General features: G+C 50.5%; 79 protein-coding genes and 2 tRNA genes (2 of these 81 running past the window's edge). 37 read left to right on the top strand and 44 right to left on the bottom strand.

Annotation, left to right across the window (positions count from 1 at the left end):
* On the bottom strand, positions 1-1,202 hold the 5' portion of the coding sequence (locus SH451x_RS04260) for a serine/threonine-protein kinase (protein WP_479361185.1). Its footprint begins 253 nt before the window's first position; 1,202 of the gene's 1,455 nt are visible here — the first part of the coding sequence; its start codon is at positions 1,200-1,202; its stop codon lies beyond the left edge, outside the window.
* Positions 1,199-1,795: an RNA polymerase sigma factor gene (locus SH451x_RS04255; protein ID WP_479361184.1), complete on the bottom strand. Its 597-nt coding sequence runs from the start codon at positions 1,793-1,795 to the stop codon at positions 1,199-1,201. The genes SH451x_RS04260 and SH451x_RS04255 overlap by 4 nt, the downstream gene beginning before the upstream one ends.
* A gap of 231 nt (positions 1,796-2,026) precedes the next feature.
* Here SH451x_RS04255 and SH451x_RS04250 point away from each other — a divergent pair, with 231 nt between their 5' ends.
* A complete protein-coding gene (locus SH451x_RS04250; RefSeq protein ID WP_479361182.1) occupies positions 2,027-2,263 on the top strand; it encodes a hypothetical protein in 237 nt (78 codons plus the stop codon).
* A 178-nt stretch (positions 2,264-2,441) separates the two neighbouring features.
* Here SH451x_RS04250 and SH451x_RS04245 read toward each other — a convergent pair.
* Both SH451x_RS04245 and SH451x_RS04240 read right to left on the bottom strand, forming a co-directional pair.
* Positions 2,442-2,525, bottom strand: a tRNA-Leu gene (locus tag SH451x_RS04245).
* Positions 2,526-2,708: 183 nt separating this feature from the next.
* Positions 2,709-3,941 carry a Glu/Leu/Phe/Val family dehydrogenase gene (locus tag SH451x_RS04240; RefSeq protein WP_479361181.1) on the bottom strand — a complete coding sequence of 411 codons (1,233 nt, stop codon included), beginning with the start codon at positions 3,939-3,941 and terminating at the stop codon, positions 2,709-2,711.
* Between the two features lie 150 nt (positions 3,942-4,091).
* On the opposite strand from SH451x_RS04240, the gene SH451x_RS04235 reads away from it, so the two are divergent.
* Positions 4,092-7,478, top strand: a complete 3,387-nt coding sequence (locus SH451x_RS04235) for a protein kinase domain-containing protein (RefSeq protein ID WP_479361179.1) — start codon at positions 4,092-4,094, stop codon at positions 7,476-7,478.
* A 373-nt stretch (positions 7,479-7,851) separates the two neighbouring features.
* On the opposite strand, the gene SH451x_RS04230 is transcribed toward SH451x_RS04235, so the two are convergent.
* The 4 genes from SH451x_RS04230 to trpE form a co-directional block, all read right to left on the bottom strand.
* Positions 7,852-9,897 (bottom strand): hybrid sensor histidine kinase/response regulator, encoded by a 2,046-nt coding sequence (locus SH451x_RS04230; protein WP_479361178.1) that lies wholly within the window; start codon positions 9,895-9,897, stop codon positions 7,852-7,854.
* A 218-nt stretch (positions 9,898-10,115) separates the two neighbouring features.
* Complete coding sequence (locus SH451x_RS04225) at positions 10,116-11,111, bottom strand: TIGR00266 family protein (protein ID WP_479361177.1); 996 nt, start codon at positions 11,109-11,111, stop codon at positions 10,116-10,118.
* A gap of 36 nt (positions 11,112-11,147) precedes the next feature.
* Entirely contained in the window at positions 11,148-11,618 is a 471-nt protein-coding gene (locus SH451x_RS04220; protein ID WP_479361176.1) for a hypothetical protein, read from the bottom strand.
* Between the two features lie 28 nt (positions 11,619-11,646).
* The gene (gene trpE / locus SH451x_RS04215) at positions 11,647-13,146 is read right to left on the bottom strand and encodes an anthranilate synthase component I (protein ID WP_479361174.1); all 1,500 of its coding nucleotides are present in this window, start codon (positions 13,144-13,146) and stop codon (positions 11,647-11,649) included.
* A 269-nt stretch (positions 13,147-13,415) separates the two neighbouring features.
* Here trpE and SH451x_RS04210 point away from each other — a divergent pair, with 269 nt between their 5' ends.
* Both SH451x_RS04210 and SH451x_RS04205 read left to right on the top strand, forming a co-directional pair.
* A complete protein-coding gene (locus SH451x_RS04210; RefSeq protein ID WP_479361173.1) occupies positions 13,416-13,955 on the top strand; it encodes a UvrB/UvrC motif-containing protein in 540 nt (179 codons plus the stop codon).
* An 18-nt stretch (positions 13,956-13,973) separates the two neighbouring features.
* The gene (locus SH451x_RS04205; RefSeq protein ID WP_479361171.1) at positions 13,974-15,041 is read left to right on the top strand and encodes a protein arginine kinase; all 1,068 of its coding nucleotides are present in this window, start codon (positions 13,974-13,976) and stop codon (positions 15,039-15,041) included.
* A gap of 282 nt (positions 15,042-15,323) precedes the next feature.
* Here the strand turns inward: SH451x_RS04205 and SH451x_RS04200 are convergent, their stop codons facing one another.
* From SH451x_RS04200 to SH451x_RS04190, 3 genes are all read right to left on the bottom strand, one after another.
* Positions 15,324-17,093, bottom strand: coding sequence for a serine/threonine protein kinase (locus SH451x_RS04200; RefSeq protein WP_479361170.1), 1,770 nt, complete (start codon positions 17,091-17,093; stop codon positions 15,324-15,326).
* Positions 17,077-17,694 (bottom strand): sigma-70 family RNA polymerase sigma factor, encoded by a 618-nt coding sequence (locus tag SH451x_RS04195; protein ID WP_479361169.1) that lies wholly within the window; start codon positions 17,692-17,694, stop codon positions 17,077-17,079. Before SH451x_RS04195 ends, SH451x_RS04200 begins: the two co-directional genes overlap by 17 nt.
* 266 nt (positions 17,695-17,960) lie before the next feature.
* Positions 17,961-19,430, bottom strand: coding sequence for a leucine-rich repeat domain-containing protein (locus SH451x_RS04190; protein WP_479361168.1), 1,470 nt, complete (start codon positions 19,428-19,430; stop codon positions 17,961-17,963).
* Between the two features lie 576 nt (positions 19,431-20,006).
* Between SH451x_RS04190 and SH451x_RS04185 the strand changes: the two genes are divergently transcribed.
* The gene (locus SH451x_RS04185) at positions 20,007-21,269 is read left to right on the top strand and encodes a DUF2141 domain-containing protein (RefSeq protein WP_479361167.1); all 1,263 of its coding nucleotides are present in this window, start codon (positions 20,007-20,009) and stop codon (positions 21,267-21,269) included.
* 316 nt (positions 21,270-21,585) lie between these two features.
* Here the strand turns inward: SH451x_RS04185 and SH451x_RS04180 are convergent, their stop codons facing one another.
* Genes SH451x_RS04180 through SH451x_RS04165 form a run of 4 tightly spaced genes read right to left on the bottom strand, consistent with a single transcriptional unit; the run spans position 21,586 to position 25,870 of the window.
* Positions 21,586-23,076 (bottom strand): DUF1559 family PulG-like putative transporter, encoded by a 1,491-nt coding sequence (locus SH451x_RS04180; RefSeq protein ID WP_479361166.1) that lies wholly within the window; start codon positions 23,074-23,076, stop codon positions 21,586-21,588.
* Between the two features lie 25 nt (positions 23,077-23,101).
* Entirely contained in the window at positions 23,102-24,670 is a 1,569-nt protein-coding gene (locus SH451x_RS04175; RefSeq protein ID WP_479361165.1) for a hypothetical protein, read from the bottom strand.
* A gap of 39 nt (positions 24,671-24,709) precedes the next feature.
* A complete protein-coding gene (locus SH451x_RS04170; RefSeq protein WP_479361164.1) occupies positions 24,710-25,360 on the bottom strand; it encodes a hypothetical protein in 651 nt (216 codons plus the stop codon).
* 18 nt (positions 25,361-25,378) lie between these two features.
* Entirely contained in the window at positions 25,379-25,870 is a 492-nt protein-coding gene (locus SH451x_RS04165) for an RNA polymerase sigma factor (protein WP_479361163.1), read from the bottom strand.
* 711 nt (positions 25,871-26,581) lie between these two features.
* On the opposite strand from SH451x_RS04165, the gene SH451x_RS04160 reads away from it, so the two are divergent.
* A complete protein-coding gene (locus SH451x_RS04160) occupies positions 26,582-26,959 on the top strand; it encodes a hypothetical protein (RefSeq protein WP_479361162.1) in 378 nt (125 codons plus the stop codon).
* Between the two features lie 73 nt (positions 26,960-27,032).
* Positions 27,033-27,533 (top strand): hypothetical protein, encoded by a 501-nt coding sequence (locus tag SH451x_RS04155; protein WP_479361160.1) that lies wholly within the window; start codon positions 27,033-27,035, stop codon positions 27,531-27,533.
* A 614-nt stretch (positions 27,534-28,147) separates the two neighbouring features.
* Here SH451x_RS04155 and SH451x_RS04150 read toward each other — a convergent pair.
* Both SH451x_RS04150 and SH451x_RS04145 read right to left on the bottom strand, forming a co-directional pair.
* On the bottom strand, positions 28,148-29,464 hold the full coding sequence (locus SH451x_RS04150) for an ABC transporter ATP-binding protein (protein ID WP_479361159.1): 1,317 nt from the start codon (positions 29,462-29,464) through the stop codon (positions 28,148-28,150).
* A 3-nt stretch (positions 29,465-29,467) separates the two neighbouring features.
* Positions 29,468-30,388 (bottom strand): ABC transporter permease, encoded by a 921-nt coding sequence (locus tag SH451x_RS04145; protein WP_479361158.1) that lies wholly within the window; start codon positions 30,386-30,388, stop codon positions 29,468-29,470.
* 361 nt (positions 30,389-30,749) lie between these two features.
* Here SH451x_RS04145 and SH451x_RS04140 point away from each other — a divergent pair, with 361 nt between their 5' ends.
* A complete protein-coding gene (locus SH451x_RS04140) occupies positions 30,750-31,808 on the top strand; it encodes an alpha/beta hydrolase (protein WP_479361157.1) in 1,059 nt (352 codons plus the stop codon).
* 173 nt (positions 31,809-31,981) lie between these two features.
* On the opposite strand, the gene SH451x_RS04135 is transcribed toward SH451x_RS04140, so the two are convergent.
* Entirely contained in the window at positions 31,982-32,779 is a 798-nt protein-coding gene (locus SH451x_RS04135; protein WP_479361156.1) for a class I SAM-dependent methyltransferase, read from the bottom strand.
* Between the two features lie 298 nt (positions 32,780-33,077).
* Positions 33,078-35,321: a hypothetical protein gene (locus tag SH451x_RS04130; RefSeq protein WP_479361155.1), complete on the bottom strand. Its 2,244-nt coding sequence runs from the start codon at positions 35,319-35,321 to the stop codon at positions 33,078-33,080.
* A gap of 604 nt (positions 35,322-35,925) precedes the next feature.
* Between SH451x_RS04130 and SH451x_RS04125 the strand changes: the two genes are divergently transcribed.
* Together SH451x_RS04125 and SH451x_RS04120 are read left to right on the top strand one after the other, a co-directional pair.
* Positions 35,926-36,138 carry a hypothetical protein gene (locus tag SH451x_RS04125; protein ID WP_479361154.1) on the top strand — a complete coding sequence of 71 codons (213 nt, stop codon included), beginning with the start codon at positions 35,926-35,928 and terminating at the stop codon, positions 36,136-36,138.
* A 201-nt stretch (positions 36,139-36,339) separates the two neighbouring features.
* Positions 36,340-36,693 (top strand): hypothetical protein, encoded by a 354-nt coding sequence (locus SH451x_RS04120; RefSeq protein ID WP_479361152.1) that lies wholly within the window; start codon positions 36,340-36,342, stop codon positions 36,691-36,693.
* A 322-nt stretch (positions 36,694-37,015) separates the two neighbouring features.
* Here SH451x_RS04120 and SH451x_RS04115 read toward each other — a convergent pair whose 3' ends face one another.
* The gene (locus SH451x_RS04115; RefSeq protein ID WP_479361150.1) at positions 37,016-38,002 is read right to left on the bottom strand and encodes an alpha/beta hydrolase family protein; all 987 of its coding nucleotides are present in this window, start codon (positions 38,000-38,002) and stop codon (positions 37,016-37,018) included.
* 484 nt (positions 38,003-38,486) lie between these two features.
* Between SH451x_RS04115 and SH451x_RS04110 the strand changes: the two genes are divergently transcribed.
* Positions 38,487-38,559 (top strand) — tRNA-Ile (locus SH451x_RS04110).
* 234 nt (positions 38,560-38,793) lie between these two features.
* Complete coding sequence (locus SH451x_RS04105) at positions 38,794-39,027, top strand: hypothetical protein (protein ID WP_479361149.1); 234 nt, start codon at positions 38,794-38,796, stop codon at positions 39,025-39,027.
* Between the two features lie 26 nt (positions 39,028-39,053).
* Here SH451x_RS04105 and SH451x_RS04100 read toward each other — a convergent pair whose 3' ends face one another.
* From SH451x_RS04100 to SH451x_RS04075, 6 genes are all read right to left on the bottom strand, one after another.
* Positions 39,054-39,593, bottom strand: a complete 540-nt coding sequence (locus SH451x_RS04100) for an ATP-dependent zinc protease family protein (RefSeq protein ID WP_479361148.1) — start codon at positions 39,591-39,593, stop codon at positions 39,054-39,056.
* Positions 39,571-39,918 (bottom strand): DUF971 domain-containing protein, encoded by a 348-nt coding sequence (locus tag SH451x_RS04095; protein ID WP_479361146.1) that lies wholly within the window; start codon positions 39,916-39,918, stop codon positions 39,571-39,573. The genes SH451x_RS04100 and SH451x_RS04095 overlap by 23 nt, the downstream gene beginning before the upstream one ends.
* Positions 39,919-40,024: 106 nt before the next feature.
* Positions 40,025-42,571 carry an ATP-dependent Clp protease ATP-binding subunit gene (locus SH451x_RS04090; RefSeq protein ID WP_479361145.1) on the bottom strand — a complete coding sequence of 849 codons (2,547 nt, stop codon included), beginning with the start codon at positions 42,569-42,571 and terminating at the stop codon, positions 40,025-40,027.
* A gap of 270 nt (positions 42,572-42,841) precedes the next feature.
* On the bottom strand, positions 42,842-43,372 hold the full coding sequence (locus SH451x_RS04085) for a tetratricopeptide repeat protein (protein ID WP_479361144.1): 531 nt from the start codon (positions 43,370-43,372) through the stop codon (positions 42,842-42,844).
* 154 nt (positions 43,373-43,526) lie between these two features.
* Entirely contained in the window at positions 43,527-44,276 is a 750-nt protein-coding gene (locus SH451x_RS04080) for a sugar phosphate isomerase/epimerase family protein (RefSeq protein ID WP_479361143.1), read from the bottom strand.
* Between the two features lie 416 nt (positions 44,277-44,692).
* A complete protein-coding gene (locus tag SH451x_RS04075) occupies positions 44,693-45,277 on the bottom strand; it encodes an LURP-one-related family protein (RefSeq protein ID WP_479361141.1) in 585 nt (194 codons plus the stop codon).
* 202 nt (positions 45,278-45,479) lie between these two features.
* On the opposite strand from SH451x_RS04075, the gene mog reads away from it, so the two are divergent.
* Positions 45,480-45,980, top strand: a complete 501-nt coding sequence (mog, locus tag SH451x_RS04070; protein ID WP_479361140.1) for a molybdopterin adenylyltransferase — start codon at positions 45,480-45,482, stop codon at positions 45,978-45,980.
* A 137-nt stretch (positions 45,981-46,117) separates the two neighbouring features.
* On the opposite strand, the gene SH451x_RS04065 is transcribed toward mog, so the two are convergent.
* Positions 46,118-47,161: a hypothetical protein gene (locus SH451x_RS04065; RefSeq protein ID WP_479361139.1), complete on the bottom strand. Its 1,044-nt coding sequence runs from the start codon at positions 47,159-47,161 to the stop codon at positions 46,118-46,120.
* A 388-nt stretch (positions 47,162-47,549) separates the two neighbouring features.
* Here SH451x_RS04065 and SH451x_RS04060 point away from each other — a divergent pair, with 388 nt between their 5' ends.
* The 4 genes from SH451x_RS04060 (at position 47,550) to SH451x_RS04045 (ending at position 51,156) form a co-directional block, all read left to right on the top strand.
* The gene (locus SH451x_RS04060) at positions 47,550-48,053 is read left to right on the top strand and encodes a hypothetical protein (RefSeq protein ID WP_479361137.1); all 504 of its coding nucleotides are present in this window, start codon (positions 47,550-47,552) and stop codon (positions 48,051-48,053) included.
* Between the two features lie 216 nt (positions 48,054-48,269).
* The gene (gene hpt, locus SH451x_RS04055) at positions 48,270-48,797 is read left to right on the top strand and encodes a hypoxanthine phosphoribosyltransferase (RefSeq protein ID WP_479361136.1); all 528 of its coding nucleotides are present in this window, start codon (positions 48,270-48,272) and stop codon (positions 48,795-48,797) included.
* 5 nt (positions 48,798-48,802) lie between these two features.
* The gene (locus SH451x_RS04050) at positions 48,803-49,948 is read left to right on the top strand and encodes a glycosyltransferase family protein (RefSeq protein WP_479361135.1); all 1,146 of its coding nucleotides are present in this window, start codon (positions 48,803-48,805) and stop codon (positions 49,946-49,948) included.
* Positions 49,949-49,998: 50 nt separating this feature from the next.
* A complete protein-coding gene (locus tag SH451x_RS04045) occupies positions 49,999-51,156 on the top strand; it encodes a glycosyltransferase (RefSeq protein ID WP_479361134.1) in 1,158 nt (385 codons plus the stop codon).
* Positions 51,157-51,251: 95 nt separating this feature from the next.
* Here the strand turns inward: SH451x_RS04045 and infC are convergent, their stop codons facing one another.
* Positions 51,252-51,764 carry a translation initiation factor IF-3 gene (gene infC, locus SH451x_RS04040; protein WP_479361133.1) on the bottom strand — a complete coding sequence of 171 codons (513 nt, stop codon included), beginning with the start codon at positions 51,762-51,764 and terminating at the stop codon, positions 51,252-51,254.
* Between the two features lie 481 nt (positions 51,765-52,245).
* On the opposite strand from infC, the gene SH451x_RS04035 reads away from it, so the two are divergent.
* The 4 genes from SH451x_RS04035 to SH451x_RS04020 all read left to right on the top strand — a co-directional run bounded on the left by SH451x_RS04035 (position 52,246) and on the right by SH451x_RS04020 (position 60,606).
* Positions 52,246-53,058 carry a M48 family metallopeptidase gene (locus SH451x_RS04035; RefSeq protein WP_479361132.1) on the top strand — a complete coding sequence of 271 codons (813 nt, stop codon included), beginning with the start codon at positions 52,246-52,248 and terminating at the stop codon, positions 53,056-53,058.
* Between the two features lie 126 nt (positions 53,059-53,184).
* Positions 53,185-54,066 carry a bestrophin family protein gene (locus SH451x_RS04030; protein WP_479361131.1) on the top strand — a complete coding sequence of 294 codons (882 nt, stop codon included), beginning with the start codon at positions 53,185-53,187 and terminating at the stop codon, positions 54,064-54,066.
* A 271-nt stretch (positions 54,067-54,337) separates the two neighbouring features.
* Positions 54,338-57,472 (top strand): FAD-binding and (Fe-S)-binding domain-containing protein, encoded by a 3,135-nt coding sequence (locus SH451x_RS04025; RefSeq protein ID WP_479361130.1) that lies wholly within the window; start codon positions 54,338-54,340, stop codon positions 57,470-57,472.
* A gap of 23 nt (positions 57,473-57,495) precedes the next feature.
* Positions 57,496-60,606 (top strand): M28 family peptidase, encoded by a 3,111-nt coding sequence (locus SH451x_RS04020; protein ID WP_479361129.1) that lies wholly within the window; start codon positions 57,496-57,498, stop codon positions 60,604-60,606.
* 108 nt (positions 60,607-60,714) lie between these two features.
* On the opposite strand, the gene SH451x_RS04015 is transcribed toward SH451x_RS04020, so the two are convergent.
* Entirely contained in the window at positions 60,715-62,379 is a 1,665-nt protein-coding gene (locus tag SH451x_RS04015; protein ID WP_479361128.1) for a sigma-70 family RNA polymerase sigma factor, read from the bottom strand.
* Positions 62,380-63,174: 795 nt separating this feature from the next.
* Between SH451x_RS04015 and SH451x_RS04010 the strand changes: the two genes are divergently transcribed.
* A complete protein-coding gene (locus SH451x_RS04010) occupies positions 63,175-64,614 on the top strand; it encodes a hypothetical protein (RefSeq protein WP_479361127.1) in 1,440 nt (479 codons plus the stop codon).
* A 64-nt stretch (positions 64,615-64,678) separates the two neighbouring features.
* Here the strand turns inward: SH451x_RS04010 and lpdA are convergent, their stop codons facing one another.
* Entirely contained in the window at positions 64,679-66,109 is a 1,431-nt protein-coding gene (gene lpdA / locus SH451x_RS04005; protein WP_479361126.1) for a dihydrolipoyl dehydrogenase, read from the bottom strand.
* 102 nt (positions 66,110-66,211) lie between these two features.
* Positions 66,212-66,823, bottom strand: coding sequence for a 30S ribosomal protein S4 (gene rpsD / locus SH451x_RS04000; protein WP_479361125.1), 612 nt, complete (start codon positions 66,821-66,823; stop codon positions 66,212-66,214).
* A 481-nt stretch (positions 66,824-67,304) separates the two neighbouring features.
* On the opposite strand from rpsD, the gene SH451x_RS03995 reads away from it, so the two are divergent.
* The 4 genes from SH451x_RS03995 to SH451x_RS03980 all read left to right on the top strand — a co-directional run bounded on the left by SH451x_RS03995 (position 67,305) and on the right by SH451x_RS03980 (position 74,712).
* On the top strand, positions 67,305-70,025 hold the full coding sequence (locus SH451x_RS03995) for a ComEC/Rec2 family competence protein (RefSeq protein ID WP_479361124.1): 2,721 nt from the start codon (positions 67,305-67,307) through the stop codon (positions 70,023-70,025).
* Complete coding sequence (locus SH451x_RS03990; RefSeq protein WP_479361123.1) at positions 70,009-71,982, top strand: prenyltransferase/squalene oxidase repeat-containing protein; 1,974 nt, start codon at positions 70,009-70,011, stop codon at positions 71,980-71,982. Before SH451x_RS03995 ends, SH451x_RS03990 begins: the two co-directional genes overlap by 17 nt.
* Positions 71,983-72,381: 399 nt before the next feature.
* Positions 72,382-74,151: a polyprenyl synthetase family protein gene (locus SH451x_RS03985; protein WP_479362877.1), complete on the top strand. Its 1,770-nt coding sequence runs from the start codon at positions 72,382-72,384 to the stop codon at positions 74,149-74,151.
* A gap of 12 nt (positions 74,152-74,163) precedes the next feature.
* A complete protein-coding gene (locus SH451x_RS03980) occupies positions 74,164-74,712 on the top strand; it encodes a hypothetical protein (RefSeq protein WP_479361122.1) in 549 nt (182 codons plus the stop codon).
* Between the two features lie 28 nt (positions 74,713-74,740).
* On the opposite strand, the gene SH451x_RS03975 is transcribed toward SH451x_RS03980, so the two are convergent.
* The 5 genes from SH451x_RS03975 to SH451x_RS03955 form a co-directional block, all read right to left on the bottom strand.
* Positions 74,741-75,727, bottom strand: coding sequence for an NHL repeat-containing protein (locus SH451x_RS03975; protein ID WP_479361121.1), 987 nt, complete (start codon positions 75,725-75,727; stop codon positions 74,741-74,743).
* 97 nt (positions 75,728-75,824) lie between these two features.
* Complete coding sequence (locus SH451x_RS03970; protein ID WP_479361120.1) at positions 75,825-77,201, bottom strand: DUF1552 domain-containing protein; 1,377 nt, start codon at positions 77,199-77,201, stop codon at positions 75,825-75,827.
* Positions 77,198-80,344: a DUF1592 domain-containing protein gene (locus SH451x_RS03965; protein ID WP_479361119.1), complete on the bottom strand. Its 3,147-nt coding sequence runs from the start codon at positions 80,342-80,344 to the stop codon at positions 77,198-77,200. The genes SH451x_RS03970 and SH451x_RS03965 overlap by 4 nt, the downstream gene beginning before the upstream one ends.
* A gap of 423 nt (positions 80,345-80,767) precedes the next feature.
* On the bottom strand, positions 80,768-82,147 hold the full coding sequence (locus SH451x_RS03960) for a GntP family permease (RefSeq protein WP_479361118.1): 1,380 nt from the start codon (positions 82,145-82,147) through the stop codon (positions 80,768-80,770).
* Positions 82,148-82,347: 200 nt separating this feature from the next.
* Complete coding sequence (locus tag SH451x_RS03955) at positions 82,348-84,216, bottom strand: adenylate/guanylate cyclase domain-containing protein (RefSeq protein WP_479361117.1); 1,869 nt, start codon at positions 84,214-84,216, stop codon at positions 82,348-82,350.
* A gap of 202 nt (positions 84,217-84,418) precedes the next feature.
* Between SH451x_RS03955 and SH451x_RS03950 the strand changes: the two genes are divergently transcribed.
* Positions 84,419-90,544: a protein kinase domain-containing protein gene (locus tag SH451x_RS03950; protein ID WP_479361116.1), complete on the top strand. Its 6,126-nt coding sequence runs from the start codon at positions 84,419-84,421 to the stop codon at positions 90,542-90,544.
* 54 nt (positions 90,545-90,598) lie between these two features.
* Here the strand turns inward: SH451x_RS03950 and SH451x_RS03945 are convergent, their stop codons facing one another.
* Both SH451x_RS03945 and SH451x_RS03940 read right to left on the bottom strand, forming a co-directional pair.
* Entirely contained in the window at positions 90,599-92,653 is a 2,055-nt protein-coding gene (locus tag SH451x_RS03945) for an FG-GAP-like repeat-containing protein (protein ID WP_479361115.1), read from the bottom strand.
* Between the two features lie 77 nt (positions 92,654-92,730).
* Positions 92,731-94,230: a protein adenylyltransferase SelO gene (locus tag SH451x_RS03940; RefSeq protein WP_479361114.1), complete on the bottom strand. Its 1,500-nt coding sequence runs from the start codon at positions 94,228-94,230 to the stop codon at positions 92,731-92,733.
* 447 nt (positions 94,231-94,677) lie between these two features.
* On the opposite strand from SH451x_RS03940, the gene SH451x_RS03935 reads away from it, so the two are divergent.
* Genes SH451x_RS03935 through SH451x_RS03925 form a run of 3 tightly spaced genes read left to right on the top strand, consistent with a single transcriptional unit; the run spans position 94,678 to position 96,706 of the window.
* Complete coding sequence (locus SH451x_RS03935) at positions 94,678-95,733, top strand: NAD-dependent epimerase/dehydratase family protein (RefSeq protein WP_479361113.1); 1,056 nt, start codon at positions 94,678-94,680, stop codon at positions 95,731-95,733.
* The gene (locus SH451x_RS03930) at positions 95,733-96,365 is read left to right on the top strand and encodes a vitamin K epoxide reductase family protein (protein ID WP_479361111.1); all 633 of its coding nucleotides are present in this window, start codon (positions 95,733-95,735) and stop codon (positions 96,363-96,365) included. Before SH451x_RS03935 ends, SH451x_RS03930 begins: the two co-directional genes overlap by 1 nt.
* A complete protein-coding gene (locus SH451x_RS03925) occupies positions 96,365-96,706 on the top strand; it encodes an SPW repeat domain-containing protein (protein WP_479361110.1) in 342 nt (113 codons plus the stop codon). The genes SH451x_RS03930 and SH451x_RS03925 overlap by 1 nt, the downstream gene beginning before the upstream one ends.
* 44 nt (positions 96,707-96,750) lie before the next feature.
* On the opposite strand, the gene SH451x_RS03920 is transcribed toward SH451x_RS03925, so the two are convergent.
* The 3 genes from SH451x_RS03920 to SH451x_RS03910 all read right to left on the bottom strand — a co-directional run bounded on the left by SH451x_RS03920 (position 96,751) and on the right by SH451x_RS03910 (position 101,910).
* Entirely contained in the window at positions 96,751-97,539 is a 789-nt protein-coding gene (locus tag SH451x_RS03920; RefSeq protein ID WP_479361109.1) for an SDR family oxidoreductase, read from the bottom strand.
* A 75-nt stretch (positions 97,540-97,614) separates the two neighbouring features.
* The gene (gene argC / locus SH451x_RS03915) at positions 97,615-98,643 is read right to left on the bottom strand and encodes an N-acetyl-gamma-glutamyl-phosphate reductase (protein ID WP_479361108.1); all 1,029 of its coding nucleotides are present in this window, start codon (positions 98,641-98,643) and stop codon (positions 97,615-97,617) included.
* A 291-nt stretch (positions 98,644-98,934) separates the two neighbouring features.
* On the bottom strand, positions 98,935-101,910 hold the full coding sequence (locus tag SH451x_RS03910) for a vitamin B12-dependent ribonucleotide reductase (RefSeq protein ID WP_479361107.1): 2,976 nt from the start codon (positions 101,908-101,910) through the stop codon (positions 98,935-98,937).
* 651 nt (positions 101,911-102,561) lie between these two features.
* On the opposite strand from SH451x_RS03910, the gene SH451x_RS03905 reads away from it, so the two are divergent.
* Positions 102,562-104,109 (top strand): hypothetical protein, encoded by a 1,548-nt coding sequence (locus SH451x_RS03905; protein ID WP_479361105.1) that lies wholly within the window; start codon positions 102,562-102,564, stop codon positions 104,107-104,109.
* Positions 104,110-104,204: 95 nt separating this feature from the next.
* Entirely contained in the window at positions 104,205-105,707 is a 1,503-nt protein-coding gene (locus tag SH451x_RS03900; RefSeq protein WP_479361104.1) for a hypothetical protein, read from the top strand.
* A gap of 30 nt (positions 105,708-105,737) precedes the next feature.
* Here SH451x_RS03900 and SH451x_RS03895 read toward each other — a convergent pair whose 3' ends face one another.
* The 3 genes from SH451x_RS03895 to SH451x_RS03885 form a co-directional block, all read right to left on the bottom strand.
* The gene (locus SH451x_RS03895) at positions 105,738-107,714 is read right to left on the bottom strand and encodes a DUF4129 domain-containing protein (RefSeq protein ID WP_479361103.1); all 1,977 of its coding nucleotides are present in this window, start codon (positions 107,712-107,714) and stop codon (positions 105,738-105,740) included.
* A gap of 13 nt (positions 107,715-107,727) precedes the next feature.
* A complete protein-coding gene (locus tag SH451x_RS03890) occupies positions 107,728-110,688 on the bottom strand; it encodes a PQQ-dependent sugar dehydrogenase (RefSeq protein ID WP_479361101.1) in 2,961 nt (986 codons plus the stop codon).
* A 1,115-nt stretch (positions 110,689-111,803) separates the two neighbouring features.
* Positions 111,804-111,962: a hypothetical protein gene (locus tag SH451x_RS03885; RefSeq protein WP_479361100.1), complete on the bottom strand. Its 159-nt coding sequence runs from the start codon at positions 111,960-111,962 to the stop codon at positions 111,804-111,806.
* Between the two features lie 438 nt (positions 111,963-112,400).
* On the opposite strand from SH451x_RS03885, the gene SH451x_RS03880 reads away from it, so the two are divergent.
* The 5 genes from SH451x_RS03880 to SH451x_RS03860 all read left to right on the top strand — a co-directional run.
* On the top strand, positions 112,401-112,772 hold the full coding sequence (locus tag SH451x_RS03880; protein WP_479361099.1) for a hypothetical protein: 372 nt from the start codon (positions 112,401-112,403) through the stop codon (positions 112,770-112,772).
* Positions 112,747-113,112 (top strand): hypothetical protein, encoded by a 366-nt coding sequence (locus SH451x_RS03875; protein WP_479361098.1) that lies wholly within the window; start codon positions 112,747-112,749, stop codon positions 113,110-113,112. Before SH451x_RS03880 ends, SH451x_RS03875 begins: the two co-directional genes overlap by 26 nt.
* A gap of 159 nt (positions 113,113-113,271) precedes the next feature.
* A complete protein-coding gene (locus SH451x_RS03870) occupies positions 113,272-113,742 on the top strand; it encodes a hypothetical protein (protein WP_479361097.1) in 471 nt (156 codons plus the stop codon).
* A gap of 232 nt (positions 113,743-113,974) precedes the next feature.
* Positions 113,975-114,523 carry a DUF6714 family protein gene (locus SH451x_RS03865; protein WP_479361096.1) on the top strand — a complete coding sequence of 183 codons (549 nt, stop codon included), beginning with the start codon at positions 113,975-113,977 and terminating at the stop codon, positions 114,521-114,523.
* A 176-nt stretch (positions 114,524-114,699) separates the two neighbouring features.
* Positions 114,700-115,343: the 5' portion of a hypothetical protein gene (locus SH451x_RS03860; protein WP_479361095.1), read on the top strand. Its footprint extends 7 nt past the window's final position; only the first 644 of its 651 coding nucleotides appear in the window; the start codon lies at positions 114,700-114,702; the stop codon falls past the right edge of the window.

Raw genomic sequence — 115,343 nt, 5'->3', positions numbered from 1 at the left:
GAAATCATCGCAGCACTTGCAATCGCTAATACAATCCCGATTGGCCTGCGAATTCGAGATCGCTTGCTGAGCAACGCGGGCACCTCATGTTCTCCAGGATTGTCGATATGCATCAAGCAATCGTTGAGCAGTTCGACGGTTTGTTCACCGTTGGCTAGCCGCTGGTTCACGTCTTTGGCAAGCATCATCATCACCAGCTTGTCCAACCACGGCTGGACCTCGCGCCGATGTTCGCTGGGCTTGCGCGGAGATTCGTGCTGCAATCGCGACAGAATTTCATACGCATGCCTGCCTCGAAACGGGGGATGACCGACTAACATGGCGTACAAAACGCACCCCAAGCTGTACCAATCGGTACGCTGATCGACGGACGATCCAATCGATTGTTCTGGGCTCATGTAGCTGGGCGTTCCAGGCGTCATGCCGCTGTGCGTCAGGCTTGCTTCGTTCGTAACCAACGCCAAGCCGAAATCGGTCAATGATGCCTTTAAAACCGTTGGCTCAATCAGAATATTAGCCGGTTTCACATCGCGATGAATTACGCCTTGCTGATGTGCAGCAACGAGCCCAATTGCGATTTGATGAGCGATCTTCAGAGATGCACCGATGCTTAACGGGCCTGTCTGGTCGAGATACTCTTGCAAGTTTACGCCCGACTGAAAGTGCATCACGATGTAAGGCAAGCCATCGAATTCCGAAACCGCATAGATTGGAACGACGAATGGCGAATGGATTGCAGCAGCAGCTTGCGCCTCTCGTATAAAACGTTGCTTGGCGGCACCTGTTGTGGCAATCGCTGGCGAGAGCACCTTCAACGCGACATAACGATGCAAAGGCCGATCGAACGCTTTGTATACAAGCCCCATTCCGCCTGAACCAATTGGCTCCACCAGCTCAAACTGATCGATCCTGCCTAAGAGACGTTCGTCGTCTTCGGCTGGAAAAAATTTCGCCGCAAAATTGGTTAAGATTTCATCCGGAGAGGATGTTATTTCCGGTTGAAGATTTTGTTCATCGTTCGACTTGAGGTACGCCAGCGAAGGCAGGACATCAAGAGAGCTCAGCCGCTCGTTGAATTGACTTTGGCATAATTCGCAAACGCTCAAATGATCTTCTAGTTGTTGCAAGCGATTGTTATCAAGTTCCTCGGATACAAACTGATCGATCAAGGATGGATTGCATGCGGTTCGTGTATGCGTCATGATTCGACCTCCAACCGTTTCGCAGCCGCTTGCAACAGTTTCAGTATTCTGCCTTTTGCAACATACACAGCACCAACACTCATGTTGAGCTCTTTCGCAACTAGCGGCGTCGGTCGCCCTTCGATCGTCGTATTCCAGAAGGCTTGCCAGTGTCGTGGATCCGACTGCTCCTGGACAAGCTTGGCGATTGCTCGAAACGAATGCCGCTCATATTCCAGTTCGATCGAATCGTCGAGCGATTGAGTTTGTAGTGCGAGGTTTGCGCGGTGAAAAACGTGCGAATCTTGCAGAGTTTGCGGATGTGATGCCAGATGCCGCCAGTAGGAGATCGTTTCGTTCTTTGCAATACGGAAGAGCCAGCGGCGAAACGCGGCTGGTTTTCCGTCGTCGGCGAATTGACGGATGCCTTTTAATAGCTTTAGCAATATCCGCTGACAGCAGTCTTCGGCGTCAGCGTGGTGAAGTCCTTGCCTGCGCAACGCAGCAAATAATGCCGGGCGATAGATCTTCTCAAAGTCCTGCCACTGTTCGTGCCGATCCCGATCCGCGATAGCCGCAATCAATTTCGGATCGGTGACAGGCAGTTCGGTCATGAGCTCGACGAAGAGAAGCGAACTTGTTGGTTTTATTCCCAAGACAATATGATAACGCTTGGCATCAGCCCGATTTAACAAACAATCGAAAAGAATTTTGCTGAGCGAGCAAGCGGCGCCATTATTTAGTGCGCAATAAGACTGTGAAATCGACTTTTGCTGCCCCGAGCTAGGTTCGAACAGACTTGACTTGCAGCGGTACTTTCACTAAAACGCGCCCGAGGGATACCCATGAAACGAACATCAAAAATAGTGTTTCTGCTACTTGGCTGCGCGGCCATCTCAACCTCTGGTTGCAGTATTTCAAAATCGACAAGGCCCGATAAGCGATACGACGTCAACTGGCATTTCGGCGAGACGATGATCGACAGCATCTTCGGCTCGGACGACGATCTTGACGAACTGTGGGAAAAAGGTTACGGATTCAACAATCCCAACGCCGACCGTATTCGCAAAGAACTGCAGTAGCAGCCAAGACTGGCTAGCGACAAGATGTCAAACGCTGGCTCGAGAGCAACGATACGTTAGGGCCGGAGTGAAAGCGATCGATTCGTCTGGCTTCAACGGCCAGGACGTCCGTTGTACAGAAGAGATGTACGGCCCGCGGGCAGCCCTGTCCTGAATCGAAATGTCGACAAAACATGAGTGCGGATAAGAGGAGTCGAACCTCCACCCCCTTTCGGGGACTAGATCCTGAGTCTAGCGCGTCTGCCAATTCCGCCATATCCGCAAAAATTTCAGGTTTAGAGAACTTATCGGCCACACCAGTCTTGGTCAAGCCAACTACGCCTCTTTACGTTCTCCGACTGCATTTTTGCTGCTCATGCATTGTCAAAACTAACGATTGCAACTTTAAGACGGAGCCTGCGCCCCGTCCGGCTTCTTTGCCACCAAATAATTTCGTGACGGTGCCCTAGCCCAACCCAGCCAGCTCCGTGGCGCGAAGGACGCGTCGCAACGCAATCATGAAGGCCGCGGTTCGAAGCGAAACATTCGATGTGGTCGATTCGGTCCAAACCGTTTCAAACGCGTTGGAAAGAGTACGATCCAGTTCTTGGCGTACCCGGTCCAGACTCCACTTATAATGCTGTCGGTTCTGCACCCACTCGAAATAGCTAACGGTCACGCCTCCTGCATTCGCTAAAATATCCGGCAAAACAAGCACGCCTCGTTCGTTCAGCACCTCGTCGGCTTCGGGAGCGATCGGGCCGTTAGCTCCCTCGATGATCGTTTTCGCCTTCACCTCTGCCACGTTGTCGAGCGTAATGACGTCTCCTAATGCTGCGGGAATCAACAAGTCTACGTCCATTTTCAACAATTCGTCGCCCGGCAATCGTTCGGCATTTTTGTAGCCTTCCAGCGTTTTATACTTGAGAGTATGCCGGAAGACTTCGGCGATATCGAGCCCGCCCTTGCGATAGTACGTGCCGCTAATGTCGCTGACTGCGACGATTGGAAAGGCCGCTTCGTGTAGAAACTTGGCCGCGTGAGAGCCGACGTTGCCGAAACCTTGGATCGCCACCGAGCATTTTTTAGTATCAACTTGCATCCTTTTGGCGAACTTTACAGCCAAAATACCAACGCCTCGACCAGTCGCTTCTTCACGTCCGGTCGCACCATATTCTTCGACCGGTTTTCCAGTGATAACGGCCGGGTTAAAGCCATGGTACTTTTCCCACTGACTGCGAAACCAAGCCATCACTTCATGATTCGTCCCCATATCAGGGGCTGGTATATCGGTGTCAGGACCAACGATATCGTGAATATTGTCAACGAAAGCTCGCGTTATTCGTTCGATTTCCTTGTGGCTGTATTTCTTCGGATCAACCGCGACGCCCCCCTTGGCCCCGCCATACGGGAGGTCGACGACTGCGGTTTTCCAGGTCATCAGCGACGCCAAGGCGCGAACTTCATCGAGATCGACGCTGGGATGATAGCGAAGCCCGCCTTTCATTGGTCCGCGCGCATTGTCGTGCTGGACACGGTAACCCGTGAGCGTTTCAACGTCCCCATTGTCGCGAATAAACGTGATTTCCACCGACACTTCGCGGCGAGGCGTTATTAGCTTTTTCCTAGCCCATTCTGGCATGTCGAGCTGATCTGCGGCTTTATTAAAATAGTAGCTTGTCGCTTCTGAGGCTTTCATAGGGCTCTTTCGTGCGTTGCTGCGAGTTCGCGTCTTAATTCGCGAATGAAAACGAATGTTGGGAAGTCAAGTAAGTATTACGATCAAGCTAGGTCTTTGCCCGATCGGTCCTGCGCCAGATTGCTGAGCCAGTTATAATGCACGATCTACGTGTTCGAAATAGATGGTGCACTGCAACAATGGAAAGTTAACGGCATGGGCTTAAGCGCCGTTCAATTATGGCAACGGATCGAAGCAACCGGTTTGGCGACCTCACACCAGATACGGGCTTTCGCCGCAGATATGTCCGAAGAATTACCGGCCGACCAGATGCTGGACGGTGGACAAGCTGCAAACTGGCTGGTCGCGAAAAAGCATTTTACAAAGTATCAAGTCCGAGTGTTGCTGAAGGACTTGGAAGGCCCTCTGCGCTGTGGAGACTATCGAGTTCAAGCACAATTGAGCGACCCTGTTCTTAACAAGTGGTATCGCGCAAAAGTCGATGGCGATGGACAAGAATATTGGTTGCTGGCCATCCCCTGCAATTTTTTTGATTCACCCGAATTCCAAGCAAACCCACCCAGCATCTTTTGGTCTCAAGCCCAATCGCAGTTGCTAGACAGTTCGCTGTGTGCCCTTACGCCAGCGCAAATAAGCGACGGTTATCTTTGCGTTGCGTCAAGCGTGCCTAACGGACGAGCGCTCGGGAGTACCATGAGCGGCATTGCCATGCCCGCTCAAGCAGCAAAAGCGATCGTCATCCAAGTCGCGATGGCCTTGGATCGAATCCATGCTGCCAAACTTGTTCACGGTGATATTGGAATGCACTCCGTTTGGTGGGACGGCGATCAACTGGTGACCCTGCTGCGAGATCCCGTTTTTCTGCCAGTGAACCCGCTGATCGACCAACATCGGTTGTCGACCATCAATGCGTCAGCCGTCGATCGTTTGCGATACGCCGCACCCGAGTTCACCGCTCCAGGTACGCAGCCGTCGGTCGCTTCAGATCTCTATGCACTTGGTTGCCTTTGGTACGAACTGTTAACTGGAAAACCGCTGGTACAAGATGATAATCTGAGCACTTTAGTCAAAAGCATTTTGCAAGTAGAACGGCAAAAGCTTCAGGTTGCTGGCTGGGACGCGCAGCACGACAAAGTGCTCGACTATTTGTTGGCCAAAAACCCCAGCGTACGTTTTGCCTCGGTCGGCCATTTCCTGCAAGCAGTCCAAGCCGCTAGCTCAAAATCGGTAGCTCCTGCCAGTACTCCCAAGCCAAACACGCCCAAAGATCCACCTGCCAGCAAATCTATGGGGCGGGCTGATACGAAGAACCCGAATAACAACGTCACACAGAACCGCAAACAAGAGCCCACGATTGCCGAAGCTTGGAAGACAGATCCAGCAACCGCTATTCCTAACGCACCAGTAGATGCGAGCAAAAAGAAATCGACGCGAGAGAATCAACCACGGCCACAACAACCTAACACGGCGAAAACAATTCCAGCTGGTCAAGCATCGCCACAGCCGTCTCAGACTCCGAAGGTAAAACCACCTGAAACGCCTGTCGCCATGCCGCCAACGTCGCAAACATTACCGACCGAACCACGCGCCGCGGCGACACCACCGGTAAAGCCACCCGAAAGAACGCGTCCTCGACCGGCTCAACCAGAAGCCGAGCCTGAGCTGCCGATCCAACAATCTCCCGTAGTGACTCCCCAGAGTGTGCCAGTTCAAAAAACTGAGGAAGCTGTGGCAAAGCCCATGGCAAACTCGGAATCGCCAGCCATCAAGACACCTGCAGATCAGGGCCGTCCGAAACTGGATCTGGGCACCTCTGCACCGCGACCGCTTGCCGCGAGGAATGTTCGCCGCACAAAGCAACGTCCGAAATGGTTCTTGCCCGCGATGGCTGTCGGTGCAATCGTTCTGATGGGAGGCCTGGCTTTCGGTTTGATGTCGCGTAGTTCCGAAAAGACTATTACAAAACCATCGCCTCCAAAATTGGATGACCAAAATGCTGCGAATACTCCCTCGGCGCCCGAAGTCGAAACGCGACCGGACCCTCTGGCTGAACAGTTTGTTCTGGTTTCAGATGTCGCGCAAAGTACCGAACTGCTGTGGGCTCCGCCTCATGTGGCTGATCCCGTGCCATTGCAGATGTTACCGCCTGGCATGCAAGGCGTATTGCACCTGAACGTGGCTTCGATCCAGCAACAATCAGAATTCGACGCTTTGGCAGAACTGCTGGGACCAGCCTATCAACAATTGAAGGAAGCGATTCAAACACAGCTTCCAATTGGTTGGGAGCAACTGGATCAATTGACGATTGCTTTGTATCCAAGCGACACGAGCGAATGGCCCGATTTGGTAATGAAAGCGACAGCCAAGTCCAATTTTGCGATAGCAGCGTCGATGCAAAAATACAAGTTTGGCACGCCGCCCGAACCCGTTCAGATTGGGAAATCAAAGGCCATTCGAAACTCGAATTCGACTCTGTCGGTAGTAATGCTGGTCGCCGATCAAGAGTCTCAAGAAGCGACGGTCTGTGTCGTGGGAAGTCCTCAACGCATCACGGAAATGATCGAAATGGACGGTGGTATCGCGCCACTTGTTCGCCAGTTAGAACAACTCCGTCAAAGTACGTCGGTGCAAAACGATGCAACCTTTCTCTCGACCACCAGTTTGTTACTGAGCAGCGGACGCGGCATACTGGCAAATTCTCTCGCGTCACTCTTGCCCTATTTGCGTTCAACGATGCGTGAAGACATCGCCGCCGTATCACTGACAACGAATTTCGAAGAAACTTGGTATGTGGAACTGCGAATGTTGGGCAAGGACGAACAATCCTCACCCAGAATTGGGCAAGAGCTGAAAATGGTATTGGACAACCTGCCTGCAACTGTCGAAGCTACATTGGTTTCACAGCCGGCTGATCCCTACTGGGCAAAAATTGCGATCCGTTTCCCTCAACAGCTACGGGCTTTGAAAGAGCATTTGCGTTCCGGAATTGAGGATGGTCAGAACATCGTAAATTTCTACTTGCCATCGCAAGCGGCCGCCAATCTGTCTCTGGCTAGCTGGATGTCACTGCGAGCCACTCCGGGCGCGCCAGCGGTGGCAGCGACTGCTTCGTCAAGTTCCCCAGCGAATGCGAATTTGTCGATCGACGAAATTCTCATGTTGCCGATGACGATCGCCTTTGATCAAGAGTCGTTCGAAGTTTCGGCGCGTACGGTCGCCGAAGACTTTAACTCCGGTCTAAGTAACCCACTTTCAGCGGTGAATATCGTGATTGATGGCAATGCCTTGGAGAAGGACGGCATCACACGGAACTACCAAATTCGAAATTTTAAGCACAAAGATGTGCCGCTGCGAACGGTACTGATCGACTTGGTCCGAAAAGGCAATCCAATCACGACAGTTCAAAATGCGAATGAAATAGATCAGAAACTAGTCTGGGTTGTTAAAGACGAACCGAGCCACTTAATTGAGATTACAACTCGGGCTGCCGTAGAAGCTCAAGGACTGAAGCTACCGAACGAGTTTGTTGCGGATTAGAAAAGCGAGGTGCTTGGTGCTTGGTGCTTCGATATTATGACCAGTCAAAGAATTGCTCTACACTAATCAACCTAACTTGTTCCACCATTAAGCTTAACTTGGTGGATTGATGATCCCTGGTGAAGCGATGGGATCATCGTTCGACTGGGACAAGCCCAGTCGTGGCGAAAGAGCAGTGACGTGTTAGGCTGGTTACGATCCTGTTTCGACCGAGGCGAGCTCGGTCGGGTTGCTTACTGCTTACTGCTTACTGCTTACTGCTTACTGCTTACTGCTTACTGCTTACTGCTTACTGCTTACTGCCTACTGCTTACTGCTTACTGCCTACTGCTTACTGCTTACTGCTTACTGCTTACTGCTTACTGCTTACTGCCTACTGCTTATCGGCAGCTTCGGCGAGGATTTCTCGGAGGCGGACAATATCGATTGGTTTGGCCAGGAAACCGCTACAGCCAGCAGTTAAACATGCTTGGCGTTCGCTTTCCATGGCACCGGCGGTGATTGCGACGATAGGTACCTTCACACCTTGTTGCCGTAGAGCACGAGTCGCGTCAACTCCGTTGACTTCGGGCATTTGTATGTCCATCAGGACAAGCTGGTACGGAGTCCCTTCATCGATCGCTCTTTTGACTGCGTCGATCGCTTCACGGCCATTCGATACCAGATGAAATTCCGTTACCATCTTGCCAAGCAGACTTTTCAGAACAAGCTGAATCCCTCGAGTGTCTTCTGCGGCAAGCACCTTAAGCGCAAATTGAGGCGAGTCTTGATTTATAGCTAGATGCGAATTGTTGTTTGCAGCAGAGATATCGTGAATTTCGACCAGTTTCGCATCTTCTGGCACCTCGATCGGTAGCGTAAACGCAAAGACCGACCCGTTGTGCAGTTCGCTTTGAACTGTGATATCGCCGTGCATGAGGTCAATTAGCCTTTTGCAGATCGCTAGGCCAAGCCCTGTGCCAGTTGGATTCTCTCCGACTTGTTCAAATTCATTGAAGATCGTCACCAATTTCTCGTGCGCGATACCAATGCCCGTATCATGGATTTCAAAAGTGAGCTTGCCGCCGTTCGTATTGGCTTCGGGTTGAAATTGAGCAACCACTTCGACACGTCCGGTGCTTGTGAACTTGATGGCATTGCTGATCAAGTTGATCAAAATCTGGCGTAGTCGATACGCATCGCACAAGAAATGCTCTGGCAGTTGCGTCGCACCGCGCCAGTGTAACTGCAGACCTTTTTCTGTTGCCAATGGATTCATCAGAGAGAAAACGGCCCCCAGCACTTGAGGAATAGCGGTCTTCGCGTAGGCAATCTCTAAGTGACCAGCTTCGATTTTCGAAAGATCGAGCACATCATTGAGCAGTATTTTCAACATCTCGCCTTGAGAACGCACCGCTCGAGCTAATTCTCTGGTTTCGCCCTGGGAAAGATCTGGCAAAATAGCGTCGAGGCCGCCTAACATCACGGTTAGCGGTGTACGAATTTCATGACTCACTTGAGCGACGAAACGACTCTTCTGCTCGCTGGCCGTCGATGCAACTCGTGCCACTTGATCAAGTACTTCTTCACGGTCGACTTGGTTTGTGACATCCTGATTGATACCGATAAACTTGAGAGCACGACCGTCTGGTGAACGAATGACGCGGCCGCGACCTGCAAGCCAAATTTGCTGGCCGCTGTTAAGATTGAAAGGAAAGCGAAAGTCATAGTCTTCGCTACCATTCAGTACTGCTTGCACGTGTGCTTTTAATCGTTGGCGGTAATCAGGGCGTACGCGTTCGTAAAATTCATCTTGATTGACTTTACCATCAGGTGCACCCAAGCCAGTCAGTCGCATCTGAGCCGCATCGAACGTAACGACGTTGGTTTCCAAATCCCAGTTAAAAAAACCGCTACCTCCTGCCGTCAGAGCTATGTGGAGCAGTTGCCTATTTTCCTGCAGTTCTTTATTGACTGAATTGTTAATCGCAATCTCTTGTCTGAGTCGTTCATTCAACTGGCTAAGTTCAACGGTTTGTCGGGCGACTTCCCTTTCAAGCTGCCGTGGGCTCTTAAGCTGGAGGGCGCGCGGGATGATGTCGAACAAAGTAAAAACGGTCGCGACCGAAACGACCGCTGTAATCACCTTGAGAATGGCGCTAAAGCGATAAATTGGCCAGTAGAAGATAATCGCTTCCAGCAGGTGAGTTGACCCACACGCCAGGATGAATGCGGCAAAAAGATAAATGATTCGCGGAAATGGAATGTCGCGACGTTTCCTCGCAATGGTCAAGAGAATGACCGGAATGGCAAAATAAGCACCAAAAATGAATAGATCGCTTACAATGTGTAGCCAGCCCCACCAAGGTTCCTGAGCCCAGCCCGGGCCGCAAGACCATCGCGGAGGGAAGCCGATGCCACTGAAGATCGATCTAAACATGCAAGTTGCCCTGTGACGCACACGCAAACTGTTCAGATCAATTGCCCTTGATCTGTTACCTTTCAACTTTCGGAGAACTATACAGTTTCCTAGCGGTCAAGGTAACAGTATTCGAATCTAGAGTTGATTTACGTCAATTGGCATTTGATTGAAATGCCGGCTACCACACCCGAGCACGCCCATCGCATGTGGTTTCCAACACTCACACCATCTAATTTTTAGAAACCGTCACCGTCAAGCAAGTTTCCTAAGCCGCCCAAGATCGAACCTTCCTCTTTGCGGCCGCGAGAGGTGGTTGCCGCCAACATCCTTCCTGCCATTCGCGAAAATGGGAGTGATTGCAGCCAGACATGGCCAGGGCCGGTCAAGTTAGCTAAGAAAATTCCCTCCCCGCCGAACAGCATCGATTTAACGCTGCCCGATCTTTGAACGTCAAAATTCACGGTGCTGGTCAAGGCAACTAAACAGCCTGTGTCAACTTGAATCGATTCGCCAGCCTTAAGCTCTTGTTCGCGAATCGTACCGCCAGCGTGGATGAAAATAAGTCCATCGCCTTCGAGTTTCTGCATGATGAAACCTTCGCCACCAAACAGGCCGGTCAAAATCTTGCGTTGGAAATGGATGCCGATTTGTACGCCTTTCGCTGCGCACAAGAAGCTATCCTTTTGACAGATGATGCGCCCGTTGAAGTTCGATAGATGCAGCGGTATCACCGTGCCGGGATAAGGAGCAGCGAAGCCAACTTTGGCTTTGCCGGACGGTCCCGTATGAGTAAACACCGTCATGAACAAGCTTTCGCCAGTGATCAAACGCTTGCCGGCCCCAACCAATTTATCGAAGAAGCCGCCCGATTGTGCACCTTGCGATCCATCGCCAAAGATCGTCTGCATTTGCACAACCGTATCTTTGAACATCATCGCGCCAGCCTCAGCCACAGCGCTTTCACCCGGGTCGAGTTCAATCTCGACGTACTGCATGTCTTCGCCGAAAATTTGATAGTCGATCTCGTCGGCAGCTGATCGACGTGGAGGAGGCGGAACATGAGGCGACGGGCTTTCGCCAGTCAGCTCGGCGACTTGAGCAGCTGGAACCCATTCAGCATATCCTTCGCGCCAACACAACGCATGTGCTCGGTTGCGGCATTGCGCGCGTGCTGTCTCTGCATCAAGCGGACCGACTTGTTGACCATCAAAACTTAGATACCACTGGTGCATGCTCATAGCCTCTTAAAAATCTTGTACAATTGATTGTTATTTGTCATCCGACTCTTGGTTGCGACGATTGACCCAGCGAATCGCTACTACCATTGCCGCAAATGTTGCGAAAGCAAAAAAGTAGCCGCTATTGCTCCGACCGCCCGTGGACCAGTAGAGCAGGGTGCCGATCAGCCCGGCCAAGTTCGCGAGCAGCAGAAACCACGGACCTCGATTTTCGGTCTCAACATCAGCATCGATTGCGTCCTGCATATCTTCTTCATCGCCACTATCTCGATCGTTCAGTCGCTCATATTCACGCAGCAACCCCTGTGCTTCGTTAAACGAGTCTTCCATCACTAGGACATCGACTTTTCCTGGCGCACCCGTTTGGAATTGAGAAGTAAAGCCGCCGACAGATTTTGCTTGGATACCGTGGGACTGAAGAATGTTTACGATTTCGTTGGCTTCCAGCTCGCTTCGCACCGACGTGAGCGTCTTGAGTGTATCAAATTGGGCATCTGTCATGTCAGTATCCTTAATGCGACAACAACCTTCACTTTAGTCGATCGATCGTCGCTTCGATGGCGCGAACCATGGCTTTCGATTTATTAACCGTCTCTTGATATTCTGCCTGAGGATCGCTGTCGGCGACAATACCAGCGCCAGCCTGAATATAAATTTTGTTGTCGCAAAAGACCATCGTTCGCAAAGCGATACATGTGTCGGTGTTTCCGCGATAGTCAAAGTAACCGACGGCACCTGCGTAAGGTCCGCGTTTGGTCGGCTCGATTTCATCTATGATTTGCATCGCACGGATCTTCGGAGCTCCGCTGACGGTGCCGGCCGGCAAAGCCGCCTTGAAGGCGTCCATGTAAGTCTTATCGTCAGCTAACGAACCATTCACGTTCGAGGAAATGTGCATCACATGAGAGTAATGCTCGATAGACATAACATCCGTTAGCTCCACAGTTCCCAGTTTCGCAATGCGTCCGATGTCGTTACGACCAAGATCGACCAGCATCACATGTTCTGCACGTTCTTTCGGGTCCAACAACAGTTCCTCGGCCAAGCGTCGGTCGTCCGCTTCGTTCTCGCCTCGCCGTCGCGTACCAGCCAGCGGACGGACTGTGACGACTCGGTCCAAAACGCGGCACATCACTTCCGGTGAAGCTCCAACCAGCACAGTGTGTTTGGTCCTCAGAAAAAACATGAAGGGACTGGGGTTGATTACGCGCAAAGATCGATAGACTTCGAATGGATCGAGGCTGACGTTCGCTTCGAATCTTTGTGAGATTACCACCTGAAAAATATCGCCCGCGCGAATGTATTCGGTGCACTTCCCAACGGCTTGGCAGAAATCTTCTTCAGAAAAGTTTGAAGTCAGGTTCAGTTGCGTTTCTGGAGCCGAAAAGCGGATATCTTGCGGGACTAAGTTTGCAATCGGCTGACTCAAACGCTCAACAATCTGGTCAATGTTTTTTTCCGCGTCGCGATAAGCCGATTCCGCATCGCTGGACTTCTTGGCATCGACTAGCTGGATCACGAACATCGTTTTGTTGACGTTGTCGAAAACGACCAGCGTGTTGTAGAAGCCAAAATCGAGATCGGGCAAGCTGCGATCGTCGGTAGGAATATTCGGCAGTTTTTCAACGTAACGACTCACGTCATAGCCCGCGAAACCGATCGCACCGCCCAGAAATGGCGGCAACCCCGGCAGTTCCGCGACCGATGGCTCACCAATTTGACATCGCAGCAATTCCAAGGGATCGGCCGCGGTGCTTTCAGTAATCTTGCCCGAACTGTCGATTTCTTCGACCCGACTGCCCCATGCGCGAAGATTGCGCTCGGGATTTACAGCGATGAAGGAATAGCGACCCACCCGCTCTTGGCCGACGACGCTTTCGAACAAACAGCCTGGAGTTTGGCCGTCGTCGAGCAACCGGAATGCGGTAACTGGCGTAAGAGCGTCTGACAGCAGTTGTCGATAGACTGGAACCAAATCGAATTGGTCAGCTAATTCGCGAAATCGATTTAGGCTCGGGACGGTCTTCATAGAAATCAACTACTGCATATAATCGAGTGAAACTTGAATGGGAGATGTCCACCCTGACTAGACATCTTAGTAACGCGTGGAAAGTAGTGTCTGCCCCCGTTTGTCGGGAACTAGCCCTTTGGGGCATCGTACAAACGGGGGCAGTCACTTTTTCCGCGCCATTGCTCAGCAACATAGTATTCAAGTGACGTCGAAAGCGTGAAAGCCCCCTTTGGATTGTCGCCATAGGTTGCTACCGTGATGCGAGACCCTGTTAGATTGGTACGGCGATGAAATGCCAACATTGTGAAAAACCTGCAACATTCCATATCACGGAGCTAACCGAGGCGGATGGTCCGCTCGCGTTGCATCTGTGTGAGGATCATGCACGCATTTATTTGGCTCAAGGGAGCGATGCAACGCCGGCGACAGCACTGGCGAATTTGTTGGCTAAACAGCTAAAGATCGAGCAAACCTCGGCCAAAGTAGCTGAAACAGAACAAAAAACTTGTCCTGTTTGCGGTATTACATTCGCTCAGTTTCGCAATGCGGGCCGGCTCGGTTGCGCGTATGATTATGTTTGCTTTCGTGACGAGCTTGAACCGCTGTTGGTCAATATTCACGGGGCGATTTCGCATCGCGGCAAAACGCCGGTGCGGGCGGCTGGCAAGCCTGACCACCAGCACGAGTTGCTTCAACTGCGTCGTGAGATGAAGGACGCGATCGATCGTGAAGACTACGAAAAGGCTGGAAAACTGCGGGACCAAATCCGGGTACTGGAAAATGAAGACGATGAGGATGCGTCTTCCGAGAAATCGAGCGAATCATAGTGCGAGCTTTGTTGATCCGTGAATCTTAATGAATTAGCCCTGCAATGCGGCGTTTGGTTGGCTGGAAGCGGTCCGGAATCGGATATCGTGATCAGCAGTCGTATACGCTTGGCTCGAAACTTTTCAGACCATCCTTTCGTCCGAAAGTGCTCGCCCAAAGAGCTCAAGTCGATCCTGCAAGAGTTCCGTTCCAAGCAGAAAAAGATTCGGCTGCCGGGCAAGCCAGAATTCATCGACGTCGCTGCTTTGGAAGAGATCGACCGTCAATTCTTGATGGAACGGCAAATAATTAGCCGCGAACTGAGCGAAAATGAGGGAGCTCGCGGCGTTTTAGTCGACAACAAAGAACAATTTAGCGTGATGGTCAACGAAGAGGACCACTTGCGTATCCAGATTATGCAGAGCGGCTTGGATCTCAAGACGGCTTGGAAACGCATCAACGAAATCGACGATGCGATCGAATCGGAAATGAATTATGCCTTCAGCGACCAGATGGGCTACCTAACCGCTTGCCCGACCAACGTCGGCACTGGTCTTCGTGTGTCGGTCATGTTGCATTTGCCCGCCTTGGTCGTAACCAAGCAGATGGACAAAGTCTTTCGCTCTTTTCAGCGGATCAACGTCGCCGTTCGCGGCCTGTTCGGCGAAGGCTCACAGTTCATGGGAGACTTTTATCAAGTCAGCAACCAGATCACGCTTGGCCGCAGCGAAGAAGAGTTGATCCAGCAAGTGCGCGAAATCATTCCTGTCTTGATCGACTACGAGCGTAAGGCCCGCGAATTTCTGTTGAATGAAAAGAACAAGGATTTGCACGATGACGTATCTCGGGCGCTTGGGATTCTGAGCACCGCACGCAAGATCAGCAGTGAAGAGACGATGCATTATTTGTCCAAGGTGCGGATGGGTGTCAATTTGGGGCTGATTACCGATGTCGACATCGAAACGATCAACAAGCTTTTCATTCATACGCAACCCGCGCATCTTCAAAAGATCAGCGGCCGCACGTTAACCAGTTCCGACCGCAATATCGAGCGTGCGGACTATCTCCAGCAACATTTGGTCAAACGCCCGCCGTCGAGCAATTGAGATTTGTCTCAGGTACTAGGTTTAACCGCGTGCCCAACGGGCCGCGAGTACTTAGTGAGTTGCTCCTCAGCAGAGCTCACTTTCGCTTCACCCGGCACGCGAAATCGAACTAGGCCACCGAGCGCATCTGAACTGATTGCGATTCCAAACCAGCAAGTGCACACAAGCATAAGGAAACCTAGCAACTGGCTCATCGTTCGACGACCGAGGCGAGCTCGGTCGAGTTGCATGTTGCTTAGGTCGCTTCGTTCGATGAAGCATATTTCTGCTGCAACCTAGATGTTACTCAATCGAGTGCTGCTGCATTTCGTCGAGTTTAAGAAATGCATTCTTGATGCTTTCTCCTCCCATAGCCTCCTTCCATTTGTGAGCCCGTTTTGGATCACTGCTAAAGTACCCTCTCCATAACAGTAACAATGTCGCCCCAAGCCCAAGCACGCCGGTGATGATCGACGGCCAGAAAGCATTCGGCTGCAAAACGATTACCTCAAATCCTAACGCTACGCTGCACGGAATCCATAACAACCACCACGCCAAGCCAATAAACGCTCCGAAACTCAGGTAACACCAGCGAATGGTTTCAATCGCGGATCGGATCTTTGAGACTGGCTGGCTGTAGTCAATTTTTTTGATCTTTATGCTGAGGGAAGCGCCACCGATGATCGCGACTATTCCGTAGAGGTGCAACGTAATACCAGAGATCAATCGATGCGGGATGCCTGTATTGCGAGTCCAACACCAAGCCCCTAACGCAATAATTGCGATCCCGAACACAATCTGCAACAGCTCTCCTAACATCAATGGCCTTAACGCCGCAGCGACTTCGCCCATCAATTGCCGACGGTAAACCAATAGTCGCGCCGACATTTCTTGAGTGGCCAGCTTGGTATGGTTCCCAAGCGGCGTATGGACAGAAGACTGCGCCGGAGCGGCGAGAACTGCGGGAGAGTTGCTGATCAGCTCCAGATCCGTTTTAACTTGGCTTGCATGCTGGTACCTGCGTTGTGGCTCCCGTTCGAGAGTTCGCAAAACGACTTCATCCAAACGCACATCGACTTGAACTTTCTCGCTAGGTGCTGCAAATCGCCCAATCGGTAGTTCGCCTGTCAGCATTTCGTAAAAGACAACGCCCAAAGAGTAAATGTCGGCGCGGTGATCAACAGTATGCGAACTTTCCATTTGCTCGGGAGCCATATAGCGAAATGTTCCCATCACTTGATTCGTGCCAGTAAGGCCGATGTCCTGCATTTCGCCCCCAATAAGACGCGAGAGTCCGAAGTCGGCGACTTTGATCTTACCGCTCTTGTCCAACAAAATGTTCTCTGGCTTGATGTCTCGATGGACTACGCCCATGTCGTGGGCATACTGCAGGGCGTCGCAAAGATGAGGCACGATCGCGAGCGCTTGCGCTGGCGTTAGGCTGTGTGAACGAATGACTTCGCGCAAGTTCGAACCGTCTACGAATTCCATCAGAAAGAAGTACGTGCCGTTGGCGTTGCCAAACTCGAATACCGACACAATATTGGGATGATTGAGTCGAGCGAGCGCACGTGCTTCACGGGTGAAACGCAAAGCGAATTTGGTTTCGTGACTAATTTCGTCCGGCAAGATCTTGATGGCGACCAACCGATCAAGGCCACGCTGTCGGGCCTTGTACACCGCCCCCATTCCGCCAGCACCAATCAGCTCAAGTACTTCCAGCGCAGGAAAGAGCTCGCTCATTCGTTGCACAGTTGGTGGTACAAAACGATGTCTGGCGGCCTCGGTTGAATCGCCTTGGAACGCATCATGAATGAGTTCCTCGAACTGCCCAAACCGCTGCAGATACTCATCGGAAGTCGGCGATTGCCCCGATTTCTTGCGATAGTCCACTTCCAGGACTAATAACTCACGAAAAAGTGCGGACTTTTCCAACGAACTGCCGCTAAACTGATCGATGATTGATTCGATGGCTGGCGGCTGTCCACGTTGCCAAGCGGCTTCGAAGGCGGCGCATAGGTCGTCGATCTTTTCGAGTGTTGCGACGGCGAGTTTTTCATTGTTGTTGGTCATCGTTCAGCAATTCTTGTTGGCATTTTTCTCGAATCAGGCCGAGCCGACGTTCGATTGTTCGTTCTGAACAATTCAATCGTGCTGCCAATTCCGCGTTGGAGTAACCCTCCATTCTGCCTACCGCTATTTCTCGCAGTTGCCCGACACCCAAATGCTGAAGAAGTTTTTCGAAGCTTTCCGTCATCATCGCCACCATCTCTGGCGAGGGCTCGTTGCCGATGACTTCGATCATTTGTAGCTCGTCGTCGGCTTGCGGGGCATTCAAGGATAGCGGAATACGTCCATCCCCACGACGCTGACGCTGCTGGTGTCGTCGTCGGTCGATGACCTTCCTGGCCGACATTTTCAGCAACAATCGCCACAGATCGTCTCGGTCCGCTAGATCCGGAAAGCGACCATCTTGAGCGGCGCGATAGAAGCTCTCAAACACGCTAACCACCACGTCTTCCTCGTCACTCATCGCGCGACGCGAACCGAGCAGCTTTTGTCGAGCGGCGCGCACAAGTCGTTCGTAGTAGTGTTGCCAGAGCTCATAGGCGGCGCGCGAGTCGCCATCCTTCACCAGCTCAATCCAGTGACTAATTCTCTCTTTGTCCGTCATCGTGACGCCTGAAAAGCTTGCATGTGATTATCGATCTGATGAATAGCACTGTACAGTTTATCTGACTTCGGATGTTCTCTCGATCCCGCTCACCCCTCAAGCGCAGCGCATTATTCTTTGCTCCCCTCGCCCCGCTTCGGGGAGAGGGGTTCGGGGTGAGGGGGGCCTCAGGATCAGCCGGAGTGCATTAGCACCCGGTTTACGTGGCGACAACCGCACGAGAAATAGCACAGCGGACCAATAATCAATCAAACAAAACGCAAACGTCAGTCGCCGCTGACATAGCAGTCAGGTAACACTGCTCTTAGTTTCGCAAAACCGTTTGCTGTGATTTTGGTAGATTCTAGCTCCAAATATTTCAGCGATTTGAATTCTTTCAACTTCTCAATGAGCGAGTCCGTTAACCCAACATCAAAGATCTCTAGAATCCGGAGCGACGGAAGGGATGACAAATGCGCTATGCCATTTTCGGTGAAATCACCCTCGCGAAGTCGTAAACATTGCAGCTCAGACAGCGGAAGTAATTGACGTAAGCCATCGTCGGTAATCATTCTGCCAGTCAAATCTAATTCTTGCAACGATGTTAATTTTGCGAGTTGGGCAAGCCCGTCAAAATCTACATTGACATCGGTGAGATCTAGTGTTTCCAGGGACTTGATCCGCGAAATCTGCTCAAAACCATGACCTGAGATTGGCACGAATCGCAGTTCGAGTTCTTTGAGATTTTTCATCTGAGCCAAGTGAGACAATCCAATACCTGTCAATTTGCATTCACTTAAATCAAGTGTTTCCAGTCTTTCAAATGAAGGCAGATGTCGCAAACTGTCGTCGTCAATGAGTGTGTTTCCCAGATGCAGATTTTTAAGATTCTTTAAACCAATAAGTTCCCCGAGTCCTGCTCCTGTAATTGTGTTGTCACTCAACTCTAGATTCTCGAGGGAACTCTGACTTGCAATAGCGGGCATTGCTCGATCACTGATTTCAGTACTTGCAAGACATAGATACTTTAACGAAGGAAGTTCCGGGAGACTGAGCAGGCTTGTATCTGAAATTTTTTCTTTATGCCGCAGATCCAGACACTCAAGCGACGTCAGGTTTTCAAGAGCACTTAGCCCGTCACCTTGCAAATTGATGCCTAGCGATAATCCTTCAAGAGATGATAGATCTTTCAAATGAACCAATCCGGCATCGGTTACGCCAGAGCAATGAAGGGAGAGGTCTTTAAGCGATCGCAATTTCGTTAAGAATGACAGTCCTTGGTCGGTGATTTTGTCGGTTCTTATGTAGAGGAATTCGAGCGCGACGCAACCAGAAATATTTGCAAAACCGTCGTCGGTAGCTAGGTCATTATCAATCAAAAACTCCTGCAAGTATCGAAGACTTTTTAAATTGCTCAGTCCTCGATCGGTGATTGAATTGCTAGCGAGATCCAATGTCTTCAGAGCGAAAAGTTTTCGCAGATGCACTAGATCATCATCCTCAGTTGCATCGCTATACGTTTCAACGTATGTAGGTCTTAGTAAGTAGCTTTCGGGAACGAATTTACTTAGAAAGTGCCGTAGTCTGTCCTGACCGTCTTCATATTCCAAAAGAAATACAGATGCATCTTCTTGTTCGAGCGCTTCGATTGCGGATCTCTGTCGATCTACGACTACGAAATACCTTAGCAACAATGCTACAATGGCAATTGAAACAAAAAGAAACGATAACGTGAAGCGGCGTGGTATGAATTTCATTCGCTTTATGATAGCAGCCTTAACGAGTATCACATCAATCGATGCAGCCCAAACTGAGATTCTAACGCGACGGGTAACGCCTTGGGAGCATACGGCGTGCAAGCGCTGCGACCAGCCATCCTCGTCCGATCGCGTCTAACGATTAAACTCCTATCCGAACGGCGAATAAAAGGGGACGGGGATAACTTCACGTGAAAGTGGTTGCTACAAGCAGTATTATCGCGAAATGAACCTCTGTCCGAAAAGTAACTCAAAGCAGTCCGGACAAGCGTTGATCGAGGTCGACCATCTGGCGACAAAGAATGGACCGAAGAGATGGCAGAAACGAACGGAGTTTGGTTTACCCTGCGTCCTATCGGCCGTCCACGCAAGAAGAACGCGACGCCCCCTTAAAATGACCCCCGTCCCCTTTTTTGCAACGTCCCCTTTTTTGCAAGATTTTTTCGCCTAGCCTGTCCCTATTTTCTATTTTTTGGATTCAGCCTCGACCGAGATCTTTTGCCAATTGTCGTTTCCACTTTGGCATCTAGTCTAGAAACATCTTTCGATGTTTTATCCCTTAGTCAGTCTCCAAATATGAACCAGTTTGCCACACGCGCTGTGCAAGTTTTCGTGCTCAGTCTTACTTTGCTGGTGATAGGTTCGTCAACCAATGCTTGCGGACAGAGCTCCGTGCGCGTCTCGGCTCATCGTGAGTTCATTGTGCCGATCGAATACGAAGAACTTTTGACGCGCATGGAAGGCGAGTCAACATCGCGTAAAATGTTTCGATCACAACACGTTGAACTGTTGACGTACACTCCTCGAAAAGACGAATCGCGAGATGCGACACCTGTAAACTCCACCGACGACGCATCACAAAGCGACGAGCTTGAAGATCCTAGCGTCTCGCAAAACGATGGCGGTGCCGTCCATGCCATCATCGATAGCATAGGTTGCTCACAAGAATTCGGGCGAATGCTCTATAGCACTTCCATAGTAGCCAATACCCAACAGACAACGATCCACGTCGAATTGGTTCAACCCGCCGATATGCTACTGAAGGACCATTACCGCTACGTAATTGTGCCACTAGATAACTATCAATCTTCGATAGCGATTACGCATACGCTCGATGTGCGACTGATGAAGCGTCGGCTCAGGGCGATTAACGATCTGATTTTTTCCTTCACTTGCAAAGAAGCCTCTGCTCAAGTTCAACTACTAACGGCTGCCATGGAGCGTTGCATCATCGATATCGCGATGCGTCCTGAGGAATCGACCTCGCCTGCGGTTGCTCGTCCCGCGGACGAAAATAGCGGCGAACAAAGCAGCGATCCTCGATCGACTAGTGCCGACCGCTCTTTAACCAACGCGCAAGAAAACACTGTACAAGCCGATGTCAAAGAGTCAACTTCGCAAGCGACGGAGTCAGAAACTCCTGCAGACACTTCAGTTTCGGCCAAGTCTCCTGCTCTGACGGTCCGCATGAAAATTGCAACTCCCAGCCGAGGCACCGTGCGTGTAGCCGTTTTCACCTCGGAAGGCCAGTTTCGCAAGTTTGACGCTCGCAAAGAAGATTCGAAACAGGGTGAGGCCTATCGCAAGCAGGAGATCCAAGTCGGTCCGAGCGGTACGGTCGAGTATACTTTTAAGGATGTACCACAGGGGAATTACGTGATCGCCGCGTTCCACGATATCGACGGTAACAAGAAACTGACGTCTAGCTTTTTGGGCTTCCCTAGCGAACCATATGGATTCTCGCGCGACGCTCGAGGGCAGTTGGGTGCGCCGAGCTACCAAGATGCTGAATTCAAATTCGACGCCGACCACCCGATGGTCGAGTTCTCGTTGAAATAAAACTTCCAAGGTCGATGAAGCTGCAGACGCGAGCCGCTTCCACAATCAATCAAAGGGCAGGAAATTTGTGTGGTTTTTCCGCCAAGGCTCGGACTCCTTGGCGGGCTCGAGAGCGTTGATTGCAAACCAAGCGCGTTATCGTAATGAAGCTTTGCTGCATCGGTAGAAAACTTTTCTCACTGCAACACGACGCAAGCAATATATCCTCCGTCAGCATTCTGACATGAGGTGAGTCACTGCCTACCAATCATGGCGAACTTCAGTTCAATGTGCAGGATAAAGCTGGCCGAAGCCTGAGAATGAATATTTAATCGCCTTATTGCTGCACATCAAAATCCTCGAACGATATCTGCTCTCCTCCGTTCATCGAAAAAAGCGCCATGATTGTCACTGGCGAAATCTCAGAATTGAGTCGCCGTATAGATCCATCGACGAAGCCTGCGAGGAACGTATTTTCCCCATCGGCCGTTAGACCAGCGAAAGGATCCGTCTCATTCACTGTAAGATCTTCAGGTTTGGTCCACACCACTTCTTGACTCGGCGCGGACTTCACTACCCAAACGGTTATGCTCGTCCCATCAGTGACGCCGCTAAAACTGACAGGGGCGCCTGGTTGCCCCAGCGCAGAGTTCTTGGTTAGCACAGCCAAATAGCGAGTCTTCCCCTGAGCTGTATTGTCGCCGAATACCGCAGGCATCTTTTGGATCAAACTTTGGTTATGCTCACTGTCCCATGCTTCATCTAAATGGAATTGATCGTATAAGTCTTTGTGCCCAAGGTAAGGCAGAAGCAATACTCGCCAGCTTAGCAAACGCTTGCCCGTTGCGTCCGTTAAGGCTTGAGGCGGGAAAGTATTTTTGGCTGCTACGAAATTGTGAAATGCGAGACCGATCTGGCGTAGATCGTTCATCTCTTCCCGCTGCTGTGCTTCTTCTTTTGCTTTCGCTGCAAGCAACAGAATAAGTTCCGCCTGCCCTTGCTTTGAGATTGTCACTCGTGCACCCTCGGCAACAAGCAACGCCGATGCTGACTCGCTCTCGAGAGTTTCATTTACAAATTGATTGACCAGATTGGTAAACTCTAAAGCATTGTCGGGCGTTTCAAATTCGGCGGTACCAATGATTTTTTCGTCGGCATGATCTTGGGAAAGGCTGAACCAATGCAAAGTTTGAATTGCTGTCAAGAATTCACGAGCCTTTCGAGTTTGTTCTTCGTCAGGCGTCATCTTTAACAACACCTCAACATATTCCCGAGGAATCGAACATGCAAAGCCATGGTGCCCTTGGCATTCTTTGATCGCTTTGACGAGCGATTCTGTCGGTTTGGAGGCCTGAACCATCACCTGATCGAGCCTTTGAGCGGTCCCCAGCGTTGCGAATACTGCATTAGCATCTTGCCCAAACGTAATTCCTTTTGTGCCATCGATCGCGCCAAGCTTCTCGATGCATTCCGAAGGATTCTTGCAGGGCAATACAGCAACAATCTCACTCGTATTGCCCAGCACGGCTGCGACTCCTGAGAGAAAATAGAGGCGGCCAACTTCGCATTCGCGCAAAGCCTGCTGCCAAGACCGCGCAGTTTGTATCGCTTGTTCCGGGATTTTGTCCCCGGTGAGATTCTGGAAGGTCTTCGTCAGTTCATCTAGCCTGATTTGTTCAACGTCAAGCCATGCAACCATACGCACATCCGATTTAATGTAGGGGGCGATTGCTGCGTGCTCTGCTTCGAGCACGCTTTGAGCCTGCGAGAGCGATACACTGGCCGATAGGTAGATTATGCATATAAGCTGCAACAGAAATGTTTTCATAGTGATCTCCGATGACTTCCATGGGCTATTGTTTGATTTGGATACGCAACGAATTTTCGCTTGACGGGATGGCTGGAACTTGGACAGTCAAAATCGCTGCGGTATGATTGCCATCTTCCAACCGCTGATAATGGATCAGTTGTCCGGTGAAGGTATCTGGCATCGCGGGCAAGTTGTCGAGTTCATCAAGTGTCTTTGGCAGAGTATTGTTATGCTCGCTAGCATACTGCCGTAATGCTTCGATGGTCATCAATCGATTGTGCCAAGTGACAACCCTCTCTTCCGCGATGATCGCTTGTGTGACGGCAGGGTACAGGACCTTTGCGAGAATCGTAGCCAAAGGATTGTCTGTCTCGTACGTCTGCGAAATCTTATCGCTCCCCTCCCGCACAGATTCACTTAGATGGTATGGCAAATAGACCGCCCTCCCAGCTCGATCACCCAGTTCACGCAGCGTGAATGAGGCATCCAGTACCATTATTTGCTCACGAGCCATGTTTTCCGATTTATCCATTGGTATTCCAAATTCGACAAGCTTTTCGCGTATCGGAGTCATGTCTATGGGAAACTGAGAAGCCATCATCAGGGATAGACCAATATTCAAATCGCCGACTCCTGATCCAGAAAATCCTTTAACGTCGCTGAGCGTCTCCTCCCACTTCGACTTCCAAGTGGCTTGGCTCCATGGGGCACTGCTCGCTTCTTCAAAGACAGGTAGCAACCTTTCTGCCATTGAGTATTCAAGTTCGATCGATGTCCTCAACGTCTGGTTGTCATGTGGTACCGTCGCAAGAGCCCAGTAAAGATTGGGACAACCTGGAGTTTGAATCGCCTGCTCGACAGCGTCCTGCATGATGCCTTCGATTGCATATCCGACAAGCTGCTCAATTAAAGTCTCACCATTTTTAGTAAAAGCCGCCAAACGATAGCCGCATCGTATGGTGTCGATTGCCTTGTCAAACTCCGCTCGTTGCAACTGAGCCTGAGCTTGAAATCTCAGCAAACGAGCAAGTGACCGAACCTCTTGAACCTCAGGTAACAAATACGAGTAGACTTCTGGTCCCTTCATATCTCGAACGCGACGATCCCAACTTTGATCTTCGCATTCCGACATCACCAAAAGTTCGTTGATCGTGTCCTGGAAAGGCCGGAGAACTTTGTCGATCTCTTCGGAGCTTATATCTTCTTCGGCCTGTTTCATCTCGAGTTCATACCAGGCTTTTTTACTCGCTTCCGAGGTCATTAATTTGTGTGTGATGGCTCGCGCAAAATGCAAGTAAGCATTACCCGGTTTGAGTTGACCGATGTGTGGCCAGAATCGATAACGCAAAGCTGGCTTGGGTTCCCCCTGGGGCTCTACTGTTAACTGTCGCGGTTCAATCGGTTGTTTCGGGCCATCCGCTGCGAGGTATGCATCTACGGTTAGGCTTGAACCGAGCTGACCATCGGTAGGGGATTCAACAGGAACTGCTGCCACGCTTCCGTTCTCGGCCAGTGACTTTTCCAGTTGGCCAAACGCATTGTGGCTACAAACGGAGGCCTGTAGCACACAGCATATCGTGCCCATAACAACGATCTTAGAAACGAGTTTCATAAATAATCCCTTGTAAATATTGGCAAATATTGCGATGTGTTAGAAAAGTTCTGACTCTAACTGATTGTGCAGCGGTCGAAGTCGAATCACGTCGCGTGGCTCGTCAATGTCAGGCCGGGGCGGTTCGGCGGCCAGCCAAGTACGTGGCAAACTATCTAATTGTTGCAAAGACCTTGTACTGACCGTCAATTGAATGGGTCGCTCATAGACTTCTTGATCGCGTACAGTTGATTGTTCTTTCGATTTGGCACTTATCCAGTGACTGAACGATAGTAAGCGGTTACGCAGAACTTGTGAGCGGTCGATGGAAAAAGCCAGTGTGTCGCTTGAGCTGTTGGGATCAACTGGCAGTGAACCTGCGTTGCTGTCTACTTCCTTAGGAGCGACGTCGGCGGCCATGTAGTTTGGTTTAGGCTGATTCCGCTCAGGTTGATCGAAAACGCGAAAACTGAACAGAGCGAGCATACTAGCGGCTATTCCGGCAATCAGTCCGCCAGCAAATGAGAAAGTGGATCGTGTTGATTTAGTCGCAGCGTTGGATTGATCAACCAATGCGGCTTCCCAACCGGCACGATAAAAAACTTCCTCAGGCGCAACAGTCGGTCGCGGGCGAAGCGCTCGCAGCTGCGCTTCGAATTGTCGAATTTCGTTTGGCTCGGAGGCTCGTAAGCTCTCATCATCGGGCAACATGTTTGACGGTTCCGTTCTTTAAATATTATGGTCAGTTACTTCAACGCCAAGAGCCTTGCGCAATTGGTTAATCCCGTTAGCGTACAATCGATGCGCGGTGGAATTTGACAATTCAAATTCATCAGCGATTTGTCGAAATGTCATATTTGCCCAGAGATGGGCTACTACGATATCCCGAGTTAGATTATCAAGTTGTCGGAGTGCAATTTGGACTTCGCTGGACGACAGTTCCGCGACGTCCTCTTGCTCGAACCAGCCATCGCGTGAGCCCCCAACCTCTGTTTCACGTTTTCCACGTCGATTTTCTGCGCGAGTTTGATCGACTGCCAAGTTTCGTGCGACTCGAACCAACCACGCAAGCGGATCGGAAGGCGTATCCGGTTGCGCTGCTAGTTTGATAAACGCTTCTTGAACACAATCTTCTGGCGAAACGCACCGCGAGCGGCATAGCAGAGTAAGCGCTGCCGCGTGTTTGTGCCAAAGCAGGGCTATGTGTTCTGCAGAAATCACAAAATTTCAAACATCGAAAGGGGAACAGACTCATGAACATGACGTCAGGCGTTCGAGCATTGTCCCAGAAATTTAAAGTTTTGCTGTTAGGCAGCGGACTTAAGAAAAAAACTCGTTCTTCTCGCTCGCTACATTCATTTGGAAGTGATATCCGCTTAAGACACACGTCGTATGAAGCCCCCACTCGAATGCCGCCAATTTAGCCCCTCGCCCCGCTTCGGGGAAAGGGGTTGGGGGTGAGCGGAGCCTCTGGATCAGCCGGAGTGCAATAGCACCAGGTTCACACGCAAAACCGGAAGCTTACGCGTTTCGGCTGATTCTTCCTTCAAGATTCAAGGTAAGCCAAGCACAAGTTCCTTGAATAAACTTTACATCAGATTTGCCCAAGTCAAAAACCGCTTCCTGACAAGCAAGACGTTTCCCAAAGCTTTGCACTTGCGAGCACAATAGCTTGACCTTGCCTGGATGTTCGACGCGAAAAACAACCAGTTTGGGTCCGTCATCAAGTGCGAGTTCATGAACAGAGCTTATCAAGCGCATACTGTGGAAATGTTTGGTATAATTCTTTGTCGTGAATGGCTGAATTCCTCCAGCTCTGCTTCGTGCTCCCCTAAGCAACTACCGATGAGATCGGAAATCATGAAACGCTCCTCTGCTTGTTTGCTGGTGCTTTTGTTATGCTTCGCGTCCTGTCGTGATCAGAGGATCCCTATGGAGGCTTTAGTACAAGAACCGCAACAAGTGATTGGAAAGCTCGGCTACCCTCTGGGTACTCAACTGAAACTGAAGTGTAAAAACGTAAAAAAAGTGTCATCTGATGAAGGGCCGGGCTGGGCTTACAAAAGCGTCAGAATTTTGCAAGTCAATGGAAAAGTTCTAACTGGAGAACCAGTGGATTTTCGATTTGAACTTGTTAAATCGAATATACCCAAAGAAAGATGGGAAGAAAAAACCAATGAGTTTGATGCGATTGGCTACGAAGGGATAGCGACTTATGGTATGCCCGATGGTCTAGGTCCTGGTGGAGGAATAGCGGTAAAGATGCACTTTCGCAATAATCCAGTCCTTTACTTGTTTACTGTTCCATAAATCGAGAGTATTCAGTACCAAAACATTTCGTTTTTAAGCCATTACTTCAGACCTAGAATGGATGACAATTGCGATGAAAATGGTCGATCGGGCTGTAATATGTTGGTGGATCTTTCTTATTCCACTATTGTTTTCGTCATGCGCAAAGAACGAAACAACAGTCGAATCGCTGCAAGATCCAGGTCGGATTATGGGGCTTCTCGGATATCCCGTTGGTACTCCGTTGCGTTATCTCCAATGTGAAATAATCACGCCAGTCGGTCAACTCGCACCAGATGGAGACAACCGTGTCGTCCGGGTGCTCTCAGTTAACGGGAAGCCATTGAAAGAAGGTTACGTCGATTATCCTATAGACAATGTATTTCTCGTATATCTTAGAGAAAGCGAATATTTAAAAGGGAGGTTTAAAGCAAAAGGCTATGAGAGCATTACGACGATTGTGAAAAGGAATGTAGGGCCTGAAAATACAGATGTGTGGATTTATAAGGTATTGCCAATGCTCTCTCTTTTTGACCACGTCAAAAATGTTGACGGTGTATTAGAATATCTTTCCGACGATGAAATTCCGTACTAAATCAGTGCAAGGAGCGTATCGTCAACTGAAGGAGCTAAAGCGTTTGATTTTTCTCCGTCCAAATTGCGATCAATGTCTTTTTTGAATTGAAACAGTAGAGATTCTGGACGCAAATGGTTGCTGCGGCCAATTAATTAAACTTCCGCAAAAAAATCGCGGACTGTATTGGTATGAACGCAATACTGCGACAGGATCGTTTCTGAGTTATTTGATTTGAGTCCCTGTCGCCGCACGAGACGATAGCTTGACGTAAAAGGGGACCGATTAAGTGCAACTTCGAATGTTTCGACGTCACCACCAAGTTCGTCTTAGTGGATCGATGCCCCCAAACGCAACGATTGGATCATCAGTCGACTGGGACAAGCCCAGTCGTGATGCAAGTGCAGGGATGCGTTAGGCTGGTTTTGATCCCGTTTCGACCGGGGCGAGCTCGGTCGGGTAACATTCCGCGTAGGGCGATGCGAAGTTTGCTGCTATGGCTTTTCAAGCTAAACTGCTCATCTAAAATGATAGTTCCCATCCAATACGTAGGTTTCGCGCTGTCACAGTTTATTTATGAGCCGCGATGGTTCACTATAGAATGGCAATGCGCCGGAGAGCTTGCAATCGTGCAGCTATGCTTGACGGCGAGTTTGCCATGTTAATCGCGGTCGAACTGCATAGGCATCCCAGATGATGTTGGTCGCGGCGGCACCTGGCGATGCATCGTGCACTTCGAAACCTAGCAAAGAATCCAAGACGCGATCAACTCGATTCGGTTCTTCACCAATCGCCAGCCCAATCACGTACCGGCGATTGTTCAAGAGGTTTGCCGGAATCGTACAAGTACAAACATATTGTCCTGGTTCCAAAATTTGGTCATAAGCTTCATCGGCGACAGCATTGGAACCCGGAGCGTTGATCGACCGCAAGATCTGCGTTCCTGATTCATCGGTCAACACGAGTTGCAAGCACACGCGGTGCCCTGGTTGCGTCACACGGTAAGTAATCTCAATGGCAACCGGAGCATCGAGCGTCAAGGCTGTCTCACGCCCTGTGCCAACGCTTCTGCAAAGCACGTTCTCAAGTTGTAGGTACTCGGTGCCAATATTTTGTGCCTGAGAATTCCACTGCGCGATCGAGGAAGTATCGGCGGTTGCTGACAAGTGTTGCTCGATAATCGAATCAGGTGTGCCGTCCGAGATTAGTTTGCCATCGCGAATCAGGACCGCTCGGGAGCAAAAGCTTGCGATCATCGGAAGATTGTGCGAAACCATCAGCACCGTTCGCCCCTGCTCGCGAAAATCGCGGGCCTTGCCAAGACTTTTCCGCTGAAACGCGGCGTCACCAACTCCGAGAACTTCGTCGACAATTAATACATCGGGATCAAGATGCGCAGCCACTGAAAAGCCCAACCGAATGAGCATCCCATTGGAATATCGCTTGACAGGCATATCGAGAAACTTGCCGACTTCTGCAAATTCCACGATCTCGTCAAACCGTTTGCGAATCTCGCGACGCGGCATTCCAAGAATCGCGCCGTTAAGGAAAACATTTTCACGACCTGTCAGTTCAGGATGGAACCCCGTGCCGACTTCCAACAAGCAACCGACGCGTCCCCGCACACCAACACGCCCTTTGGTCGGAGTCATGATGCGCGATAGTATCTTAAGCAGCGTGCTTTTGCCAGCTCCATTACTGCCGACAATTCCCAATGTTTCACCGCACGCAACTTGAAGATTAATATCGTCCAGTGCAAGAAACCTTTGAGGGCCGACGGCAGCGCGGCTATGTGTGGTTGAAGCGGCAACTGAATGACTCGGATCGTCCTGTCCACGTAGCTTCTTGCGAACCCATGTCGCAAACGCCTCGGTCGCGCGTTGGTAGTCGCCTAGCCCATCGATGACGAACTCTTTGCTGACATGGTCGATATCAATTGCGAGGTCTGGCATGCTTTAGATCCTATCCGCCAAACGTTCGTTCTGACGCCGAAACCACCACAAGCCACTAACGAGCATCGCGAGCGCTACACACAGCGCCAAGAAAGTAGAGCTTGCTGCCGGTGATGGTCCGCCAAGCACAAAGGCTCGAGCCCAACCGATTGCACTGGAAATCGGATTGGCTTGGTACAGCATTTTGACAATCGAAGGAATACGATCACTGAGTTGAATTTTTGAGCTGTCGTAAATGACAGGAGAAAGGAACATGCCGATCTGCAGCACAAACGGTAGTGCATAACCAACATCACGATAAAACGCATTCAAGCTCGATAGCCACGCCACACACCCTACAACAAAGACGCCAAGAGAGAACACGACGATTGGCGTGAGCCATATTGTCAGCCAGTTGATCTGATCGCCACTCAAATACACCACGACCGGTAGCAATGTAGAGGCGATGACTAGATCGAAGCCGGCGCACAGGACGGACGACAATGGTAACAGTAGTCGCGGGAACGCGATCTTCGTGATTACATGGCGGTAGTTCACCAGCGAGCCTGTCGCATCGCGCAACGAGGCGGCGACAAACTGCCAAAGCAACATCCCAACATAAATTACTGACGCGGTCGATGCATAGCGATTCGTAGCATCGGTCGGCTTGCCATCGACCAACCAAAAGATTGCAAGGAAAATCGCCATTCCTAGCGTCGGTTGCAATAAAACCCACAGCAGCCCGATGAAAACTTGGCGATACCGAATTTTGATATCACGCAGAAAAAACATCCACAGCAACTCTCGATACGCGAGCAGTTCCTTCAGATCCGCCACCAACCAGTTGCTGGTTTCCGGAAAGTATCGCAATGACGGAATAGACGATGCGTTACCTGCTGCATCGAGATGGGAAGAATCTGGTGATGATTGAGATAGAGAGCTCATACTGCTCGATGTTTTAGCGGCTTTTTTGTTCCTGTGTAGCTATGAACTGGAAAAACAGCCGACAGTGCAGAGCTGAGACGAGATAAAAAAATGGCTGAAGGGAATACGATCTTTCATGGGAACTTCGCACATTTTGCCGGGATATCGAAACTCGGGTTCTATTTTATAAACCCTTGAGCGTCGTCGGGTAAGTGTGCTAACGGAACGATGCGGCTTACTTGGTGTTAAAACGTCATGCGGAATTTTGCTTAGACTTTTCTGCTATGATTTCGGCTGGTCCATGCGTTCGGGCCTCTGGGAGCAACGCATGCAGATCGCCATTTTTCCCTATCTAATTTGTCTTATCGCGGAGTTGAAACCAATGAGAATGAAGTATCTGGCTTTGATTTGCGTCGTCGCTCATCTTCACATGACGTCCATATCAACTGCGGAAGACGCAGTAGTTTCGGGACCAACGAACGAAACGATTACGCGAACCATCGAAGACGGTGGGACCGGAAGCTACAAAGCGATCGTCGTGAGCGACAGCAGCTTGGCCACCCACGCCATTTATCGCCCCGCGGACCTGAGCAGCTTTGGTGACGCTGCCAAGCTCCCCATTCTGGCTTGGGGCAACGGCGCCTGCGCAAATTCGTCTCAGGAGCATCAGAATTTTCTGTCGGAGATTGCATCACGGGGGTATCTAGTGGTTGCAATTGGACCGCTGCAAGAAGAATCTCAGGGCGGCCGTGGTGGTAGAGGCGGCGGCACAAAGTCTTCTTTGCTGACTGACGCAATCGATTGGGCCGTTGCACAAAACGCAAACGAGCAAAGCATTTACTTTGGCAAAATTGATACCTCGAAGATCGCCGTTGCCGGTATGTCGTGCGGCGGACTGCAAGCTTTAGAAGTATCACCAGATCCACGAGTGTCTACGACTATGGTTTGCAACAGCGGCGTGATTGGCGGAGGTGGACCAAGCCGCCCTCGCGGCCCAGCAACTCCGGCCGCGGATAAAGCGGAAGAACAAACCGATGCGCCAAAAACTAGTGGCGAAAACGGTGACGTTGCCGCACCGCCTGCGCCGCCCGCTCGCCGTCCCGGCGGGATGCCCGGCATGCCTGCAGTAACCAAAGAGTTGCTTACCAAGCTCCACGCGCCAATCCTTTACCTGCTAGGAGGAGAATCTGACATCGCTTACCAAAACGGGATGGACGATTATCGCCGGATTGAAAAGCTGCCCGCATTTGTAGCTAACATGGACGTCGGACACGGTGGCACTTACGTGCGACCTCATGGAGGCGAGTACGCGACGGTAGCGGCCGCGTGGCTCGACTGGCAACTGAAAGGTGATCAAGAAGCGGCCAAGATGTTTGTTGGCGAAGACTTTGCTTTGTCCAAAGCAGAGAACTGGAAAGTCGAAAAGAAGAACATTCCTTAACTCGCAACACAGCAAAGCTGCTTGCTGCTGACAGCGACGCTTGTTCTTCAATGACGAGCGTCGCGTTCAGCTACACAAATCAATCATAACGGTAGGGCGCAAGCCCTCCGGTTCCGTGACACCGGACGGCTTGCGCCGTTCCGCTAAAATCAGAAACTGTTTCGGGGCAATTCCTACGCAGCTTTCGATTGCATACCTGTTCGATCTTGGAAATCTCTACAGATCTTGGAAACAGTCCGAGCGGCAGTGTTGCGATCCGGCCACACCACCACACCGATCCCGTATCCTGATTGTGAAGGATCTTCGACGAGCCGTTCGCTTTCGAAGTTTGGCTCGATGTAATCGCGGAAAAATTCTGGGACCTCGCCGACATAAGCTTGGCAAACGCCGTTGATTTGCTTTGCCGGCACAATATCGTGAAACGCAACAATGCTGCCTTGTCGAAGAAGCGGCGCGTACATCGCGAAATCTTGGAATACTCCATGCAGCGAGTGATCGCCATCGATGAACAAGAAGTCGATTGGCTCCCCCATTACGATCTGCTGCACCTGAGCAAGGGTACGATTGTCGTATGAACTGCCGCCGATGGTGAAGACCTGCTGATGCTCGATGGCCAGAAAGTCAAAACCCTTGGAACGATCTCCTTGGTGCACGATATCCAACGATAAAATTATGGCGTCGGATGAAGCGCATTGTGCAAAGAGAGCTAATGTCCCGCCGGTGTCGCAACCTATTTCGCAAACCACACGCGGTTTTAGCTGAGCGACTTTAGTGACCAGCGGCAAGATTTCATTTCGTCGTTGGTTGGATCGAAGGATACCTTTCCCAATTGCAACATCGACTTTCTGTTCAAGCGACTTCGCGCGCGAAAGTTTTCGGGAAAGCAAACTCGCAAATGCGGCATCCCAACAACGTTCAATGTTTGGGGAGGCGTAGCGATGTATGAGTCGGTTCAGTCGACGAAATGCCATGATTTGTTCCCTTCTTAAGAGCTGATCGGCTTTTACCAACTTGTCGAAACGATCGCTATATCATTGGTAAATCGGCTAACAACTAAACAGCTGTAGTCCGATCGCACTAATGCATGCAAAACGACTAGAAAGCAGCGCTTTCGAGGAGTTGCGAGCTAAGCGAGCAAATTCGACCGACCGGTTTCATGCACAAGAGCGGGGCCGGTTCGCGATCGAATCAATTCCAAAGCTTTCCTGCTAAGCGGATTTTCCCCTGTCTCTACCTCTTTTCAGATAACGCATTCGAACCATCCGTTGACTATTTCGGAAGCCGATCAACGGTATTTAAATCTCGAGTTTTCAAACGCTTCTCCGCTGGCAGCAACTGCTGAAAAATCAGCTGATTGCGAAGTTCAAGTAAAATATGGTCACCGTTCAGCATTACAAAAGCTTCGTTCGGCGCAAACAGCTTGATGCCATATCCGATCCGCTCGAATGATCGACGTTCGTAATCTATGCCAACCGCAAAATTGCATGTACGCAGTTCCAACTGCTTTTTGATCTGATCCACGTCCAACGGTTCTCCGGTCAGAATCAATACGACGTGAAGCCCCTTCCGACCGTACAACTCGTCTGCAATCTTGAGTTTTGTTATTAGGTTGGTCATCCATAAATCATTCTTGTCGAATGTTGCCAACAAGAGCCATTCGCCTTGTGTTTTCTGGGCGGAAGTTCGCAACTCAGAAAGCCATTCATCGACAACGTAATCTCTTGAAAAGCCTTGATTCTTGCTTGGCTCAGGCACGACAAAACTCCCTAAATCGAAATCGCCATGCGTTTCAGCGCTCCAATTTCGTCTGTTAGTTCCGCCAATGGGGCCAAGCGTATATTCGACGTTCGGCGACAGGCCACCAATTAAGAAACTGCCTTGCGAGTCCGTTCGCGGACCAAGCGGCGACAAGTGCTTTCTGCTCATGTACTCTTTGTCGGAATGTACCGAAAAGTACTTATCATATTGCGGTAATCCTACCTGATCTCTGAGTTGTCCATAAATCACGACCTCTTTTGAAAGCTGGATTTCGTTGGGCTGTTCGCGTGAGATGCGTTGCCTACCACGTTCGCCATAAATCGGGCGCATCGCATCGAAATAATACTCATCAGAATACAAGCTCAGCGATGTTCTGGGCGACTTCGGCTGCTCTGGTGAATATAGCAGTGCTGTCTCACGAATGCCTTTCGAAACAATCAGATGACTAGAGCGAGCGTCATATTCACCAGTGATCGCCAATGCGTCGTAACCAGACGCTTTACCTGCCAACATGATTGCATTGGCTAGTTCAGTTACCGGGATCGTCTGTTCAATAGACGCGTCATTGTCGAGTGACTCTAGTTGAAATGTGACTGCGTCGCCCGCTACCGCAATTGGAAATTCAAAATAGCCATCATAAGAAGTAGACGTTTCAAAACTCATCACCACATCGCCGCTTACCTGGGCCGTAACACGTCGATTAACCAAAGGAGATCCCGAGTCTCGGTCTACGGCAAAGCCATAAATTGTTTGTACAGGGTAGTAGTGGAATTGAATGTTAGTATCGGTCGGTTTCAGATCGATCGATTTGGGATACGAAAGCCCATTTGTTCCATTTGGATACACGCTGTATTCGCACTGGCCTCCGCCATGGCGTGAATGATCAAAGTTCCAGTCCACATTGAACTCAGCCACGCCATTTGAATCCGCGACAACGTACCAGTGAAAGCCTGCTGTTGCGCCGGTACCAGTCGATGCCGATAGATTGAAAAGCTCTGGGGCATTCCGGATCTTCGTATGATCGACAATTTTACAAGAAACTTTTGTACCGCGACGAAGCTCAATTGTTGAGTTTTTAATTGCGTTTGCCATCGTTGTGAATGTTGTGGCATATTCTTTGTGAGTAAATGTCAACGATGCCCTGTTCAAATTGAAGGCCCGTCGTGTTAACCACGGAATGGTCAGCACACCGTTACTATCCGATCGAGGTGACTTTAGCGAAGGAACTGCTTCAAGATCGCTTTTCGAAAAAAAATCGTCTGAATTGTAGTAGTTTGCAAACTCAACTCCTTCAATTGGCCTTTCTTCTTCATCGACGAACTTTAACACTATTTCCTCTGGCTCACCTACATGCAAACTCACTTCCTGTTTATTGTTAGTTGGAAAGAAGTATGAGGAGAGCCAGAATTCGTCCAAGGCAAGACAAGTCGACTTCGTTGGTAACGCAATTGCGAGAAAACTATGATCGAATTCAAGGTCTCGATACTTACTAGAAACTTTGAATTCAAAACTTCCATTCTGGTCTGTAACGGCTTTGTCGACGACAATTACATCTCGCTTGCCCGAGTACAATTTTGGCGAAGCCAGACAAACAACTTCAATCCCTTTTTTGTATATTCTCTTTGACGAATAAACAGTGCCACGAACGACGAAGTCTGCTGCAAACACACCTTGTGTTGCGACGGCAAACAAAACGAAGTAGACGAACAAAACATGTGACAGGAAGTGCATTGAAGTGTTTAGAACTTGCTTCATCGTAAACCATTGGACTTTTAGAAGTGTGATCAAATTGCGTAGTGCCTAAAGCGAATAGCCCATTGCTGGCAACCGCGGATTTTTCTGCATTCGCTTATTTTACAACAACACGCACCCGGATGGGTTTGGCATAGGGTGGATCTGAAAACTCTGTTGAAAATCATCGTCGCGGCTCTTGCTAGAAGCAATAAGGCCAGGACCGGGAACACCAGCCATAGCCACTTGGAATCGTTTTGACGTAGCACAGGCGACATCGCCTAAAACTAGTTCGGAAGCTCTGCCACCTGCGTAATAAAGGCGTGTCATTTCCGACAACGGTTACAAGTCGCAATCAGCTCGGGCGCATTTGATTTAGCACGCCGACAGAATAACTCGCTAACGATGTCGGTCGCCGTGAATTCACAGCGTGAAGGGTTTCCTGTAGTAGAGGCCCCAAACCTGCTTCGGTCATCCGCTTCTTATGTCGGCAAAATGGCGTTGTGAACTGGCACAATTCGAATGACACAACCTTTCAACGGTTTTCTGTATACCACTATGCCACAGCTTAAGGCCGACATTGCGGAGTGGGAAGACGCGCCATTTACTGCGATTGGTATCAACGTCGATGCAGACAAAAAAACGCGGACAGGGTGTTGCCGGAAAATCCGGTCTTGATTGGTCCCAGAATTACATCGGAGAAGATGCAGCACTGGCACGCCAGTTGGCTATCAGCTCGGTGCCAGCATACTATCTTGTCGACACAGGCGGAAAGCTCGTCGCGTCTTCAAGCGAATGGAAAGAGATCCGCGAAGTGTTGCGAGAGAAGCTAGGGCGTTAGCAGTTCACCAATGGTCGTAGAGGATGTCCCGAGATTGACATGTGCATAAAACAATGGTCCATCCGGACGCAATCAACGCTATGATTGAAATCACGATGATTGCGTTGATGGTAAAAACGACTCGAAAGCGTAAAGGCCAATTTCGCGATACCCTCTAAAACATTGATGCGAGAAATCCTCACTTATTCGGCTTGATTACAAATGTCCATTCGACAAGCGACGACTGTCTGCGTACTTATTTTCTTTGTGATCTTGATCTTTTTTTACTCAGTTCGCTTGAACACGATAGTCGATGTTGAAATAGCAACATCAGATGCAAAATCCGCTGAAAAGATTTTAGACTCTCTTGGAGTGGTTTATCGCGGTATGTCTTCACTTGGTGGGGCAAGATGGACTATCACACCCGATGAGTATGCACGATCTAAAGATCTGCTCATTCAAAATGCTGTACAAAACAATCATTATTTGAAGCTTGAAATTAGACGTAAGTGTAGTTTTCTTAATAGCAATATTGTTGTACCAATGAGGAGGGATAGCCAGGGCAATCGCATTTAACCTCAGAGCGGGGGACATGTGGGAACAATACATGTCTGCATCTTCGGCAACGAACTCCTCTAGCTCGCCAGCAACGCTCGAGCGTGATTCAGTGTTCTGAAACGCTGGTGACCGTGACGGCTTATGGCCCAACGAGGCGAACTATTAGGTGATGAGTGATCGGTTAAATCAACTCCCAGCCTGCTAGAAAGGTATCCGTCGACATGGCAATGATTTTGAAAGATAGCTGGAATCAAGCGACGCCATGATCGAACTCAACCTTTGTATTCATGATGATTTGAACGCGTAAGCGTAACAACATTTTTGAAACATGCTGGTCGACTCACCACTTGGTTTCACGGCGGACCGATTCAAAGAACATCATTCCCGCCGGTGGCAGGTCTTCGTGTGTGCCTTCGAAAATGGTCAGCCGAGCGGCTCCCGCTTGTGCGCGAAAAAGCACGGCGCGTGAATAGGTTTCATCCTCCAAAATCGATACCTTAGGTTGCATGTCAGCTCCCAAATCGACCCACTTCTCAATCTCACTTTGCGGTATTTCGGGAAGGTTATTGGCAACAGCAATAGCATTGTATGCTGCAAACGACTGACTTACTGGAACCGATCCGGTATGCCCATCATGTACGCCAGTGTTAATATCAATCGGCACCTCCGTTGCATTTGCCAAATGCTGCACCGGAGACCGCGTCTTCAATTCGCTCTCGACGGTATCGCTACTACCTGGAATACCACCGATACATTTTTCAAGCTCCTGCGCATAGTGAAGGGTCGCTGGATTAGCGCTAGTCGTCGTATGCCAGGCAGCCAAGTCAGATATTCCAACCCAAGATGAAACCGCTGAAAATTTGTCGGGGTAATATCCGGCCATCAGCAACGCCATATGCCCACCACCGCTGGTTCCAGCCAAGTAAACTCTCGATCGATCGATCTCCGTTTGGCTGAACACCCATTCGATTGCATCCAGTATATCTTGCCGCGCAATCTCAGATCCGCAGGCTTCCGGATGATCATTCTTGCCACGAAAGTGTGGCTGCAGAAAAACCCATCCGCGCTTCTTCGCCAATTCCAGCCACCGTGTATTGTCTTGTTGCAGACCATGAGACCAACTGTGCAAGAAGATTAGTAGTGGCTTTGCGTCAACAGATTGCGGAAAGAAAACGCGGCTAGGTTGCTTCGTACCGTCTTTCGTACTCTCAATTTCTACTTCGATGAAGCTGGGATCTAGACTTGTCTCGCCGGGCTCTTGAGCGAACGCGTTGAAAGCAATCAAATTCAAGCCTAATGCGAACGCCACAAAACATGAAAAAGTCATTTTGCAAAGAACCTCTTTCGAATCCGTGCACTACGCCTTTCTTGGCGCAACCCAGCAAGTTATTAACCAAGGAGCAACGGTTCTCACTCAAACCGCGGTGTCTAACAATGCAACTTGATCGATTTCCGTTAGATCGAGTTGCATTGTAGTTTATTTCGCACCAGAAAACGCAGCACTTATTAACGGACATGCGTCTTCGAAGCATGACGTCGCCTCTTGATTTTCTTTGCCCAGCGTTTCGTTCTGTACGGGTACAGCGGAAACCCTGGATACGGTTTGCTAGGTTTCTCAGTCGTGGTAGAATTCGCCGAGCGTTCACCTCCTACTGAGGGTGGTGGTTGCCAGATGCCCATTTGTCGCAAGCAAGTGTGCGACATTTTTGATAGCTAAAATAGAACACCTTCTTTACCGAGCGTCGATTCGGGCGTCAGTCGTAAAATCGAAGTTCTCGGAAAGCTACAAAAACCTGCAATTTCCCGCACGTGGGACCGTAGCTCAATGGTTAGAGCAGGGGACTCATAATCCCTTGGTTATCGGTTCGAGTCCGGTCGGTCCTACTTACTCTTCCGCTCGATTCTTGAGCTGAAAAGGTCGGTCTACGGCAGAAGGCTACGAGAGTTTCTAAACAGCGATTTGCCTTCTCGAGACAATAGCACGCGGGGATGCTGCACCGCTTTGCCACTCAATATCGCCAAGCTCAAGCTCTGCCCGTGCGAATTTAGTGACATGGACGCACTCTCGAACTATGCTGAATGTCAGCATACATCTCGTCCTAATTTTGCACCGTTATCATGCACGCAACTTACATCGAACTAACCGGCAAAACACTGCTGGATCTAGTCAACGACGGGGAACTCGACTTCGGCGAACTGCATCGAGCGGGAATCGTCGGCGATTCGATTCTAAGAATCAATAAGCACGGAGAAATTGAACTGCGGACCAAGGACGAATGGAAAATGGTCGGCGGACTTCTTGGCGAATTTGAACCGCGTCTGAGATCATTGACCCACCTGAACTGGGCGTAAATCGAGACTTTCCAAAAGAACCCCTGCTAGCCGTCGAGCACAAAGCTACGATTTGAATCAACTAAAAAGTGATCCTTCAGTACGTCACGACCCAAAAGCAATGGAAATTGCATCTTGCTGCGATCGGTTAACGTCAGCCGAATCGGCAGTTTTATCCCCCCCAGTTGCAGGTTCGCTTCTACTATCGGCCTGCACTGAACCTCGCCGTTGGAGCTACGGACTCGCAAAAAACTGGTCACTCTGCAGCGACAATTAACGGCTCTACGGGTTGGCTGATTCGGGTGCTGTAGCTCGAAAGCTACATAATCAAACGGCCCAAGCGTTTCATACTGCAGATCGACGGCATGTAGGCATGAGAGGACTGCTCCCGTATCGATTTTGGCAAGGAACGGCTGCCTAGAAAAATCAGGCAGCAAAACTCGTTCTTGCCAGCCAATGATTGCTTTGGAAAGATGGTCGCGAGGTGACGAAACCGGTATCGCTTCGTCAATCCGAGTTGTTTTTCGGGGATAGATCACGTTGTAGGCGGGGATATGCGGCAGTTCAAGCGTCGGGCGTCGACGCATTTCGAACGGCACCGATTTGATGCAATAGATCTATTGTAAACAGCCCCGAGCTGTGACCATCAGAAAATTGAATGTTATACGCATAATTTCCGACCGGCCGCATGCCGCTGATTCGCAGCGGTTGCGCTTCCGCCAAACTCATCACGGGCAAGCCTTTGGGCTTGGTCGTCTGCTCTGCCTCGCCTTTCTCCCGACAAGTCGCACAAGGGCAAGCTTTCCGCATTTGGCGTGGGGAAATAGTAGTGCACGTACCATCGTCCCACTCGATGACAAGATCCGCAGTTTCGTTCATGTGCAGCGATGTTGGATTTGGAGTTACGCTCATTGGTTGGATGCAATAGATGACAGGTCGGACAAAACAAAAAGCACTCCCGATTGGAAGTGCTTTCAGAGCTTTAGTCTAGCATGATGATGCTAAGCAAGTTCAAGTATTACGCGTCGCTTTCGGACTGGCCAACCGCTACTGGCTCTTGCGCCAAGTCGCGACTTTCGCCGACGAACGACAGCCGAGTGATCTTGCCTTCATCGTCTTTAACGACATCGACCACGATCGTATTCTTGCCTTCGAACGTGCCTTGCAGCAATTCTTCCGACAGTGGATCTTCGATGCGTTGTTCGATCGATCGACGCAACGGCCGCGCACCGTAATCGAGGTTAGAACCTTTGTTGATAACGAATTCTTTAGCTTCGTCGGTCAACTCAAGTGCATACCCGCGATCTTTAAGTCGTTCGACAACTTTGCTCATTTCGAAATCGACGACCTTCTTCAAGTCTTCCTTGTTCAAGTGGCGGAAGATAATGACATCATCGAGACGATTAAGGAACTCGGGGCGGAACACGCGTTCGATTTGATCCATCACTCGTGACTTCATACCTTCGTAAGAAGCGTCGTCTTCCGGCCGTTGGAAACCGAAGGAAGCTTCGTTCTTGATAGCTTCGGCGCCAGCGTTGGTTGTCAGGATCAATATCGTGTTACGGAAGTCGACGTTGCGACCGAAGCTGTCGGTCAATCGTCCTTCTTCCATAACTTGAAGCAACATGTTGAACACATCTGGATGCGCTTTTTCGATTTCATCGAGCAGCACAACGGCATAAGGTCGTCGTCGAATCTTCTCGGTAAGCTGTCCGCCTTCTTCATAACCGACATAGCCTGGAGGCGCGCCGATCAGTCGACTGACGTTGTGCTTTTCCATGTATTCCGACATGTCGATATGGATCAACGCGTCTGCATCGCCGAACAGAGTTTCTGCTAGGGCTTTTGCAAGCAACGTTTTACCAACCCCGGTCGGGCCCGCGAACACGAAGCAACCTGTCGGACGCTTTGGATCTTTCAATCCCGAACGACTACGGCGTACAGCCTTGGCAACAGCGGTAACTGCTTGCTCTTGGCTAACCACGCGTTTATGTAGATCGCCTTCCATGTTCATCAGCCGCTTGCTGTCTTCAGTCGAAAGCCGAGTCAACGGAATGCCAGTCATCTTGGAAACGACTTCGCAAATGACTTCTTCGTCAACAAGTCCGTCCGTCTCGCGGCTCTTTTCTCGCCATTCCCGAGTCAATTGTTCCTTCTTCTTTTTCAGCTTGTCAGCCTGATCGCGAAGATTAGCCGCTTTTTCGAAGTCCTGATTGGCGACAGCGTCTTCCTTGTCCTTGTTCAGCTTTTCGACTTCTTCGTCCAAGTCCTTCAAATCAGGTGGCTTGCTCATCGAACGCAGCCGTACTCGTGCACCAGCTTCGTCGATAACATCAATCGCCTTGTCAGGCAGGCAGCGGGCGGTGATATATCGCTCGCTCATTTCAACCGCGGCCGCTACAGCATCATCGGTGTACTTAACACGGTGATGTTCTTCGTAACGTTCACGCAGGCCTTTGATAATTGCGACTGTTTCGTCGATACTCGTTGGTTCAACGGTGATCTCTTGGAAACGACGGGCAAGTGCATTGTCTTTTTCGATGTACTTACGATATTCATCCAACGTGGTCGCACCGATGCATTGGATTTCGCCGCGTGACAAAGCTGGCTTCAATACGTTCGCCGCGTCAATGGCGCCTTCTGCGCCACCGGCACCGACCAACGTATGCAGTTCGTCGATGAACAGGATCGTATTGCGAGCTCGGCGCACTTCATTCATAACCGCTTTGATACGTTCCTCGAACTGACCGCGGTATTTGGTACCGGCGACCATCATTGCCAAGTCGAGTACAACGATACGTTTGTCAGCGAGGATCTCAGGAACTTCGCCATTAACAACGCGTTGCGCGAAACCTTCAACGATAGCAGTCTTACCGACGCCGGCTTCACCCAGGAGCACTGGGTTGTTCTTCGATCGACGGCAAAGAATCTGGACCGCCCGCTCGATTTCTCGCTGACGTCCAATTACTGGGTCCAGCTTGCCTTGTCGCGCCAGTTCGGTCAAATCGCGACCAAAACTATCCAGTGCAGGTGTCTTGCTCTTGGATGACTTGGATGAGCCTGATTCGCTGCTACCACTGTTGCCTTCGCCACGTCCGCGTTCGCCGCCGACGTCAGCCGATTCCATGCCGTGTCCAAGCAAGTTCAGAACTTCTTCACGAACATCCTCCAGCTTCATGCCCAGGTTCATCAGGACCTGCGCTGCAACGCCTTCTTGTTCGCGGAGCAATCCAAGCAGGATGTGCTCAGTTCCAACATAGTTGTGATTCAGATTACGAGCTTCTTCCATCGAATACTCGATGACTTTTTTAGCTCGTGGCGTCTGTGGAAGCTTGCCGATGGTGACCATTTCTGGTCCGCTTTGCACGAGCTTTTCCACTTCAAGACGGATCTTCCGAAGGTCGACGTCGAGATTTCGCAAGACGTTCGCGGCCACGCCGCTGCCCTCTTTAACTAGGCCCAGAAGAATATGTTCTGTCCCAATATATTCGTGATTGAATCGCTGTGCCTCTTGGTTCGCTAGCTGCATGACCTTGCGGGCACGATCGGTCATTCGTTCGTACATTCGTCTACCTATTCTCTTTCACAGAAATCTTCAAACGGCCAATGCAACGTTCGCAAACCGCGTTCCGTCAACTTTGACTGCCAACTTGGCTAACCCTTTGCAAGACTCAGGTCGAACTTGAGAATCGCATCGTACTAGTTTCTAGCTGTCAATCAAACGCTGGCGAATAGATCAATCGTAACGATTCGCAGATTTTTAGGGCAGGTCAAATAGGCCCTTTGCCTAGCCTGCATCCAAGAAATCATAGTAAAAAGTTCAACACAAAATTTTTTAGGCTGCCGTTTTTCGCTGACACAATGAACGTTCCCGATGAATCTCGGTAAACCATGGACCCGCCGAATCTAGTTTCGACAGGCGGTCCAGTGTCTGCAGAGCTTGATCAGTGCGGTTCGTCCGCCGCAATATTCCGGCCAATAACAACGCCGATTCGGCATCTTCCGAACCGCTTACAAATATAGGATGGAGAGCAGCCTCGGCCTCAAAATACTCGCCACGTAAATAGGCCTGCTGGGCTGCACGGAATGCTTCGTCATTGGTCTGACGTCGAGAACTCGTAGCCGGTTCACCGAATACAAGACTCCAACCCATAATGCCCCTTACCAATGACCACACTACAGCGACCACTAAGGCCAGCCAAGCAATGCCTCGAGCTGCCCCCGCGAACCAGTCGGTCCAATGAAATGTCGCAACCCAAGTAATACTCAACGAAACGCCAAAGAGGATGGCGACCAGAGTCGAATAAACTTCGCCTCGATGCCATGCTCTGGCAAACCCTGGCCACAATAAAATACAGTATCGCAACGTCCGCGAACTCCATCCTGGCGTTCAAAACTAAGCCGTCAACCGCGTCGGCGACTGCACACTTTCGCACAACCGCCATCTGTTCAGAAATACCGTAGCAAATTCACCGACTACAAAGCAATTTGAGAACTGCGGTGGAGTGGGCTGCAAAACGTTATAGCAAGCTATCAAGCAATAGACGCAATTTTCGCAACTCTTGGCGAATGTCCATGCCTTCCATCGGTTGCATATCGACGCACAAAGCCCGATCGTAACCTTCTCGCTGAAGAAGAGTTATCAAGCGACCATACTCAATCTCGCCTTGGCCAACGCGTACTTGCAGTTGATTCTTTTTTGAATCGCGAAGATGCACGTTGTAGACATGCGGCATCAGCTTGTCATAATTTCGATTGCGGTTGTTGCTGCAATGGTATTGGCTCGGGTCAAGCGACACTCCGACGCCTGGCGCGTAGTCACAAAGATTCTTGACAGTGTCCGGATCTTCACTCATGCAGCCGATTTTACTGCGCATGGCAACGCGAACCCCGTCATTCTCGCCGATCGCTACCAGTCGCTGTAAATGTTCGATCTCCTCGTTGAAAGGAGTCCCTTGTTCGGCGCTAGGAATGTTGACCGTAACGACTTTGGTGGCCTTGGCCAACTGGCAGATTTTCTTAAATCGCGTGTAATACTCTTCGCCCGTACAATTTATTTTCAGGTCATAGGCGGAGATATCCAGCCGATGGGAATCGCGAATGACCCGCATCGCTTCTTCGAAATTCTCCATGACTTTGTCCGAAGTCATCTGGATTCCACCGTCGTGAATTGCGACTTCGATCGCTGTAAATTCCAAATCCCTTAGCAAGTCGATAACGTCCGGAAATGGTACGTCGGGAAAACAAGCAGTCGTAGCGGCAACAAACACTTTTTAAGATACTCCTGGTCCGTGGATCTCGAAGACAAGCCGCCATTATCCAGCAACTGCCAACCTAAGCAACTCGGGGTTGCAAAGACGGGGGAAAAACAGCGGATAGTTTTTGATTTCCCGACTTTTTTCAACGTTGCTAGCTGTCTACGGTCGTTTCCTCCGCCCCAAACCTCCAACTTGCCAACAAATTTTCCTTCGGAACGGCAGTGGTATTTATATGCACGTCGAGCAATTGGATCGCTAGCAAAGGCAAAACAAACGGCACCGCAGTTCAGTACTCGCCAAATTCGGTTGCGCAACATTTGGTTTAGCATCCCGACTCGCGATTGGTACCAGACGACTTGGAGACCGATTTTCTGACATGGCAACGACGTCGGAACCTGTAACAGATCTTCCCAAAAGGCCTACGCTTTTTAGCCGCGTTGTCGCTCAAGTAAGGCGAGCATGATGATCGAAAGCAAAAAGCGAAGTTCGCTGTCTTCGTCGATCTCGCTAAGTTTCTCGATGACGAATTTGCCTTCAAAAAAAGCGGCCTTCTTCGCCAGTCTCATCAGGATCTGTCCATCGGGCCTGGAAATCTTGTAGGTCGGGTTGAGCAACATTACAGCCACCATGCCGACGACCGGAATTTCTCCCAACAGCGATTCAACGATCTTTTTGACCGGGCTCTCCTCGCGAATGATGGCTTCCAACCCATTCTCGTCAGTGATCTCATACGTTGCTGCCCATAACGACTTGGCACCTTTTCGTCGAACACTTCCCCACGGTGTGCCGTCGGATTGGGTAAAGTGATAGCTGGCCGACCAATCGATCACTCGGTCAGCGTTTATCTCGAAGAGTTTTATGCTTCGCGACGAATCGGTAAAGACTTCGACCTTCTCCTTGAGGCGAAACATTTTTTGTCGGATATAGAGGATGCTCTTACCAGATGCATCCGTAACCGAAATCTGCGAAGCTAACGCCAAAAGCTTGAAGCTCATCGCAAGTGGATACTGCATTTAAACTCTACGTCCTTCAATGTTGGTAAAAAGAGTTTGTTGTCGTTCCATGGTTGTAGTCCAATGAACGGGGAGAACTCTACGGCCCGGGATGCTAAATCCTAAGCTATTGAGTCAACAATATCGCTCTGACGCGTCGGGATCAGGCGTAAGTTGGACTGCTGTTTCTATTTTTCAAACAATTTTTAGCTGAGAGTCTCGCGTGACAAGTGTGGCAAAGTTTGGCATTTTGACAATCTCCGATCGTGCCAGCGGTGGAATCTATGAGGACCTGAGCGGACCGGCGATTCGCGATTATCTGAGCCGTGCGTTCCGTGATGAACTCGAGTTCGTCTATGAGATCATTCCCGATGATCGACCGCAAATAGAAGAAACCCTGCGACAGTTATGCGACGTCGAAAGTTGTGCGTTGCTAGCAACGACGGGCGGAACTGGGCCTGCAAAACGCGACGTTACGCCTGAGGCCACCGAGGCAGTTTGCGACAAAATGATGCCAGGCTTTGGAGAAGCGATGCGTGCGAAGTCGCTGTTGACCGTTCCCACGGCAATTCTTTCAAGGCAAACGGCGGGGTTTCGTGGACAAACACTGATCGTGAACCTGCCTGGAAAACCAGTCGCGATCGCAGAATGCTTTGATGCAATCATCGGCGCCATTCCTTATTGCATCGAATTGTTAGGCGGGCCCAAATTGCGACTGAAATGATCACGTTTTGCGATCGAGTCCGTTTTGCAGCCGGCAGCAGAAGCGCTGTGAATCTTAGATTAACGACAAACGCTCGCCTGATTTAGGCGAGCGTGTCAGCGTTGCTTTTGAGTTGCGGTTTCGGGTCAACGGAGTGATTAGCGGAAGGCGCCCGATGGTGGCATGGAATAGCCTGGGTTCGATGTTCCGGTTGCTGTATTCGCTGGCAACGATGGACTTACTTGTGTGCCTGTCGTGGAGAAATCGTATCCAGTTGTGCGTTGTGTGCTGCCAGGGCGATAGGAGGCCGTCGAAGCTTGTGTACTGCCCGATGGAACTGCGTAGCCTGCCGTCGCAGCTTGTGTCGATGTTGGACCAGAGGCTAGCTGGCCAGAACCCTGTCCAATCGGTGCGTAGCTTGACATCGATGGCGTGTTGGTAGGCATGTTGGCCGGTGGCACTGGGAACGCGGACTGCGGGCCATTTTGAGCAACTGCGTTGGTTTGAGCGTTTGGCATCGAATACAGACTGTTAGCCGTTTGGCCAGAGTAAGTTTGCAACGATGGAATTTGCGGTACCGCTGGTTCACCGTAGTTCGGCGTTTGAACCGGTGTGGTTCCTGCGAGACCAGGATATGCGGCAGCGTTGTTTACTGGCGCGGTGTACGGTGCGGTTGCGTTGTTTACGGCGGTCGCGGCATTGTTAGCAACGGCTTGCCCATAAGCAGCGCCGGCTTGAGCGTACGAGCCTGCTGCATTGGCGGCTTGGCCATACGTGTTGTAAGGCCCGGTGGCGTAACCATTGGCTGCGGCAGCTGACCCCATTCCACCCATCGAAGGTTTGGTCGACGAGCCTGCTGGCTGTGAATAAGGCGTTGTTGCGGAAGCTAAGGTATTCGATGGCAAACTTGGATTCGTCGAGGAATTCGTCAGCGACGAGGTGCCATATGGATTCGACTTGATCGAAGTCTTCGGTGGGGTACTTGCGATCAAGCCAGGCGTTTGACCTTGAGCAGGCGACGTTGGTGATGTGACCGTGGGCCCCTTGCCAGCAAGTGTTTCTTGCGAAGGTTTCTTGGACCAGGCGAACATGCTCGAGCCTGGGAAGCTAAAGCCGCTCTTGCAGCCAGTATTGCTAGCTACCGAAACGAGAAGCACTCCGCAAAGAGCAAGTCGATTAGCTTTGATGTTTGAGCAACGCATTTCAGTTCTTCCTTGAATTTTTTTGCGAGCCAATTCCTAGCATCGCTTACTTTTGACGGCCGTCACTTGTTCGAATTTGTGCGAACGTCTCGAGATAACTTTTTTACCAACCCGATCCGCCATACTTTTCATCGTCGACGCATATTCGCTACTTAATGCAAATCCGGAATAATCGTTCGAATTTCGTTAAGTCGCAGCCTCTCTCGGCCGCGAATGCTAGAGAGCAACCATTTCCCGGGTCAACGCCATTTTGAAGTCCAAAGAATTAATCGAGAGCTTTTCTGAATTCACAACAACTTGTTGAGTTAAGCTGCAGAAGCTGGCGGTTCTGGGGTCGTTGATTATTGATCTCGACAGGTGGCGGTGACGTTCTGTAGAGAACAAACCCATGAAAACGTTAAACTCGCGACAGACGCTTGCTGTACTTTTATGTCCTGCACTCTCGCTGATGGGTTGCGCCGGCGGCAGCTATACTTCTCCGCCGACGAATCCTTATGCCGTTCCAGGCTCGCAGGTCCTTCCGCCAGGAGCGTACAACCCGAGCCTCCCCGGCTACAATGCAGGCGCAAACACCCCCGTCTTACCTCCGGTGCAAGCATTTCCCCCTGGTAATTATCCCCCGGCAAATCAAGCGGCGGGTGACATACCATTGGGGTACCCACTGGGAACTGCTCCGGGGGCAATGGTGCAACCTTCGTTGCAGAACTCGGGTTTTGGTACCGCAGCGGGCTCGCTGCCGACCAGCCAAGTGCTTCCGCCGTCCACCGGGGTGTATCCGCCGCAATCGCCGGCGTCCGTCGTTCCACAGCAGCCGTTACCGAATATTTATACAAGCGGAGTGCCGCTCAAGCAGCTTTATCACACCAAGCCGATCTTTAACTTCGGCAGCTAGTGCTTTGCCAGCGGTCGAACTCAATACTTAGTGGTGGGAGTGGACTTCCATCACTTTTATTCCATCAAGGACGGGCAAAGAGCCTTGGATTCGGCGAAATTGACTCGTCGGCGGGAACTTTTTGCCCTTTTTTAGATACCCTGGATGATTTCGTCAGAACGGGGCATAATGGCGAACCAAAATTTGATGTCATTTGGTAAAGCCTAGGGATTGCCTGTGAAAACGTTGCTGAGCGAACAAGAGCTAAAAATAGGGATCGCGCGACTGGCAGAACAGCTGCGGCGAGATTACGAGGGAAAACCCCTCACGATCATCGCGATCATGACTGGTTCGCTCGTTTTACTGGCGGACTTAATCCGCCTTTTGGACATGCCGATCCGCATCAGTCTCATTCAAGCTAGCTCCTATCGCGGCGGGACTCACAGCGGTGAAATGCATATTTCGCAAGCCATGATGTTGGATATTGAAGGACGCGATTGCATTTTGCTCGATGATATTTTCGACACGGGTAAGACATTAGTGGAAGTTTCTGCGTGTTTAGAGCGGCTTGGTCCCGCCTCGATCAAGTCCGCTGTGTTGCTGCTTAAAGAAGGGCAGAGTAAAGTTGATACTAGGCCCGACTATATCGCTTTCTCAATCCCCAACGAGTTTGTTGTCGGATACGGTTTGGATTACCAGGATCATTACCGAAACCTGCCCTATGTGGCGATCATGGAAGAACATGATCTTGAAGATCCCTCGTAATACTCATGACGCGCTTGCTGATTGTCTGTAGGCAGTATTGGCCGATCTGCAGTGAATCGTCATATCGCCTCACAGAGCAAGCTAATTTACTGAGTCGCGCGGGCGTACAGGTCACGATTCTGACCACCCGTTGGCATTCTCGCTGGCCCGCACATTCTACGTTCCGTGACTGGCAAGTTTTTCGTATCCTGCCCCCCGCAACTTCGCTATGGAGCGACAGTTTTTTCCTGCGCAATATCTGGCAATGGATGGAACGTTACTCTACAGAATACGATGCATTTTACTTTGATTCGCTGAGCGTACTACTCTCTGGAAAGTTGCCGCCAAAACTACGTGAGAAACAACTTCTGATCCGATTTGAAACGCGCAGTCGAAAGCTTTCCAACGACGGCCAGCTTGCAATCAGCGAATCGCTAAAACGAAACACTCGCGTGCAATTCTTGGTTTCCTCGGCGCACGAACATCGAGTAGCACTTTCGAAAGAAATCGATGAGTCGCAAATCAGTAGGTTAAGAGGAACCATGTGGCGATCCTTTCAACGCACCGAGGCGTCAATTTCCGCCGCACGTCAATCGCTCAGCCAGATTGGCACTGATTTTCTGGTCCCACAAAATCTGCCGCTAGTAATCGTCTTCTTTGAGAACCAGTCGATCGACGAAGAGCATCGTTTCGTGAAACAACTTGCTGAAGCGATGGAGTCGCTGCCCCGTTTTCGTATTTGGATTTTTGGGAGCGGAGATTCTGTGCGACGGCATCATGCGTTATTGCGAGATCGTTCCTGTCACAACGACGTCCTTCTGCACAGTTCGATGGATGATCTGGAGTTACTCTATCAAGCAGCTGATTTGCTGATTTGTCCGGCGGCAACCGTTGGCCGGCAGTTTTACCACGCCACTGCGTTTGCAAGTGCCCTGCCAACATTGCATAGTCCGGAAGAGCGAGATGAATTGAGCCAAGAAATAGAACGAAATTTTGATTTTGACAATGGCTCCATGCACGGCGAAAACTTGATCGAACGATTGCGACAATTTCTGACTGATCCGAGTAAGGCCATTCGAGAGGCCGATAGTTTCCGACTGTCAGTTGACTGGGCATTGCATGAGAAACGGCTAGCGGACGCTTGGCTGGCGTTGCTGAATGATCGCGATTGATGAACCAACGCGACAGATTGCTGACTATTCGGTAAGATAACACCATTCCTATGAGTGACAACCAAAATCAATTTAGTTCGAACAGCGATGATGGCCGCATCAAAATTAGTTGGGTTATTCCAACGTTAGATCAGGGCGGTGCTGAAAAGCAACTGGTTACGCTCGCTGCCGCAATCGATAAACAGAGGTTTGCGCCAGAGATCGTCACATTGACTCGTAGCGGTCACTATCGCCAGCGAGTCTTGGACGCGGGGATCGCGTTAGTAGAAATAAACAAGAAAGGGAAGCTAGATCCCTTTGCCTACCAGCGACTTGTGAAACACTTCAAGACCCGTCGTCCTGACATTGTTCACACTTGGATCTTTGCTGCCAACGCATATGGAAGAATGGCCGCGATTCACGCAAAGACGCCAGTGGTGTTTGGTGGGGAACGGTGTGTCGATCCATGGAAGCGAGGCTGGGAACTAGCGATCGATCGATTTCTCGCCAACCGAACGACCGGAATTCTTACAAACAGCTCTGGCATCCGCGACTTCTACGCCAGCAAAGGGATTGCGGCTGAAAAATTCACAATTATTCCGAACGGAATCGCTCCTGCGCGACCATGTGCGATAACGCGAGAACAAGCGTTGCATCGACTAGGGCTACCGCCAGACACCTTGCTGATCGGGTCCGTGGGCAGATTGTGGCCGCAAAAAGGCTATAAAGATCTGGTCTGGGCAGCAGGTATGTTAACAGTTGTTCGACCAAACATGCGTTATGTTATCCTTGGTGAAGGGCCGCAATTGCAGTTACTAGAGCAATATCGGGATTCGACAGGCGCAGGCACAGCAGTCGTTTTTGCAGGGCACCGACCCGACGCCTCCGATTTACTTCCCCACTTTGACCTACTTTGGAATGGGAGCCTCTACGAAGGGCAATCGAATTCCATCATGGAAGCGATGCAAGCAGGCTTGCCCGTCATCGCAACCGACATCGCTGGCAATCGCGACTTGATTGAACACGATGTAAGTGGCATCCTCTATAGCGTCGGGGCAGTTGACCAACTTCTACGCGCGACGACTCTAATATTGGAAGAGCCCGATCTGAAGACAAAACTAGGTGACAACGCACGGCAACGAATCGCAGAATCGTTCACCGTTGCTCAAATGGTGCAGCGACATGAGCACTACTACCGTCAAGCGCTCGAACGACGTGCTACAAAGTAAGGCCGAAGGGAACCCTAGGCCTGTAAAACAAAAGTTGAGGCAGCTTTTTGCTGCTGCCCCAACTTTACGATTGCCAGTCAGTGTCGACCGTTCAGCTAGCGTGGGGAAACAGTGGCGATCATGCGCCGTCCCTGCTGCTGCGGTGGTTGTTCGACTTTTCCAAACTCGCCCAGTTGTTCGATGGCACGCTGCATCACACGTCGGCCTTCGTCGATGTGAGCCATTTCGCGACCACGGAACAGTACAGAGACCTGTACTTTGTCCTTGTGCTTGAGAAAGCCGATCGCCTGACGAATCTTGGTGTCAATATCGTGATCGCCAGTCTTCGGACGAAGCCGGATTTCTTTTGTCTTGGTGTGGTGCGTATGACCACCCAGTTTTTTGCTTTTTTCGTATTTATACTTGCCGTAATCCATGATTCGGCAAACTGGCGGCTTCTCGTTTGGAGCCACTTCAACTAGATCCAGCCCAGCATCTCGTGCTTGTTGCATCGCTTGTTCTGTTGGGATAACACCCAACTGAGTTCCGTCCGAGCCAATTACGCGAATGGGAGTTATGCGAATTTGTTGATTGACCCGTGTCGTCGTCTGATTCCGATCGATCGTCATACCCTCTATCTATGGTTAGTAAAAAATCATCGCGTTGCAAACTGCAAGCACGTTGGAAAAGTAGCATATGGCTTGGCAATAAGCATCGGACAGCTCACGAACCCTTGGCCAAGACCAAGCTTTCTGCGTTGCATTTCCTGCCAGCTGAATCGAACTCTGTCACCAACAACCTTCGAAGCAATCAGCATTCCATCCTATGTCATGAAATGCGACGCTCCTTACGTTAAGGTTGCGAAACACTAGTAAGGAATGGCAATATAGCGACTTTGGGAGCCGCAAAGCAAGATTTCTGAAGAAATAATATCGAAATATGTCTTGACAATTCTGTACGCCGCGCAGCCCTCCGTGATCGCTCAGCCACGAGCGGCAATCGGGCTTTCCGAAAATGCCCTAAAATGCGTAAAAGAGAGAAGGTGCGGGGATGCCATGATTAATGTCAGGTCCGGACGTACCGGGTAAAATCTTTTTTCGACCTAGGACAATGTGTTTTCATCGGCGCAAATTTTTGGAAGGGACCGGCGCTGCACTGGCGATGACAATCTGCGGATGCCGGACCGCTCCCATAAGTGGTCGCAAACAGTTTGTTGTCATTCCAGAAGCTCAAGAATTGGGAATGGCTGAACAGTCCTTCGCTCAGATCCTAGCCACGGAGTCACCCAGCACGAACGCTCGATGGCAGCAGATTGTTACGCGGGTTGGAACGCGAATCTCGCAAATTGTCAATAAACCGAATTTCCAATGGGATTTTCGCCTTTTTGATTCCAGTTCGCAAAACGCCTTTGCGTTGCCTGGCGGAAAAGTCGGTGTTTATGAAGGCATTATGCCTATCTGCCAAACAGAAGCCGGCGTCGCAGTGGTCGTCAGCCACGAGATCGCCCATACGATAGCTCGCCACGGATCGGAACGAATTAGTCAACAGGCTGCCGTCCAAGGCGTTCAATCGGTTTTAGGGTACGCGATTAGCGGTTCATCCGATGCAGGACGAAACTTGGTAATGAATGCATACGGAGCTGCAGCCCAATATGGGCTCATCCTGCCATACAGCCGTAGGCACGAGCTCGAGGCAGACAGTATTGGCATCCAAATTATGGCTCAGGCGGGATACGACCCCGCCGAAGCCCCACGATTTTGGCAGCGATTTGGTGCTGCCTCAGGGCCAGCCAATCAACCAATATGGGCCTCGACGCACCCAAGTGATGCACAACGTGCGAGTGGCTTGCTGAATTTGCTCCCGCAGGCTAGCGTAGCTTATCAGTCTGCACCCGTCCGTGTCGGGCTTGGCGAGACGCTTTAGAAAGTCTCGCAAGGGAGCAGTTGGCAATGCACAGCAAGTTTGTAGCACGCGTTCGTCCAGGTCATCGCACAGCATTTACCGTAGTTTCAGAAACTTATAAAAAATCTCGTATCCGAAAATACTGGTATGAAACGGCGACCATTCTTTCGAATCAAGACTAACCGCACGTTGCTGTACGTCTTTTTCCTGGCCATGCTCGCCGGAGTGTATGCTGCAATTCCAACGGTTTTGGTTTATTCGCGACACGGCGAAAGCTTTCACACATCGTCTCAGTTTCATGCAGTGTTAACGATCGTTGTCGGTTGTCTGCTCGTTTTTCGAACGAACACAGCCTACAGTCGGTGGTGGGAGGCTCGCACTCTCTGGGGCTCTCTCGTCAATACGAGCCGCAACTTGGCGATTAAATTTACAACGATCGTACCTCAAAGTAACGCCGAACGAGCAATCACCAACCTGCTGGTAAAATCTTTCTCGGTATCCTTGCGACATCATTTGCGAGACGAAACCAAAGCGGACTGGCCAGCTACGTTCACCGAGCAGCTCGGACACCCAAATCATGTGCCGCAAGCGATTGCCAAGAGGCTTTATCAGATCGCAAAGAGTGCGAAGGACCAAGGTCGTATCGATGGAGACGAATTTCGCGTCGTAGACACAGACTTGGTAAAGCTGATGGAAATATGCGGTGCGTGCGAACGTATTCTGCGGACCCGAATTGTTAAATCGTATCGTATTTTTGCAAGGCAGTGCGCGATCATCTTCCTTGCTTCGCTACCCTGGGGGATCGCAAATGACTTTAAAGCGTACACCATCCTGCTAACGATTATCACGGCATACTTCATGTTAGGTCTCGAGATTGTTGCGGAGCATGTCGAAGAGCCGTTTGGCTATGACGATGATGATTTGGATTTAGAAGGGATGTGCAGAACAATCCAAATATCGGTCGACGAAGTCTTTTCTGGGAACTATCTGGAATGTCCCACGCCCGACGAGTCTACTGTCTCCATTTAGCAGGACAACAACGCCCGCGATAAGCGACCAAACTGGTTTCAATCTAGCTAAGCGGTAAATCCTGCAAACTTCTGTGTGCTTGCCACCGTATTCGAAGTTGGGCAGTCAAGCTAAATTATAAAGTGCAATAGTGCCGCAAGCCGCACAAGCACGTTTTCCCGCAGAACGCATGGTGCGAGCACCTTTCCGGCATGGTTTTATTGCCAATTGGGTTGTCCCAGAGCAATTCGTTCTAGACCGAAACGCAGTTCGGCGATCATGATAGAGGCCTATGGACGCCGAACAATCGAGAATACAAGCAGACTTAAAAGGACAGATCGACGGAGATGTGTTGTGCGATGATTACCATCGTCAGCTCTACTCTTCGGATGCAAGTATCTACGAAGTCAAACCATTGGGCGTCGTGCGCCCGCGACATGCCGCAGATGTGGAACGCTGCGTACGTTACGCGGCAGAGAACCAACTGGCGATCTTTCCGCGTGGGGCGGGCTCCGGACTCGCTGGACAGTCCTTAGGCCAGGGCTTGGTCCTAGATTTCTCGCGATACATGCGTCGAGTCTTGGAGGTGAACGCGGAGGCGAAGACGATTCGTGTACAGCCTGGAGTCGTGCTAGCGGAACTAAATCGTACGCTTGCCAAAAAAGGCCTGTTGTTCGGACCAGATCCAGCAGCACGCGCCGTAACAACCATGGGCAGTGTCATCGCAGTTGATGCGCAGGGGAGTCACTTTCCGCGTTACGGTTCGGCTGGCGATAGTGTTATATCATGCGAAGCAGTCCTCGCATCTGGTGAATACACAACGTTATCGCGGCGCGCGTGGCAAGGCGTCGATCGACCGATGGGGGCATTGCAAGCTATTACCGAAGAGATCGGTGCACTTCTCTACGCTAGCCGTCCAGTCCTTCAAAAGACGCCTTGGGATCCATCGCTGCGCGGTTGCGGATTTCGCCTCGCCAAGTGCATCAATGAGAACTGGGTCGACCTCGCTCGCCTGCAGAGCGGCGCAGAAGGTACGCTGTCAATTGTAACTGAAGCGACGTTGCGAGTTGAGCAGATCCCGGCGTATCGTGGTGTTGTGCTGATGTTCTTTGATCGAATGGAATCAGCCGCAAAGTGCGCCGTCGAAATCGCAGCCATGAAGACGATCGCCGCGTGCGACTTGCTAGATAGGCGTCTGATCGAACTCGCACGCGAAACCGACTCACGGTATGACCGCTATCTGCGACGTGGCAGCGAAGCGATGCTGTTGATCGAGTGTCAAGGCGACGATGCGACTGAAATGCGAAACAAGCTGAGTGCGATCGTGGCACGTATGCAGCGCAAATTTCCTGCGATGGTGGCATCACGAATCACCAGCGACCCTGTCGAGCGAGATTTTCTGTGGCGTTTATGTCGGCGTGTCATTCAACGGCTCTATCGTGTCAAAGGTGCTGACCGCCCCGTCGCGGGAATCGAGGACATCAGTGTGCCAGTCGATCGCCTCGCAGACTTTCTGCTCGCGGCGCAGAATATATTTAAAGCCCACCGAATTACGGCGACTGTTTTCTCGCATGCCGCCCAAGGGCACTTGCATATTCGACCTTTCATCGATCTGTCCGACGCGAATCAACGACAGTTATTTCAAGACGTTGCACAAGAGGTGTACGATACAGTGCTTCAGATGCGAGGCGTGGTGTCTGGCGAGACCTCGTTTGGACTCTCGCGGTCGTGGATATCTCGGCAACAACTAGGCGACCGGTATCCGATTCATCGTCGCATTAAGGAACTGTTTGATCCTGCCAATCTATTCAATCCTGGGAAACTGGTAACTGACGCCCCGCAGCGATTGACCGACAATCTCCGAAGTATGCCTCGCCTGGAATCGGAACCCACCGAAAAAGACAGCCATAAGAGACGCATAGACGCAGCGGAGGGCAGACTGAAGCGACCGCGGCGTCAGAAGGAAATCCAAGCTGACAAAAATGGTCGCCCGCTCAAAGGAGAAATGCTCGTTGCACAAAGCAATTCAGGAAGTAACGCCGCCACGCTAACCAACGACTCGAGCGATCAGATACCTTCCCCGAGGGAGAAAATCTTACCCGTTCTCGACTGGAAAGGTGTAGACGAAATTGCCCAGGTGGCAGGTGCATGTAATGGTTGTGGCCGATGCCGGACGACCGCTGACAATGAGCGAATGTGCCCTGTCTTCCGACTGCACTTGGGAGAGGAGGCGAGTCCTCGTGCCAAGGCAAACATCACCAGGGCTTGGCTTGCCAATGAACTACCCAAGCAAGCAATTGCTTCGGAGACAATGAAGGAGATCGCCGATCTATGTTTCCATTGCCATCAGTGTCGAATCGACTGCCCAGCGAGCGTTGATATCCCTAGGCTGATGACGGAAGTTAAAGCACAATACGTTGCCGCAAATGGGCTAAGTTACACGGATCAGATACTCTCGAGGCTTGATATCATAGCTGGCTGGGGGAACCGATTTCCACGACTAGCGAACTGGGCGCTTGAGAACCGCTGGTGCCGCTGGTTCTTCGAGAAATTCACCGGCATTGCAGCCAGCCGAAAGCTTCCTGCCGTCAGCAGTCAGACTTTTCAGCGCTGGGCTTCGCGACGCCGCATCACTCGCCCAACCCGCAGCAGCGGCCGTAAGGTGCTCCTCTTTGCTGACCAGTATGTAAACTTGCACAATCCAATTTTGGGCATCGCCGCAGTCGAGATTTTACAGCGCAATCGCACCGAAGTTTATGTCCCACCCACGGCTATGAATTCGTACATGGCTAAGATTGCAATGGGCGACGTCGAGCGTGCTCGAAAATTGATTGCACCGCAGATTCAACAGCTAGCGGAAGCAGTTCGCTTGGGCTACCAAATCGTCGGAATCGAACCCACCACGGTACTCTGCTTGACGCGTGAATACCCTTTCTTGTTCGATAGCGAAGAGGCTCAACTAGTTGCGAAGAACACAACCGAGATCGGTCGCTACCTGTGGGACATGCACTGCTCGAACGAACTCGACCTCGGTCTTGCTCCACTCCCAATAAGTGTTATGTATCATCTCCCCTGCCACATGCGAGCTATCGACCCAGAACAACCCGGCCTGCAGTTACTCAAACTTATACCAGCACTTCAAGTTTTTGAGGCAGCGGCGGGATGCAGCGGAATGGCCGGAACTTACGGCCTCAAACGCGAGAATTTCCGAACAAGCTTACGTATTGGTTGGCCACTGATTGGTAAAATGCAAAGCTCCCCTGTACAAATTGGCTCAACCGAATGCTCCACCTGTAAACTGCAAATGGAACAGGCCGTCGAGCAACCTACCATCCCGCCTATCGCTCTACTCGCCCACGCGTACGGACTTTTGCCACAAGTTGGCGATTGGATAAACCGTCGAAATTATGGTCTTACTGTACTCTAAGCATTTCTAAAAGGAACATAGCCGTGCTTGCTGCACTCAAGCGTTATTCGTTGATCGGCACTCATTTTTTCACCATCGTCTTTTCCATTGCGGGATTCAACTCCTGCATTTTCGCGCAAGAAAAAGCCGAACGCACCGAGGCGACATATCTCAAGAATGTCCGGCAGTTGATGTTTGACGGAAAGCGTAGTGGCGAAGGCTATTACAGTGCCGACGGAAAATTGCTCGTTTTCCAGAGCGAAAGACAAGCTGATAATCCGTTCTACCAAATCTATTTGCAAGACTTGGAGACAGGAGATATCACGCGTGTATCACCTGGTTTCGGAAAGACGACCTGCGCGTGGGTCCATCCAAATGGCACTCAAGTGCTCTATGCTTCGACCCAATTCGACGAAGAAGCCAAGGCCAAACAACAAGCAGAACTTGAATTTCGTGCAAGCGGTTTGGAACGCAGGTACTCATGGGATTATGACCCAGAGTATGAACTGGTGCTGTGGGATTCAAAAGAAAGCACCTACAAGAGATTGACGAACGTTCCAGGGTACGACGCGGAATGTGCCATTTCGCCTGATGGTAAAAAAATCGTATTTGCATCGAATCGCCGTGCTTACAACTCAGAGCTTTCCAATGAAGAAACCGAACTCTTCAAGATCGATCCGGCTTCGGCGATGGACATTTACATTATGGATATCGATGGCTCCAATGTGCAAAGGCTTACATCGGAGGTTGGTTATGATGGAGGACCATTCTTTTCACCAAACGGACAGCGAATATGCTGGCGTCAGTTCAATAAGAATGGAGCTATTGCCGAAATCTTCACAATGAAGATCGACGGTTCAGACGTGCAACGTTTAACGAGTTTGAACGCGATGAGCTGGGCTCCGTTTTACCATCCGAGTGGTGACTACCTCATATTCACAACAAATCTGAACGGCTTTGCGAATTTCGAACTTTACATGGTTGATGCCGCAGGAAAACATGAACCTGTGAGAGTGACCTATACCGACGGTTTCGATGGCTTACCCGTATTTTCGCCCAGTGGGGATAAGCTCACCTGGTCATCAACCCGCACCGTAACCGAAACCTCTCAGCTATTTACAGCAGATTGGAATGACGCCGCAGCACGAGTCGCCTTGGGGCTCGAACGCAACTCTGACTCGAGTGAAGTGCCTGAGGAAAGTGCAACTCTAAAGAGCGACGAAGGCAAACTTGCTAGCGACGCGAGTTCGTCCGCCATGTTGGCCGCCAAGGAAGCGTCGAAATCATTCTCGGCGGCTGATGTCGGCCGTCACATCGATTACTTATGTCGCCCAGAACTTGGTGGTCGTCTGACTGGGACCGCGGGTGAGCGTGCGGCGTCGGCTTACGTTGCCGCATACATGGAACAACTGGGTTTAGAACCCGCTTTCCAAAACGAAGGTGGTATCTCGACCTACACGCAGAGTTTCCCTTTTGTGGCAGGAATCGAAATTGGTAAAGACAACCGACTCGCTTGGAATCAGGACAATTACGAGGTGAACAAGGATTGGAGACCGCTGGCGCTGAGTGTCAATGGTACGGTTGAGCCAACTCCGGTAGTATTCGCTGGCTATGGAATTGTCGCACCCAAGGGCGAGGCTGTAGCTGGACAAGATCTGACTACGACCGACGAGTACGACTCTTATGTACATTTAGATGTCCAAGGGAAGTGGGTCCTGGTCTTTCGGCAAATGCCGATGGACATTACGACCGAACGTCGAGGTTACCTCGCGCGATTTTCGTCACTACGTTACAAAGCGATGGTAGCGAGAGAACGTGGCGCGAAAGGCTTGATTGTTGTAAGTGGACCGACCAGCGAAGCTCGGTCACAACTTGTACCGTTGTCCACCGACGGATCACTATCTGGCAGCCAGATTGCAGCTATCAGCATTACTGACGCGGTTGCAGAGTCATGGTTTAAGGCTGATGATAAAGATCTCAAAGAAACCCAGAAAGCGTACGACACCGGCGATATGCAAATGGGTTTCGAACTTGCAAATTGCGCTGTATCTTCGGTGATTGATGTCGAGCCGATCGAATCGAGAGGACAAAACACCGTCGGCTGGATCGCATGCGACGATCCCTCCGCTCCAACTATCATTGTGGGCGCTCATATCGACCACCTCGGGTCGCAGGCTGGTAACAATTCGTTAGCCAAGGAAGATGAGAAGGATCAGGTACACCGTGGCGCTGACGACAATGCTTCCGGTATTTCAGGCATGCTGGAGATCGCCGAATACATAACCAACGAAGTCACAAACGGCCGCTTGAAGCTTAAGTCAAACATCATGTTTGCGGCCTGGAGTGGCGAAGAGCTTGGATTGCTTGGTTCAGCGTACTTTATCGACCATTTGCCAAAAATCCTTGACGCAGGAGCATCAGGCGATCTTCCTGAGATGACAGCCGATGAGATTGCTATGGCGCACGCTCATGGCATGGCTGTCGAACTCCCACCGCGAAAGATTGCTGCCTACTTCAATTTGGATATGGTCGGGCGACTTCGCGAAAAACTAGTTCTGCAAGGTACCGGCTCGTCTCCAATTTGTCGCTCTGAAATTGAACAGCGAAATACCATCGTAGGCCTGCCGCTCGTGCTGCAGGACGACAGCTATCTTCCAACAGATGCAAGTACATTCTATATGGCTGGCGTACCGATCCTTTCCGCTTTCACTGGTCAGCACAGCGAATATCACACGCCGCGCGATGTCCCACAACTGATCAATTTTGAAGGTGCTGCCAAGACGTCTCAACTGCTCGGATTGATTGTTCGTTCTCTTGCAAGCAGCGGAGCAGTTCCCGACTATGTTCAACAGGCCAGCCCAGAGAATTCGGAGATACGAGTTTCGCTGTCCGCATACCTTGGCACAATTCCAGACTATGCCGCAGGCGATATTTCCGGAGTCAAACTGTCGGGCGTGAGCCAAGGAGCTCCCGCGGAGAAAGCGGGCCTGAAAGGAGACGACGTCATTATAGAATTGGCTGGACGGAAGATCACCAACATCTATGACTATACTTACGCGATCGAATCACTTCGGATCGGTCAAACGACAAGTGTGGTAGTCAAGCGAGGTGACGAAGAGATCCGATTAGACATCACGCCATCCTCACGCCAGTAGAGCCCAGTTAGCGAAACTCTTCCAACTGACGTTCAACCTTTGTTAGCAGCAGCCACCCGAATACAACTGTTCGAGTGGCTAATATTCCAATGAAGCCTTTCAAGGCAATCAGTCCGGTTGCTCGATATGCTCTTCGTTAGCTGCAACCCGCAGTTTGTTAAGAGCCCGGGCTTCAAGCTGACGGATTCGCTCTTTGGTGACACCAAGTTCTTCTCCGACTTCCTTGAGCGTCAGAGGTTCTTTCTGGTGGTCCAGGCCGAAGCGTCGGATAATGATCTCTTGCTCACGGTGGTCCAAGTGATGCAAAATACGGTTAATTTGCGTCTTACGAGTCTGAAATTCAATTTCAGCGGCAACGTTGTCCGCGCGGCTATCTTGATGTACCGTGAATGCTTCATCACTACTGGTTCGGAAGCGGTCGCGGTGCTTGAATTCGTCAGGAATCGAACGTGCAAAGTTCTTCATGATAGCCCAACTAGCGTACGTGCTGAACTTGTTACCTCGAGCGTAATCAAACTTCTCAACTGCGCGGATCAGGGAAATATTGCCGTCGCTGATCAAGCCGAAGAAGTCTTCGCCAGTGCCAGCGTGACGTTTCGCAATCGATACGACCAACCGAAGGTTTGACTGAACAATGAAGTTCTTTACTTCCACCGCGCGATGATAGATCGCTTCGATTTCATTCATCAAGGCAACAACGGGGCGTTTTACGTCCAGTTGGCTTCGCTTCTTAAATGCCAAGCTCTTGAGGTAGTTCATCTTGCGGAACAAGTGTTGTTCTTGCTCCTTTGTCAACAACGTGACGTCGTATAACGAAGCTAGGTAAAGGGGCAAGCCGGTCGGTGGTTTGATCTTTCGACCGCCGTCAGGGCTCTCCGGCGCATCGGCCAACATTTCCTTCGCCAATTTAGCGTTTTCAAACGCTTCGTTGGGAATGAAGTCAAGCGGCAGCTCGAGAATCTTCAACGCTCGTTGTTCGTTAATGATGCGGTTGATCGTCGATCGCGTTCGGCTGTACCGACGTGCGATTGAGATCGTGCTAACACCACGTTGGTGATGCTGGTAGATTGCCCGCACTTCGTCGTCAGTAAGTATTTCTCGTTGATCGGGGAAAATTGCCATCTCTGGATTCTTGCGATCAAAGTTTTTCAACGTATACCGCATTGCTTCCGTGCTACGATTCATTTCTTGACCGAGTCGGCGGGAGACTTCCGATAGCGAGCATCCCTCGGCTGCGATGCAGCGAGCTCGTTCGACAATCTCCGCCTTTTCGTCCTCAGTCATCTGCGAAAAGCGTTCGCCACGGTCGACTCGAGAGCGATTCTTGCTCACAAATCGTTCAACGCTACTATGGAGGAAACCGACTCGCTTACGTCCTTCGCAGACGAAGCGACGGGAGACAAGTCCTTGGTCGCGCCATCGAGCGATCGTCTTCGTAGAAACTTTGAAGAGCTTGCTCAGATCTTCCACGGTGTGAACGGGTTCTTTTACTTCCTCGATTCTGATGTTCATCGAATCGGTTATGTCTTCAACAAACATCCGCAAGTCGTGCGCAGCATCTTCACCACGAATGACCATACGGCTCGACTGGTCGGGGCGTACCTCCGTGATACGGTAAAACAGAAAGTCGAATGGATACTCGCGTTTGCGGTCCAATTCTGCCATCAGCTTCTCAGCTCGATCCGCTTGTTCTAGGCGTTTTTCCCGCGGGGCGAAACGAACCTGCTGATCACGTAATTCACGAAGCGCAACAATTCGGTATTCTTGATTCATCACAAACACTCCCTATGGCGAGCAGTACCGTTTAAATCCATGCGGCTCCCGACCGCTACGGCCAACCTCGCTGATGGGGGCAAAGCTATCTCATCTTGCGATAGCTTGTCACCACGGTTGATGTCTTAAATCAACTGCGGCTAGTAAACTTCATCACAGGCGACGATTAGCTTGTCTCCACCAAACTAACCGCAACAAAACTGAAGCGGGGTCATCGGGCTGGTGAGAAGTTATTCGTCGAGCAATGTGACACGTTTGGTCATCCGAGCCAAACGAATCTGTACTTTCCCAAAAAACCTTTCTGCTGATGTCTTTCTATATAGACGACGAATCGAATAAAAAAGTTCGCTGGGGATATTGACCAACCTAATGCAAAACGTACGCCAAAACGAGACGGCACGACCTGCCGCGAGAATCGCATTTCGCTGACAAAAAGCATCAAATCCAAGCCTTGTATCCCTTTTTCCTCCATTAGCTGCTGTTTAAGCAATCCGGCTGTTCTTACCAAGTTACCATCCCGGACAATAAATGTGTGGAACTTTTTCCGTTTCGTCGTGCGACCGACGCGAGCGGTTGAAAAATTTGCAATGAAAATTGTCAAAATGTCTAAAGTCCAGGCACATGAGTGAAACAATCGACTCAAGTCGAGACAATTGCCGCTGGGAAAGTAGGAAAGATGCGGGGCTTTTTTCGTGCTTAAGGATCAATCTGCCAATTACGCCTGTATCAAGCCGATGAAGACGATGCGGACACGAAACCGCTTTCGACCTCATGCTCGTACTCCCAATTGGCTCTATGCAAAATCAATTCAACTCAGCTAGCCAAGCTGGATCACGTCGCCGCTTCCTTCGCAATCAACTCGCTCTGTGGAGCGTCTCGGCGATTGCCGGAAATGCCCTGTTACCGACAGTCCTGTGCGCCGCACCGCAAGATATTAACGGCGCGGATGAAGTGCTGGTAAGATTGAAATCGGTACTTGAGCTTCGCGGCGAAGTTCGTTTGAAAAGCAATTCGACTGCCAGCGATAAATTACGGCGGGCAGAGCTGGAATCAAAAGCAACTCTCCAGTACGAAGAGCGTTTTCAGAAGTTGACTGCGGCTAGTGAGCCGCGCGTTAGCGTGATCAGTTGCCAGGTTGCGACCGGACAGAACACCGTCGAAAAGCATGCAACCGACTTGACGCTTCGCGAGCAATCGAAAGTCATCCTCCGATGGACAGATCCAGGGCAATCCGCCACGAGTACCGCTGGTATTGACCAACCATTGACTGAAACGGAGCGTCAGCTCTCGGAAAGTCCAATCGTTTCGATGTACCTTGATAACATCGTGCCTCCAAAGAAAGTAGCCATCGGCGAAAAACACCCCCTCTCTAAAATCCAGTCAGCACAGTTGCTGAATTTGGATGCGGTTAACGGTGGCGAATTGACGGTTGTCGTTATCGATCAAGACGACAAGGAGCAACAACTGGAAATTAGTGGGAAGATTTCCGCCGCCGTTCAGTCGGTGCCCACCACCATTGAATTGACTGGCAAAGCACGCGTCAATCGCGCGTCAGGCTTGGTCAGCTATCTAGCGGTTAGTATCCAAGAAGAACGCGAAGTTGGATACGCTGAGCCTGGCTTCAACGTGACAGCTCGACTCCGGCTTATCCGCGAGCAAATCGACAAATCCGAACAGCTAAAGCCGCTCGCCGCGTACACTGCAGTGCTCGACAAGAACCGACGCAATCTGCTACAAGCCTTTGAGTCGACCGATGGCGGATATAGCTTCCTGGCGAATCAAAACTGGGTGCTCTATAAAGACAACGGTATTGATTCGATCATGCGGCTAGTGAAGACAAATCGATCGCTTGCACAATGCAACATCGTAAATTTGGCCGACATGGAACCAGGACGCCAGCTTACCATCGATGGCTTTAAGTCGGAAATCAAGCGAACCTTGGGCAGCTCCTTCGGCAGCTATCTGGAAGAGAGCGAACGTCTGACCGATACCAAACTGCGAATGATGCGTGTCATCGTCGGTGGCAAAATCGAAGGCGTCGATGTCCAATGGATCAACCTGTTGATCAGCAACGATGAAGGTCGGCACGTGTCGGTGGTGTACACATTGAACGCAGCCAATGTCGAAGCTTTTGACGCGGCTGATATCCAACTCGCCGATTCGTTTAACTTTACACGGCGTTTGAAATCGGCAGAAGAAATAGCCGAACTCGAATCAGCCACCGAGTCTAGGTAACCTTCCGAAAGATCACCTGAGAACCGTTGCCAGCTTGCATAGCGTAACCTTCAACAGTGAACGGTTACTTTGGCGACTTCTTCGGTTTGTAAATTTCGGTCGCCGTTCCGAAGAAGACTTCGCCGGCATTCATCAGTGTTTCACTGAGCGTTGGGTGAGGATGCACCGACTCGGTGATATCCCGCACGTTGCAGCCCATCTCGATCGCGAGAACTGCTTCGGAGATGAGTTCGCCTGCGCCGGAGCCAACGATTCCGCAGCCGACAACGCGTTCCGTTTCCGGATCGATCAGCCATTTCGTGAAGCCTTCGGTGCGATTAATTGCTTGCGCCCGACCGCTCGCTGCCCAAGGATAGGTTTCGACGTTAACCTTGCGACCTTCACGCGTCGCCTGTTCTTCCGTCAATCCGGCCCACGCAATTTCAGGGTCGGTGAAGACAACCGCGGGGATGGCAATCTTGTCAAATTCGACGTTATGGCCCAGCAGTGCTTCAATCGCAATGCGGCCTTCGTGCGTTGCCTTATGAGCCAACATGGGATCGCCCGCTACATCGCCTATGGCAAGGATGTTTGGATCGGTCGTTTGCTGCTGCTTATTACAAACAATAAACCCGCGCTGGTCGACTTGGACGCTCGTGTTTTCAAGACCTATATCGAACGTTCTTGGCCGACGCCCAACACTGACTAGCACTCGATCAAAGCGTTCATGCCCATATTTCCCAGGGCCTTCGAATGTAACTTCGACTTGGTTGTCGACTTCGGCGACCGACCCGACTTTTGTGTTGGTATAGATTCGCTTGTCGAACAGCTTTTCAAGTCGTTTCTGCAGCGGCTTAACCAAATCACGGTCAGCTCCAGGCAACAAACCAGCGGTCCACTCGACGACTGTTACTTCAGAGCCGAGCGATGCGTAGACGCTGCCCATCTCCAAGCCGATATAGCCGCCACCAATGACAAGCAATCGCTTTGGAATATCTCGCAACAGCAATGCGCCGGTGGAATCCATCACTCGATCAGAATTAATTTGGAACGACGGCGGCATCGCGGGGATGCTTCCGGTTGCGATCACGCATTTATCAAAAGTCAGTCGCTTATCTTGAGGGACAGACTCGTCATCCCCTTCGAGAATCAACGATGTGCTTGATTCGAATCGAGCTTTCGCCTTAATGACGGTTACATTGCGACGCTTGGCCAGTTGAGCCAGTCCGCCGCTGAGCGTGCTGATAACTTTGTCTTTTCGTTCTCGAACCGCGTCGACGCTGATTCTCGGTTTGTCGAAAGCGACTCCCCAGTCTTCTGTCAGTTCCTGAGCTTCATGAATAACTTTGGCAACATGTAGCAAAGCCTTGGAAGGGATACAACCGCGCAGCAAACAGGTGCCACCGAGCCGCCCCTCGGCTTCAATAAGAGTGACTTGCATTCCCTCGTCAGCTGCGAGGAATGCTGCGGCATATCCACCTGGGCCACCGCCCAAGACCACTAGCGGAGCGTGCATGTTCTTATCCCATCGAGTTGACCGCGAGCTAAACGAAACGCTTGGCGTCTCTGCTCGCGACCAACGGTGAACAAATCAGAAGAAAAATGGAGTGACCGAATCTTATCGAGACAAGAATTCGACGACGATGTTAACGTTCACTGGCAACGAAATATCGGTCGGACCAGGTGCGCCTTGAACCGTTACCTTCAATCCTTCGCTGTCAAATGCTAACCAGTCAATTGGAACTGGGGAGTTGTTTGCGATGATTCCGCGATAAAGGTTGCGAACAGATTCCTTGCCGCGAAGCTCGATTACATCGCCCGGTCGAACCAGATAGCTTGGGGAAGAAACTTTGATTCCGTTGACTGTGACGTGGCCGTGGGTGATCCCTTGACGCGCTTGTGGACGAGTCTTGGTCAAGCCAGCGCGGCGCATAATATTGTCGAGTCGGCGTTCGCAGATCAACAGCATCAATTCACCGGTGTTGCCCGGACGTCGAACCGCTTCAGCGTAATAGCGTCGCAATTGGCGTTCGCCGAGGCCGTAGTAGTACTTGATTTTTTGCTTTTCAGCCAACGCAGTACCATAGTTGCTGGTACGACGGGGCTTAGGATGCATACCAGGCGTGCTGTCTTTTCGACGTTCGTAAGCACGAACAACACCGCCATTTTCGAACAATAGACTTCCAAATCGACGGTTGATACGCGTCTTCGGACCAGTATATCGAGCCATTTCTTACTAAGACCTTCCTGCCACGCGTCCTCGCAGCCGACTAAGTTTGCGGTGAACACGGAGACAGATAAACTGCGTCGTGAACAACCAGGCCAGCGGTGGACGATGTACTGCTGGCCGCTCCAATCCGATCGTTAAAAGCCGAATGGCGCCTGTTGGGCTGCTATACATTCCGGCAATTACTGAAATTCCGAGACTACATGTCAGGGACGGTTGGGACAGATTTTGTTCCCGGCAAAGCAAAAACACAGTGTTTTTCACCGTTTTTGCCCGAAGGGGGGCTCAGTATCCAACAAATTGCCCCTTTTCGCAAGGGGAAACTGTGAGCTTGGCGGGGCCGAATGTTGCAAAATACCGCTCGGAATCGGCAAAACAAGCAGTTGATTCGAGCAATCGGAAAGCAAACGTTACCCAACATCATACTACGCCCAGGCGTTTTTACAGTATACAATCGACCACTGCCTTGGCAGGGTGACGCTCGGTGCCGCGTTCCAAGGCAGGTCTGTTTTCCGAATCCGCATTGGTCGAACGCATGGAACTGGCGCAAGGGAAGTTGAGGTTTGGAACCAAATCGGTCTCGAATCGATTGCTCTTCGCCTTTGCCAACAATCCCTTGACTGTCGGGCTGGTTTTTTTAGCCATCGGCATCTTGATTGGCGAGCATTTTGCCAAAAAACTACCGTACTTCGCACTCATTATTCTGGCAATCTCGATCTACGTTGCCAATCATTTTCGACGCGGCAAGCATTACGTTTTAATCAACACATGGTCGCTTACGGCCCTAATCGTGCTTGCAGGCGGTTGGATGCACGTCAAGAAAATGGAACGCGTCGACCGCGAACTCGCGTTGTCTCCTGCTCCGGAGAACTGGCAACCGATCCATCTGCGCGGAGTTGTCGATAGTATTCCTCGCTTCCGCCCCGACGCATCTTCTTTCGCGACTCAAGACAAGAAAGCTGCTGAAGACGAAATCAGTTGGATCACTTCGATCGACATCTATTACAATGCGATGGTCGAGAGTACTGAGCTAGGGCAGAAAGAAATCAAATCTCAGGGAAGGATTCGAGTGAGCGTTCCCGGCCGACATCGCGACATGGCTCCGGGAGACGTTGTCGATTGTTATCTCAGCTGGCGAAAAATCCCGCCGCCATCAAATCCTGGTGCGTTGAATATTGCCAAACGTCTGCGGCAACAGGAGATCTTTGCACAAGGAGCCGTCAAAAGCGTCACTCAACTGCAACGGCGAGAGATGCCGCACTGGTGGCGCATTGATCGCATGATTAGCCGATTGGCAATGGCAGGCGACAAGGCACTGGAGCGATACGTTTGGTTTGGTCAAGCGCCGCTCGCGTCAGCTCTCGTGTTGGGGCAGCGAGATCAGATCGAATGGGAACTGCAGGAGTCCCTTTTGGAAACAGGTACCGTTCACATGCTCGCTATCTCAGGGCTTCACGTCGAAATGGTGGCGGTCAGTATTGCGGCTTTGTGCCTGGCTATGCGGCTAGGCCTGAGAACAACTCTGATTATCGTCGCTTCCACCGTAGTTGTATATGCCATGATCTGCGGAGCAAAACCCCCAGTGTTGCGTGCTACCTTCTTAGTCGTCGCGATCGCGATTGCAAGATACTTGGGAGTCGTAATCGCATCCATGAATTTACTTTCATTTGCAGCACTGATCCTTCTGATGTACCGAACCGATCATCTGTGGGACACCGGAACGCAACTTTCTTTTCTAGCAGTCGCGATGTTAATCTGTGTGGCGACAACCACGGCGGCAACGCTCAGTCCGCTGGATCAGATGCTTCAATCCAACGATTCGCTGTTCGATCGATTCTCGCGAACGCTTCGATTCAAAGCCTATAACATCGTCGCCGTAAGCAGCTGGGTTTGGTTGGTGACAACTCCGATTGTTGTATTCATGTTTCACATCGTTGCGCCAGCCGCCATCATAATGAACCTCGTTTTGCTGATACCGCTGTGGATAGGCCTAATTAGCGGGCTTGCCATTGTAGTGATCGGTTCGTGGGTACCGTATGTCGGATACTTCCTGGGTGTCGTTTGCGGATTTGCACTAGGATTCACTCGACTAGCTGTCGGCGTTGCGCGAGAGATTCCCGGAAGTCACTGGTGGACTGTATCACCGCCTTTTTGGTGGGTTGTCGGGTTCTATGTCCTATTGATTCTCTCGCTATTGATCTTCGGGTTCAGTCATCTTGTGCGGCGCAGAATATTCGGAGTGTTGTTGTTGTGGATCGTAGTGGGTCTGGTTCCGTGGGCTCAGATTTTTCCAAACAATAAAGTGGTACTGAGGGTTTTTTCGCCCGAGCTGGTAAAAAACGATTTTGCGTTCGCGGTAACTTTTATAGACGTCGGGCACGGTACGAGCATTGTCATTCAGACACCCGATCACAAATGCTGGTTGTATGATGCGGGACAATTGGGAGATCCGCACCGAGCGTTCTATCCGATCGCGAATTCGCTTTGGTATCTGCAGATACCAAAGATCGACAAATTAATACTGTCTCATGCCGATGCAGACCACTTCAACGCGGTGCCGGCGCTGGCAAGGCGATTCGCAATAGGGGAAGTTGTCACAACCCAGCAGATGCTCGATTCTACCGATCAAGCCCTACTGCCAATTTTCGACTCGCTTCGTCGCCGAGAAATTCCGATTCATACGGTTGGCGTGGGGCAAACGCTGCAAAGTGGCGATTTGATCGGAACAATTTTGCATCCCGATCCCACGCACTCCGGCAGTGACAACGCTGACTCCTTAAGCTTGCTGATCGAGTTTAGAGGAATGAAATTTCTTCTCCCTGGCGATCTGGAAGGCCAAGGTATCCAGAAATTGCTACGACTACCCCCTACCAAAGTTGATGTTCTCATGGCTCCGCATCACGGATCGCTGACAGATGATCCCAGCCAGTTGCTTGGTTGGGCAAAACCAGACCATGTTGTCATTAGCGGCGGCGCAAGGTCCGCGCGAACTAAAGTGCTCAAAGCGTTTTCCGGCAGTGCAGGGCGTGATGTTTGGGTTACTGCGCGTGATCATGCGATTCGTTTTGAGTATGCGATCAACGCCGACAACGTTATAACGGAGCGGATCTTACATTGGTCCGGCGAGTCTTGGGCTCCCCTCGCACAGCGGCCACCAGAGGGCAGCGAAGCGACTGACGAAGAAAACTATGACGTCTCATTCTAACTCCAGCCAAAACATCTTTCTCAACGAACGAGAATCTGCGCAGGAGCAGATAGCGCGGTCAACAGCGATTGTGCAAGGTCGACTCGCTGAGCTCAAAGCCGGGAAGTCGCATTGGCGCGGTGAGCTCGCAAGTTCTGCGTTGTCCACTGCGACGGCCGTAAGTGCACTAGCGATTGTGCGCGACGGGCCATTGACGTTTCGGGCTCCAGCATCTGAATTACCAACGCTGCAACAACATTCGCAATCGTCACATGACAATCTAATCAATCGTGGGATCAGGTACCTGATTGACACCCAGAACGCCGACGGCGGTTGGGGCGACACAGATCGTTCGCTATCCAATGTGGCAACTTCACTGCTTGCGATTTCCGCAATTCATTTGGCTCGACGTGATAAAGATTTCGTAGAAGTGCTTCAAAAAGCATGGGCATACGTTGATTCGCTAGGTCGATGGGAGGCTCTTACCAAACGCTATGGCAAAGACAAAACTTTTGCTGTACCAATATTAACGAACTGCGCTTTAGCGGGCTTGGTCGAGTGGAGAGACGTTCCGGCTTTACCATTTGAAGCCGCTGCGCTGCCACAAGCCTGGTATCGTTTTATCCAGTTGCCAGTTGTAAGCTACGCCATCCCAGCTCTCGTGGCGATTGGCCAAGTCCGCGAGCATTTTGCGCCGCTGCGTAATCCGCTTCGTTGGCCGTTACGCAAATTGGCAGTAAAACCTTCGCTTAACGTGTTGCGCCGCATGCAACCAGCCAGCGGTGGATATCTTGAAGCGATCCCCCTTACAAGTTTTGTGCTGATGAGCTTGGCTGCAAAAGGCCTGCGTGATTCAGCCATTGCGGCAGATGCGATTAAGTTTCTTGAATCGACAGTTCGCAACGATGGAAGCTGGCCAATCGATAGCGATTTGTCAACATGGGTTACTTCGCTCGCGGCAACCGCAATTCTGCGAAGTGACGATAGCTCAGTTGTTGATCTCGACACCATTCGTTGGTTGTGCTCATGCCAGCACCAGAAACGTCATCCTTTCACCGGCGCATCACCTGGCGGTTGGGGATGGACTGATCTGAGTGGAGCGGTTCCAGATGCTGATGATACCCCCGCAGCTTTGATCACACTTTATTACTGGATCAAATCGAATCCACCCTATGATACAGTTGGAGAGGAGATAGCACAAGTAGTTGGCCGTGCTATCCCTTGGTTGCTGGGGCTGCAGAATCGCGACGGAGGGTGGCCCACATTCTGCCGTGGTTGGGGCACGTTACCTTTTGATCGCAGCGGCAGTGACTTAACCGCTCATGCAATACGAGCGCTGCACTTATGGTCGGACGATCTGGCGATTGCGGCAGTTGACTGGCCTGGCACCTCAGAGCTAGCTGCAAAATCGCTAACCAAAATAAAAAAAGCGATCGAACGAGGCCGCAGTTATTTGCGCCAGCGGCAGGCAAAAAATGGAAGTTGGCTTCCACTGTGGTTTGGCAATCAGGACGATCCGAACGAAGAGAATCCGATTTACGGCACGGCGAGAGTACTGGTCGCGATGGCTGATTGCGGTTGGAAAGGCGACGAAGAGGCGATTCGAGGCCTCGAGTTTCTTAAAAAGTCGCAGAATCCCGACGGGGGCTGGGGGGGAGGGGCATCAATCTCCTATTCACCGAAAATGGAAGTCGATCGAAATAAGACAAACAGCCCGGCCGCAATCACTTCGACAGTTGAAGAAACAAGCCAAGCACTCGAAGCAATAGCTCGATTGTCGAATGCGAGCGACGAAAGCTTTCTGAGGGGAATTGCTTGGTTGAACGACGCCGTGGTGAATAGCTGGCACGAATATCCACAGCCGATCGGGTTTTACTTTGCAAAATTGTGGTATTTCGAACAAATGTATCCTTTGGTGTATGCCCTTTCGGCCTTGAATGCCGTCGGTGAGGTTCTGAGAAGTGCGGAAATTCGCTGAACTTGGGCTCTCCAGTGGCGTATTTAAGCGGAAATGTAACGTCGAGGATTGACTGCTTGGTCAACTTGGCGGATTCGCTTGGTGGCTATTAATCCCCAAAAATTCGTTAAATTGGCGAATCGCCGCCAGAAGCTGGGGTTCATTCAAAAGCAGGGTGATGGATTCTCGCATTCCGTTTATACTGTTCTGGTCGATTGATCTTTCGGTCAGCAAGTCGACTACTACGAACAACGCTGTTAAGGAGTTGCCCACTTGGATTTCGATCTACAAAACGAGCAGACCAATCATTCAAGCGCAGCGGTTACCGAAGTAACGCGGTCGGCACCTCCAACAAAATCACTTTCGGAGACTATTGATAAGGGTAAACGCTCCAAGCGACGCAAAACGTCGCATCTGAAAATGGTTCCAGAGACGTTGGAAGCCAGAGAAGCGTTGCGTGAACGCTGCGAAGCAGTCGCAGCAAAGCTTGATAAATCATCGCCGATGAACAAAGACGCGATGGAAAAAGTCTCGCGTGAAATTCTTGATCAGGCCGGGCTGTCTGAGGGCTATCTGGGCTGGACAATGGTGATGCTCAGCAGCGCCTTCTTCCGTGACTCCGTCGCCGCAGTTCCACCTTCGCGGCGATTGTTTCTATTGCCTCACTGCCTAAAACATGCGGAAGGCTGTCCCGCAGACTACGACGAATTCGGGATGGATTGCAAACGCTGCGGCGCGTGCAGTATCGCCGATTTTCGTACCCAAGCTGAAGATATGGGCTACCGAGTGTTAGTCGCCGAAGGCTCACCCGTAGTCCTTAAGATTATTGTCAGCGGTTACGTCGACGCAATCGTCGGAGTCGCTTGCCTGAATGTGCTTGAGAAAGCGATCGATAAGATTTTGCTGGCCGGCATTCCTTGCATGGCTGTACCGCTTCTGTCGAGTGACTGTCGTAACACAAAAGTAGATGAAAAATGGGTCAGCGATATGATAAATATCGCTCACGACGACGCTGCCAAACAAAAGACACGATCGTATGTTCATCTTATGCGGGCATCTTCGGACATGTTCGCCCAGCCTCGGTTAAATCACTTGTTGCAACGTCAGCGCGGCGAAACGATCCTCCCGAGCGATGTTGGTGTAGATCAAGTCGATCCAATTGAAAGCTGCGAAGCGATAACGGCGGAATTCCTGTCACGCGGCGGAAAATACTCTCGCCCTTTCATGACCCTTGCCACCTACGATGCGATGGGCCAGGGTACAGCCACGTTGCATGATGGGAATAAGTCAATCGAAAACTATCCCGATTGGGTTTTCCGCTCTGCGATGGCCATCGAAATGTTCCATAAGGCTAGCCTTATCCATGACGACATTGAAGATGATGACCAGTTCCGCTACGGTACCAAATCACTGCACTCACGTTTTGGAATTCCAATCGCAATCAACTTGGGCGATTACATGATCGGCCAAGGCTATCGCATGGTGGCACGGCATTCACGCGATATGGGACCTGATGTTGCCAGCGATATTCTCGATTATTTGTCGAATGCCCACATGCGATTAGCGGAAGGCCAAGGGGCCGAACTGATGTGGCGTGAGCGAGCTGACAAGCATTTATCACCATTGGATGCGCTCAAGATCTATGCGCTTAAGACAGCGCCTGCCTTCGAAGTTGCACTCTATGCCGGCATTCGTATGGCGGTCGATGCGCAGCCTTATACTGAACAAGTAAAAACATTCAGCAGGAACATTGGTGTCGCGTTTCAAATCCTCAATGACTTGAAGGACTGGCAAAGCGACCATGATAACAAGCTTAATTCAGGCTCGGATGTTCTAAACGGTCGCCCGACGATCCTGCTAGCTCTCGCGTTGCAAGGATTAGATGCGGATGACCGCGAAGAGTTGCTTACTCTGATCAATAGCTCGACTGAACGAAGCATGAGCCATTCGCAACGCATCGCGCGTGTCCGATCGCTTTACGAGAAAGCGGGCGTCTTTGATCAAGCATTGCGACTGGTAGATAAACATCAAGAACGAGCAGAAATGGTCGTCGATCAGTTTGAGAATGAAGCGATGCGACGACTGCTGTTCTATCTAGTCGATACAGTCTTGGAACGTCCTTCAGAAAAAATGCTCGAGATCACTCATATCGGCGGGCTCGGAGCTAAGTCTGTATCCTCAGCTGGTTAATTGCCAATCGCCATGACGAAGACACAAAAGGATATTGTTCATCTCGATTGGCTGCTTCACATGTTCTATCAAGACCATGTGCAGTTAGGCAGTTTCGACGCGCAGGAGATTGAAGACCTTCCGCCGGTCTATCGCAAACTACTCGCTCATCGCGAACATATGACGGTAACGGTCGAGCAGCATCATGGCTGTTTAGTCGATGTTGAAGTGCTGCAACAGCGGCTTGAAGTACCATTTTACACCCGAGAGATTTTGCTCCGACGCCAATCGGACAACAAAGTCGTTCAGTACGGTATCGTCCGCCTTTTTCTTCCTTCACTGGCTGAAGAGGTAAGCAACGAAATTTTGTCAGGGCAGATTCCACTTGGTCGCGTACTAATAAAGCACGACGTCATGCGCGCCGTTCGTTTGGGTGAGCTATGGCGAGTTGAGTGCGCCGCCAAGCTCGCCGAGCTGTTCGAGTGCGAGCTGCCTGTGACCACGTACGGCAGAACTGCGCTGATCTATTTTGATGATCGCCCGGCGCTTGAGTTGCTTGAGATCGTGGCGCCCGAAAACTAATACGTAAGCGAAAAACACTCCGGCGCAACTAGACTTTAAAGCACTGAATGCGATTGTTGCCGCTTTCTACGACGTACAGCAAACCTTGCGAATCTTGAACGACTGACCACGGAGCGTTCATCTCCCCCACTTCACGTCCAGGCATTCCCCAACTCTGAATGAATTTACCGTCGCGGCCAAGCTTTTGTACGCGGTGTCCTCCGTACTCGGCAATATAGACGGAATTATCTTCACCTAGCAGCAAACCGTACGGATATCGAAATTGCCCCGGCCGCGTACCGTTTGAGCCAAAGCCAAATAGAAACTTGGGCTCATCCGATCGCCAGTCGTAGACTTGCACTCGATGATTGCAAGAGTCCGCAATCCACAGCATTCCTTCTTCGTCGAGCGCAATCGCTTGCGGCCTCGCAAACTGGTAAGCGTCGGGGCCATGCTCACCAAACCACGCTATAAAATCTCCCTCAGGCGAATACTTCTGTACTCGATCATATTGGCCATATTCGGAAACGATGTACGTGCCGTCGGTTGCCTGAACGCAATCCGTGACGAAAGCCATTTGCCCCTTTTCTGGCCCAAAGGAACCGCCTAACGTACGGTCGTCAAGGAGTTTTCCGTCGGGCGTGTAAAACAGTATTCGGAAATAGTGCGTATCAGCGACCATGACGTTCCCGTCATTGGCAATGCTAATTCCAGTCGGTTTTCCATTGGCAATCTCGGGAGTCTTCCAGCCTCGTAAGAATTCGCCCTGTGTGTTGAAGACTTGAATCCGCCCAGTCTTATCCACCACGTACAATTCATTGTTGCTGTCGATCGCAATAGCGCGAGGTCGCTGAAAACGTCCATCGGCCAATCCCAACCGCCCCCAAACACGAACGGAGTCGCGGCTTGATGCATTGCCGTTATTTCGGTTGGTGCAGCCGCTCAAGCCAGCACACGAGGCCGCCGACACAAAGCCGCATGCGGTTAGCAGTTGATGCGAAGAATGCTTCAAAAATTGACGGCGTGGCAAAGTCATGTTTTCGACTCGAACTTGAGAGCAGGTGTTTCTCTGCTGGATTGTACTCTTTCGTCCGAGTTCTCACAGTTAGAATTGATACTGCTGTCGCAATTGGCTAAAGGGCAAACCTTGTCCGCGAGTCGCCGAAACTCGGCAGATCAACCCCCATCCGGTCCATGATCGACAGGTACAAATTACAAGCTCGACGCTCTTCAACCGACTGGTCACTTACGTCGATGATGCGACCGTTCTTAATGGAACCTCCGCCACCTCCAGAGATCAGCAGAGGCATCTCAGTCGCTTGATGTTTGTCGCCATCAAACAGATTCGAACAAAACATGAGGATCGAATTATCAAACAGCGTCGAATTGCCTTCTTCAATCCCTTTCATCCGTTTGATCAAGTAGCTCAATTGTTGGAAGTGAAACTGGTTAGTACGAAGGTACATCGCTTCCAACTCGGGTTTGCGTCCATTGTGCGTTAGGTCAAGATGCAGGCTGCCTTCAACGCCTTCCAGGAAACTAAAATTCATTTGTGACAAATCGTTATTCAACATACAAGTTGCAATTCGCGTCTTGTTCATTTGGAAAGCAAGCACGATCAAGTCCAGCATCAGCCGCATATGTTCCGCAACATTTTGCGGCAAGTTGTCTTTGGGACGACTAAAGGATGGCACAAGACCGCTTGGTTGCCAACCTTCTAACGTTTCATTCTTTTTGGCACGATCAATTCGCGTTTCGATATCGCGAATCGAATCAAAATACTCCTCTAGTTTTACGCGGTCACTTGACGACACTTGATTCCGAACGCGTGTCGCGTCTTGTATCACTGCATCCAGAACGCTTCGGTCTAACTTACGATCAACGCCGTTTCCTAAGATTAAATCGTAGACGCGAGACGGATAGATCTCCTTCGTCGCAGGCTTCGAGTCGGTAGCCCATGATATGCATGACCCGTAGATCATCGACAAACCATCTTCCAGCCGAAGTTCTGTCGGCTCTACGCCCAACACGAGGCTGGGCAAGACCGTTTGGCCGCCAATCGCTTGCGCCATCACTTGGTCCATGGATTTGCCGACACGGATCTCCGACTGGTCGTTACTGACCCAAGCACCCGAGAGCAAGTTTGCCATGCGTCCCATGTGGGGACTGGGATGCAAGGCTGCCTGTTCGTTAAACAATCCTTTGATAAAAGTAAAATCGGATGAATGCTCTTTGAGTGGTTCCAAGCAAGCCCCGTATTCAAGAGAGCCTGCGTCATTCTTTGCCCACCAGTGCTCCGGCTCAACTCCGTTAGAGAAGAAAACGCAGCCAAATCTTACGGGAGGTCGGTCTTTTTCTGTCTCCAGTGTTGTCAGCTTGCCCGTCTCTTCAGCCCTTACTTTCATCGAGCTTAACCAAGGTAGTGCCAGACTAACTCCCGCCCCGTGCAAGCAGCGACTTAGAAATCTTCGGCGCTGAAGCGAATTTGCTAAGTTCACACTCTCGATCATGGCAGTTTTCCTAACACAGGGTTGGTTATCGAAGAACTATCTGTGCCGCTCCGCATCTGACGGAATTGTGGGCTATTTACAACAGTGATAATCGCAGTGGAAATTCGTGGATCGGATTGCAAGTTGGCGGCCACACTTTCAATGAGTGCAGCGTCATAGATCGTCTCTGCTCGTCCTAACATATAACCGACCAGTTTAGTTGCTAACGTTCTTCGGAAGTCATCATCTTGCGTTTGCAGAAATGCCTTCAGTCCATCGACACCTGACAAAGTTTGTCCGTTCGCCAGTTCGCTCGCCGAAATAATCGCTCGACCATCCGCATACGCGTCACGCCAACGCCCGACCGAATCAAAGTTCTCCAAAGCAAAGCCAAGCGGATCGATCCGCGCATGGCAACTATTGCACTCTACTTTAGTTCTGTGTTGTGCTAGCCTCTCTGGAACTGTCAGGCCATCAGCAAGCACATCATCCGCAGGAATCGACCCCGCATCAGCCGGTGGCGGAGGAACTGGTGTGCCCAAGATCCGTCGCAATATCCAGTCGCCACGCTTTACCGGACTGGTGCGGAGCGGGGCCGATGTTGATGTGAGAATCGCAGCCATACCCAACAATCCGCCACGCTGTGAACCAGCTTCGTAGTCCCTCCGGTGCATTACTTTCGGTTCCGATTCAGACAATTCGATTCCGTAGTGAACTGCGGACCGTTGGTCTATAAACGAGTAGTCAGCATGAACAATTTCGGTATAGGGTCGGTCTTCGCGAACTAAATGCTCGAAAAAGGCGATCGCTTCCTCATACAGAGAACGTCGAAGCGGGTCGTCGAACTCAGGAAACTTCTGCGCATCGACTCCGCGATATGTATCGAACTGGTAGAAGCCGAACCACTGGCCAAAGAACTCCGTCGCAAATCGCCTTGCCTTTGGCGAACTTAACATCCGCCGCACTTCGGATTCAATTTTCGTGGCGTCGAGCAATCGATCTTCACTTGCAAGTTGTCGCAGTCGCTCGTCAGGAACCGACCCCCAGATCGAGAACGAAAGCCGGCTTGCCAAATCAGAAGAAGTGAGAGCGGCGATCGAATTCTCCTCGGTGGAATTGTCCTCGGCAGACTGTTCAACACGATATAGAAACTCGGGACTAACCAGAATTCGTACCAGAGTCGCTCGAATTGCGTCAGCGTGCTGGAGACCTTGCTGTTCGCGAGACATGCGGTAGAACGCATCGATTCGCAACACGTCATCAGCAGTCAGGTTTCGTCGCCAAGCCTGACTTGCGAATTGTTGTAAATTGGCAACATGCAGTGGCTCGGCGCCCTTCAACGCTGCTTGGATGGCCTCGTACTGCCGCTGGTGCTTTATAAGTACCAATTGTGCTGTTTCGGGAAGCTCTCGCAGCCACGCATCGCTCAAAGAATCGATGGATTGCTCACTTGCATCGAGTCCGAATTTAGTCGCTAAAAAGTTGAGGTTGATATCGAAGTAATCGAAGGAAGCGAGCAGATCGTTCCACGCTTGTTCAAGTTCACGCTGTTCCGATTCCGCTATGATTTCATCTACGAAGAAGTCGTCTTGGCGATAGTATTTGATTGCGGTGTGGAAAAAATTTCGTTCCGTCGAGTTGTAAGTCTTGTCAAAGATTTCAGGGATAGGGTCACGATCACTTGGCGTTGGCTCTCGATGCGAAATCTGTGGTAATGTTTTTCCGAATTCGACGACGCCTGCTATCCATTGATCAACGACACTGCTTTGAGGGTCACGCAGCAGCGACGAATACTGCCGTTTCCGCTGTCCCCCGACGTCAGTAATTATGCAGCGAACAACACCATCTTTACCAAGCTTGCGGTCGAGTCGGGCTGCGACTATAAGCTCGCCCACTCGACTTTCCCCTTGCAGTTCTACCGAGAACTCTTTGGTTTCTCCTGCACGCACCACGAAATCATTTCCATCAATTGCGTCCCCGGCAGGATTTCGTCCGAAAGCTAGTTCAGTTCTATCAGCATCCGATAGGACGGATGAAAGAGGTACTGGATCGGGCTGAATTGCATTAACGTTACCCGTGACTCGCGATCGAAAATGGGGCGCATGGAATACCACTACCGCCGAACTGCCGATCGACTCGCTGCCGGCTTCAACCGATATGGAAAACTTTAATCGGCGATCTTCGCTCTCGAAGATTTCCGGGTTGTTGAGGTCTGGCGTGAAGTCAGGTTTTTCCTGCTTCTTTAGCCGAAGCGATGCTCTGGCGATAAACTCGGCACTTTCTGGTACCACGACGTTTTCGCCCGTTAACAGCGCCGCTTCTTCTTCCGCCGACGCTGAAGCCGCAAATCGGTTCTGTAAGCTCTGCATCACTGTAAATAGATCTCGCGATTCTTGCGCGATGTGTTCTTCAATGCTGCCCTCTATCGCAGACGGAGCCGGGAAATTCGTCCAACCATCGACGATACTTTTTAGGGGAAAGCTTGCGTTATGCGTATTGAGCACTTTCCAGATGTGCGCCGCGAATTTTGCTTCTATCTTTGCTTGTCCAGCCAGCTCCTCGAGCGTAGTATGTGCTAACCCAAGTTCCTTTCGGAAGCGATACTTCCAAGCGGCTTGAAATGCACGTTCAAATTTTTCCATGCCGTAGGGCGCTGCGCCTTCGCCGGCAGCCGCACGAAATCCATGCTGGCGGTAAATCGCTTGGATTCGGTTTACGGCCGAGAGTTCCAGCCCCGTTTGGCCCGGCGAAGAGGAAAAATAAAGCGGGCCAGTCCCGATCATTGCATGTTCAGCTACATACTTCGCAACCTCAAGGTATCTCTCGAGAGTAGTCTCTTGTATGTACTGCGAGGTCGCGGCGTTGGTAAAACCGGAGCCCCCCACTCCATCGCTGACAAGTCTATGTTGAAAATCGAATTGGACTCCAGTCAAATCCTCGATGCAGTACTCGAGCTCTGCATTGGTAAGGCGTCGTATGAGAGATGGACCTGGATCGCCCGCCGCATTTTGAATCGTTGACTGATACGCTGCCTGAAGATCGCGAACAGCAAGACTCCGTTGTTCCGATGAAGGTTGTTCGGAGCCTTCGGGAGGCATCGTACCGTCGGAAACCAGCCGACTAATTTGACGCCAATCCGCAAGATTGTCCTTGATCGGTGCCACCAAAAGCTGTTCCAGGTCCAACCTAGCCTCTGCGCTTGGACCGCTATGACAATCTAGACAAAATCGGTTCGCTACGTCAGCAAACGATACTGGCGGAGCAGCGGGGTCGGCTGATTGCGCGGAGCAGTTCACGGATGACAAGCATAACATGCCGATGGAAGACGACAGAACGAGCCATTTGGTTGAAAAGGCCATCATGGTTTCCGAAGTTCTTGGGGAGGGAAGTCGCTCTGGGGAAACAACTTATTGGGAACTATACGCTTGCCATCAAAAGCAATCGAGGCTGGGATCCGAACAATTCTAGCAGCTTTTTAGGGCTGGTTCACGCGCCTAGACGAATTCCTGGGCGGGAAATCGGGAAATAACACACCCCGAGAGCACGCTTGCAAGCCAACTCGCCAATAGAACTTGCGACTGAATTCGTCAGCCGCTGAAGGGCAGCATGACGGCCCCCAGCAGCGTCACTAACAGGCCTGTTAACCCCAGCACCGCCGTTAGTAAACTCCACGTCTTTAACGTCTCTTCGGTAGTGAAGACGCTCATTTTCGCAAAAACCCAAAAGCCGCTGTTGTTCATCCAATCTCCAACCAGTGATCCGCTGCCGATGGCTGTCGCCAAGTACACAATATTAAACCCGAGTTGGTCTGGGGTAAAGTTCATGGCTCCAAACATGGCTGATGTCGTAAGCATCGAGACCGTTCCCGAGCCCTGAGCGAACTTCAGCAGCATTGCCACTACAAATGCGACCAGCAGTATCGTGATACCCGATGTTGCGCCTGGCTCTCCCAGCATTGAACGGATTGTTCGATCGATTCCAGCCGCTGCCAACATTTTTCCGAAAGCTCCACCGGCCGCAGTTATCAAGATCACCATCCCGCCACTCATCAACGCTTGCTCAATCGAATCCGACATGGCAGTCAGAGACCGGCCTCGGTAACGCACCACCAGAAAAATCGCAATCGCGGAAGACAATAGAAGCGCAAGATTAGCATTGCCCAAGACACCGGTTACGGCCAAGACATTATCCCAGTTTGCGTCGCTTGATTTGGATAGGGCCACGGCCGCAGTGTTCGCAGCAATCAACACAACAGGAAGCACTACTGGCAGCAACGATGCAAACAGCGGCGGTAGTTCGTCATCACGAAACTCTTGAATAGCAATTTCGCCGGAATAGGGACGCATATCAATATCAAGCCAGCGATTCAGTACCCAACAAAACGCAAGTCCGACCAAGGACATACACAGACCAATAATACACCCCACAACAATCATCAGGCCTAGATCGATGTTAAGGTTGTCTGCGATAGCCAGCGGCCCTGGCGTCGGAGGGACCATAGTATGAGTTACAGCTCCCCCCGCAACGATCGCAGTTGTGTACAACACATAATTCTTTCGTTTCTGCTGCCACAGCGAACGTGCAAGTGGAACCAGCAAGTAAAAAACTGTGTCGAAAAAAACTGGTACAGACAGAACAAAACCGCTGCCCATGAGAGCAATCGGCGTCTTGTCTTCACCCAGCAAGCGGGTAAAGGCCCGTACGATTCGGTCAGCTGCTCCGCTGTCCATCATGCACTTGCCGATAACAGCAGCCAGCGCGATCACGATTCCGATCCCAGCCGCAGAATCGCCGAACGCACGCGCTACGCGTGAAATCTTGTCCGCCGATGCACCTTCGGCCAGCAAGCTTACGAGTATCGCTCCGGTTATCAACGCAAAGAACGCGTTGATGCGGAGAAAAAGTATCATACAGACAACAACCGCAATGCCGATCGATAGAACTAAAACCGGATACCAATCGCCCATCGGTGGTGCTGCCTCTCAAACCAAGTTCCCAACTACTGAAAGTAGCATCGTAACGGATTTGAAAACTACCGTGGGGCTCCACCCTAATTTGTCCTTCGCCGACTCGCCGGAATTCCCATCTGCGGAATAAATCGGTCAGTCGAAGTATTAGTCTCTTACTGCCATTTCTCAAGTGGTGCCACTGTACCAAACACCACTTGCTATTTATTAGGCAGTTGAACTACGCCATCCCAGTTATCGGGAGCAACTCTTCGGTGTTGAAGAATTAGAGAAATCAGCAAGTCTTTGACTCGGTCGGCCGGCGACACTTCATGCAAAATTCGCAGCGATTCTTCCCAGCTGCCTTCTTGGAACAATTGTAGTGCTTTTTCATAGTTTTCAATTTCTTCGTCGCCCAAGGCCGAATGAATCTGTCGTGAAGGAAGAAGTTCACTGACTTCTAGAGTTGTTGTCATACCAAACGGTCGGACTTGAGCTACTCGCCGAAGACGCACTTCTCGATTGTCGGTGTGGGTTCGAAGCCATTGTGCTGTCGAATCATCGATTAAAATACTTGCCTGCAATTGTTTTGTCATGCTTTCTAAACGTGAAGCGATGTTTACTACAGGGCCAAATACTGAGACTTTAGACTGATCGCTAGTTCCAAGTCGACCAGCAACAGCTCTTCCACTTGCTAGTCCTATTCCGACACGAAAACCTGCAAGTGGATGATCGGATTTATTCGCATACCCGTCGAATTCGGATTTGATGGCAAGTGCTGCTTCGCAAGCGGCAAGCACTTGGTCTTCGCGATGGAATGGCCATCCCCAAAACCCCATGGCAGCATCGCCTTGAAAATCACCAATAACACCTTCGTGGTCTAGGATGTTTTTGGTCATTACGCCTAGTGCATCACTGACTCGCCTCATTACAGCCAATAGATCTTCAGAACCTTGCTCAACGTACAGCGAGAATCCGCGAAGATCGCAAAACAGAACTGTAATCTCCGTCTCTTTCGGCACGAGTACTTCATCAGGATTACGTCCCGCAAGCGCTTTGAGCACAACTGGTGCAAAGAAGTGACGCATCGCCTCCTGTTGTCGTTGCAGTGCACGAAGGTTCTTCAGTTGGCTTAGAGTCGACGCGACAAGTTCCGTAAACTTGAGGCTGTCTGCAAGATCTTCTTTCGCTTCTTTAGAAATAAATGAACCAGAAATATAAATTGCCCATGATGTGACTTGATCCAGTTTAACAGGGACACAGAAAGCCCACTGCAATTGATTGTGCTGATCGAAGGCGGAATGCTCCTTCGTGTCTTTGTCTACGGTATGCAGAACGCTTAGCCCCGTTTCGAAGGCGTTCCCCAGCATTCTTGAGCTAGGTCGCGTTGATGCTCCGATTGTGTCATGGCTCAATTGGTGGATGACTGGATAAACAGTTTGAAGGTGCGTGGCTTCCGTTCCTATCTCACTTTCTTGCACGGCATTCATGTTTTGAATGATGGCAACAAATCGCGAATCCTGAACAGCATTCAGCAAAACTTTACAAACGGCTGCGCAAAGATCTTTATCATCTGCGGCAGTCGCAATTAACTCAGGAAGTTGCGTTAACGCAGTAATAAAGTGGGAGCTTGTCCGGAACTCGCGTCGACGCAAGTCATCAACAGAAAATGTAAGTTCCGTAAAATGCCCTCCCACTTGTTCATCTGCATGGTTGCAATCGGCTAAAGTAAAAACGGTTCGACCGATAACAAAGCTTTCACCTGAGGTTAATCGAAAGTTGATTTCTTCCTGCCCCTTATAAAAAATAGGATTATGAGCCTTCGGCAGGGAACGAACTTCAAGAAATTCTCCGTCCCACTTGAGCATTGCATGGGAACGCGATACGCAGTCATCCCACGGCACGCTCCAAGGTTTAGCAGTTCTGCCAAGCAGCTGCGATGATGCGGATGCATCCAATTCTTTACGCCAATACTGATTCGGGGCAGGCCCCTGGGCGATCAATTCTGCCATTTGTTCGTTCAGTTTATTGAAATCACAAGTCAAATGCGGCGGAGCAGTTTTAACCGGCCAAGCAATCAGGCCGCTCATCGATCTTCTCAGTCTATTCCAAGTCTCGCCCTAAGCCAATCTGCCTAAGAGTCGCAACCATTTATGCGTTTCCCCTGCTATAATTAACAACGATAGATGCCTCATGCACAAAGGTCGAATTTCGTTTCGTTTTAGCTGATCACCCCGGTTAAGCCTGGCCTTTTTTAACAACTCTTGAATCGCTCAAAGCCCACCAGTATCCATGAAAGAGTCGCAAGATAAAGACAGAGAAACGAACGATGGATTTGGTCCCGCGAGAAAATCAGAGTATCGCTTCGAAGAACCAGAAGCCGGCCTTGAGACGAAAAGCCTGCTCCCCGGTTCGCTGAATCCTGACGACGGATCTACTTTAGACTTAGGTGTGCAAACTCGACATTTTGCTGAGTCGCAGTTTCTCGGCGCTGCCAATATCGGTCGTAAAATCGGACCCTATGCAATCTTGAAGAAGATTGGCGAAGGTGGAATGGGATCTGTTTTTCTTGCAGAGCAGACGGCGCCAATTCGACGTCAAGTAGCAATAAAAATCATCAGAGGGCAGTTGGATTCGAAACAAATCATTGCAAGGTTCGAGGCAGAACGGCAAGCGGTCGCAATGATGGACCATGTGAATATTGCGAAAGTGCTGGATGCCGGCACTGATGAGGATGGCTCTCCTTACTTTGCAATGGAACTGGTCGAAGGCTTGCCATTCACGCGCTACTGTGACGAAAACAAATTGAGCATTCGACAACGTCTCGAACTATTTATACCTGTTTGCAGAGCATTGCAGCACGCTCATCAAAAAGGGATCATTCACAGGGACTTGAAGCCCTCAAATGTTCTCGTTGCTGTGTACGATGGCAAGTCGGTGCCAAAAGTAATCGACTTTGGATTGGCAAAAGCTATGGATGAACAATCCAAGCTAACAGACAAATCAATGCATACAGCTCTTGGCGCAGTCGTTGGAACATTACACTACATGTCGCCTGAGCAGGCTGGACTTGACGGAGATCCAATCGACATTCGCACTGATATTTACTCGCTGGGTGTGATGCTATATGAACTGCTCACAGGCTCGACACCGCTTGAAGGCTCGGCCGCTCAGGAGCAATCGCTTATCAAAGTCCTTGAGTTTATACGTCATTGTGATCCACCGCGACCAAGTGTCAGAGTAAAAGAGACTTTTGCAAGAAGTTCACTCTCCTACAAGAGCCGAAGTCTCGATGCCTCCAGGTTGAAGTCAATCTTAACCGGTGATCTTGATTGGATCACCATGAAGGCGATTGAAAAAGATCGTAGTCGGCGTTATGCGACTGCCAAAGATTTCGCCGATGATATACAGCGATTCCTAGACCACGAAACCGTTGTTGCACGTCCACAATCGCTAACCTACAAAGTTACAAAATTTGTGAGGCGCAATCGAACGCCGGTCGTCGCAACCACTTCGATCTGTCTAGTACTTTTGATCTCTGCTATTCTGGGTTTTGCCCTCTTACGTTCAAAAAATGACGCAGCAGTCGCACGATTTGAAAAAGAATTCGACGCGAAGTTAAACGAACTTACGTTATCTGAAGAGTCGTGGGACGCTGCGAATGAAAAGATAAGATTGTTACAATCGTATGCGCCGGAAAAGGCAACGTCGCTCGCCGATCGTTTTCTCTCACAGGCCATCGAGCGAATTGAAGGAGCTTTAAGGCAACCGCGCCTAGATGCGTCCATGCGTGATGAAATTGGGGGAGCATTGGAAAGACTTGCGGCCTATCCGAAAGAAGCAAGTACCGATGACCGAATCGCCTTGATGGCTGAGCGACTTTCTGCGCTAGATGGCGGCTGGAAGCTGGCGGTGGATGCGGATGGGAAGAGAGTCGATTCCTTCGCAAAATTGCTTCCCTCTAACGCTTATCGCACCGATGAATCGAATGTCATCTTCCTTGCGAAAGAGATGCCTTACTTGGACGTTTTGAATCATCCCACAGTTTCTGAGACTCTTGCGCCACTGACTTTGACTAGCTACCGATGCGCCGGCAGTATGAAGTTCAAAGCAACTTTTGTCGATTGGGAACAGTCGCACGAAGTGGGATTAACTCTCAACGCGATCGACAGCAATCGTTATGATTTTGTCCTGCGTTCCACGAGCGATCAGATCGATGCTGCAACCTACAATTTTACCAAGATGGACGCTAATGGTGTTCAGCTTTCGCTTCCGTCGTTCGCCGACGCGAGAGCTCAAGGCCTAGAATTTATACTTGAGATTCGGCGAGATGACTTACCATTGCTTCGACGGTCAATTTCAAGCGACATTGTATCCACAAGCGAACTTCAAATTTCGGCCGCACGAATCGGAAACGTCCTTTCCCTTGCTATCAACAACGAGACTCCTTCTCAAGTTCTTGATCCGTTCCCGTTCTGCTCACAAGATTCTGGAAATTTGGGTATCCGAGCGACAAACTCGACCGGGCTGGTTGCATTGCAAGGCGAAGATAAGAAAAACGAACAACAGTCGTCTCTTTTGTTGGGTGATGATCTCTACACTGCATCGGAATATGAGAAAGCACTTACATACTACCAGACACAATTCGCTGATACAGAATCGGCGGCTTCAATTCGTGCCGAAGCACAATTCAAGATGGGCAATTGCTTGTTACAGCTTGGGAAGGACGACGAAGCGCAGAATATTCTTCGCCCGCTGCTGCTCTCTGATGCAACACCTTGGTCTGGATTAGCAGGAATCAGTCTGTTAGATCGAGCAATTGCCGACTCTGACGATGCTGCGGCAGACGAAATTTTATCGTTCCTGCAGAATTCAAACAAATTGCAGGAGGCTGCCGCATTGATCACTGCTCAAACGCGACAGAGACTGTCTAGCAGCGTTCAGATTACTTTTGCAAAATCCATGTTAGAGCAACTGAGTGCCGATGCGAATCGAATGCGCAAGATTGATCGTGCTGTTGAGCTTGATCGTGCTATAAGCCCCGATGGTGCTGGTACAATTGATTTTCAGTTAGAGCTTTCTAAGGCTTATCGAATGGAAGGCGATTTCGTCAAGTCACAGAAAATATTAGAAGATCTGATTCAGCGTACCATTCGCCCGAGCGTCGTCAAATCTTACTCAAGAAATCTTCGTCGCTTAGGACGAGCGACGGAGGCTCTACAATTCATTGATCAACAATTGCGGGTCGATCGGGCGAACAAGCCGTGGCTCTACTATGATCGAGCATTAGCGAATATCGCGTTGCAGCAATTCTTTGATGCCGAAATCGATAGCACAAAATCGCTTGAACTACTCAATCAGCAGCAAGTGGACGATCAATGGTTGCGAGTTTGCCTTCATCTCACGATTGGTTTCTTGAAAGATAGAAGAGGCGATCGCGATGGTGCCGTCGCTACTTGGCGGAAAGGCTTCCAAGACTGTTCTGGGCAGTTTGATTGGAAGCGTGAACAGATCAATGAATCTCTTAACTTGCTAGTGATCCTCGGAAGTTTGACAGATCAACTTGAGCTAAAACACGTCCAGCTATTCGTCGAAAATACACTCGCCCAATCCGGCGGCAGCGTTGCGATGCTCGGCAGCACTTTGGCAAGCGACGAAACAGTTTATCGTTGTCTGAAGGAGATGTGGAGAACACCTAAGGGAATGGAGTTGGCTGAGCAGTTTGCATATGAACAACTTCCGCTTCGAGAAAGATTGCTACAACCCCTCGCATTGGCTGGACATCAGTTCCTTATCCAAGGAGCATTTGATGCGACACCAAGCCATTCCGATCTAGAGTTAGTGTGGAAGGCAGTGCAACAAGCGATCGACCAATCCATTGTCAAAAAGGATCTTTCACTCGAACAAGCTGCATGGCTTGCTTCCACTTGGAAACTTAATTCGACTGGTTTTTTGGGATGGAGCGGAATTCGAGGTTCACTCGACGGAGCGTTACGAGCTCGTCTTGCTTATTTGCTTGGACAGAAATTTTTGACGTTAAACAACCTCGATTCTGCAAGACCATTATTCGAAGAAGCTGCCACGCTCGTACAAAGCGATGCGTCGACAACAGCACTCGCTCAAAAGGCGTTAGCACTACTGGAGACGAAGAGCGGCGGGCTGGTCTTAAACTGGAATGGGGGCACCCCACTAACTGTTGATATCCACGACGCGCAACATCAAATCGTTGATCATTTCCTGATCACCGACACCCTTAGCAAAGAGTTGCCTCCGGGTAACTATGCGATCGAAGTAAAGGGTGAACACGTCAAATATACGGCAACTCGTTCAATTGTCATCAAATTGGGCAAACTGACTTCTGTCGATTTCGAATGGGAATGGAATTCACCAAAGACGGCATCTGACCTCCCGGGGTTATTGTCTCACCCAGCACCGGTCAACAACATTTCAGACTGGCAAATTGTTCGGACAAATCTGGAAGGACATGCAAGTGATTTTGCTTGGTCTCCTGACGGAACGCAAATCGCATACGTTGGCGACAATCAAGTCCGAATTGCAGATTTCGCCACCCGCGCCACAGTTGCAATTCATTCGTTTCGAAAATTGCGAATCCGTTCGATCGATTGGAGTCCTGACGGAGAGCTAATAGTTCTTGGCTATCAAGATGGAGTGATACTCTTGTTCGATCCCAATACCGGTCGATCGTTCCCTACAGTTCCGACATTCCCCGAGGAACCTCAGTGTATCCGATGGAACTCTCAAGGAACTCAGTTCGCGGTCGGTTCGACACAAGCCGACGTACGCGTATATTCTCGTGATGGCAAGCTCGACAAGATTCTTCCAGCTCAACATGGTTGGGTGCGATCAATTGACTGGAACAAGGATGGTACTGAACTGGCCGCAAGTGGTCTAAATGGAACGTCGATTTGGCATGTTACAAGTGGTGTGAAGACGGGGCTCCTCGGCCCAAGCGACGAAACTTGGGCTGTGCTTTGGTCTGAAGATGGCACACAGGTCGCTACCAATACTTCCAAAGAGTTCTTGCTTTTCGATGCGCAATCAGGCTCGCTTTTAAAGTCAGCATCTTGGGATGGGAAGCAACCAATCATGAGTATGGTTTGGGCGAACAGCAATACTTCACTGCTTGGGATCGGACACTGGAATAGCAATGCAAAGTGGGACATTACTACGGACCATAACAAGGCGATTGAAAATCAAACCGCCACAGGGATACCGCCATTGCGTTGGAGCCCTGATAGAAAGATTTTGGCGAATGCAAATGTGAATGGTTGTGTCATAAGGAACGCTGAACTCGAGTTCCTGAAACCAATCGGAGTCTTTCCAATCGCTTCGCTGGCGAGCGTGTCAATCGACTCTACTGCTCGATATGTTGCCACTGTCGGTGAGAGATCTAACAGACTTTGCATCGTCGATCTACTCAAGGGAAATACCAACAACGTCTCACCTTCTTTGCAATTTCGAGCAGCGGATTGGCATCCAACAACAAATGTGCTGGCGGCCGTAAGTGATCATGACTTGTTTTTCATGGATGAAAACGCGTCGATCTTCTATCAAGAACCGCTCAAAGGCCTGAGCGTTCGAGGTATCCACTGGGCACCGCTGGGCGACGCTCTAGTACTTTATTCAGATGACGGCGCAATCCACTACAGTAAAGTGTCGCGTGTGGAACTGGATGAGCGAGCTATCCGACTTTCACGAGACTCTTTCGTTAAGGTCCTTGAAAAAGTACCTTACAACATTCCATTACGTCTGAGCCAGCGTATTGCTTTAAGCCGCGACGGAAATTTCTGCGCCTGGATTGAAGCAAGGAAGTTGCATATTACTTCGTTGAGCGAGGGCGAAATAGTCAAGACACTGGATCTGCCTAACGACGGCATGTGTTTAGACTTTCACTATGATGGTAAAAAGATAGCTGTTGTCGCTTGGAAGCAGTTGCTTGTTTTTGACACAGCCGACTACGCCAAGTCCTTCGAGCGACCACTTATCACTACTGCAAACTGCGTAACCTGGGCGAATTCGAGTCAACTTCTTTTGGGCGACCAGACCAAGCTTGTTTTAGTCGATACCGAAAGCCAAACAGAACGTACTGTATTGCAAATTGGCAACGATATTTGCGCCATTGAAAAGACACCTTCAGGAACATTTCTTGTAGCCGGCACAAACGGAGATGTCTTCGAAGTCGCGATAGAGGACGGGATAGACGCCGGGCGAATTCAGAGAGTGATTCTACCATCGAACAACGAGTCTTACCTGTGTCTGACTGGCAGCGGATTTCCTTTGAGCGGCGCGCAGTCGCTAAAAGGCTTTTCCGCAGTTCTGCGGGAAAGTACGAAACAGTCGATCTTACCTGCCGAAGTTTTCTATTCAGATAAATTAAACAAAATTGATCCACCGTAATCTTCACGTGGAGTAGAACTGGAAGCACCCAAGTCGACGAACGATCGTTCTCCTCTAGCGTGGGATAGCACTGGAACGCCGACTCGCCGGATTTGCAACCTTCTCGAGTTGATCGATCAGCCAGCCTGGTGAATTGGTCGCAGTTTTCTGAAATCGCTCGCTCGCACTCATGGTTTCATATAACTTGTCAACTGCGGCCCAATGCGATGGTGCGATACTAGCACTCGAGATGCCAAGTGAGCGAGGCGCAACGGCGGCAGCTAAATTTTCCAAAGCAATTCCGTTTATTGGGCGACTCGCATCAAAATCTTCAGCCATCACAACTCGGGCACGCGGTTCGAATGCACCTGCAGCGATGGCTAATGGGCCTGCCAACTCACCCTTCCCAGTGATCGCAATCTGATCTCGCCGCACGTTCGGCAAAGATTCAAGTAGGTCGATGCATCGAATTGCTTCCCAAATTTTATTCGGCACATAACTTATGTTTGTTGCTGAGTAATCGGCAACGTCAATCTGCAGAACGATCAATCCGCGGGCGACTAGTCCTTCAGCCATTCCTGCATCATTTCCTTGCAATAAGACAACTGCTTTAGCAGGTTCTCGCATGTCCAAGGGATACTTGAGCCTCGCAGTCATTCTGGTAGTCGCTGAAACCGAAAAGCTCACATCCTGCACACCATTACTAGTCTGCGCATACTGTGCATTCAATGGAACTCGATCGTGAGATTCGGGCATCATGCTGAAACGCAGACGGGCTCTTTCCAGAATCTGTGAGCGCAAAACGCCGGCATCGAACTTTGATGCGACGGCCTTCTCGTGGCCATCGGCTGTTACAATACGCAAAGAACTGCGTGGCTTAGGATTCTCTGCCACCGACTGCGTTTGTTCAGCCGGTAAACCAATGTTATGCGAGACATGGTTTAAATTTTCTAGCCAGTAAAGTCCGTTGCGACCACCGCACAATAGATCCAGATCGCCGTCTCCGTCCAAATCTACAACTTTGGGATCGAGTCCAAAACCGACTCCTTCATTGTTTGTTAACGTCCATCGATACCATGACCGAGTGTCGGGGTCGAATTCAAATCGATATCCAACGAGTGGATCGTATTCGCCTGGATCGGCCCCTTCGTGCGGCAGATATCGTTTTCCAATTATCAACTCGTCTCGTCCGTTACCGTCCAGATCAGCCCACAGCGGAGAGTGCCCACCGGAAAAAGATGAATCGATCGTATGTCGCTCCCATTGAATTCCACCGCTCTCGCCCTTCTCTTGCTCAAGCCAATAACATCCGTAATCGTGTGCCATACAGTAGACCAAATCGTTATCACCATCCTTATCTACATCGACTACCAGGATTGGAACGCTCGCACGCCCTAGATCAAAATCAGGATGGAAATACCAGCGATCGGTGCGAGCATTCGCTGGCCCTTCAGCCCATCCAAATTGACCGACTATATCGCACTTTCCATCCCCGTTGATATCTCCGGCACCGATTCCATGCCCAGCTAACTCCGCCGGAAGGTCTTGTCTCGTAAATCTAGGTGTTATGTTGTCTTTCTCAGTTGAATCAAAGTCGAGTGCCCACCATGCAGCAAATTTTGCCCCGTTCGGCAGTATGTCCAAGTTCCCATCGTTATCGATATCGAACATCCGACCGGTTTCCATGCTGCCTGGCTCCTCTACCATATGCAACGGCCACTTCTCAGATGAATCCTTAGGTTGCTCAGCCCACTGTATGCTGCGACTGCGCCAGTTGATGATCAGAAGATCACTCAAGCCATCCTTGTTAAGATCAGCTGGAATATGCGCGTAGCCGTCGGGGCGCGTGCCTATAATGGCAACGTCCCGCGCGTGATGCTTGGTCCAGTTAGGTGATTCGTACCAAAAGCTTCCGCAGACAACATCCAATTTGCCATCACGATTTACATCGATAGCGGCCGCAGCGACAAACTCACTTTCCAAGTTGATAATGTGCGTCTTAAACTGCAAATCTTCGCTGAACGCTTTACGCGATTCCGCAGTCCACGCCGCCGACATAACAAAAAGTAGCGTGATTACGTCGCACAACAGAACGCGGGTTAAGTTCGCTGCCTGATTACTTTTTTGCATGGTAGTCACCAGAATCGATTTAGGTCGAAACTACCATCGTATCAAACTCTAGACCTGCAAGGCATGCGGACTCGGCATCACGTGCCGCAAAACGTTCGGTACGAATCATCGCTCCCAGCAGGAACTTGGCAAAATTCGCTAGCCTCCTCGATATCTGCGTAGGGTCTAGCTAAAACTTCAAGCAGTCGCGACATAGGCGCAAGATCACCGTGATCGCTGGCGGCCGTCAACGCTTCTTCGACCAAATGATTACGTGGAATCACTGCAGGATTGTGTTTTCGCATGAGCTCAATGGCTTGCTTGGAAGGCACCTCGTTTCTCTCGAGGCGTTGGAGCCATCGCGAGTGCCAGTCCGACAACTGTTGATCATCTCGGTTCTTGCCTTGCAGAAGAGTGCCGTTGGTCAGTTGCCGAAAGGTGTTCGTAAAGTCAGCTTGTTTCTCATGCATCCAATCCAACAAATTTTGAATCAGGTCTTGGTCAGCGTCTTCGCGAGTCGTCAATCCCAGCTTGCTGCACATGCCTTCCCACAAATGATTTTGAAACACGCCCGGAAACTCTTGCAGTACTTCGTTAGCTTCTGAGATCGCAATTTTTGAGTCAGAGTTAATCAAAGGAATCAAACACTCTGCAAACCGCACTAGATTCCATCGGCATATTTGCGGCTGATTTCCATATGCATATCGACCAACCTGATCAATCGAGCTGAATACTGTATCGGGATCGTATCGATTCATGAAAGCACAAGGACCATAATCTATAGTTTCACCGGCGATCGACACGTTATCGGTATTCATGACACCATGCACAAATCCGACCAGTTGCCATTTTGCCACCAAGGAAGCTTGCACACGCATAACGTTCCTAAGCAGCCCGAGGTATGGATTGGTTGATTCTGCGAGTTCAGGATAATGCCTCGCAACTGTGTAGTCTGCGAGAATTTTGAGGTTCTGAGTGTTCTGCAATGCAGCAGCATATTCAAAGGTCCCAACGCGAATGTGACTCTGAGCAATGCGAGTCAAGATGGCGCCGGGTAATATATTCTGGCGGTAGACATTTTCGCCGGTCGTTACAACGGCCAAACTCCGGGTTGTTGGAATACCGAGAGCAAACATGGCTTCACTGATTATGTACTCGCGCAGCATTGGCCCCAAAGCAGCTCTGCCGTCTCCGTTTCGCGAAAACGGAGTAGAGCCAGAACCTTTCAACTGTACATCAAATCGGTCGCCATTGAGCGCAATTTGTTCACCCAACAAAATAGCACGCCCGTCCCCTAACATCGTAAAGCCACCGAACTGGTGCCCCGCATACGCTTGAGCGATTGGTTCGCTTCCTTCTGGTAGGCTGTTGCCTGCAAAAATTTTCGACAGCTCGCTCTCGGACGCTTGACTTAGTTCGAGGCCCAGCAAAGTGGCCACGTTTTGGTTCAGTAGGACGACTTCTGGTTTGCGTACTGGCTCTGGCTTGACGTTAACGCGAAAGACCTCGGGTAAACGTGCGTAGCTGTTGTTGAACTGCCAGCCCATGGCGGTTCGGGTATCTGTTGATGTAGGAAAATCAGTTCGCGGTGGGGACATAAGTTTCAGCTCAAATTAGATGGGGTATCAACCGGCGCAATCAATACCGTAACCGAGACTAGAGCCTCGCTACAACATCGTAAATGTATGATCGTCAGCACTTTTCATCGAAAACCGCAAGCACCAGCCTCAACTCTCTGCTCGATGACTCAGCCACAAGCCGCCTACGCAAACAGTGATCAGTGAGTCGTGACTAGTGCTCATGCGTGCTGACCGATTAGCAACCGTTTTATAAAAACAATTTCCGTGGAAGGATGAGACTTGCTCAAATCTCCAAGGTTCGATTGACGTTCTATTCCTGCAGAAATGTAACTTATTCGTTCCGCATTGGCACGGAGATAGGAGGGGAAGTCTCGACGTAACGTTCTAACGGATGTCGGTTGTGGCATGACAGTTGCCACTCGGACCAGCAACTTTAAGTGCGCTTTTAATCAACATGGAAAACCTATGACTGCCCAACGACCAGCCGTAATTGTAACAGGTAGTTCTGGAATGCTAGGGCATCCAGTCTGCTCACGTTTGACCGATTGCGGTTATCAGGTATACGGGTTTGACCGCGTCGGTCTGCCAGAACCTCCAAAAGCACTAGAGTTCGTACGGGATATCGAATGTGACATTACTGATTCTTCGTCCGTCCAAGCGGCAATGGGCAAGGTGCATCGGCTAACGAATGGCAAAATTGCGAGCGTCGTTCATATGGCAGCATTCTATGACTTCTCCGGAGAAGATAGCGAGCTCTATGAAAAGGTTACTATCAACGGAACCGATCGTCTGCTCAACGAACTAGAGGACTTTGAGTGCGAGCAGTTTTTGTTCACCAGTACTATGCTCGTTCATGCTCCGTGCAAGGTCGGCGAATACATTCGCGAGGATGACCCGCTGGAAGCGAAATGGCCTTACCCACAAAGCAAGATTGATACTGAGCGACTAATTCGTGACGGTCACCCGAAAGTTCGAAGCGTCTTTCTTCGAATTGCCGGCGTTTACACAGATTTCGGCAGCCAGCCGACGATCGTTCAGCAGATTAAACGCATCTATGAGAAGCAGTTTCAAGGCCATTTTTTCCCAGGCGATTCGCGGGCGGGGCAATCTGCTGTCCATCTTGATGACGCTGCAGACGCAATTATTCGGACTGTAGAACGGCGACATGAGATTGCGCCCAAGACGGCTATCCTCATAGGAGAGCAAGACCCGCCGTCGTATGAAACACTACAGAAACAGATTGGAGAACAACTGCATGGCAAGGAGTGGTCAACATTGCCTATCCCAAGCTCGGTAGCCAAAGTTGGGGCGGCCGTAACCGACATGCTTCAGGGAGGCGAGGCCTTCATTAAGCTGTTCATGGTTGAGATGGCCGACGACCATTACGCACTCGATATATCTCGCGCGAAAGAGATTCTCGGCTGGCAGCCGCAGCACAGCTTAGAAAATACTCTGCCGAAAATGATTGAAACGCTCAAATCGGATCCAAAAACTTGGTATCAAAAGAACGGACTCAAGTGATGTCGAAATCTGTACTTGCTGTTCATAACTTAGACGCACCTGTCCCGCCTTATTCATACAATCCATCTGGATGGAACCAACGTATTCCCATTTGCCTGATGGCCTTCGTCGCAGCGTTGATCTCCGTTCACCTCGCGCTTTTTCAATGGGGCTTCATCGAAAGTGCCTACGATCCGATTTTTGGCAACCAAAGCAATCAAGTCTTAAAATCGGATGCCGCCAAGAAGATGTATGGAATCCTTGGGATCCACGACGCAGCACTCGGCGTTATCGCATATATGGGCGACGCAATTTTGGGATTCGCTGGCTCAACACGGCGGTGGCAGTACCGACCTTGGCTGGTCATCCTTTTCGGGATCGACGTGATTCCGCTCGGCATAGTGAGCGTCATCTTGGTTCTAATCCAAACGTTTGTTTTGGGCTCTTGGTGTTTTCTATGCTTGGTGACAGCCGCTATCTCACTGATCCTTGTCTACTGGGCATGGGATGAAGTTCGCGTCTCGCTAACATATCTCTACGTGGTATGGAAACGCCACAGGAGCAAACGCTTGCTCTGGAACGCAGTATGCGGCTTCCGCAGCGACGAATTAGACGAAGCGGCAGAATCAATGCTTGCGCGCGAGGCAACATAATGTGGGGAAGAATATTAGAGATTTGCACCGCCGTTTGGCTGGCAGCGAGCCCTTTTATCTTTGGTGCTCAGGCTGATGCCGTAGTCCTCTGGGGAGACCTGGGCACTGCATTCATTATTTGCCTGTTGTCTGGATTGGCCTACTGGAGGCCAACTCGATACGCTCACGTACTGAACTTGCTCGTAGCGATTGGCTTGGTTGTGTGGGGACGATTTTATACCATTCCACCGACTCCTCCGCACGAGAACCATATTGTAGTCGGACTGTTCCTGATGCTAATCGCGCTCATACCCAACGAAGCGTCCGCGCCACCACAACAGTGGCGGAAGCCTATAGCCTGAAACTGGACACGAGCAAGTGCTTCATATTGCCGACATTCCGTCGATCATACGAGCAATGATTGTCCACCGTCTATCCAGACGGGCGTGCCGGTGATATGTCGGCTAAGGTCACAGAGCAAAAACACCGTCATGCTTGCGACGTCTTCTGGTTTGCCGAAATCACCTTGAGTGAGCGGTATGTTGCCCTCGGGATATTCGACCGGCGTTTCGATCTTTTCTAAGTTTTCGCGTTTCGTCTTGTCGTGAATGTTCGATTCAATCGCCCCGGGACAGATGACATTGACGCGAATTTTGGATGGCGCAAGCTCTAGCGCCAGCATCTTTGTGAGCGCGTACTGTCCAGCTTTGCTGGCTGCATATGCCGAAGCCCCTTCATTACTGAAAGTTCGCGTGCCATTAATCGACGACATAATGACGATGCTACCGCCGTCCTGTTTCCGTAAGTATGGAACACCGTGATGAATCGTTAGGTATGTTCCGGTCAGATTCACATCAATCGTCTTTCGCCATTCCTCCGGAGACATTTCGTCGATCGGAGTCCAAGTGCCATTTGTGCCAGCGTTTGCGACGATGCCATCGATTCGACCGTACTTCTTTACGATGTCTTTGAAGGCAGACGCAACTTCATCGCTATCCGTCACATCGGCGGCAGCGTACATCGCTTCACCACCTTCAGCCTTGATCGCGGCAACGGCGTTCTGCATCTCAGTTTCATCCCGGGCGACTATTGCGACCTTCGCGCCGCATGCGGCAGCCATCTTTGAAATGCCGGCCCCAATACCTTCACTGCCTCCGGTAATCACGACCACGCGGTTTGATAGGTCAATTTTCATTATGGATCTCCTTGACGTCGTTGTTGAACATCGAAACAACGCACGAACAAGCGAAATCCATGCCAACTGTGGTGGTCAACCTGCGTTTGAGATTGGCAGCAAGCCGAGCCTTTGATCGATGCCGAACATACAGTTCATGTTCTGAACAGCAGCTCCAGCGGCGCCTTTAACCAAATTGTCTATGGCAGAAATCAGGATGATCCATCCATCGTTTTCGCGAACTGAAATGTCGCAGAAATTCGTACGAGTCACGAAGCGAGTCGCTGGCAAATGTCCGACGATCCTAACAAATGGTTCGTCGCGATACTTAGTACACAAACATTCGCGGATTTGATTTGCTGTAACGCCCGTTTTGGGTTTCACATAAATAGTCGACAAAATGCCTCGCTCCATCGGCATCAAATGCGGTGTGAAAATGATGTTAGGCGCTGCGCCGCTGTAACGTTGTACAATGTTGATTATTTCAGGTTGATGGCGATGCGAGCCCACTGAATAAGCAGAAATGCTCTCGTTGCATTCAACATACAAATTCCCAAGTTTGGGAGTCCTTCCCGCGCCGCTGACGCCGCTCTTGCTATCGACAATAATGTTTTCTGATTCAATCAACCCTTGCTGCAGCAACGGCGATAGTGGCAAGATGGCGCTGGTCGGATAACATCCAGGATTGGCGATCAGGTTTGCGCCCTTGAGTTGGTCGCCGAAAAGTTCAGGCAAACCATAAGGAGTATTGAGCAAGCGATGTGGATCGGGGTGAATTTCGCCGTACCACTTTGCGTACAAGGCAGCATCGTTCAATCGATAGTCTGCACTCAGGTCGATCACTTTACAACCAGCTGCTAGCAACTCCATCACGTAGTTCGCCGATGCGCCATGGGGCAAGCAGCAGAATGCGACGTCACAATTCGATGCGATCTGACTGGGCTTGAGATCTGCTACCGTGACATCCAAGCGATCTTCCAGTTCGGGATGGACTTCGACAATATTACAACCATCCCCCTGGCGGCTGGTGGCAGTGGTAATCTGCACCTGCGGGTGTTGTAGCAACCAACGTATCGACTCGATCGCAGTATAACCTGTTACTCCAACAATACCGACGCGAATCATATTTCACCGTACAACGATTAAGTATCAAAAAGGGCAGAACGCACTGGGGAGCTTGCGTTTCAACGTTGCTGAGGCAGGGGGCCTTGCGCTTAACCGCGGCAAAGCAATATCGCCGAAGCTCCGGAATGCGCACTGCATCCGTAGCTTTCATTGTTGCAAAGCTGGGCTGCAGGTTAAGTGGGCTTAACAGCATTTCTTACTGGAGATCGGCGGGCAAAAAAAACGGCAGCACTCGCGTGCTGCCGTTACAAATCAATCAGCGACCAAGTCGCCATCGTTGCTCAAGGTTTTTTATGAGCAGCCCAAGGAGTTACCGCAGTTGTGGCACAAGTAGCAATTTCCATTTCGAACTGTAATGGAGCCGCAATTATCGCAGCTAGGTGCGTCACTTTGGAACTTCGCAAACTGAGTGTCGCGGACGTTCGATGGCCCCGAGGTTGTTGGCTGCGAAGCGACTTTGAGCGAATCAGAGCTGCCATTCAATCCCTGAAATCGAGCCTGCGTGAAGACATCCGTGCTGGACTTGCCTGCAACTGCCGCAGCGCCGTTTCCGTCTACTTTCGTGCTAGACAGTTTGCCAGACGGAGTCGAGCTAGGCGTGGTCGATTCCACAGCACCGGAACGATGCTCATGGTCATTACCAAGGAACGTAAGTCCCATCCAACGGAAAATGTAGTCAATTACACTCTTCGCAATACGAATCTCGGGATTCGTCGTGTAGCCCATCGGCTCAAAACGAGTGTGGCTGAACTTGTTCACTAACACTTCCAAAGGTACACCGTACTGCAATGCTAAGGAGGTTGCGGTGCCAAAGCTGTCCATCAGACCGCCGATCGTGCTTCCTTCCTTGGCCATCGTAATGAACAACTCACCTGGTCGTCCGTCTGGATAGAGGCCGACATTCAAGTAGCCCTCATGACCAGCAATGTTGAATTTGTGAGTTACCGAATTACGAGTGTCCAACAGACGTTCGCGACGCGGTTGGTACACAATCTTCTCGATCGACTTCTCCTTGTCTTTCTCTTTTTGTGCTTCGCTCTTGGTCGACAACGGCTGCGATTGCTTCGAACCGTCGCGGTAAATTGCGATCGCCTTCAGGCCTAGCTCCCAACCCCAGAAATATGCATCGGCAATGTCTTTTGGCGTGACATCGTTCGGCATATTGACCGTCTTACTGATTGCACCCGACAAAAATGGTTGAGCGGCAGCCATCATTTGCACGTGAGCACGCCACCCAATGCTGCGGGTCCCCTTGGCCGGTTTGAACGCACAATCGAAAACGGGTAAATGCGCATCGTCTAGGTTTGGTGCTCCCTCGATCGTGTCATGCTCGTTGACATAATCTTTGATCGCTTCAACCGTAGCTTCATCATAGCCAAGATTACGTAGGCCATCAGACACGGAACGATTGATAATCTTCAGCATGCCGCCACCAGCCAACTGCTTGTACTTGACCAAAGCAATATCTGGCTCAATTCCCGTCGTATCGCAATCCATCATAAAGCTAATGGTGCCAGTCGGAGCGAGCACCGTGGCTTGAGCGTTGCGGAAACCATGCTTCTTACCGCTCTCCAAGACCTTGTCCCAAAGCTCGCGAGCAGCATTTTGTAAGTAGTCCGGTCCGGCAGTATTGATATGCTCGACAGCATTACGATGCTTCTGCATCACCTGCAACATCGGCTCGGCGTTGAGTTCATACTCGGCAAACGGGCCAACAACCGCTGCGATCTCCGCACTGGTCAGGTTCGCAGTACCGTGCAGCAATGCTGTGAGCGAACCACACATGCCACGAGCGGCATCCGAATCGTAAGGAAGCCCGCTGTTCATTACCAGCGAACCCAGGTTCGAATAACCTAGGCCCAATGGACGGAACAAGTGGCTGTTATGGGCAATGCGTTCGGTCGGATAGCTCGCATGATCTACCAAGATTTCTTGTGCGATAAAGAACAATCGTGAGGCAGCTACGAAACCATCAACATCAAAACTCGCATCAGCGCGACGGAACTTCATCAAATTGATCGAGGATAGATTGCACGCTGTGTTGTCCAAGAACATGTATTCGCTACAAGGATTGCTTGCGTTGATACGACCACTGTTAGGGCATGTATGCCAAGCGTTGATCGTCGTGTCGTACTGAACACCCGGATCTCCACAGTGCCACGCGCAATCAGCCATTCGTTCCAAAATAGCGGTCGCTTCAAAAGTTGGCGCATCGTTGTTGCTCTTGCCGCTGACCCAACGCGTCTTCCACGGTTGTTTCTTGGCAACTGCGTTCATGAATTCGTCGGAAACGCGGACCGAGAGATTGGCGTTCTGGAACATAACCGATGAATAAGCTTCACCGTTAAAGTTCGCTTCATAACCCTCGCGGATCAATGCATGAGCCTTTTGCTCTTCCTTCCATTTGCACTCGATAAAGTCCATGATGTCCGGATGCCATACTTTCAACGACTGCATCTTGGCAGCTCGTCGCGTCTTTCCGCCTGACTTGACCACGGCGGCGATCTGGTCATACACACGCATGAACGAGAGCGGACCGCTTGGCTTCCCACCGCCGCTTAACTTCTCGTGGCTAGATCGAATAGTCGACAAATCAGTTCCGGTACCAGAGCCAAACTTGAACAACATCGCTTCGCTGGTGGCCAGACGCATGATGTCTTCCATGTTGTCATCAACGCTCTGGATAAAGCACGCAGACCCTTGCGGATACTCATAGCAGTTCTCAGGTTGTTCGACTTGCCCACTAGCAACGTTGTAATGCCAGTTGCATTTGGCTCCCTCAACACCGTATTGGTTGAAGAGACCAACGTTGAACCAAACAGGCGAGTTGAACGCACCGCATTGGTGCAGGCACAGCCAAGTCAAGTCGCGATAAAATCGTTCGCCATCTTCTGCCGTATCAAAATAGCCGTCCGCAATCCCCCAGTCGGCAATGGTCCGTGTTACACGGTGGATTAGTTGGCGAACACTGCGCTCTCGCTCTTCCTTCTTCTTCGGATCGCCGTAAAAGTACTTACTAACGACAACGTTAGTGGCCAGTTGGGACCAGTTAGCAGGAATCTCGCAATCGGTCTGTTCGAAAAGGGCTTGGCCGCTCTCATCCTTGATCGTCGCACTCCGCAGTTCCCACTGCACGGTGTCGAATGGATCTGCTACGTTTTCTGGGCAGAACCGAGCTTCGATTTTGAGTCCGGCACGCTCGCCGCGAAACTCCTTAGTACTGACGCTTCGCACACGACGCTCACGTCCCATTTCGACCGTTGCCATATTTGGAAGACTCCTGAAAGAACTATCGGAAAAGTTCGATTACCAGACGAACGGCGAGGTGTTCAAGCGTTCATTTCTGGCTTTCCTTGCTAATGAATTACGCTACCGGACACTCAGATTAAGCGTTGCGAATGACACGTTTGGTCACAGGCGGACGCGATTTCTGCGCCATTTTACAAAAACAACCGTGGCATAAAGAAATCTATCTTACGTCTACCAGTTGTGTCTTGCGAGTGCAATACAACAATATGTTGCGTTTGCATGGCTTCGAATGATAGCAATTCGCCTCCACCAGTCAATCATGAATCTTCATTTTTGGGCGAAACGAACGACTGAGAAAATCGCGATCCTGATTTGAGCGCCTATTCGCTAAGTCTTACCAAGGACATGCGCAGTTGTTCAGTATCTCAACGGCCAGAATCGACCATTTAATAGCCGCACATAGGGGAATTTCCGAACTCAAACATTCTAGGTCTCGATCAAAAAATCGGCATAAAGGTTACGGCAGGCAAAATCGTTAAACTTTGCCACGCTCCGAAGTCGATACCGAAATAGCGTACCTCGCGTAGAAATGGTCGCTAAACCTCAAATATGAACGCGTCACTGCAACTAGATGTTAAGGTTGGCGGCAGATCGTTCGGAGTGTCAAGCATGACAGTAAAAACCAATCGAAATAAACAGCCATCAACCAAGGCGCGGCAGCGTCGCCTGCGCATCGCATTTGCTTGCGTCGTGGCAGGTTTTTACCACGTCCCATGCCACGCTGCGGAAAGTGCGACAACAACCAGCGCCGCGTTACCGCCCATAGTCAAAGAGTCTTCTGGGATTCCAGTGCTTGAGTCGGTGGGCGTTCGTTTTCTCCCGCCCGCTACCAAGCCGAACGCCACGACAAACTCGGCTAAACCTGTATCACCAGAGATTCCGACCTACACCATGCCCACGATGGTCGGCAGCGTGGCACCAATCAACCGTTCATCACAAAACATTGGCACAGTTAGCGATCGAAAAGAACAGCCAGCGACGGGCGCCTCAGACGCAGACGGCAAAGTGCTCATTCGAATAAATGAGGTTAAAAATCCGGCGGCCATCAGTACTCCGCCAGCGATTCCAACTCCTGCTGCGAATACAAGCTACTCGGCTCCGGCTCTGTCGTTACCTGATCCTTCGGTAGCAACGTATGTTGCGCCGCCGCAAAATCCACCGACGTTTATCGCACCGCCTCCTGTCAACGGCGTGGCTGCGACTGTCGCTGTCCCGCCCTTGCCACCGACTGAGCTAGCATCATCCGCGATGCCTCAGGACAACGCACTTACACAGCAAGTGGTTGAGCAAGAGAAGATGCCGGAGATTGTCCGGATGCCCGCGATGCAGGTTTACGACCGTCAAAAAGCTATAGCACCGGCGTTAGAATCGTCCGTGCAAACCGAGACGCCTCTTAGCCAACCAAGGCTTGAAGTAGGGCGAATGACACCGCTTCCAACTGTCGAACATCAACCTACCTTGGTTGTACCGCGCGAACCCCAACCTTCGAAGTCCGCACAGCTTGTCTCTCAGCAGTACGAACTTCCGCAAGCCACGGTAAGCGCCGCTCCTTCACCTTCGTTCATTTCCGACCAAGCCCCCTCGCTTTCGACTCAAACGACAATCGTGCCGTCACTTAGCCCGGCGTTTCTTATCGATGAGACCCCATTGGCGACGACCGCTACTCCTGCACAACACTTGGTTCTGGACCAAAAACCAGAAAAATTGAGTGGGAAACCAAACTTTGTGGTCGCGCCGCGCGATGTAATCACTCAGAAGTTTACTCGAGCCATAGCGTCTGTTATTGTTCGCGATGAAACAGTATGCAAGGCCTTCGTTGTCGACGGTACTTCGCTAACAGTCATGGGTGTCGACCCTGGCGCAACGCATATTGACATCTTATATGTCGATGGCGATCGCCAAACAATCACGTCCGAAACTAGATCAGACAGACGCGTAAGTCAGACTGCTAACACCGAAAAGATGAGCAGTTTGATGAACACGATTAGTGAACTGTACCCGAGAAGTGAAATCCAAATTCGAACGGCAGAAAACGATACTTTGATAGTGCTCGGTAAAACTGCCAGCGAGTCTGAAGCACGCGAAATAGTTTCTCTAGTTCGTAAAATGTTTCTAGTTCCAGTCGAAGATCGAGTGTCGGTTGGTCGAAGGAAGTAACGTAGCCATTTGCCGCTCCTCGTGGGCATCCGAGTATCATGATAAAAGTTTTGTCAACACCCACCCGCAAGATGCTTAGCACTAGGGTTTCAACTATGCGAATCAATCTTCGAAACACAATTAGAGAACTAGTCGCGAAAATGCGATCCGGCGTGACGGGCCAAATGGCAGTTGCTACGGCTGGCGTCTCATTGCTCAGCTTGGGAGCAACTTCGAGTTTTGCTCAGCAGGGGGAATCAATGCCCATCCGGATTCATGCAGGTTCTTCCAGCATGAACGTTGATCCACGGGCTGGTGGGCTAGCGATTCCGACAACTGCCGGCAATGTTGCTCCTGCTATTGAATTGAGCTTCATGACTCAAGGCCTCGCGCATGCACAAAGCGATGAAGCGGCAAGGATTAACCTGTCCGCAAGCAGTTCAGCCGCTAACAGTTGGGCGAATAACGGAAGTGGACGCCGGTCGGAGGTGATTGCAACGCAGCATCTCAGCTCGCCGACCGCTGGTTCTGCTGTCGTGTCAGGAGCAGGTGAATCACTAAACAGTGCTGGTCATGGAGAAACGTTTGTTTCTTCGCAACCATTCATTGTTGGACCGGAGCCCATCTATTCGACCGATCCAATCGTTATCGGCGATCCAATGATTGACAACGCGTACTATCCGTCGATGGGAAATCCTGGTGGCGTTTATCCGATGTCTCCCGCGGCGTTTCAGGGCGGAGCGTTTACGGCATGCACGCCGGAAGACTGCCGCGTCTACTATGCCGATGCGGAAGTGCTGTACTGGAAACAAGAAGAAGATCAGTCGCTGAGCTTCTCAAGAGCGCGTCAGTTGTCCGATTTCGATTTCGAGTTCGGTGGACGTGTAACAGTTGGAGAAATGTTCGACTGTGTGAACGGCGTTGAGTTTGTTTATACCGGGCCTTTCGAGTGGAATCGAACACGATTTGACAACTCGGGTGGATTGAATAGCACATTCTCGGCATTGCCGCCCTTCGCACTTGCTGATCTTGATACATTCTTCAATTCCAATGTTCACTCGCAAGCACTGGAAACTAATCTCAGCACTTACGAAATCAACCGTCGCTGGTTCTCAAGCGATTTGTTCAGCACTTTGTTAGGCCTGCGATTCGTTGATTACGATGAAAAGTTCGGTTTCAACTCGGTTGCTTCGGACGGCGTAGGTCTCGGCCAGTATTTCAACAATGTCGACAACTTCCTGGTTGGTGCCCAGTTCGGAGCCACAATGTACCGGCCTGTAAGCCAAAGGCTAGCTGTCGGCGGTTGGGGTAAAGTAGGCGTTTTCGCAAACTTCTCTAAGAACCGTACACTGCTGTTCAATCGAGGCAACACCCTGGCCGACGCCCAACGAACTGACACCAGCGTGGCTGGTCTGTTCCAAGGTGGCGTAGGGATCCGCTATCGCATTCTAGAACGACTGGAGCTAACCGGTGGTTATGAAGGCATGTTCTTGCCAGGTGTAGCAACCGTTGCTTCCCAGCGAAACTTTCCTCTGTCGCTTACCAGTCCGAACAACGTGCAATCGGACGATAACGTCTTCTTCCACGGTTTGAACGCTGGTATCGAACTCAGCTACTAAGGAATGACCGCGAATCACATTACCAAACGACTACTGGCTCTGCATAAACATCCAGAGCCGCTCCATGTCATCGAGGTGCTGTGCATTCAAGGTTTGTGACGAGTAAGCGGACTTATTGTAAGCGTCCGCGAAACGCGTCAGCTCTGTATTGCGAAGCCGCAGAGCCGAAGATACTCTGGACACAAATTCGGTGGGCGTTTCTCCCTCTTGCCGCTCAACCGCATGCTCTCTGGCCCATGCCTCCAGAGCATGAAACGTTATGCGAGTCGCCTCTCGTACCGATTTGACCGGCCCGTTGCTAAATGGATTGCTAAAATCACGAAAAGAACGATGTCGAATCCGCGGCGGGTCGGCCGCAGCCTGTTCTTGCTTGACGACTTGCGCCGGAGATCGACGGCCTCCAAAAAGTGCGGCCAAGAAATTCCGAAAATCCTCCCATAACCGTGCAACCTCGGCACGATGTGTCAACGCATAGAACACAACTAAGCACGCGAGGCCGATAACAATGAGCAGCTTGAGTACTGAAAGCCAGTTGGTCTGAAAAGACGACTGTGGCGGAGGCGGAGGAGGCGGTGATGCCTGCTGCCGCTGCCGCTGCTGCTGTTGATTCCTTTGTCCGTTAGACTCCTTTGACTCGTTTTTTTCGGCCTGCGACGGTTCGGTCGCATCTTGCTCAGTCGATTCGCCGCGGTCTTCAAGTGATTGCTGATCGCTTTCCTTCGATTCGCTTTCGTCCGGTGATGCCTGCTGGTCCGCGGACTGATCTGGCTGACCGACCGGTTGCTCTTTTGCTTGTTGCGATTGCTCGTTCTGGCTGCCCTCACCGCCGCCCTGTTCAGGAGACTGGGTCGAACTATCCTCAGACTTTTGACCATCCTTGCTGGCTTGCGATGGCGGACTCTTGGCGGAGTTCGCCTTCGCTTGCTCGCCTTCGGTCTGCGAACTTTGGTCGTCTCCGCCCCCCTGCGAGTTTTCGCCTGCCTTACCAGACTTCTTATCGCCACTTGATCCGCCCTCGCTCTTTGCACCTGAGGCGTCGGAAGATGGCGCATCGACGTCGTCTTTGGCTGGGCCACTGCTTTGGCCTGCGTCGTGCTCAACACCTTCTTTACCCCATCCTAATCGACTGCTTTTCATGTCATCGGGACTGGAAAATGTAATCGGCGGCGACATCTGAAAAATCGATTGACTGCTCAAGGGCAAAATCAATCCGAAAGCGAGCAACCCAATGATGGCAGCAATCCCAATTGATAGCCACTGAGTAGTCATCGAGTTCGACATCTCGATATTGCGTTGGCGCAGATATCGCCGAACACCTAACAAGCTGACGAGCACAAGCAAAGCAAGCGAACAGAATAGGTAAACAACCAAGCTCGCGAACGCTGCACTTCGCGCAGCGGTGTCATATGACGGAATAAAAACCTGACCAAAGCCATAAATAGGCAAAGCAATCACGGCGAAATACAAAATCCAAACGCCTGGATTGTGCCCAGCTTTAGAAGCTGAGGTCACCGCTTCGATTTGTTCGCGATCGGTGGTTGCTTCTTGACGTACATGACGCGTCGAGTGAACCCAGCCTAGCGATTGCAAGAGTCCCTCGCCTGAGCTTTTCGCGCGTTCGTCTACGAATGTACAATCAAAGGTGATCCGATCAGCCAGATACGCTATCAGCCCCAGTAGTGCAATGTTGATAATTGGCGCCAGTTCAGTTCCAGGCCCGCGAATCACCACGAACCGCGATGTTACAATGAACGCAGCCAACCCCAAAGCCGCTAGATAGCCTAATCCCAACGTCCTATTCTGCTCGATCGATATCCGCGCGGTGAGTACAGCGGCTCCGGTGTACAGCGTGAGTACATACAGGATTCGGGTCGAGTATTCACCTCGATAAAAAATTGATACGAGGAAGTACACAAGACCAAGGATCATGCCTGATATTAGAACCGGTGCAATGCTTGCCAACAGTATGTCGGCTGCGTTTGGCGCTTTGCGTCGTTTCTTAACCATTTTGTTCCCGAGATTACTCTGGCGTAGCGGATGGGTCTTGAAGGCTTAGTACATACTCTAACAAGTCCGCCGCTTGCTGGGCCGTCAAACCGCTCAACAAATTTTCTGGCATGAGCGATAGGTCAGCTTCCTTTTGTTCATCAATATCCTCAAGTGCAATAGTCTGAATTTTGCTGTTCGCATCTAGCAATTCAACCTGCGATTCCGTTTCCGAGATAACTTGACCGACAATAATATCGCCATCATTTGTCAGAACGACTCGAGGTTTGAACTGTGGGTTAATGATCAGCGAAGGTTCCATGATTTGTTGCAACACGTCGGCTTTAGTCCACGATGCATTGGAAAGCTTTGACAAGTCAGGGCCAAACGGCTTGCCGATACTTTCTATCTGATGACAACTCGAGCAGCTACCAACGCCGCGTTGAAATAACTCCCTTCCACGAACGTTGTCGCCACTGATCGACAAAACGTCGCTTGCTGCGAAGTCATTCCCCAATCGCTTAAGTTTCAACGAAGCAGGAGCGAATGGTTCGATTACTTCACGCATCGGCCCAGGCGTCTGCATCGCAGATTGCACGACTGCAGAACGCAACCAAGGAACAATCGCGCGGTTATTTAAGGCTTGTGCAACTTTCAATGCGCCCGCCGGCGTCTTCAAAAGCTCTGCCGCCGCCTCCATTCGCTGTTCATCCGAAATGCCGCTGACCGACGGTACTCCTAGAACATCAATCTGATCTCGTGTTTGAGGATCTTGGTCCAGGCTGGAAATCCATTGACTGATGAGTTGAATCCCGCGGTGGTCAATGCCGTCAGAACCAATCTGCGGCATATGCCCCATTCCCGCTTTTGCCATCCGCAACCAAAGGACAGACTCTGTAGGATTCCCAGGAGATACAAGTTTCGCTTTGTCGATACCTAGGCCACCGCGCATCGGGGCTTCACCTACTACCTCTGTTTGCGCCAGAGACTTTTCGAAGCGGAGATCGAAGCTTGTCGAGGCATTCCCACCTCGAATATGGCAGTGCGAACAGTTCGCATGTAAATATGCGCGCGCTCGGTCATTTAACGACGCAGAACTGTCATGACTGCTAGTTATGCCGTGATACCGTTGATCGGTAATGGCTGGCTGGCTTGGCTCAAGTGCAATCACGTGAGTCTCAAGCAATGTTCGCCAAGAGTCATTCGACGCTAGCGGACTGCGCAGTTGTGCTTCAATGAAGCCGAGCGTCTCGCCTGCCCACGGCGTATGGCAAATTTTGCATTGCGTCCGAGCACCAAAGGTCCATTGGATTTCGCGTTGGCCTTCTGGTGAAACAGAATCTGGCGTGCTTATCCGGCGACTGCTGCCATCTTTTCCCACGAGTGTCGCATCGCTGTTCTCGTCGTTCCACGCATAAGTGTAATGTTGCAAGTTACCATTCTCGTCCTTCAGTGCAATTTGCGTTTCGATTCGCTTTGTACGAGAGATAGAGTCTTCGATGATCGGTATCGAATAAGTCTTTGCAAGCACACCACCTTTAGGAAGTTTTACAGAGGTCATATACCAGTTAAACATGGCAACTGGCTGTTGAAAGAATAGGGCGGGTTCGCCATTGGGCACAGCGACTAAATATTCGGCTGTTGCACCATCAACCCACATAGATTCGCGAACTTCGTACCTGTAAACACCTGGGGCCAGCTTGTTCTCGCTCACATCGACGAAAAGGCCCGTCTCGGAGAGTTTCTGCGGGAAATCCTGGCTGCCTTGCGAATCTGCGTGGTTGCTGATCAGACGATAAATGCCAGACGGTTGATTGCCTTCGTTGTAGTCCAGTACAAGCAGTTCGCCTTCATGGTCCGTTTCAAAGCAAATCGGTTTCACATCCCCTTCGGCTGCATCCTTGAGTTCCAGCTTTGCAGACTGGTTCGGCTTGACGCTCCAAAATTTGCGAGTTACCCAGTCACCAAACACATAGCAGCCCTTGAGCTCCGGCAAGCGACGCCCTTCATAGAACTTCCCACCAGTAATCGAAGCTGCGATTGAATGCGGCAATTCGATATCTGGAGGCAGAATCGGGGTTGGGCCAATTAGACCTGACTTAGCGTCGCCATTGCCTTCCTTGACGCTCCAACCATAGTTACCGCCTGGTTTGATTCGATAAATCATCTCCCAAGCTTCCCAGCCAACGTCCCCAACCCACAGCTCGCCATTCTCGGGCGCAAAACACATACGGAAAGGATTGCGAAGTCCGAAGGCGTAAACCTCCGGCGCGGCGCCTGGCACTCGTGTTAGCGGATTGTCTTCAGGAATCTTGTAGGGTTGCTGAGCGTTCGAGTCTCGCACATCGATTCTCAGAATGGATGCGTACAAATCGGAAACGTCTTGCCCCGTGCTTCTTCCGTCAGGTGGGTTAGCATCTCCAAGATCCCCGATTGAAATGTAAAGGTAGTGGTCTGGACCAAACAAGAGAGTACAACCATTGTGACCTCCGCCGTCGCATGTCAAGATATTGAGTTCCGATGAGGCATCGATTGTGGGTGTTGAAGTGCTTGTGACATGGAAGCGAGAAATGTGTGTCTTTGTTCCACTAGCATTGCTGCTTATTAAGCAAACATAGACATATCGGTTTGTTTCGAACTCAGGGTCAAACACGCAACTGAATAAGTTAACGTAACCGTCGCGACTACCATCTGGCTTTTCTATCCGCTCGACGGCACTCGGCGGCAGAGTTTTGTTAAAATCCACGACGAGGATTTGTTTTGCAGTCGCGGCCGTATCGTCAAAATGGAACATCTTTCCGTTTTGTTCCAACACCAAGTAACAACTGGAATTTGGGACACGATTAAGCGATATGGCCCCACTTAAGTTTAGTTCTGGGTGTATTCGTTCCCACCGGTACGGCAACGGCGGTTCGGGAGATCCTATCAGCCGCGAGCTTGTCCAAAGCTCTTTTTGTTCATCGCCAAACGCGGCACTCCCAACGCCGAGTAGCATAAGAAAGAAGATTCCGAACCGTCGAATATTTACCATAATCAAGCGAAGCACTTCATCGGTTTCTCACAACGCCAGTCCCACGAACTGAGCCAGTTTCAAGTATATCACGATAGTTGCTCGCCAACACTTTTCGAAGCGTCTTGTTTACTCGAATGTTTCAGAACTCTACTTAAGTTTGTCGTCCAGAAGTGCTGCGATTTATCTTAATAGCCTCTTGACGTGACGCCCTCGTCGAACCAATTCAGTACGGGCAGAATAACTTTCGAAGCTTTGCCGCAGTTTCCCGCTCAAATTGTTGGGTATCCATGCGTTCTGAGCAAGCGAAATCGAGTGTCCATCAGAACCACCCGCTTTATTGGTTTTAGTGACTACCGGAAAACACAATCCGGTAATAACCGGATTGTATAGTACTTGGCTAAATCAACCGGTACTGATCAATCTCCGTCCGTTCATAATACAAATTGAGCTCTGTTCGAAGGCAACATGACCGCGAATACCTCGCCACTCAGAACCCGGGCCAAACCTCATAAGTTTGTTCCCGACTCGAGTGCAAAATTTTGCCAGTGGGCTTCGTGGGCACTGGTCGATTGAGTACAGCCAGCAGTTTATTTACTGGATATAATTTTTGCAGAGGACAGCAGCCGAATCTGCACAGGAACGGCACCAAAAATTAGTTCCGTATTTCGACGCTTTGCGTTAAACATCCTCCAGTGCGACACTTAAATAAAAGATCGTGTGGTCCGACATCCCTTCAGCCAAAAAGCGAACGCAAGCTCTGAAACTTGGCAATAACAAGACTTCTTCTTGTTATACCTTTTAGCGATCGCCGAGGCAGTCGTATGGCCTAACTTAAATGCTCGCTCCGTTGTATGAATCGAGTCGTCACGACAATATGCCAGGGTCAAGGTACTGCGGCGCGTTGGATCAAGCGCCACTGTGTAAAGAAATTGTGTAAGAGATCTAAAACGCTGATTATGATTCTGTGCCGTTAGAATGGCTCAACGATCGATTCCCGGGCGCGACCACGCTTTTTTAATCCATCATGCATGCCGCAGCTTTTGGAAATCGCCTGCCAAGAAGCTAAAAGCAATCGAGCGCGATCTGCAAATCAGACTCTATTCTTGGATCTGGATTGTGTGGTCATCCCACAATATCCGAATATCTTCGATGAAGTGCCAGTTGGATCCTGGGGCGTCATTGACGAGAACCGCCTGGCTCGCTTCCACGAGCTGGAGAGCGACCAGACTCAACGCCATGCCAATTCTCTGTGCCACGCTCTTCATCTGCCCTACATTTTGACCGCCGCTTCAACTGGTGCTGGTGCCATAAACGATTTGAGCAAGACTTACTCCGGGCCTTTATTATTCATCTTGCCGGGATGCCCGAGAGATTGGAAACGCTACGGGCGAACAAAAATTCTGTGCAGAAAATTCTGTGCAGAAACTTGTTAATTTTAATGCACAAGCCACAGAGGCCAGTTCCAGCACCGTATAATTACGGCGTCACCTACGGGAACGAAGTCCAGACTTCCTTGATGACGCCACACCCGGCTAACAGAGTAGAAACATTTTTGCACGACAATGGCTCCGAGGCTGTACGCTTGAGTGCGACTCAACTTTCTTGCCAAATCCATACACCTCGGCCGCTTTCGGGTCGAATGACTTTCAGCTCAAGCGTGGGACTTACATAGATTCTATCGTCCGATCGATGCAATGAATAAATTTCGTTTGTCAGTATTGTTTTGCATCGTCGCAATCTGCGGATGTGGAAACTTCAGCGGCGGCGGATCAGTTCATATCCCGCCAAAGACGATTGTTTCAGGTGTGCCATCGTTCTTGAAGTTAGAGTTGAGTGCAACGGGGACACTTTCCGGACCGCTCGATACCCGTTACACGAAACTGATTTGCCACTTCACTGTCGCTCACAGCTCTGAATCTGCAACTGTAAAGGGCACACCAATGAACGTTACAAACAAGAGGATGGACGTCGAGTTCGCATTACCACCAATTGAGGCAAGCCACGGCGACAAACTCAAATATTGGTTCACATTTGATTTTGATGACATACCCAATAGACGAACTTAAAGCATCTTGTACCCTGCTTCACTATACACAGGTTGCTGATAACGATTGGCACGCTATCGTGGAATCCTCCTATCCGGATGACGAACATTCAGAGGATCGAACTGCTGCGATGGATATTCGACTGATCCTTAGTGCCCTACAAAAACTCAGCAGCAAGGCAAGAGTTGAACTGGAACAATGCTACTTGAAGGAGTTCAACATTGGATTTGATTGTTGGGACACGTCGTCGTACGTGCATTCAATACCAACGGATATCATTCGAGATTTGTCAGAGCTATCCTGTTCCTTAGCAGTGACTCTTTACCCGATGCGTGATATCGACGGTAAACCTAAAGACTGAGGTCCTCGATCTAGTTAATATCGTAGAATGGCAGAACAAAACACTGGATACGTGGATATCGATCAGCTGGCCTGACTTGCGTTGAGTCAACTGTTTGAGTTCGCTGATGACAAACGTTCTGCTTAATAACCGCAAAAATTCTAAACAGGCAAATAAAACATGGTCTTCGTGAAATACATCTCGCTCGCAACACTCGCTTTATCTTTCGCGATTTCTGCTCATGCTCAGGAAACTGAATCGACCAAAGAAAAAAGGGTTGTTGAGAAGCAGCAGCTATTGGGTACGTGGAGGCTGGTTGAAGCAAAGAATCCTGGATCGCCATCTGGAATTGTCAAGCGCCTAAAACTTTTCACCGACACTTACTGGACGATACTCCAAGCGCAGGAAGATGGAAATATTGTATTTGTGCATGGTGGAACTTACTCGATAGATGGTAATACTTTGACGACGAACCACGAATTTGCAGGCACAAATACTCTTTCATTGATTGGCAGAACTATACCGTTGACGATCGAAATTGAGGGCGACAAGCTTACACAGACTGACGCAGATGGCATCTACGTTGAAACATGGGAAAGACTGCGTCCAGAGACGTCAACTGAAAACGTGGAAGTCAAAGCGGTCGAATAGCAGACCAGGTAAAAAGGCGTAGATGTTGCGTCACTAATCGAGGAAGAGTCGAAGCCAGTTGCGGTTGGCTAAGAGAATAGCGATTGACACTCGGGTGTTAGCCAACGTTTAATCCCATGTACATGAAGCCCCGCAAGCAACACGCAATCAAGGGCCAAGGTCACCGGATTTTAAATCAAATGACTCCCACCCCAAACCCAGCACTTACATAGATTCTTTCGTCGCTGTGTCTATGATACGCATCACGTCAGCAGAAATCGAAATAATGCGAGCAAACGGTTGCCATGAAATCGAGATTTCTATTGCAATGACAATGCTGACAGTTTGCCGTCGCGCTGACAAGCTGATCCTCGATATTGAGAATGCATTTGCCGGTGTTACGCTTGGGAATGGCATCGGTCTGCTTGAATCCGATGGAATCGACGACTATCGTAGTCCCGAAGGGCTGAAAAGACTGCGTGAACAAGACGAAAAGACTGATTGGCGTCTAATTCCATCCGATCGTTTGAATGGTTGCAATGCCGCTCCATCATTTCTTGACGCGAGGGGCATGTATTTTCATTTACCCGCTTTCTTGAGCGCTGATTTGAGAGGCGACTTTACGTATGGCTTCATTGAAAGGTTGATATACAACACATTTGGGGCACCCCATTTCCGCGATCTGCTAACACCACCGCAGAAGCATGTTGTAATCGCGGCGATCAGCTTGTATGGTTCAATCGCCGCCTATCATTACCCAGCCGAAGAAATTACTGATGCTATTATGCGTTACAGCACCTAGTTTTGCGACGAACATCTACATGGCCTTTGAAGTCAAGTAGTATGCACGGGTAGCCGCAGCAGAAGTTGTCCATCTTTTGTAGCTAGGTTTCACGAAAGTGCCTGCTTTCTCGAGTGTATGAACTGAAAGCTTCTTCCCTTGATTGCTCTAGTTGGCTTTGCCGTAAGTTACTGCGAATGCGAACTGCTAACGAATTCCGCGAACGCCAAATAGACTTACTCCAACACGCTTTACATCGGCCTGGTTTTTTCTGTGGCGGTGGTCGGACGGCCGATCTCTTTTACTGGATGATCTTGTCTGACCTCTGTTGGCTTGATGAACGCGAAGTTGATTTTTCGACTGTGGTAGGACAACTGCTTTACGGTGACATGCGTGTCTACGGTCAGTTCTTCTACCAGCATCTTGATATCCCTGATCACTTCGGCAATGAAATTGCTTCTTCGTACGCCCAAGCAGCGTTCCGGCTTGGCTACTACACACCGCAGCGCGTATTGACAGAAAGTGATTTCGACGAGTTGAAAGAAAGTATTTCTTCTGATTTTCTAACAACCGACCACACTGAGTCTGAGATTGTTTCCAGGTTTGGGGCACCTACACATGAGGTGCTTGGCGGCCAAACGACAGTTCATTGCTACGGATGTGGCGACCGAAATGTTAACTGGATATTCTTCGACTACGCTCGTTGCAATCCACCTGTCGGCCGGCATTCGTGCGAATGGTTTCACGACGCAAAACTTAGGAACATTCGCCGTGAAAATAATGCGATGGAACTGCTTCCGTATGCGTCGTGGTGCCGCGAGCGTAAAGATCCAAACGTAGA

It is taken from the genome of Njordella aestuarii (genome assembly GCF_056494165.1).
Note: the sequence above shows the minus strand (reverse complement) of the source record. Positions and strands in the feature narration are given on the sequence as shown.

Coding starts and splice junctions, on each gene's coding strand:
- SH451x_RS04050 (WP_479361135.1), top strand. CDS start 48,803: ATGACGCGCTTGCTGATTGTCTGTAGGCAGTATTGGCCGATCTGCAGT.
- SH451x_RS04155 (WP_479361160.1), top strand. CDS start 27,033: ATGAAAATGGTCGATCGGGCTGTAATATGTTGGTGGATCTTTCTTATT.
- SH451x_RS04120 (WP_479361152.1), top strand. CDS start 36,340: ATGTCCATTCGACAAGCGACGACTGTCTGCGTACTTATTTTCTTTGTG.
- SH451x_RS04240 (WP_479361181.1), bottom strand. CDS start 3,941: ATGAAAGCCTCAGAAGCGACAAGCTACTATTTTAATAAAGCCGCAGAT.
- SH451x_RS03900 (WP_479361104.1), top strand. CDS start 104,205: ATGCGAATCAATCTTCGAAACACAATTAGAGAACTAGTCGCGAAAATG.
- SH451x_RS04180 (WP_479361166.1), bottom strand. CDS start 23,076: ATGAAAACATTTCTGTTGCAGCTTATATGCATAATCTACCTATCGGCC.
- SH451x_RS04065 (WP_479361139.1), bottom strand. CDS start 47,161: ATGCGTTGCTCAAACATCAAAGCTAATCGACTTGCTCTTTGCGGAGTG.
- SH451x_RS03955 (WP_479361117.1), bottom strand. CDS start 84,216: ATGAGCGGCCTGATTGCTTGGCCGGTTAAAACTGCTCCGCCGCATTTG.
- SH451x_RS04200 (WP_479361170.1), bottom strand. CDS start 17,093: ATGACCAACAACAATGAAAAACTCGCCGTCGCAACACTCGAAAAGATC.
- SH451x_RS04170 (WP_479361164.1), bottom strand. CDS start 25,360: ATGTTGCCCGATGATGAGAGCTTACGAGCCTCCGAGCCAAACGAAATT.
- SH451x_RS04210 (WP_479361173.1), top strand. CDS start 13,416: ATGAAATGCCAACATTGTGAAAAACCTGCAACATTCCATATCACGGAG.
- SH451x_RS04105 (WP_479361149.1), top strand. CDS start 38,794: ATGCACGCAACTTACATCGAACTAACCGGCAAAACACTGCTGGATCTA.
- SH451x_RS04190 (WP_479361168.1), bottom strand. CDS start 19,430: ATGAAATTCATACCACGCCGCTTCACGTTATCGTTTCTTTTTGTTTCA.
- infC (WP_479361133.1), bottom strand. CDS start 51,764: ATGACGATCGATCGGAATCAGACGACGACACGGGTCAATCAACAAATT.
- SH451x_RS03960 (WP_479361118.1), bottom strand. CDS start 82,147: ATGGGCGATTGGTATCCGGTTTTAGTTCTATCGATCGGCATTGCGGTT.
- SH451x_RS04015 (WP_479361128.1), bottom strand. CDS start 62,379: ATGAATCAAGAATACCGAATTGTTGCGCTTCGTGAATTACGTGATCAG.
- trpE (WP_479361174.1), bottom strand. CDS start 13,146: ATGAAGACCGTCCCGAGCCTAAATCGATTTCGCGAATTAGCTGACCAA.
- SH451x_RS04175 (WP_479361165.1), bottom strand. CDS start 24,670: ATGAAACTCGTTTCTAAGATCGTTGTTATGGGCACGATATGCTGTGTG.
- SH451x_RS03990 (WP_479361123.1), top strand. CDS start 70,009: ATGACGTCTCATTCTAACTCCAGCCAAAACATCTTTCTCAACGAACGA.
- SH451x_RS03970 (WP_479361120.1), bottom strand. CDS start 77,201: ATGATCGAGAGTGTGAACTTAGCAAATTCGCTTCAGCGCCGAAGATTT.
- SH451x_RS04075 (WP_479361141.1), bottom strand. CDS start 45,277: ATGCAGTATCCACTTGCGATGAGCTTCAAGCTTTTGGCGTTAGCTTCG.
- SH451x_RS03940 (WP_479361114.1), bottom strand. CDS start 94,230: ATGTCCCCACCGCGAACTGATTTTCCTACATCAACAGATACCCGAACC.
- SH451x_RS03980 (WP_479361122.1), top strand. CDS start 74,164: ATGACGAAGACACAAAAGGATATTGTTCATCTCGATTGGCTGCTTCAC.
- lpdA (WP_479361126.1), bottom strand. CDS start 66,109: ATGCACGCTCCGCTAGTGGTCTTGGGCGGTGGCCCAGGTGGATATGCC.
- SH451x_RS03905 (WP_479361105.1), top strand. CDS start 102,562: ATGACAGTAAAAACCAATCGAAATAAACAGCCATCAACCAAGGCGCGG.
- SH451x_RS03930 (WP_479361111.1), top strand. CDS start 95,733: ATGTCGAAATCTGTACTTGCTGTTCATAACTTAGACGCACCTGTCCCG.
- SH451x_RS04125 (WP_479361154.1), top strand. CDS start 35,926: ATGCAGACAAAAAAACGCGGACAGGGTGTTGCCGGAAAATCCGGTCTT.
- SH451x_RS03975 (WP_479361121.1), bottom strand. CDS start 75,727: ATGACTTTGCCACGCCGTCAATTTTTGAAGCATTCTTCGCATCAACTG.
- SH451x_RS04220 (WP_479361176.1), bottom strand. CDS start 11,618: ATGACAGATGCCCAATTTGATACACTCAAGACGCTCACGTCGGTGCGA.
- SH451x_RS03925 (WP_479361110.1), top strand. CDS start 96,365: ATGTGGGGAAGAATATTAGAGATTTGCACCGCCGTTTGGCTGGCAGCG.
- SH451x_RS04100 (WP_479361148.1), bottom strand. CDS start 39,593: ATGCGTCGACGCCCGACGCTTGAACTGCCGCATATCCCCGCCTACAAC.
- SH451x_RS04035 (WP_479361132.1), top strand. CDS start 52,246: ATGTGTTTTCATCGGCGCAAATTTTTGGAAGGGACCGGCGCTGCACTG.
- SH451x_RS04140 (WP_479361157.1), top strand. CDS start 30,750: ATGAGAATGAAGTATCTGGCTTTGATTTGCGTCGTCGCTCATCTTCAC.
- rpsD (WP_479361125.1), bottom strand. CDS start 66,823: ATGGCTCGATATACTGGTCCGAAGACGCGTATCAACCGTCGATTTGGA.
- SH451x_RS04135 (WP_479361156.1), bottom strand. CDS start 32,779: ATGGCATTTCGTCGACTGAACCGACTCATACATCGCTACGCCTCCCCA.
- SH451x_RS03895 (WP_479361103.1), bottom strand. CDS start 107,714: ATGGTTAAGAAACGACGCAAAGCGCCAAACGCAGCCGACATACTGTTG.
- SH451x_RS04090 (WP_479361145.1), bottom strand. CDS start 42,571: ATGTACGAACGAATGACCGATCGTGCCCGCAAGGTCATGCAGCTAGCG.
- SH451x_RS03985 (WP_479362877.1), top strand. CDS start 72,382: ATGGTTCCAGAGACGTTGGAAGCCAGAGAAGCGTTGCGTGAACGCTGC.
- SH451x_RS03865 (WP_479361096.1), top strand. CDS start 113,975: ATGATACGCATCACGTCAGCAGAAATCGAAATAATGCGAGCAAACGGT.
- SH451x_RS03910 (WP_479361107.1), bottom strand. CDS start 101,910: ATGGCAACGGTCGAAATGGGACGTGAGCGTCGTGTGCGAAGCGTCAGT.
- argC (WP_479361108.1), bottom strand. CDS start 98,643: ATGATTCGCGTCGGTATTGTTGGAGTAACAGGTTATACTGCGATCGAG.
- SH451x_RS03935 (WP_479361113.1), top strand. CDS start 94,678: ATGACTGCCCAACGACCAGCCGTAATTGTAACAGGTAGTTCTGGAATG.
- SH451x_RS04130 (WP_479361155.1), bottom strand. CDS start 35,321: ATGAAGCAAGTTCTAAACACTTCAATGCACTTCCTGTCACATGTTTTG.
- SH451x_RS04250 (WP_479361182.1), top strand. CDS start 2,027: ATGAAACGAACATCAAAAATAGTGTTTCTGCTACTTGGCTGCGCGGCC.
- SH451x_RS04150 (WP_479361159.1), bottom strand. CDS start 29,464: ATGCCAGACCTCGCAATTGATATCGACCATGTCAGCAAAGAGTTCGTC.
- SH451x_RS04160 (WP_479361162.1), top strand. CDS start 26,582: ATGGAGGCTTTAGTACAAGAACCGCAACAAGTGATTGGAAAGCTCGGC.
- SH451x_RS04230 (WP_479361178.1), bottom strand. CDS start 9,897: ATGTTTAGATCGATCTTCAGTGGCATCGGCTTCCCTCCGCGATGGTCT.
- SH451x_RS04060 (WP_479361137.1), top strand. CDS start 47,550: ATGAAAACGTTAAACTCGCGACAGACGCTTGCTGTACTTTTATGTCCT.
- SH451x_RS04255 (WP_479361184.1), bottom strand. CDS start 1,795: ATGACCGAACTGCCTGTCACCGATCCGAAATTGATTGCGGCTATCGCG.
- SH451x_RS04030 (WP_479361131.1), top strand. CDS start 53,185: ATGAAACGGCGACCATTCTTTCGAATCAAGACTAACCGCACGTTGCTG.
- SH451x_RS04025 (WP_479361130.1), top strand. CDS start 54,338: ATGGACGCCGAACAATCGAGAATACAAGCAGACTTAAAAGGACAGATC.
- SH451x_RS04185 (WP_479361167.1), top strand. CDS start 20,007: ATGAACCAGTTTGCCACACGCGCTGTGCAAGTTTTCGTGCTCAGTCTT.
- SH451x_RS03945 (WP_479361115.1), bottom strand. CDS start 92,653: ATGCAAAAAAGTAATCAGGCAGCGAACTTAACCCGCGTTCTGTTGTGC.
- SH451x_RS03875 (WP_479361098.1), top strand. CDS start 112,747: ATGACATACCCAATAGACGAACTTAAAGCATCTTGTACCCTGCTTCAC.
- SH451x_RS04115 (WP_479361150.1), bottom strand. CDS start 38,002: ATGACTTTTTCATGTTTTGTGGCGTTCGCATTAGGCTTGAATTTGATT.
- SH451x_RS03880 (WP_479361099.1), top strand. CDS start 112,401: ATGAATAAATTTCGTTTGTCAGTATTGTTTTGCATCGTCGCAATCTGC.
- SH451x_RS04095 (WP_479361146.1), bottom strand. CDS start 39,918: ATGAGCGTAACTCCAAATCCAACATCGCTGCACATGAACGAAACTGCG.
- SH451x_RS03890 (WP_479361101.1), bottom strand. CDS start 110,688: ATGCTACTCGGCGTTGGGAGTGCCGCGTTTGGCGATGAACAAAAAGAG.
- SH451x_RS04045 (WP_479361134.1), top strand. CDS start 49,999: ATGAGTGACAACCAAAATCAATTTAGTTCGAACAGCGATGATGGCCGC.
- SH451x_RS04145 (WP_479361158.1), bottom strand. CDS start 30,388: ATGAGCTCTCTATCTCAATCATCACCAGATTCTTCCCATCTCGATGCA.
- SH451x_RS03950 (WP_479361116.1), top strand. CDS start 84,419: ATGAAAGAGTCGCAAGATAAAGACAGAGAAACGAACGATGGATTTGGT.
- SH451x_RS04195 (WP_479361169.1), bottom strand. CDS start 17,694: ATGACGGACAAAGAGAGAATTAGTCACTGGATTGAGCTGGTGAAGGAT.
- SH451x_RS04010 (WP_479361127.1), top strand. CDS start 63,175: ATGCAAAATCAATTCAACTCAGCTAGCCAAGCTGGATCACGTCGCCGC.
- SH451x_RS03920 (WP_479361109.1), bottom strand. CDS start 97,539: ATGAAAATTGACCTATCAAACCGCGTGGTCGTGATTACCGGAGGCAGT.
- SH451x_RS04225 (WP_479361177.1), bottom strand. CDS start 11,111: ATGCACCAGTGGTATCTAAGTTTTGATGGTCAACAAGTCGGTCCGCTT.
- SH451x_RS03870 (WP_479361097.1), top strand. CDS start 113,272: ATGGTCTTCGTGAAATACATCTCGCTCGCAACACTCGCTTTATCTTTC.